The sequence below is a fragment of the Streptomyces sp. NPDC041191 genome (assembly GCF_055591945.1).
In genome coordinates, this window is record NZ_JBVIZC010000008.1 from 283354 (window position 1) to 371427 (window position 88074).

Here is an 88074-nt window from a genome sequence, read left to right on the forward strand (position 1 = left end):
ACACGGCCGTCAGCCGGTCGTGCTCGGCCGCGTCCACCCGGACGATCCGGCTGCCCCAGGACTCCACCAGCTTCAGCAGCGCGGCGGTCATCGGCCCGTCGAACGACACCGACGCGGCGACCACGCGCCCCTCGAAGCCGAGCGCCGGGGCGAACATGGGGTTCAGGCCCACGCCCTCCACCCCGCGCAGGTGCTTCCGGAACTCCTCGTCGATCCGCTGCTTCACGGACAGCGTGTCGACGAGCAGGGCGCCGGGCCGCAGCGCGGCGGCCACCCCCTCGACGGCGGCGAGCGCCACCGGTTCCGGCACGGCCAGGACGACCATGTCGGCCTCGCCCAGCTCCCCGGCCAGCGCGGGGGAGAGGTCGGTGATGTCGCCGGGGAGGGCGCGGACGCCGTCGGGGACGGGCGGGCCCGCCCCGGCCGGGTCCACGACGCGGACCCGGACGCCGCTGCCCAGCAGCTTCTCGGCGAACAGCCGGCCGACCGCGCCGCGGCCCCCGGCGATCACCGCGCTGCCTATCACGCCGGACTCCCGGCGGGGGCCAGGGCGGCGGACCGGGCCCGCCCCGTCGCGGGTTGCTCCAGCGCGGTGCCGACCACCGCCTGGACCATGGCCCGCGACTTGACCACCGTCTCCTCGAACTCCTCGTCCGGGTCGGAGAGCGCGATCACCGCGCCGCCGACGCCGAACGTGACCCGGTCACCGGTGGCGACCAGCGTGCGGATGACGATGTTCAGGTCGGCGGCGCCGCCCAGCGAGAACCAGCCGAGCGAACCCGAGTAGACGCCCCGGGCACCCTCTTCGAGCCGGTCGATGATCTCCATCGTCCGTTCCTTCGGCGCCCCGGTCATCGAGCCGCCGGGGAACGCCGCCCGCACCGCCGACACCGCGGACTCGTCGTCGCGCAGGGTGCCCCGGATGGTGGACACCAGCTGGTGCACGGGCGCGTACGTCTCCACGTCGAACAGCTTGGGCACGTGGACCGAACCGACCTCGGAGACGACGTTGAGGTCGTTGCGGATCAGGTCCACGATCATCAGGTTCTCGGCGCGGTCCTTCTCGTTGCCGAGCAGGTCCCGCCTGAGCAGCTCGTCCTCCGCCGGCGTCGCGCCGCGCGGCCGGGTGCCCTTGATCGGCTTGGACTCGACCGTCCGGTCGGTGCCCACCGTCATGAAGCGCTCGGGGGAGGCGCTGAGGACGGCGACCCCGGGGAAGTCCAGGAGCGCGCCGTACGGGACGGGGCTGATCCGGCGCAGCTCGGAGAAGGTCGTCACGGGGTCGATCCGGGCGTCCATCCCGACCTGGTTGGTCAGGCAGACCTCGTAGCTCTCGCCGTCGTGGATCTCCCGGTGGATCTCGGCGATCCGGCTCAGGTAGCCCTCGCGGTCGTGGCGCATGCGGATCAGCCCGTCGAGCGCCGGGTCGGTCATCCCGGTGGTGGCGAAGGCGCTCCGGCCGCCGGGCCGTCCGGCGGGGGCCGCCGGGCCGAGGGCGCGCAGCCGGGCCGCGGTGCGGTCCAGCCAGGCGCGGGCGTCGTGGTCGTCGTCGCCCGCGGACAGGGCGAGCAGGTACGTGTCGCCCTCGGCGTGGTCGAAGGCCACCATCCGGTCCACGAACAGCAGGGCGGCGTCGGGGGTGTCGGCCTTGTGCGCCTCCTGGCCCCCGCTGTCGGCCTTCAGTTCGTAGCCCAGATATCCCACGTATCCCAGGTTGAATGCGAAGGGGAGGCCCTCGGGAACCGGAACGCGGCGCCGGGCGAGCTGGTCCTCCAGATAGGTGAAGACGCTTTGCGCGACGAGTTCGTCACGGCCGCCGGGACGGTGCACGCGGACGGTGTGTTCGAGCACCTGATACGTGAGGTATTCGGAAAGCGGGCCGGTTCCGTCGCCCATGAAGGAGAAACGCGAAAGGCCGTCCACGACCCGGCTGCTGTCCAGCCAGAAACTGTGTTCCCCGCCGGCGAAGAGTTCCCGGTAGGCGACTTCGGTGTCCGGCAGCAGGGAAAGCTTCCGCACGTGCGTCCGGTACGGCTCGCGGGGCCGTGCCGCGTCGTGCCGGGCCCGTTCGGCCCGCCGCGCGCCGTGGGCCAGGGCCAGGTCGCGGAAGTTGGCCAGGAGCTCCCGGCCGTACTCGCTGCTGATGGACTCCGGGTGGAACTGCACGCCCCACACCGGCAGGCTGCGGTGGCGCACGGCCATGACCACGCCGTCGGAGGTCCGGGCGGTCGGCTCCAGCTCGTCGGGCAGCCGGACGGCGGCCAGCGAGTGGTAGCGCACCACGTCGTAGGGGGAGGGGATGCCCGCGAAGAGGTCGGTGCCGTCGTGGGTGACGGACGAGATCCGGCCGTGCATCGGCAGCGGCGCGTGGCCGACCTCGCCGCCGAAGAGGTGGCAGATGCCCTGGTGGCCGAGGCAGACGCCGAGGACGGGCAGCCCGCTCTCCAGGATGGCGCGGCGGCTGATGCCGAAGTCGCGCTCGCGCTCGGGGCGGCCGGGGCCGGGGGAGACGACGACGGCGTCGTAGTCGGCCATGTCGAGGGTGGACCAGTCGGTCTCGTTGGGGACGACGACCGGCGGGCGGCCGTTCACCTCCCCGAGCAGTTGGTAGAGGTTGTAGGTGAACGAGTCGTGGTTGTCGATCAGCAGGGTCCTCATATCGCGCTCCCGGACGTCGTGGGGGCGGGGGACCCGGGGGCAGGGGAGGCGCCCGCGATGACGAGGTCCTCGACCCGGCAGGTCTCCTCGATGACCAGGTCGTAGAGCCGGCGCAGGAAATCGAGGTCCAGCCCGTGTTCCGTGCCGAAGGCCGCCGCCCTTTCCTGGACCAGCCCGATGCGGTGCGGCTGCATCATCGGAATGCCGCTCTCCTTCTTCACGCGGGCGATCTCCACACAGACCTCGATGCGTTCCCGCAGATTTTCCAGGAACCGTTCGTCGATCCGGTCCAGCCGCGTGCGCAGCTCCTCGATACCAGCAGTGGCTTGCGCCGTGATGGTCATGCCCCCATACCTCCCGGGTCCCTACGCTCACGGAAATCGCTTCACGCAGGAACTCTCGCCCGGCGGGGCACCCCGGGAGAAGAGCCGTCAGGGTTCGTGAATACGCACTGCGTATTCACGAACCCCGGCGGAGGGAAAATCACCGGCCCGGAAGGCCGGAGGCGGGGCCGGGAGCGGGGAGGGGACCGGTGGGAGGGACGGGAGCGGTGGCGGTGGCGGTACGGAGAGTCCGGCGGCCGGGTCGTGTCCCGGGCCGCCGGACCGTCCGCGCGGGCGGTCCGTCCGGGCGCTCCTCCCGGCCGTCCGCCCGTCCCGCGTCAGTCGCCGTGGCCGGTGCCCCCGCTGCCGAAGCCGCCGCTGGAGATCCCGCCCCACTTGCGCTTCTCCTCGGCCGGGGGCTCGGGGGAGGTCTCCGACCCCGAGCTGCCGGGGCCCTTGAGCTGGTAGGGCATGAGCCGGTGCTCGCTGTCGGTGTGCGGCATCTCGGTCGGCCTGCGGTACTCGGTCGCCTCGCCGGGCAGGCCGGCGTCGGCGGGCCGGTGCGGCTGCTCCTCGGCCCTCGGCGGGGCCGGTTCCCGGTTGCGGAGCCGGATACCGAAGGCGAACGCGCCGATGAGGACGGCGACGACGACGAGACCGCCGAGAACCTGTGCCAGGCCGGACTGCCAAACTCCAGCGGCCAGGTTCTCTGCTGCGCTGAGAGTGTTCATGCCTACGGATTACCCGGTTCCGCTTCTTTGGATGCGCTCGACGGACATCTCTTCGGATTTATCTGAAACATATGCGGGCTCCCGGCGCGTCGATGAGGTGGAGGACGGCCGCACCGGCGGCCGGAGGACGGGGGGACCATGAGACAGGCCCGCACGGACGCGTTCCTGGAGTTCGCGGCCGCACGCACGGGGCACCTGTTCCGCTCCGCGTGCCTGCTGACCAGCGGCGACACCCACCTCGCCGAAGACCTCACGCAGGAGACGCTCGGCCGGATGTACGTCCACTGGGGCCGCATGGCACGGGTCGGGAACCCCGCCGCGTACGCCCAGACCGTGCTCGTCCGCACGTTCCTCAGCCACCGGAGGCGCCGTTCCGCCACCGAGCGCCCGCTCGGGGAACTGCCCGACCGCGCCTCCGACACCGGGGAGGACCCGGCGCTCCGGATCGCCCTCCTCGACGCGCTCGCCGGGCTCGCGCCCAAGGACCGGGCGGTCGTGGTCCTGCGCTACTGGGAGGACCGCAGCATCGAGGAGACCGCCGACGCGCTGCACGTCAGCTCCGCCGCCGTCCGCACCCGGTCCGTGCGGGCCCTCGCGAAGCTGCGGGAACGGCTCGGCGGCGGCATCGCCGAGTTCGCCGCCCGCTGACCGGCCCGGAACCCCGCGCTCCTTCCCCGCCCCGCGTATCTCCCTCCCCGCCCTGCGTACTCCCCTCCCTGCCCGGCCCCCCGTACCCCCTCCCTGCCCGCCCCGCGTACCCCCCTTCCCTCCGGCGGTCCGGCCGGTCGCTCCTCTCCCCGCACCTCCCCGCCACGAACCGGAAACGGTGATTCCGACATGAACCAGCCCAGAGACTCCCGGCACGACGACTTCGAGGAGGAGTTCGGCGCGGTGCTGCGCCGCACCGGCGAGGGCTTCGCCGCCGACGACCGGGGCGAACTGGCCGACGGCGGGCTCCGGCGCGGCCGGCGCCTGCTGGTGCGCCGCCGGCTCGCGGTGACCGGCGGCGTCCTCGCGCTCGCCACCGTCTGCGCCGGCGGGGTGTACGGCGGCTCGCTCCTCGGCCCCGCCGGAGGGACGGCGACCGCCACCGTGGCGGCGCCCCCGGTGACATCCGCCCCCGGCGCCCCCCAGGACCGGGACCCGGCGGAGGCGCGCATCCCGGTGAAGGACATCGCGGCCGTCCTCCAGGCCCACACCCCGCCCGGCACGTGGCGGATCGAGGACCCCGACGGCACGGGACAGAGCGCCGGCGGCGTCTACGACGACGGCCGCGGCGAGGCGGCCGTCACCGTCGGCCTCTACCGCGCCGCCGGCTCCGGCGAAGCGGGCGAGGGCCGGGTCACGTGCCCCGACAAGGTCTTCACGCCCTACGACAGGTGCGCCACCGAGAGGCTGCCGGGCGGCGGCCGGCTCATGATCCTCCAGGGGTACGAGTACCCCGACAGGCGCGAGGACACCAAGAACTGGCGGGCGGTCCTGCTCACCGGGGACGGGTTCCTCGTGGACGTGAGCGAGTACAACGCCCCGGCCCAGAAGGGCTCCCCGGTCAGCCGCCCGAATCCGCCCTTCACACCCGCCCAGCTCAAGGCCCTCGTCACGGCCGACGCCTGGCGCCCGCTCCTCGCGAAGCTGCCCGCGCTCCCGCGGCGGAAGCCCGCCCCGGACGCGCACCGGGAGCCCGCCGGGCCCGACGCCGCCGCCACGCGGGCGATCCTGCGCTCCCTCCTGCCCCGGGACGCGCGGGTGAAGGACCAGGGCGGCCAGGACGGCTACGCCTACGTCGTCGTCGACGACGGCAGGGGCCGGAGCTTCGTCCAGATCAACGTCCAGTCCCACATGGAGGACGTGGCCGGCCACCTGTCCGCCGACGGGGACGTCACCACGCTGCCCGACGGCCGGATGGTCGGGGTCACCCGGGGGGCCGGCGAGAAGGGCGGCGCCGGTGTCGTCCAGTGGACCGTGGACACCCTGACGCCCGGGGGCTTCCGGGTCGTGGTCTCCGCCTTCAACACCGGGGCGCAGCACGAGGCCGCCACGCGCGCCGAGCCCGCGCTGAGCGTGGAGGAGCTGAAGGCCGTCGCGCTCAGCCCGAAGTGGCTGAAGTACGCCCAGTAGGCCCAGCAGGCCCAGCAGGCCCAGTACGCCGGCAGGCCGAGCAGGCCGGACGGACGGCGGGGGCGCGGGGACGGCGGTACAGGGGTCCGCCGTCCCCGCGCCCCCGCCCGCTACTTGGCGTCCGCGTACCGCTCCACCGTCGCCGTCGTGAACGGGAACCTCACCGGCGTGTCGCCGAACGCGATCCTCCCCGCCTCGTCCCCCGCCGCGCGGACCGCCTCCGTGACCGCCTCCGCCTCCTCCGCCGGGCAGTGCACGATCACCTCGTCGTGCTGGAAGAAGACCAGCTCCGCCCGTGTCCCGGCGAGCGCGCGCCGCAGGGCCGCCAGCATCAGGAGCGCCCAGTCGGCGGCGCTGCCCTGGACGACGAAGTTGCGGGTGAAGCGGCCGCGCGCCCGGGCGTTGCCGGAGGCGTACCCGGGGGCGGGCCCGCCGTCCTCCGCGTCCGGTCCGGCGCCGTCCTCCTGGGGCAGGCCCGCCTCCTCCGCGTCGGCCGCGCCGGCCGCGCGCGGGCTGGTCCGGCCCAGCCAGGTCCGGACGAGCCGGCCCTCCTCGCCCGCCCGCGCGGCCTCGTCCACGTACGCCACCGCGCGCGGGAAACGGCGGCGCAGGGCCGCCAGGTTCTTCAGGCCGTCCCCGCTGGTCTGCCCGTAGATCGCGCCCAGGAGCGCGAGCTTGGCGTGGTCGCGGTCGCCGGAGAAGGCGCGGGCCGAGAGCCGGGTGTACAGGTCGTCGGGGTGGCCCGCGACCTCCATCAGGCCCGGGTCGCGGGAGATCGCGGCGAGGACGCGCGGCTCCATCTGGTCGGCGTCGGCCACCACGAGCCGCCAGCCCGGGTCGGCGACCACGGCCCGCCGGATCACCTTCGGGATCTGGAGGGCCCCGCCGCCGTTGGTCGTCCACCGTCCGCTGACCGTGCCCCCGGGCAGGTACTCCGGCCGGAAGCGGCCGTCCCGCACCCAGTCGGCCAGCCACGACCAGCCGTGCGCCGTCCAGATCCGGTACAGCTTCTTGTACGCGATCAGCGGCGCCACCGCCGGGTGGTCGATCTCCGCCAGCTCCCAGCGGCGCGTGGACCGCAGCCGGATCCCGGCCCCCGCGAAGGCCCTCACCACGTCGGCCGGGAGGTCGGGCCGGACGCGGCGGCCGAACGCCGCCGACACCTCGTCCGCCAGCTCCGCGAGCCGGCGCGGCTCGCCCCCGCCCGCGTACCGCTCGCCGAGCAGCTCCGTCAGCAGCTCCCGGTGCACGTCGGCCCGCCAGGGCAGCCCCGCCCGGTGCATCTCGGCGGCCACCAGCGTCCCCGCCGACTCGGCGGCCGTGAGCAGCCGCATCCTGCCCGGGTGCTCGGCCCGGTCGTGGCGGCGCGCCTGTTCCGCGTAGACCGCGAGCAGTCCCTCGAAGGGCACGGAGGCCGCCGGGCGCGGCTCGAAGAGCGAGTCCTGCGGGCCGGGTCCGGGCCCGCGCTGCGGGGGGTCGGGCGGTACGGGGGCGTTCCGCAGGCGCGCCCAGGCCGCGGCGGCCGAACGGGGCTCGCCGAGCCGTCCCTCGTGCCCGAGGAGCAGCTGCTCGGCGGCCTCCACGTCGTAGCACCGCCCGACCCGCACCCCCGCGGCGAGCAGTCCCGGGTACACCTCGGCCGTCGACCGCCACACCCAGCGGGTCACCTCCGGGCGGGCCCGCACGGCCGCCACCAGGTCCGGCTCGCGCCGCACCGGTCCGGCGGGCGTCCCGTCCGGGACGAGGGGCGCGAGCAGCGCCCCGTCCCCCTCGGCCTCGGCCGCCAGCGCCCACCTCTCGCCCATGGGAGCGAGTCTGGCAGCCGCCACTGACAGGGCGGGGCGGCGGCGCGGGTCCCGCGCGCCGGGGGCGGGGCGGCGACCCGGCTCCGACCCCGGTCACCGCCCCGTCGTCCCACCATGGCCGGTCGGCGCGCCGGCCGCCACGCGGGAAGGGCCGGGCCGCCCCGTGCCCCCCGCGCCCCGGAGGCCCCGCGCGGACGCGGGGCGGCGGCTGAGACCATCGGAGGGACGGGGACGCGCCGGCCGCCACGGAGCCGGGGCGCCCGGCGAGCGGCGGAGCGTCCGGCAGGACGCGGAACGGGACGCGAGGACGGCGTGGGCACCACCATCGACAAGGCGTTCGAGGCGCTGTACGCGGGCGACGACGACTCGCTCGACACGGCGGCCTCGCTGCTCGCCGCAGACCCGGGCGCGGACGCGGAGCTGGCGCGGCGGGGCGAGGGGTTCGTACGGAGCCTGTGGGAGCGGGGCTGGCAGCCGGCGGACCTCGTCCGCGCGGCCCGCCGCGACCTCGCGGAGGAGCACGTACGGCTCCTCTCCGGCCTGATCGGGACGGAGACGGCGGGGTACGCGCGGCTGCCGCGCCGCTGGCGGGCGCAGCTGGACGGGCTGGAGACGGGACCCGGCCGGGCGGCGGACCGCTTCTCGCGCGCGACGGCCGTCCTGGAGCTGTACCGGCTGCTCGTCCGGCTGCCGCGCCTGGACGCGGTGGGGCCGGTGCCGGGGGAGGAGCTGCCCCCGGCCGCCGCCGGGGAGCCCCGGATGCTCACCCGGATCAGGGCGCTGCTCGCGAAGGCGGAGGCGACCGGCTACCCGGAGGAGGCGGAGGCGCTGACGGCCAAGGCGCAGGAGCTGATGGCCCGACACAGCCTCGACGGGGCGACGCTCGCGGCGGCGGCGCCGTCCCCGGAGACGCCCGGCGCGATCCGGATCGGGGTGGACCCGCCGTACGAGCAGGCGAAGGCGATCCTGCTCGACGCGGTGGCGACCGCCAACCACTGCCGGGCGGTGTGGAACGAGACGTACGGCTTCTCGACGGTGATCGGCTTCGAGACGGATCTCGACCCGGTGGAACTGCTGTACACGTCGCTGCTGGTGCAGGGGACGGCGGCGATGACGCGGGTGGAGGCGGAGCAGCGGGCGGGCGGCCGGAAGCGCACGAAGTCCTTCCGGCAGTCCTTCCTCCTCGCGTACGCGGACCGGCTGGGCGCCCGGCTCTCGGCGACGTCCCGCCGGGTGGCCGCCGAGGCCCCGACGCTCCTCCCGGCCCTCGCCTCCCGGGAGGCGGCGGTCACCACCCGTACGGACGAGCTGTTCCCGGAGACCCGCACGACCCGCGTCCGCGCGGCCTGGGACGAGGCGGGCTGGACCCACGGCGCGTCGGCGGCCGACCGGGCGGCCCTCCACCCGGAGCGGCGGCGGGTGGGGGACGGGAGATAGCGGGGGCCGCCGGAGGGAGCGGGAGGCGGCGGGCGGGGGCCGCCGGAGGGACGGAACGGGACGAACGGACGATTCGGTGCGGATCGTGGTTACGCTTCCCGCATGAGCTGGCTCCGGGCCCTGAAGGAGACCGCCCGCTCCGGGTTCGCCGTCGAGCGGCGGAGACTGGAGCCCGCCGGGGCGGCGCGCGGCGCGCTGGGGCTCGCGCTCGTCGTCGGGTTCTCGCTCGCCCTCTTCGGGCCCGCCGTCGCCGTCTCCTCCGCGTTCGGCGCCTTCCAGGCGGCCATCGCCACCTTCCAGCGTTCCTGGCGGCCCCGTCCCGTCCTCGCCCTCGCCTCCGGCGGCAGCCTCGCCGTGTCCACCTTCCTCGGCTACCTCACCGGCGCCCACGACGGCCTCTTCCTCGCCCTGCTCCTCCTCTGGACCTTCCTCGCGGGGCTCGCCTGGGCGGCGGGGCCCATCGCCGGTCTCATCGCCTCCTCCAACGTGGCGATGATGCTGGTGACGGTCACCCTCCCCACCTCCGTCGCCGCCGCCGCCGGGCACGCCGTCGTGATCTTCGCGGGCGGTGTCGTCCAGGCCGTCCTCCTCGTCCTCTTCCCGCCCCGCCGCTGGGGCGCCCAGCGCGACGCCCTCGCGGACGCGCTCGCCGCCGAGGCGGACTACGCCCGCCGGCTGCGCCACGACCCGGTCGCCCCCTTCGACCCCGCGCCGTTCATGACGGCCCGCAACGCCGCCGCCGTCACGCCCCGGCAGGCGCGCCGCCGCCCGGCCGAGCTGCACGGGGTCCGGGGCCTCGCGGAGCGGGTCCGGCCGGTCCTGGCCTCGCTCGCCGACCCGGCGGTCGGCGTCCCCCCGGAGGGGCCGGAGCGGGCCCGGGTCCGGGAGCTGCTCGCCGCGGCCGCCTCCGTCCTGGACGCCGTCGCGCACGCGATCCGGCACGGCGAACCGGTCGTCGTGCCCGCGCCCGCCCTCGCCGCCCTCCGCACCCCGGACACCGGCGCCGTCCTGGGCGGCCCGCCCCGCCGCGCCGCCCGCCGCCTCGCCGCGCTCCTCGACGACGTCCTGGAGACGGTCGATCCGGACGCGGAGGTGTCGGACGACGCGGCGGCGGCCCGCTCCCGGCCGACCCTGCTCCGCCTCGCGCCGGTCGCCCTCGCGGAGGTCCGTGCCGAACTGCGCCCCGGCTCCCCGGTCCTGCGCCACGCGATCCGCCTCTCGGCGGTCGCGGGCGTCGGCTACCTCCTGGGCACGGCGCTCCCCTTCGGCCACGGCTACTGGGCGCCGATGGCCGCGGTGATGTCGATGCGTCCGGACTTCTCGCAGACGTACGCCCGCTCGGTGGCGCGGTTCGGCGGCACCCTGATCGGCGTCGGCCTCGCGACGGCGGTCGTGCGGGCGGCCCACCCGGACACGTACCTCTCCGCCGGGCTCGCGGTGCTGTGCGCCTTCGGGATGTACCTGCTGATGCGCACGGGGTACGCGGTGAGCCAGGTCTGCGTCTCCGCGTACGTCGTCTTCCTGCTCGGCGTGGTCGGCCAGGGCGGGGACCAGACCGTACGGGAACGGGTGCTGCTGACCCTGATCGGCGGGGTCCTCGCGATGCTGGCGTACGCCCTCTACCCGGCCTGGGAGACGCCCCGGCTGCGCGGCCGGCTGGCGGACTGGCTGGAGGCGATCGGGCGGTACGCGGCCGTCGTCGCCGCCGGGTACGCCGACCCGGCCGGACCCGCCGATCCCGTCGTCCGCGAGGCGCTGCTCGGGACCCGCGACGCCCGGGTCGCCTGGCAGGAGGCGCTGGACCGGGCCACCCACGAACCGGTGCGCCACCGGGGCCTCTCGCACGCGGCGGTGGAGCAGGCCGAGGAGGCGCTCGGCGAGTTCGGCCGGGTGGCGATGCTCATGGAGGCGCACCTGCCCGACCACGGCGCCGAACCCCTCCCGTACGCCGCCGTCCTCGCGGAGTCCCTGCGCCGCTCGACGGAGCGGGGCGCGAAGGAGGTGCGGGAGCGGGAGGACCCGGCCTGGGACGAGCTGCGGGGGACGGTCGGGGCCTGGTCGCGGGAGCCGCCGGACCACTTCCTGCTCCACAAGGGGGCCGTCCTCCTCCTGGAGTCCCTGGACGACCTGACGACGGCCCTGACGGCGTCCGCCCGGAGCCATCGGGGCCCCTCCGGCGGGTCCTGAACGGACGGCGCCGTTCCGGGCCCGCGCGGCGGAAAGCGGCCAGGTGGGAGCCGGTGCGGGCGCGCGGCGACGGCCGGTCGCACGCTCCGTCGCGTAGCCGCTACGCCACCCCTCGTGCACGTGCATCTGCTCACGCGTCGGCATGTGAACACGGCTATGATCCGAGGAAGTTGACACCTGCACCAAACAACCCGGGAGCTACCAGTGCATCCTGCGCATCACGCGTACAACGGCATGGCGGCCACGGAACTGCGGGGTGTCGTCTGGCAGAAGAGCCGGCACAGCAATTCCCAGGGATCGTGCGTGGAATTCGCGAAACTTCCCGGGGGAAACGTTGCCGTCCGCAATTCCCGTCATCCCGATGGCCCCGCGCTCGTCTACACGCCCGCCGAGATCGAGGCGCTCCTGCTGGGCGTGAAGGACGGGGAGTTCGACCACCTCGTGTGAGCGCGGACGGCGCGTCCGGCACGGAAGGGGCCCCGGCGGCGACCGCCGGGGCCCTTCTCCGTCTCCGTCCGGGGGCTACTCGGGTCCGACGCGGAACAGCGCCCACACGACCTTGCCCCGGAGCGTGCCCGCCAGCGGGTGCCAGCCCCAGCCGTCGCTGAACGAGTCCACCAGGAACAGGCCGCGCCCCGACTCGGCGGCGAAGTCCTCCTCGCCGTCGCGCGCCTCGGGGCTCTCCGTGCTGGGGTCGCGCACGGCGCACACCAGGCGCGAGGCCCAGCGCATCAGATGCAGCCGGACCGGCGGGTTCCGGTCGTCGTCCTGACACGCCTCCGCCGGCACCGCGTGGCGCAGGGCGTTGGTGACGAGTTCGGAGACGACGAGGGACACGTCGTCGAAGCGCTCGGACAGCTCCCAGCGGTCGAGCGTCGCGCTGGTGAACTTCCGTGCCCCGCGCACCGCTTCGTACCGCGCGGGCAGCGCGCAGGAGGCGGAGGTGGAGACGGCGCCGGGATCGAGCGGCGGAAGGCCCTGCCGTAACGGCTCGAGCACGGTCGATCCATTCGTCCCCATGCGAGGCACTCCCGGGAATCGCGACTGTGGTGCGACAACACGACAACACGAACGAGTACGCGGCTGCGCGGGCCCCATGGTTCCGAATGCGACCACGGGATGCAAGGGCAGATGCACGTGCATGTGCCGGACCTGTCCGTTCCCATGCTGAATCTATGCATAAGTCATCCGGACCTGGAGGGAAACTTTCCGCTATCTGCACGCACTGTGCTCACGAAGACCCAGAAGTCGCCACTCATCTGTAATCGCCTGTGTACGCCCCGGAGCGTTTGGTGGCAGAATCCGGGGCTCGACGGGGGGCCGGACGGGGGTTCGACACCAAAGGGGAGGCTGGGGCCGTGACCGCAGGCGAAACGGGCGGAGCGAGCGGGAGCGTGGTGCGGCGCATCCTGCTGGGCTCCCAGCTCAGGCGGTTGCGGGAATCGCGCGGGATCACCCGCGAGGCGGCCGGCTACTCGATCCGCGCGTCCGAGTCCAAGATCAGCCGCATGGAGTTGGGACGGGTGAGCTTCAAGGCCAGGGACGTCGAGGACCTGCTCACGCTCTACGGGGTCACCGACGAGGCCGAGCGCGACGCCCTCCTCGGGCTCGCCCGCGAGGCCAACGTCGCCGGGTGGTGGCACAGCTTCGGCGACGTCCTGCCCGGCTGGTTCCAGACGTACATCGGCCTGGAGGGCGCCGCCTCCCGCATCCAGGTCTACGAGGTGCAGTTCGTGCACGGCCTGCTGCAGACCGAGGAGTACGCCCAGGCCGTCGTCGCCCGGGGCATGCCCGGCGCCCCGCGCGCCGAGATCGACCGCCGGGTCGCCCTGCGGCTCGAACGCCAGAAGATCCTCGTCTCCGAGCACGCCCCCCGGTTCCACGCCGTCCTCGACGAGGCCGCCCTGCGCCGCCCGTACGGCGACCGCGACGTCATGCGGGGCCAGTTGAGGCACCTCATCGAGATCTCCGAGCACCCCGGCGTCACGCTCCAGGTCATGCCCTTCAGCTTCGGCGGCCACGCCGGCGAGAGCGGCGCCTTCACCGTGCTGAGCTTCCCCGAGTCCGACCTCTCCGACGTCGTCTACCTGGAGCAGCTCACCAGCGCCCTCTACCTCGACAAGCGCGAGGAGGTCGCCCAGTACCGGCGGGTGATGGAGCGGCTCCAGCAGGACGGACCGGATCCGGCCGAAAGCCGGGACATCCTCCGGGGCATCCTTCAACTCTCCTGAAGCATCAGTACGATGACGCCACATCAGTCGCACACCAGTCGCACCCGGTCGCGCGCCAGTCGCGTCCGTCCGTACGGCGGTCGTGCTCAGTCGCGCACCGGGCGCGCCTCAGGCAGCGGGTAGAGGGGTCTCCACCATGTCGCACTTCACCGACCTGGCCCACCAGTACATCGACGGCGAGTGGAAGCCGGGCAGCGGCTCGTGGGACATCATCGACTTCAATCCGTACACCGGGGAGAAGCTGGCGTCGATCACCGTCGCGACCATCGGTGAGGTGGACCGCGCCTACCGGGCCGCCGAACGCGCCCAGACCGCGTGGGCCGAGACCAACCCGTACGCGCGCCGGCTCGTCCTCGAACGCGCGCTGCGGATCGTCGAGGACCGCGAGGAGGAGATAGCGGAGACGATCGTCGCCGAGCTGGGCGGCACCCGGCTCAAGGCGGCCTTCGAACTCCACCTCGCCAAGGAGTTCCTGCGCGAGGCGGTCCAGCTCGCGCTGCGCCCCGAGGGCCGCATCCTGCCCTCCCCGGTCGACGGCAAGGAGAACCGCGTCTACCGCGTCCCGGTCGGCGTCGTCGGCGTCATCTCCCCCTTCAACTTCCCCTTCCTCCTCTCGCTCAAGTCGGTCGCGCCCGCCCTCGCCCTCGGCAACGCGGTCGTCCTCAAGCCGCACCAGAACACCCCGGTCTGCGGCGGCACCCTCGTCGCCAGGGTCCTGGAGGAGGCGGGCCTGCCGGCCGGTCTGCTGAACGTCGTCGTCACCGACATCGCGGAGATCGGCGACGCCCTCCTGACCCACCCCGTCCCGAAGGTCATCTCCTTCACCGGCTCCGACAAGGTCGGCCGGCACGTCGCCACGGTCTGCGCGCAGAACTTCAAGCACGCCGTCCTCGAACTCGGCGGCAACAGCGCCCTGATCGTCCTGGACGACGCCGACGTGGACTACGCGGTCGACGCGGCCGTCTTCAGCCGCTTCGTGCACCAGGGCCAGGTCTGCATGGCCGCCAACCGCATCCTGGTGGACCGCTCCCTGGAGGAGGAGTTCACCGGGAAGTTCGTGGCGAAGGTGAAGACCCTGCGCGTCGGCGACCCGGCCGACCCCGCCACCCACATCGGCCCGCTCATCAACTCCCAGCAGGCCGAGTCCGTCTCCTCCCTGGTCGACCAGACGGTCGCCGCCGGAGCCACGGCGCTGCTGCACGGCACCGTCGAGGGCAACCTCGTCTCCCCGTCCGTCCTCACCGGCATCGCCCCCGGCTCCCCGGTCCTGAGCCAGGAGATCTTCGGACCCGTCGCCCTGATCGTGCCCTTCGACGGCGAGGAGGAGGCCGTGCGGATCGCCAACGACAGCCCGTACGGGCTCAGCGGCGCCGTCCACACCGGCGACGTCGAGCGGGGCGTACGGGTCGCCAAGCGCATCCGCACCGGCATGATCCACATCAACGACGGCACCGTGCACGACGAGCCCATCGTCCCCTTCGGCGGCGAGAAGAACTCGGGCGTCGGACGGCTGAACGGCGACTCGATGGTGGACGCCTTCACCACCCAGAAGTGGATCTCGGTCCAGTACGGCCGGAGCCGCTTCCCCTTCTGACCGAACCGCCTTGAGGACAGCGGTTGTCCGCAAGTCTCCGTAACGTGGTCGGTGTCGGAAGAACCAGCCACAGAAGGCGGACACCATGGTTGCCCTCGTTCCCGCAGGAACCCCCGGTGACGAGCGCGGCGCGCTCCTCGACTTCGTCGAGGCCCAGCGCGCCGCGCTCCGCCGCTCCCTCCTCGGCCTCACCGAGGAGCAGGCGGCGAGCACCCCCAGCGCCAGCGAGCTGAGCCTCTCCGGCCTGGTCAAGCACGTCGCCGAGGTCGAGCTGAACTGGCTCCGGCTCGCCCAGGAGCGGCCCAACGAGCGGCAGCGGACCCAGGAGACCTGGGGCGACGGCTTCCGCCTCGTGGACGGCGAGACGATCCCGGAGGTCCTGGCGTTCTGGACCGACGTGGCGAAGCAGACGGAGGAGTTCGTCCGCACCGCGCCGAGCCTGGACGACACCTTCCCGCTGCCGCCCGCGCCCTGGTTCCCGAAGGACGGGCGCGTCACCGTCCGCTGGATGCTGCTCCACCTCGTCCAGGAGATGGGGCGGCACGCCGGCCACGCGGACATTGTCCGCGAGACCATCGACGGAAAGGGGTCCTTCGACCTGATCGCGGAGGAGGCGGAGGCACGGACGCCGTGACCGCCGCGCGTACCCTGGTCGGGATCGACCAGGAGGTACGTGCATGTCGGCCATCCGTCTTCTCGTCCTGGGCGCGGTGCGGCAGCACGGCCGCGCCCACGGCTACCAGGTGCGCAACGACCTGGAGTACTGGGGCGCCCACGAGTGGTCCCACGCCAAGCCCGGGTCGATCTACCACGCGCTGAAGCAGATGGCGAAGCAGGGACTCCTGCACGCCCACGAGGTCGCGCCGAGCACGGTCGGCGGCCCGCCGCGCGTCGAGTACGAGCTGACGGAAGCCGGCACGGAGGAGTACTTCGCGCTGCTCCGCGAGGCGCTGACCGCCTCCGACCAGAGGACGGACGTCCTGTCGGCGGGCATCGGCTTCATGGTCGACCTGCCCCGCGAAGAGGTGGTGGAGCTCCTGCGCCGCCGGGTGCGGGCGCTCGACGAGTGGCGGACCTCCGTCACGGAGTACTACACGCCGGCGGACGGCCCGGCCGGACTCGGGCACATCGGCGAGATCATGCACATGTGGCTCGCCTCGGCCGACGCGGGCAAGGCGTGGACGCTCGGCCTGATCGGGCGGATCGAGGGCGGGGCGTACGTGTTCGCGGGCGAGGGCGCCCCCTTCGTGGGGGTGCTCGCCGACGGCGAGGAGAACCCGTACGCGACCTGACGGGGCCCGCCTCCGGCCGGCACGGGCGCGGCGCCCCCCCCGTGCCGTCACCGCAACGGCTTCCCGGACCCGTCCAGTTCGAGCTGCGGGCGGCCGGTGACGATCAGCCAGGCGGGCAGCGAGGCCAGGCAGAGCAGGGCGAGCATCGCGGGGGAGGCGGCGAGGACGGCGCCGACGAAGAGGCTGATCCAGCCCTGCCGGGTGGTGGCGAGCAGGACCCCGAGGACGGCGGAGGAGACGGCGACGGCCGGGTGGACCTCGGGGACGAGCGCCTGAGCGAGGAGGCCGAGGGCGGCGCCGACGAAGACGGCGGGGAAGATCCGGCCGCCCCGGAAGCCGCAGGAGGAGGCGACGAGGAGCGCGAGGACCTTGACGGCGGTCAGCTTCGCCAGCTCGCCCGAGGACCAGCCGCCGATGTTCGCCGTGAGCTGCTTGACCTCCTCCAGGCCCTTGAAGAGGGTCAGGGGCCCGCCGAGGGCGCCCAGGAGCCCGAGGACCAGACCGCCGAGGGGCAGCATCAGCAGGGGGTGCCGCAGACGCCGCGCGGCGGCGTGGACGTACGGGAAGAGGTGACCGGCCAGGAGGCCCAGGAGGGCCCCGGCGGAGGCGATCACCAGGGCCGCCAGGAGGTCCTCCCCGCCGGGGTCGGTCAGCGGCGGCAGCCCCAGGGCGAAGGTGGGCTCGGCGAGCAGCTGGGTGGTCACGGCACCGGTGCCGGAGGCGAGCAGCGGCGCGAACAGGCGGTCCCAGAGGGAGCCGGGGCCCGGGTGCCCGGCCAGGGCCTCGGAGATGACGAGGGCGGCCGCGACCGGCGTCCCGAAGAGGGCGCCGATCGTGGCGGCCGAGGCGAGCGACACCCAGGCGACGGCCGGCACGGCGGGCGCGACCCTGTGGCCCAGCCCGTACGTGAGCGCGACGACGGAGGCGATGACCGGGTTCTCGGGACCGAGGCTGACCCCGCCGGCGAGGGCGAGGGTGGCGGCGACCAGCAGCCCCGGCACCGTCCCCGGGGCGAGCGGTGCCCCGCCGAGCCCCGTGGTCGCCGGATCGGGCCCGGCGTGCCCGGGAACCTTCCACACGACCAGGCCCACGGCGATCCCGGTCGCCGTGAGCACGGAGACCGTCCAGAGCGTGGAGTACGCGCCGACGCCCAGGGCGCCGGGCAGGTCCTCCCAGAGCACGCCCTTGAACTCCTCCGCGAGCGCGCTGATCCCCAGGAACAGCAGGGCCGCCCCCACGCCGACCACGAGCGCGGGCAGGATCTGCGGCAGCAGGACCCGCAGCGGGGCCTCGTCGGCGGCGGGGGACGGCGCGGCCGGAGCGTGATCACTGGACACCGCCCCACCATAAGGACCGAAACCCCCGCGAACCCCCAGGACGGGGCGGGGCGTCCAGGGGGCCGGGGCGGCGTCTTCCACGGGCGCGGTCCGCCCGCCGGTCCGCCGCTTTCCACGGGTGCGGCCCGCTCGCCGGGCCGGCGCCCCCTACGGATGCGGCGCGATCACCACCGCCGTGCCGTACGCGCAGACCTCGGTCCCCACGTCCGCCGCCTCCGTCACGTCGAAGCGGAACATGAGCACGGCGTTCGCGCCGCGCGCCCGCGCCTGCTCCACCAGACGTTCCATCGCCTGGTTGCGGGTCTCCACCAGGGTCTCCGTCAGCCCCTTCAGCTCCCCGCCGATCATCGACTTCAGCCCCGCGCCGATCTGGCTGCCCAGATGGCGGGACCGCACGGTGAGGCCGAAGACCTCGCCGATCACCTCCCGGACCTCGTGGCCCGGCACGTCGTTCGTGGTCACGACCAGCACGTCGGGATGCGGACCCTGGCCGCCCCCGTACTCCTCGATGCCCATCGGCATGCACCTCCTGACCCCACCTTCCGCCCCCCGCGCCGCGTCCGCACGCCGTCCGCGCCCCGTCCGCACCGCGCGGAAGGTCCGGAAGGTCCGGCAGGAGGGGGCTCCGGAAGGCCGGACGGAGCCCGGGGGAGGGGCCCCGGGGAGGCCCGGGGAAGCCGTGGGGACCGGGTGGAACCGGGGGCGGCCGGACCGCGTTGATAGTTTGGGGCAGCCGTCCCCGAGCCCCCACCGACCGCAGGAGTCCGGAACCCGTGAACACGCTTGCCCTCGGACCGAGCTGGCTGGACCCGGATTACCTGATCCAGACCTTTGGTCTGATCGGTGTCCTGGTGATCGTCTTCGCCGAGTCCGGACTCCTCATCGGGTTCTTCCTGCCCGGTGACTCGCTCCTCTTCACCACCGGCCTCCTCGTCACCACCGGAAAGCTGGACTCGCCGCTGTGGCTGGTCTGCACCCTGGTCGTGGCCGCCGCGATCATCGGCGACCAGGTCGGCTACCTCTTCGGCCGCAAGGTCGGACCGGCCCTCTTCACGCGCCCCGACTCCAAGCTGTTCAAGCAGGAGAACGTCGAGAAGGCGCACGAGTTCTTCGAGAAGCACGGCCCGAAGTCGCTGATCCTCGCCCGCTTCGTCCCCATCGTCCGGACGTTCACGCCGATCATCGCGGGCGTCAGCCGGATGAACTACCGCTCGTTCATCACCTTCAACATCATCGGCGGCCTCCTGTGGGGCGCCGGGGTGACCCTGCTCGGCGCCTCCCTCGGCAAGATCGACTTCGTGCACAAGCACATCGAGATGATCCTCGTCGGCATCGTCCTGATCTCCGTGATCCCGATCGTGATCGAGTACCTCCGGGCCCGCTCCCAGTCCAGGAAGGCCCGCGACCGGGACGACCGGGACCGTCCCGGCTCCCCGGACTCCCCCTCCTCGCGGGGCCGCCACGCCAAGCGGTGACGCCACGCGGGCCACGGCCCGGAGCTCAGAAGCCCCTGGTGCGCTTCGCGGCCCGCCGGGCCGCGGCCGCGCCGGGGGCCTGCATGAAGAGACGGGCCAGCTCGCCGCCCAGGTTCACCCCGATCGCGATGGCCAGGGCCAGGGCCGCCGCCTTCGCCAGCGACGCGAACCCCTGGTCCAGGTTGTTCTGCGCGATCGCCAGCACCCCGAAGTACGTCGCCGAACCGGGCAGCAGCGGCCCGATCGCCGCCGTCACGTACGGCAGTGACGAGGTGTGCTCGTACCGGGCGATCAGCTGCCCGAAGAGACCCACCAGGCCCGCCGCCACCGCCGTCGCCATCACCGCGGACCCCTCCGCCGTCACCGCGATCGACGCGTACACCACCCACGCCACCCCGCCGTTCAGCGTCGCGAACAGCACCGTCGCCCGCGACTGCTGCAACAGGACCGCGAAGGTCGCGCACAGCACCATCGACGCCAGGGTCTGCGTCACCGGCCGCTCCGCCGCCCGCAGCGCCCCCTCCGGGTTCAGCTGCGCGTCGAACTGCACCGCCACGTACAGCACCGACAGCACGCCCACCACGATCGCGACGAAGAAGTACGCGACCTCCAGGAGCCGCGCCGAGGCCGTGATGTAGAAACCGGTCAGACCGTCCTGCACGGCCGCCACGAGCGCCCGCCCCGGAATCAGCGCGAACAGGCCACCGGTGATCACCGCCGACGGACGCAGGTCCGCGTGCAGCAGCGTCAGCAGCACCCCCATCGCCGCCGGGGGCATCGCCGCCACCAGGAACTGGTAGAACTCCGGCAGCCCCCGCCCCGCGCACAGCCACGCCAGCCGGTCGCCGAGGACCGCGCCGAGCGCCGCCACGAAGAAGACCGTCGCGCCGCCGCCCAGCAGCACCGACGCCGCCCCCGCGAGCACCCCCGCCGCCGACGTGAGCACCCACCCCGGGTACGGGTGCCGGTTGCGCCGGATCTCCGCGAGCCGCCGGTACGCCTCCTCCGGCGTCACCTCGTGCGCCTGGTCGTCGTGCGCCGGCGCGTTGATGTCCGCGAGCAGCTGGTACACCGCCGCGAGCCGCGTGTAGTCCGTCCCCCGGCGGCGCACCGTCCGGTTCGCCGTCACCGGGTCGTCCACGAGGGACGGCTGGTACGTGACGGACAACAGGGTGAACGTCACCGTCGGCTCGCACCGGTCGAGCCCGTACGAACGGCAGATCGCGAACATCGCCGCCTCGACGTCCTCCGCGCCCTCCCCGCCCGCGAGCAGCAGCTCCCCGATGCGCAGGGTCAGGTCGAGCACGCGCGGCACCGAGGGCCCGGCCTCGTCCGCCTTGCGCGGCGCCTCCGGCACCGGCCGCTCGTTCACCGGCAGCCGCAGCATGGTCCGCATCCGGTCCTGCCACGGCGCGTCCTTCGACAGCCGCACCAGGGGCACCCCGTACGCGGGGGTGAACGCGGGCGGCGAGTTCTTCGCCGAGTACGTGGCCGGCGGCGCGAACGCCGAACCCTCCGGCTCCCGCTCCGTCTCCGTCCTCGTCCCCGGCGGGAGGGCGAACTCCGAGGTCGGGTGCTCCTCCTCCGGCGGCGCGGCCGGCTCCACACCGGCCGGCGGGGCGAACGCGCTCCGCGCCTCGTCCGACAGCGGCTTCCGGTCCTCCGCCCCCTCCTCGGCAGCCTTCTCCCGCACGTCCTTCGAGCCGTCGGGCTCCGCCACCACTCTGCCCGCCTCACTTCCTCGCACATCTGGAACCGTGGCCTCCAGTATGGGCGCGTACAGCACGCACGAAGGGCGGTGCACCCGCCGGGGACTCCCCGGGGGCACACCGCCCGTCACACGGTCACGGCCGAACCGGCTCAGTGGCCGCCCTGCTCCTTGGCCCGCGCGTACGACTTCTCGATCTCGGCCTCGGCCTCGGCCCGGCCGACCCAGTCCGCGCCCTCGACCGACTTGCCCGGCTCCAGGTCCTTGTAGACCTCGAAGAAGTGCTGGATCTCCAGGCGGTCGAACTCCGGCACGTGCTGGATGTCCTGCAGGTGCTCCATGCGCGGGTCCGTGGCCGGGACGCACAGCAGCTTGTCGTCGCCGCCCGCCTCGTCCGTCATGCGGAACATGCCGATCGCACGGCACTTGATCAGGCAGCCCGGGAAGGTGGGCTCGTCGAGGATGACGAGCGCGTCCAGCGGGTCACCGTCCTCACCGAGGGTGTTCTCCACGTAGCCGTAGTCGGTCGGGTAGGCCGTCGAGGTGAAGAGGCGACGGTCCAGGCGGATGCGACCGGTCTCGTGGTCGACCTCGTACTTGTTCCTCGATCCCTTGGGGATCTCGATGAGAACGTCGAACTCCACGGGTGGCTCCTCCTGAATCAGCACAAGTGAACGCTCGCGACGACGCGCGGTGATTAAGTGTCCCTCACGCACCCGGGTGATCGCGAAAGGGGCTGGTCAGCAATGCCCGAGCCGAGGAACTGGCAGCTCGCGGCGGGCTCCGCCGCCCTCGGTCTGGCCGTGGCCGCCACGGCGGTGACCCTGGCCGGCCCCTGGGACTCCGGCCAGCGTACGGCCGAGCGGACCCGCGCCGCCGCCCCCGCGACGGGTGGCGCACGTCACGCCCCGCACCCCGCCCCCGCCGCGCCCCGGCGCCCCGCGCCCGCCCCGAGCGCCCCCGGTGTCCTCACCGCTCCCGCCGCCCCCGCCGGACGCCCCGCCGCCGGACGCCCCGCCGACCTCGCCGCCGTTCTCGCCCCCCTCCTCGCCGACCCCGGCCTCGGCCCCCTCCGCACCGCCTCCGTCGTGGACACCGCCACCGGACGGCAGCTCTACGGCGCGGGCGCCACCACCCCCATGACCCCCGCCTCCACCGTCAAGATCGCCACCACCGCCGCCGCGCTCTCCGCCCTCGGCCCCGACCACCGCATCCCCACCACCGTCACCGCCACCGCCGACGGGAAGACCGTCACCCTCACCGGCGGCGGCGACCCCACCCTCGACCCCGCCCGCCTGCGCGCCCTCGCCACCGACACCGCCCGCGCCCTCGGGGCCCGCGGCCACACCGCCGTACGCCTCGCCTACGACACGAGCCTCTACCCGGGCCCCCGCCTCCACCCCATCGGCCCCAACGAGAACATCGCCCCCGTCACCGCCCTCATGACCCGCGGCGGACGCCTCGACGACAGCGCCACCGGACCCGCGCCCCGGGGTGACGACCCGGCCCGTGACACCGCCACCGCCTTCGCCGCCCTCCTCACCCGCGCCGGCGTCCGGGTCACCGGCGACCCCGCCCCCGGCCGCGCCCCCGGAACCGCCCCCCTCGCCCGCACGTACTCCGCCCCCCTCGCCGACCTCGTCGAACGCACCCTCACCCACAGCGACAACGACCTCGCCGAAGCCCTCGCCCGGCAGACCGCCCTCGCCCACGGTCTCCCCGCGAGCTTCGACGGCGCCGGAAAGGCCGTGCGCGACGAACTCGCGAAGCTCGGCCTCCCCGTCACCGGAACCCGCTTCGCCGACGGCAGCGGCCTCGACCGCCGCGACCGCGTCACCGCCGCCCTCCTCACCGCGCTCCTCACCCGAGCGGCCGACCCGGCCCGCCCCGCCCTGCGCCCCCTCCTCACCGGCCTGCCCGTCGGCGGCTTCACCGGCACCCTCGCCGACCGCTTCGACACCGCCCCCACCGCCTCCGGAGCCGGACTCGTCCGCGCCAAGACCGGCACCCTCACCGGCGTCAACACGCTCGCCGGAACCGTCGTCGCCCCCGACGGCCGCCTCCTCGCCTTCGCCTTCCTCGCGGGCCGCACCCCCTCCCCCCACGAGGCGCAACCCGCCCTCGACCGGCTCTCCGCCGCCCTCGCCGGCCAGGACCTGCCGTAGGGCGCACCCGGCACACCCCGCCCGACGTGCCCCCGCCCCGACCGAACCGAACACGCACCGAACGGGCGCCGGGGCCGTACGGTTGACGCATGACGAGCATCGGTGGAGCAGGCACATCCGGGATGGTCGACTGGAACCTCGCGGTCGCGACCGCGACCCGCCTCGTGCGGCCCGGACCCGACATCGGCCGCGACGAGGCCCGCGAGGTCGTCGCCGAACTCCGCGGGCACGCCAAGGCGTCGGAGGAACACGTCCGCGCCTACACCCGGATGATCCCCGAAGGCCACGAACCCCCCGACACCCCCGTCCTCGTGGTCGACCGCACGGGCTGGATCAAGGCCAACGTCGCCGGCTTCCGCGAACTCCTCACCCCCCTCCTCGGCAAGATGAGGGAACGCCGCTCCACCGTCCCCGGCAGCGCCGTCCTCGGCGCCGTCGGCGGCAAGGTCACCGGCGTCGAACTCGGCGTCCTGCTGTCCTTCCTCGCCTCCCGCATCCTCGGCCAGTACGAGACCTTCGCCCCCGCCACCCGCGACCTCCCCGGAGGCGACTCCGGCGGCGGACGCCTCCTCCTCGTCGCCCCCAACATCGTCCACGTGGAACGCGAACTCGACGTCTCCCCCCACGACTTCCGGCTCTGGGTCAGCCTCCACGAGGAGACCCACCGCACCCAGTTCACCGCCGTCCCCTGGCTCCGCGACCACCTCAGGGGCGAAATCCAGTCGTTCCTCGCCGCCACCGACATCGACCCCGGCACCTTCGTCGAACGCCTCCGCGACGCCGCCCAGACCCTCGTCGGCGGCCGCCCCGAGGGCGAGGAGGACGACCCCTCCCCCTCCCTCGTCGAACTCGTCCAGACCCCGGAACAGCGCGAGATCCTCGCCCGCCTCACCGCCGTCATGTCCCTCCTCGAAGGCCACGCCGACCACGTCATGGACGGCGTCGGCCCCCAGGTGGTCCCCTCCGTCGCCGAGATCCGCGAGAAGTTCCAGGCCAGGCGCGCCCAGGGCGCCTCCCGCCTCGACCTCGCCCTCCGCAAACTCCTCGGCCTCGACGCCAAGCTCCGCCAGTACCGCGACGGCGAACGCTTCGTCACCGCCGTCGTGAACCAGGTCGGCACCGACGGCTTCAACCGCGTCTGGACCTCCCCCAACACGCTCCCCACCAAGGCCGAGATCGCCGCCCCCGCCGACTGGATCGCCCGGGTCCACGGCAGGACGGACTCCTGAGGCGGAAGGGACGGACGGCACGACGACCGCGGGAGGAACGCGCCCGGACGCCCCCCAATCACCCGTCCGAGGGACCCTGCCCCCGGGGCGAGGCGTGCAATGCTCGGTCGACGGGCGGGTTTCTGTCACCATCGACGCACTCTGAGTGACCGAACCCCCCCTTCCGACCGTTAAGACTCCGACCGAGGCACCCCACCCCATCACGAAGGGCACCGGACATGGGTCCCCATCCTGCGGTCGCGGCGATACGCCTGGCGGTCCGCCGCGTACTCCACGACATCCTCGCCGAGCACCAGACCGACCCCGCCCCCGCACCCGGCGCGCACGCCCCCCTCGTGCTCGTCGCCTGCTCCGGAGGCGCCGACTCCATGGCGCTCGCCTCCGCCCTCGCCTTCGAGGCCCGCAAACTCCCCCTGCGCGCCGGCGGCATCACCGTCGACCACGGCCTCCAGGACGGCTCCGCCGCCCGGGCCGCCGAAGTCGCCGAACGCATGACCGCGCTCGGCCTCACCCCCTCCGAGGCCGTCGCCGTCACCGTGGGCCGCGAAGGAGGACCCGAAGCCGCCGCCCGCGACGCCCGCTACGCCGCCCTCGACGCCGCCGCCGAACGCCACGGCGCCGCCGCCGTCCTCCTCGGCCACACCCGCGACGACCAGGCCGAGACCGTCCTCCTCGGCCTCGCCCGCGGGTCCGGAATCCGCTCCCTCGCCGGCATGGCCGCCGTCTCCGGCGCCACCGGCCGCTACCGCCGCCCCTTCCTCCGGCTCGACCGCCAGACCGTCCGCAAGGCGTGCGTCGCACAGGAACTCGCCGTCTGGGACGACCCCCACAACAGCGACCCCGCCTACACCCGCTCCCGCCTCCGCCACGAGGGCCTCCCCGCCCTGGAGAAGGCCCTCGGCAAAGGCGTCGTCGAGGCCCTCGCCCGCACGGCCCGGCTCTCCCGCGACGACGCCGACGCCCTCGACACCTGGGCCGCCGACGCCGAGACCGCCGTACGCGACGAAGCGGGCGCCCTGGAGTGCGCCAAACTCTCCGGACTGCCCCCCGCCGTACGCCGCCGCGTCCTGCGCCGGGCCGTCATCGCCGAGGGCGCCCCCGCCGGCTCCCTCTTCGCGCGCCACATCGAAGAAGTCGACCGGCTCGTCACCGGCTGGCGCGGCCAGGGCGCCATCAACCTGCCCGGCCGCGTCGAAGCCCGCCGCCAGGGTGGCAGACTGGTCATCCGGCAAGGCTGACGCACGCTGCAACGAAAGTGACCCGGGTGAACGAGAAGGACATGGGCACCGACCTCCAGTCGGTGCTCATCACCAAGGAAGAGATCGACGCCAAGCTGGCAGAGCTGGCCGCGAAGATCGACACGGAATACGCGGGCAAGGACCTGCTCATCGTCGGCGTCCTCAAGGGCGCCGTGATGGTGATGGCGGACCTGGCCCGCGCCCTGTCCACCCCCGTCACCATGGACTGGATGGCCGTCTCCTCCTACGGCGCGGGCACCCAGTCCTCCGGCGTCGTCCGGATCCTCAAGGACCTCGACACCGACATCAAGGGCAAGCACGTCCTGATCGTCGAGGACATCATCGACTCCGGCCTCACCCTGTCCTGGCTCCTGTCGAACCTCGGCTCGCGCGAACCCGCCTCCCTGGAGGTGTGCACCCTCCTGCGCAAGCCCGAAGCCGCCAAGGTCGCCATCGACGTCCGGTGGATCGGCTTCGACATCCCCAACGAGTTCGTCGTCGGCTACGGACTCGACTACGCGGAGAAGTACCGGAACCTCCCCTTCGTCGGCACCCTCGCCCCCCACGTCTACGGCGGCTGATCCCACGGCCGCACGGGGAACCCGCACCGCCTTCCCACCGTTGAACCACGGGAAGGCGGTCGCGGGCGACGATGCTGAGGTACCGTCCGAAGAACAGCTTTTTCACACAGCAGCTCACACAGCAGCATTTTCCTACGGGCAGGAGGGACGGAGCGTCATCGCTCCGTATGGATGGACGTGAAGCGATACTTCCGTGGGCCGGTCATGTGGATCGTGCTGGCCGTCCTCGCCGTGGTCGTGCTGATGCAGGTCGTCGGCTCGTCCGAGGGCTACAAGACGGTGGACACCGGCCAGGTCGTCCAGGCGATCGACAAGAACCAGGTCAAGCAGGCAAAGATCACCACCGGTGACGAGCAGCTCATCAAGATCGAGCTCGTCGACGGCCAGAAGATCGACAAGAGCGACAAGATCCAGGCCAGCTACATCGGCAGCCAGGGCGTCGCCCTCGCCGACAAGCTCCAGGACAAGTTCGAGGCCGGACAGATCGAGAAGGGCTACACCGTCTCCCCGACGAAGCAGTCGCCCTTCGTCTCGATCCTGCTCTCCCTCCTCCCCTTCGTCCTCATCGTGGTCGTCTTCCTCTTCCTGATGAACCAGATGCAGGGCGGCGGCTCCCGCGTCATGCAGTTCGGCAAGTCCAAGGCGAAGCTCATCACCAAGGACACGCCGAAGACCACCTTCGCCGACGTCGCGGGCTCGGACGAGGCCGTCGAGGAACTCCACGAGATCAAGGAATTCCTCCAGGAACCCGCCAAGTTCCAGGCCGTCGGCGCCAAGATCCCCAAGGGCGTCCTGCTCTACGGCCCCCCCGGAACCGGCAAGACGCTCCTCGCGCGCGCCGTCGCCGGCGAGGCCGGGGTGCCGTTCTACTCGATCTCCGGCTCCGACTTCGTCGAGATGTTCGTCGGCGTCGGCGCCTCCCGGGTCCGCGACCTCTTCGAGCAGGCCAAGGCCAACGCACCCGCCATCGTCTTCGTCGATGAGATCGACGCCGTCGGACGCCACCGCGGCGCCGGCCTCGGCGGCGGCCACGACGAGCGCGAGCAGACCCTCAACCAGCTCCTGGTCGAGATGGACGGCTTCGACGTCAAGGGCGGCGTCATCCTGATCGCCGCCACCAACCGGCCCGACATCCTCGACCCGGCGCTCCTGCGCCCCGGCCGCTTCGACCGGCAGATCGCCGTCGACCGCCCGGACATGCTGGGCCGCCTGGAGATCCTCAAGGTCCACCAGAAGGGCAAGCCGGTCGCCCCGGACGTCGACCTCGGCGCCGTCGCCCGCCGCACCCCCGGCTTCACCGGAGCGGACCTCTCCAACGTCCTCAACGAGGCGGCGCTCCTCACCGCCCGCGGCGGTCACAAGCTGATCGACAACAAGGCGCTGGACGAGGCGATCGACCGCGTGGTCGCGGGCCCGCAGAAGCGGACCCGCATCATGTCGGACAAGGAGAAGAAGATCACCGCGTACCACGAGGGCGGCCACGCCCTGGTCGCGGCGGCCTCGCCCAACTCCGACCCCGTCCACAAGATCACCATCCTGTCCCGCGGCCGCGCCCTGGGCTACACGATGGTCCTGCCGGACGAGGACAAGTACTCGACCACCCGCAACGAGATGCTCGACCAGCTCGCGTACATGCTGGGCGGTCGCGCGGCCGAGGAACTGGTCTTCCACGACCCGACCACGGGCGCCGCGAACGACATCGAGAAGGCCACCGCCACGGCCCGCGCGATGGTCACCCAGTACGGCATGACCGAGCGGCTCGGCGCCATCAAGTTCGGCGGCGACAACACCGAGCCCTTCCTCGGCCGTGAGATGGCGCACCAGCGCGACTACTCGGAAGAGGTCGCCGCGCTGGTGGACGAAGAGGTCAAGAAGCTCATCGAGACCGCGCACAACGAGGCGTGGGAGATCCTGGTCGAGAACCGCGACGTCCTCGACAACCTGGTCCTCGCCCTCCTGGAGAAGGAGACGCTGGGCAAGGAGGAGATCGCCGAGATCTTCCGCCCCATCGTGAAGCGCCCGGCCCGCCCGGCGTGGACCGGCTCGTCCCGCCGCACCCCCTCCACGCGCCCGCCGGTCCTCTCCCCCAAGGAGCTGGCCCTGACGAACAGCGCGAACGGCTCGTCCACCCAGGTGGAGACCACCAAGGGCATCGACATCGCCCCGGTGGACCCCCCGTCCCCGGAGGACTGACCGCCCGGCGGACCCGGAATGAACGCCGCGCCCTCCCGGGTTCTAGCCTGGGAGGGCGCGGCATTTCGCGCATCGGTTCATACGGAACGAGGCACAGATGACCGACCCGGTGACGCTGGACGGCGAGAGCACGATCGGCGTGTACGACGAGAAGCGCGCCGAGAACGCCGTGCGGGAGCTCCTCCTCGCGGTCGGCGAGAACCCGGACCGCGAGGGTCTGCGGGAGACGCCGGCGCGGGTGGCGCGGGCGTACAAGGAGCTGTTCGCGGGGCTGTGGCAGAAGCCCGAGGACGTGCTGACGACGACGTTCGACCTGGGGCACGACGAGATGGTCCTGGTGAAGGACATCGAACTGACGTCGCAGTGCGAACATCATTTGCTCCCGTTCCACGGCGTAGCTCACATCGGCTACATCCCGGCGGAATCGGGCAAGATCACGGGCCTGTCCAAGCTGGCGCGCCTCGTCGACGTCTTCGCCCGCCGTCCGCAGGTGCAGGAGCGCCTGACGACGCAGATCGCGGACTCCCTCATGGAGATCCTGGAGGCGCGCGGCGCGATCGTCGTCATCGAGGCCGAGCACATGTGCATGTCCCTGCGCGGGGTCCGCAAGCCGGGCGCGAAGACGACGACCTCGGCGGTGCGCGGACAGCTGCGCAACGCCACCACGCGCGCCGAGGCCATGTCCCTGATACTGGCCCGCCGGTAGCGGGAGCCCCGGTGGGGGTCAGGCCGCCGAGGGCCGGTCGTCGTCCTCGTCGTCCGGGAGGCGGCAGACGCGCTCCAGGAAGAGGGCGGCGGCGATGACGCCGAGGCCCGCCAGGACCGCGAGGGCCGCGTAGAGGGCCTGGTCGCGGCGGGCCGGGACGTCGAGGAAGCCGAGGAGGAAGACGCCCGTGCCGCCGTACATGCCGGCGACGAGGGCGACGACCAGGGCGCTGGCCTGGCCGAAGACCACCGCGCGGGCCGCCATCAGGGGCTCGATGCCCTTGGCGCCGGGCCGGCGCTCGCGCTGGGCCCTGAGGCGGGCGCGGATCGAGAGGGCGGTCGCGGTGAGGACGACGGCGATCACGGCGAGGACGACCGGCGCGGCGACCGGCACGCTCGGCAGGGTGCCGACCGAGTCCCAGAGGCGGGCGCCGCCCCAGGAGAGGACGCCTGCCGCCAGGAACAGCCCGGCGAGCACCTTGAGCCGCAGTTGTTTCACCGGGTGTCCTTCGTGTGGTCGCGGTCGGTCTGCCTCCGAGCCTAACGACTATTCGGGCAGTCGGAGTTCCAGGTCGGCACGGAGGGTGACGCCCTCGCGGCCCACGGTGCCGAGGAGGCCGGCGACCGGGCCGCGGCCGGGGAGGTGGGCCTCCGGGTCCACGTCGTGCCAGGGGGCGAGGACGAAGGCGCGCTGGTGGGCGCGGGGGTGCGGGAGGGTGAGGGCGGGGTCGTCGGAGACCACGTCCGCGTACGCGACGATGTCCACGTCGAGGGTGCGCGCGCCCCAGCGTTCCTCGCGGGCGCGGTGGAACGCCTCCTCGACGGCGTGGGCGCGCTCCAGGAGGGAGGAGGGCGGCAGGGTCGTCTTCACGAGGGCGACGGCGTTGAGGTACGGGGGCTGGGAGCCGGGCTCGACGCCCCAGGGCTCCGTCTCGTACACGGGGGAGACGGCCTTGACCCGGAGGCCGGGGGTGTCGGCGAGGGCGTCGAGGGCCCCCTGGAGGTTCTCCAGGCGGTTGCCGAGGTTGCCGCCGAGGGCGATGACGGCGCGGCGGGGGTTGGAGAGGGTGGTGTCGGCGGCGTCGACCGTCTCCACGACGGAGGCCGGCACGGGCTGGACGGTGGGGTCGCTCTGCGTCGCTTTCATCGTCGGCTCCGGGTGATCGTGACGGTGACGTCGTCGAAGGGAACGGTGATGGGCGCGTCCGGCTTGTGGACGACGACCTCCACCTCCTGTACCCCGGTGTGGTCCAGGCATCGCTGGGCGATGCGTTCGGCGAGGGTTTCGATGAGGTCGACGGGCTCGCCCCGGACGATCTCCACGACCTCTTCGGCGACGATCCCGTAGTGCACGGTCTTCGTGAGGTCGTCCTCGGCGGCGGCGGGACGGGTGTCCAGGCCGAGGACCAGGTCCACGATGAAGGTCTGTCCCTCCTCGCGCTCCTTGGGGAAGACGCCGTGGTGGCCCCGGGCCTTGAGGCCGCGCAGCGCGACACGATCCACGCGAATCACTCCTGCTGTCGTAGTTCGGGTGGCCACGCAGCCGGGTGCGGACGGCCGGGTGTCCAGCGTCGAATCTACCCGCGGGGACCGACAGGGGGTGCCCGTGGGGGGCGGGGGGAGGGTGGGGCCGCCGGTCAGAGGGGTGGTCCGGCGTCGTCGGGGGCGGGTTCGCCGGTGTCCGGGCCGGTGGTCTCGGCGAGGACGGGGGAGGCGTGGTGGGACCAGAGGCGCCAGCCGTCGGGGGTGCGGCGGAAGACGTTGGTGGCGACGACGAGCTGGCCGACGAGGGGACCCAGGTCGTCGCCGTCCTCGGCGGGGCCGCCGCTGAGGATGTTCTCGGTACAGGTGACGAGGGCGGTGTCGCCGGCCGGGGAGATCCGGAGGTCGGTGAGGAAGAACTGGATGTACTCGGTGTTCGCCATGATCAGGGCGTAGGAGCGGAGCACTTCGCCGCGGCCGGTGAGGACGGGCCAGCCGGGGTGGACGCAGGTGACGGGGGTGCCGTCGGCGAGCCAGAGGTCGGAGAGGGTCTCGAAGTCGCCGTTCTCGAGTGCTTCGTAGAAGGCGGTGTTGGCGGCTTCGACGGCTGTTTCGTCCGTGCTGGGGGTCATCCGGCTCCTTCGACGGCGCGGGCGACCCGTACGGCGTCGGCGGTGGCGCGGACCTCGTGGACGCGGACGGCCCAGGCGCCCGCGTGGGCGGCGAGGGCGGAGACGGCGGCGGTGGCGGCGTCGCGTTCGCGGGCGGGGGGCGGGGTGGCGCCCCCGTCGGCGAGGACGTGGCCGAGGAACCGTTTCCGCGAGGCGGCGACGAGGAGGGGGCGGCCGAGGGCGCGCAGGGCGGGGAGGCGGGCGACGAGGGCCAGGTCGTGCGGGGCGTGTTTGGCGAAGCCGAGTCCGGGGTCGATCACGACGCGCTCGGGGTCGATGCCGCCGGCGACGACGGCCTCCAGGCGGACGCGGAGTTCGTCGACGACCTCGGCGACGACGTCCCGGTAGACGGCGAGGCGGTTCATGTCCTGGCTGAAGCCGCGCCAGTGCATGACGACGAAGGGGACCTCGGCGGCGGCGACGGCGGGGACCATGGCGGGGTCGGCGAGGCCGCCGCTGACGTCGTTGACGAGGGTGGCGCCCGCTTCGACGGCGCGGGCGGCGACGCGGGCGCGCATGGTGTCGACGGAGACGGTGACGCCTTCGGCGGCGAGGCCGCGGACGACGGGGACGACCCGGCGGAGCTCTTCCTCCTCGTCCACGCGGGTGGCGCCGGGGCGGGTGGACTCGCCGCCGACGTCGACCAGGTCGGCGCCCTGCGCGACGAGGTCGAGGCCGCGTTTGACGGCGGTCGTGGTGTCGAACCAGCGGCCGCCGTCGGAGAAGGAGTCGGGGGTCACGTTGACCACGCCCATGACCGCGCAGCGGTCCCACTCCGGCAGGCCCCGGGCCGTGCCCCGGTCGGTCGTCGTACGCATGGTTCCAGCGTAGGGCCTGCCGGGGCGGGGCTCAGGCGGCGTGGACGCCCCGCTCGGCCGGGGCGGGGGCGAGGTGGGCGCAGGGGCGGGGGGACCGGGCGGGGCGCCGGCGGGCGAAGGGGCGGGGCAGGGAGAGGTTCACGAAGCCTTCGGCCTGCATGGCGGCGAAGCCGATGCGGGGGAGGTCGCGGCTGGTGCGGTAGACGACGAAGCGGGGTTCCCAGCGGGGCTGGAACTTGGCGTTGAACTTGTAGAGCGACTCGATCTGGAACCAGCGGGAGAGGAAGACGAGGAGTCCGCGCCAGAGGCGCAGGACGGGGCCGGCGCCGATCTTCTCGCCGCGGGCGAGGGCGGCGCGGAACATGGCGAAGTTGAGGGAGACGCGTGCGATGCCGAGACCGGGGGACGCCTGGAGGGCGGCGACGATCAGGAGTTCGTTCATGCCGGGGTCGGCGGTGCGGTCGCGGCGCATGAGCTCCAGGGACATGCCGTCGGGGCCCCAGGGGACGAAGTGGATGATCGCCTTGAGGTCGCCGTAGGGGGAGTCCGCGCCGTCGTCGTCCTGCTTGTGGGCGGTCGCTATCACCGCCTCGCCGTCGCCGGGGGCGCCGATGCGGCCGAGGGCCATGGAGAAGCCGCGTTCGGTGTCGGTGCCGCGCCAGGCGGCGGCGGCCTGGCGGACGCGTTCGAGTTCCTCGGGGTCGAGGTCGCGGACCCGGCGGACCCGGGTGGTGTAGCCGTTGCGTTCGATGCGCTTGACCATCTGGCGGACGTTGCGCATGGCCCTGCCGGAGAGGGAGAAGTCCTCGACGTCGACCACCGCCTCGTCGCCGAGTTCGAGGGCGTCGAGGCCGGTCTCGCGGGTCCAGACCTGGCCGCCGGTCTCGGAGCAGCCCATGACGGCGGGGGTCCAGGAGTGGATCTTGGCCTCGTCCATGAACCGTTCGATGGCGCCGGGCCACGCCTCGACGTCGCCGATGGGGTCGCCGCTGGCGAGCATGACGCCGGAGACGACGCGATAGCAGACGGCGGCCTTGCCGCTGGGGGAGAAGATGACGCCCTTGTCGCGGCGGAGGGCGAAGTGGCCGAGGGAGTCGCGGCCGCCGTGCTGGGCGAGGAGGGCGCGCAGCCGCGCCTCGTCGTCGTCGGTGAGGCGGGCGGCGGGGTGCTCGGGGCGGAAGGCCAGGTAGATGGTGGTGAGGGCGGTGAGCATGCCGAGGGCGCCGAGGGAGTAGCCGACGGTCCAGTCGACGCCGTGGGTGTATTCGACGGGGCCCTCGAAGCCGAAGAGTCCGTACAGGACGTGTTCGAGGCGGTCGGTGAGGCTGGGGCTGCCGAGGACGCGGCGCGGATGGGCGCTGACGATGACGAGGCCGAGGGCGAGGGACCCGGCTCCCATGACGACGAAGTTGGCGAGGGCGCGCCAGCGGCTGCGGGGGTCGGGGAGGGCGGCGAACTCGCCGCGGTGGCGCAGCAGGAGGGTGAGGAGCGCGACGGAGAGGAGGGCGCCGAGGACGGAGTGGCGCCAGACGAACTGGGCGGCGGCGCCGAGGGGGAGGAGGACGACGGCGGCGCGCCAGGCGCGGCGCTTGTGCCGCTTGAGGCCGTGGGCGAGGAGCAGGAGGAGGACGCCGACGCTCAGGGAGAGGGCGGCGGAGAGGGGGCCGAGGGTGCCGGGGAGGACTTCGGCGAGGGCGTGGACGCGGCTGACGCGGAAGCGGGGGAAGACGCCGGCGGCGATGTCGATGAGGCCGATGAGGGTGCAGGCCGTGCCGACGAGGGAGGGGACCTTCGCGGGCCGGGGGCCGCGGAGAATCCGGCGTACGCGGGTCGGAACCGATCCTGCTTTGTCCCCATCTACCGTGACAGACATGGCTTCCCGTGCTTCTCGTGGTCCTGCGCGGCGTTTTTCGGTCCCGGTCGGTTCCCGCGGTGGTCTCGGCGGGCCGTCCCGGCCGGTGCGCCTTCTAGGACGGCGCCGCGGGGGGCCGGGTTCATCGGTGTACGGGAAAATATCGGAAAGAAGGCTCGGTCGGCTCATGGGACTCACCAGTACCAAGGTCCTCGTGTTGGCCGTCGTGGTGGCGGTGGCGCTGTTCGTGGCCACGGTGTGGCTGTGGCCGCGGCTGGCGCGCGGTGGGTGGCGCGCGGTCGCGGGGCGGGTGGGACTGCTGTTCGTGACCCAGGTGGCCCTGTTCGCGGCGGTGGGTCTGGCGGCGAACCGGTCGTTCCTCTTCTACGGCTCGTGGGCGGACCTGTTCGGGCAGGAGCAGGAGCCGGGTGTGGTGGTGGACCACGCGGGCGGCTCGAAGGACGTGCGGGTGGTGGGGACGCAGGCGCTGGACGTGCCGGGCGCGGGGCGCCCGGAGGTGGGCGGGCAGATCCAGAAGGTCGTGGTGGCGGGGGAGCGGTCGGGGATCGTCTCGTCGGCGTACGTGTACCTGCCGCCGGAGTACTTCCAGGCGCGGTACGCGAAGCGGACCTTTCCGGCGTCGGTGGTGCTCACGGGGTATCCGGGGACGGCGGAGAACCTGATCAAGGGGCTGAAGTACCCGCGGACGGCGTACCTCCAGGCGAAGGAGGGGCGGATGCAGCCGATGGTCCTGGTCATGCTGCGTCCGACGGTGGCGCCGCCGAGGGACACCGAGTGCCTGGACGTGCCCGGGGGGCCGAGGACGGAGACGTTCTTCGTGGACGATCTGCCGAAGGCGGTCTCGGAGGCGTACCGGGTGGGGACGGAGCCCCGGAACTGGGGGTTCATGGGGAACTCGACGGGCGGGTACTGCGCGCTGAAGTTCGCGTTGCACCGTCCGGACCGGTTCGCGGCGGGGGCGGGCTTCTCGGCGTACTACCGGGCGGCGGAGGACGTGACGACCGGTGACCTCTTCCGGGGGGACGACGGGCTGCGCAAGCGGTCGGACCTGCTGTGGAGCCTGGACCACCTGCCGCAGGGGAGGTCGTCGTTCCTGGTGACGACGTCGCAGCGGGGCGAGGACAACCTGAGGGCGACGAAGGAGTTCATCCGGAAGGTGAAGAGGCCGGCGCGGGTCTCGTCGATCGTTCTGGAGAGCGGCGGCCACAACTTCAACACGTGGAACCGGGAAATTCCGGCGGGGCTGGTGTGGATGGGCCGCCGGCTCAGCGCGACCTGAGGCGCGGGGCGGGGCCCGCCGCCCGCGACCGGCCCGCCGCCCGCGACCGGCCCGGCGCCGGGCCGTGGTGCCGGGGGCCGTCCGCTCCCGCGGGCCGCCGGGCGCCGTTCCGGCCGGCCGGGGGTCCGGCGGCCGGGGGCAGGGGTTCCGCTCACGCGGGTGGGGCCGGGGCCGGTTCCCGCCCCGGGGAGGGGGTGGCCCGGCGCAGGGCGCGGTGGACGCCGGCGGGGGTGAGGACGCCGAGGGGGCGGCCGTCGGCGCCGGTGACCGTGAGGCGGCCGGCGTCGTGCTGGAGGAGCGCGGCCAGCGCCTCCTTGAGGGGGGTGCCGAGGGGGACGGGGGCGGGGGCGCCGTTCTCGCCGCCGGAAGGCCCCTGGGCGGGGTCCCCGGCGGGTACGGGGTCGAGGTCGGCCTCGGTGACCGGGGTGACGGCCAGCCGCTTGAGCCCCCGGTCGCTGCCGACGAAGTCCGCCACGTACGGGGTGGCGGGGGCGCCGAGGACGGTGGCGGGGGCGTCGAACTGTTCGATGCGGCCCTGTCCGTAGACGGCCATGCGGTCGCCCATGCGGACGGCCTCCTCGATGTCGTGGGTGACGAGGAGGACGGTCTTGCGGACGGTGGCCTGGAGGGCGAGGAACTCGTTCTGGAGGCGTTCGCGGACCACGGGGTCGACGGCGCCGAAGGGCTCGTCCATGAGGAGGACGGGCGGGTCGGCGGCGAGGGCGCGGGCGACGCCGACGCGCTGGCGCTGGCCGCCGGAGAGCTGGGCGGGGTAGCGGGGACCGTGGACGGCGGGGTCGAGGCCGACGAGTTCGAGGAGTTCGGCGGCGCGCGCGCGTGCGGCGGACTTCTTCCAGCCGAGGAGGGCGGGGACGGTCGCGGTGTTGTCGAGGACGGTCCGGTGGGGGAAGAGCCCGACCTGCTGGATGACGTAGCCGATCTTGCGGCGCAGGGCGACGGGGTCGACGCCGGCGACGTCCTCGCCGTCGACGAGGACGCGGCCCGAGGTCGGCTCGACGAGCCGGTTCACCATCATCATCGTGGTCGTCTTGCCGCAGCCGGACGGGCCCACCAGGGTGACGAGTTCGCCCTCGGCGACCTCGAAGGAGAGGCCGTCCACGGCGGTGGTGCCGTCGGCGTACCGCTTGGTCACGTGCTCGAACCGGATCATGGTTCCCCATTCTGTCCCCCCGGCACCGGGGGTGTGTGAAGGGCGTGTTGCCGCCTTGTGGCGGTCCCGGGGGATTGTCGGTGCCGGAGGCTAGTGTCGTCCCACGTGTCGCCAGGGGCGCGTGGGGGTAGACGGGATTCCGGGGGGAGGGCCGATGAGCGGGTCGAACTGTCTGGTCACGAACGACTGGATCTGCGGGGAGTACCTCCGCACGCGGAGCGGGGAGCTGACGGAGGCGCTGCTCCAGCACGTGGGGATCACGGTGGCGTCCGTGCTGATCGCGCTCGTCGTCGCGGTGCCGCTCGCGCTGCTCGTCCGGGCCAGACCCCGGTTCGCGGGGCCGGTGCTCGGACTGACCACCCTGCTCTACACGGTGCCGTCGCTCGCGATGTTCTCGCTGCTGCTGCCGTTCTTCGGGCTCTCGGCGGCGCTCGTGGTGACCGGTCTCGTGCTGTACGCCCTGACGATCCTCGTGCGGAACGCGCTGGCGGGGCTCGCCGCGGTGCCGGCCGAGACGCGGGAGGCGGCCCGGGGCATGGGGTACGGCTCGCTGCGGCTGCTCTGGTCGGTCGAACTGCCGCTGGCGCTGCCGGTCCTGATGGCCGGGGTGCGGATGGCGACGGTCTCCACGGTCGCGCTGACGACGATCGGTTCGGTCGTCGGGCGCGGGGGGCTGGGCAATCTGATCGAGGACGCGCTGCCGTCCTTCTTCAAGGCGCAGGTACTCGCCGCGTCGGTGCTGTGCGTGCTGCTCGCCGTCGTCGCCGACCTGCTGCTCCTGGGACTCCAGCGGCTGCTGACGCCGTGGACCCGGGTGCGGGCCGTGCCGGGAGGAGGGTGAGATGGGGGCCGTGACGGACGCCTGGGGCTGGCTCACCACCGGCGCGCACTGGACGGGCGAGGGCGGCATCGGGCAGCGGCTCGCGGAGCACGTGTACGTGAGCGGGGTGTCGCTCCTGATCGCCGGGGCGGTCGCGCTGCCGCTGGGCCTGTGGCTGGGCCACCTGGGGCGGGGCGGGGCGCTCGCGGTGAACGTGTCCAACGCGGGGCGGGCGGTGCCCGTCTTCGCGGTGCTCGCCCTGTTCATGGTGTCGCCCCTGCGGAACGCCGGGTACGTGCCGACCGTGGTGGCCCTGGTGCTGTTCGCGGTGCCCCCGCTGCTCACCAACGCGTACGTGGGGGTGCGGGAGGTGGACCCGGCGGCGGTGCGGGCCGCGCGGGGCATGGGGATGACGGGGGGCCAGCTCTTCCTGCGGGTCGAACTCCCGCTGGCCCGGCCGGTGATCATGACGGGCGTCCGCTCGGCCGCGGTCCAGGTGGTCGCCACGGCGACGGTCGCGGCCATGGTCGGCCAGGGCGGCCTGGGCCGGATCATCACGACGGGGTTCGCCACGTACGACACGGGGCAGGTGGTGGCGGGCGCCGTGCTCGTGGCCCTGCTCGCCCTCCTGGTGGAGGGGGCGCTCGTGGGCGCGAACCGGCTCCTGGCGGGACCGGTGCCGGGTGCGGAGCGCGGAACGGCCCGGCGGCGCGCCCGCCCGCCCCTCGCGGCCCCGGAGAAGCCGGGGGCATGAAGCCCCGGACGGCCGGAGTCCCGGGCGACCGGGGAACCGGGCAGCCGAAGACCTGAAGAACCGAAGACCTGAAGACCTGAAGAACCGAAGCAACCGAAGCAACCGAAGAAGCCGACTGGATGGGTGATCTCGTGAACAGGGTCTCGCGTGTCGCGGGCGCGCTGCTGGGTACGGCGGCGCTGACCGCCGCCCTCGCGGCGTGCGGCGGTGACAGCCTGGAGGACGGCAGGAAGAAGGGCCCGGGGGGTTCCGGCGACGACTCCAAGGGGTCGCTGGTGGTGGGCGCGGCCGCCTTCACGGAGTCCAAGGTCCTCGCCGAGCTGTACGCCCAGGTGCTGCGGGGCGCCGGGTACTCCGTGTCCGTCACCACCGTGAAGAACCGCGAACTGTACGAACCCTCCCTGGAGAGCGGCGAGATCGACGTCGTACCGGAATACGCGGCGACGATCGCGGAATTCCTCAACGCGAAGGCGAACGGGCCGAAGGCGCCCGAGGAGAAGCCGGTCGCCTCGGGCGACGCGAAGGCCACGGTGGAGGCGTTGCGGAAGCTCGCGGAGCCGCGCGGTCTGAAGGTGCTCGCGGTCGGGGAGGCGGTCGACCAGAACGCCTTCGCGGTGTCGAGGGAATTCGCCGACAAGAACGGCCTGAAGACCCTTTCGGATCTCGGTGCCGCCAAGCTGAAGGTGAAGATCGCGGCCGGTGACGAATGCGCGGTGCGCCCCTTCTGCGCGCCCGGTCTGAAGAAGGCGTACGGGATCGACGTGGCCGGGATCGACCCCAAGGGCGTCGGTACCCCGCAGGCCAAGCAGGCCGTCAAGGACGGGGTGGACCAGCTGGTCCTGACGACCACCACGGACGCCACGGTGGAGAGTTACGGCCTGGTCTTCCTCACCGACGACAAGAAGCTCCAGAACGCCGACAACGTGCTGCCCGTGGTCAACGCCCGGGACGCCGGTTCTCCCGCGATAGCCGCCGCCCTCGACGGGGTCACCAAGGTGCTGACCACAGCGGATCTCGCCGAACTCAACCGCAGGGTGGATGCCGAGCGCGCGAAGCCGCAGGATGTCGCCGAGGAGTATCTGACGAAGAAGGGGCTGCTCAAGAAGTAGGCGCCGGAGCGGGGGAGTCGGCCCGAAACGGAACCGGAACGACTGATATCCACTTCCGGTGACGAGAAGTGGCCAAGAGATTGCCGGGCCGACCCCCCACAAGGCGCCTACGCACGGTAAATTTCAGGCCATGCCACGTGGACGCCACCGCCATTCCCCGCCTCTGCACAAGCTGCTGCCGCCCTCCGCGGTCGCCGGCACCGCGGTCGTGTGCGCCGCGGTCGCCTGGCTGCCCGGCGACCTGACGGTCGTACGGCTGCTCGCGGCCGCGTCGGCGGTCGCCGCCGTCACCGGTGCCGTCCTCATGCGCGGCTGGGACCGGAGCGCCGGACTGCGGGTCGCCGAACTCTCCCGGGCGCGCGCAGCCGACCAGTGGAAGGCCGAGGAACGGGTCGCCGAACTGGAGTCCGACCTGGAGGAGGCCCGCGCGCTGCGCGCCCGCCTCGACGCCAAGCTGCGCGCCAAGCGCGTGGAACTCGCCGGACTGCGCGGCGAGCACGCCGACCTGCTCCGCCGGTACGCCACCGCCGAGACCGAGCGGGCCAGCGCCCTGGAGGGCCGCCGCGTCCTCGCCCTGGAGGCCCACGGCTCGTCCGGCACGTCCGGCGGGGGGCCCGGGGCGCTGCCGCCCGGCGGCTCCACGCCCACTCCGGAGACGTTCCGCCGCGCCGCCGGGGCGCTCCGCGACCTCTCCCGCAACGCGGCCGCCCAGCAGGCCCGCCGCACCACCGAGGCGGCCCGCGCCCGTGACCTCGCCGAGCGCGCCGGGGAGACGGAGGAGCAGCGGGGGAAGCACGCGGCGGACGCCGGAACCGGGCAGGGCGTCCGTCCGGCCGCCCTCGCGCTCCCGCCCGTCGGCACCGTCGGCGTGCCCGTCGCGGCCGCGATCGTCCCGTACACGGCCCGCAGGTCCGTCCCGCGCCCCGAGGGGGGCTTCGACTTCTTCGGCACGCAGAAGACGGCGGACGCCATCGAGGCGGTGCGGAACACGGACCTCGCCGACGTCGTGGGCGAGGAGGTGCTGGCCGCGGGTCCCGTGCCCGGCGCCCCGTCCCTCACCCCGGTCGCCGCCCCCGCCGTTCCCCGCAGCCCGGCGCCGCCCCGGACGATCGGCCAGGTCATCGACCTGACCGCGCACGACGAGACGGAACAGCTCGACGTGGCGGAGCTGCGCGGGGCCGTGAACTCGTGACGCACCGCCTCACCGCCTTCCCCGCCGGTGAGGCCGTCCGCCGCCGGGACGAACTCCTCGACCTGTGCGGCCGGGCCTTCGGCGGCGCCCCCTGGCACGAACCGCCGTCCGGCACCGTGCGGACCGTGGAGCGGCTGCTCGGTTCGGCGGTCGGGCGGCCCGACTTCCGGGCCGTCGCCGCGTTCGGGCCCGACGGCGCGCTGCGGGGGTTCGCGGCGGGCTGGACCGACACCCTCCTGACCGGCCGGGAGCCCGCCTTCGAACTCGCCGAACTCGTCGTCGCCCCGGCCCACCAGGGTGCCGGCCTCGGCCGGGCCCTCCACGACGCGCTCCTCACGGGCCTGGCCCCCGGGTCCCGGCTCCTGATGACCCTGGACGTGCCGGAACTGACGAAGCGGTACGAACGCTGGGGCTGGGCCGTCACCGACCGGCGGACGTCCGGCACGCCGGGCCGCGCGTACGCCGTGATGCGCCGCGAGGACTGAGCGGCCGGCCCCGCCCGTCTACTTGTCGATGTCGCCGACGACGAAGAAGAGCGAACCCAGGATCGCCACCATGTCCGCGACCAGTGTCCCCGGCAGCAGCTCGGACAGCACCTGGACGTTGTTGAACGAGGCCGACCGCAGCTTGAGCCGGTAGGGCGTCTTCTCGCCCTTCGACACCAGGTAGTAGCCGTTCACGCCGAGCGGGTTCTCGGTCCACGCGTACGTGTGGCCCTCCGGCGCCTTGAGCACCTTCGGCAGCCGCTGGTTGACCGGACCCGGCGGCAGCTCCTCCATCCGGTCCAGGCAGGCGTCCGCCAGGTCCAGGGAGTTGTGCGTCTGTTCGAGCAGGCACTCGAACCGGGCCAGGCAGTCGCCCTCCCGCCGCACCGCGACCCGCAGGACGTCCCCCAACTCCCCGTACGCGAGGTACGGCTCGTCCCGCCGCAGGTCGAAGTCGACGCCCGAGGCGCGGGCGACGGGCCCCGACACCCCGTAGGAGTGGACCGCCGCCTCCGACAGGACCCCGATCCCGCGCGTACGCCCCCGGAAGATCTCGTTGCCGAGGACGAGCCGGTCGTACACGTCCATCCGCGACCGCACGTCCGCGACGGCCCGCCGCGTCCGCTCCGTCCACCCGGCGGGCAGGTCCTCCTTGAGGCCGCCGACCCGGTTGAACATGTAGTGCATCCGCCCGCCGGACGCCTCCTCCATCACGGCCTGGAGCTCCTCGCGCTCCCGGAAGGCGTGGAAGACGGGGGTGATGCCGCCCAGTTCGAGGGGGTACGAGCCGAGGAACATGAGATGGTTGAGGACCCGGTTCAGCTCGGCGAGGAGCGTACGGGTCCACACCGCGCGCTCCGGGACCTCCATGCCCAGCATCCGCTCGACGGCCATCACCACCCCCAGCTCGCTGGAGAAGGCGGACAGCCAGTCGTGGCGGTTGGCCAGCATGACGATCTGCCGGTAGTCCCGCGCCTCGAAGAGCTTCTCCGCGCCCCGGTGCATGTAGCCGACCACCGGCTCCGCCGACCGGACCACCTCGCCGTCGAGGACCAGCCGGAGCCGGAGCACACCGTGGGTCGAGGGGTGCTGCGGCCCGATGTTCAGCACCATGTCGGTGCTCTCCGCCGCGCCGCCGATTCCGACCGTCGTCTCCGTCATGCGGCCAGTATCCCCCGCACGGGAAACCCCCTACGGCCCGTCCGCCCCCCGCACCCGCCGGGTCAGCCAGAGGAAGTCCCCGAGGCCGCCGCGGGCGGTCAGCTCGGCCGCCGCGCCGGCGGAGGCGAGGGCCCTGAGGTACCCGGCGGGGTCGGACGAGGCGAGCGCGAGGGGCGGCCGTTCCCCGGACACCCCGAGCCGCCGCAGCGCCTCGCGCTGGGTGACCAGCTCCACGTCCTCCCCGGCGGCCCCGCCGCAGGCGGCCGCGCACGCGTCGAGGGCCACGTGGGACGTCAGGTCGCAGGAGCCGTCCGGGACCGGGGGCACCTCGCGGCCCGCGCGGAAGCCGGTCAGGGAGCCGAAGGGCGGCCGGGCGCCCCGGAGGTGCGCGTAGTCCACGGCCACCGCGCGGCCCTCCGCGAGCGAGGCCACCGCCGCCGCCCAGGCGTCGTCCCGGGGCCGCCCGATCTCGGCCCTGGCCCCGGGCTCCCGCAGGGGCCACCAGCGCTCCAGCCACTCCGCGTCCGGGCCGGAGACGGGCGCGCCGGGCCGTTCCGTGCCGTCCGGGCGGACCTCCACGTACCGGACCGTGCCCGCCGCGTCCGCCTCGGCGACGTCCACCGGCACGTTGTCGAGCCACTCGTTCGCGAGGAGCAGCCCGCGCGTCCCGCGCGGCAGCCGGTCCGTCCACTCCACCCGGGGGTCGAGCCCGGGCGGGCGGGCGGCGCGCTCGACCGCGTGCGCCCGCACCGAGAGGCCGCTCCCGGCGACCGCCGCGAGCACCGCCGTGAGCAGCTCCCCGCGCCCCGCGCCCACGTCCACCAGGTCCACCCGGTCCGTCCCCAGCTCCCCGGCGACCTCGCCCAGGAGCCGGGCCACCGCCGCCGCGAAGAGCGGGGAGGCGTGCACCGAGGTCCGGAAGTGCCCCGCGGGCCCCTCGGGACGCCGATAGAACCCCCCGGGGCCGTACAGCGCCCGCTCCGTGGCCTCCCGCCACCCCCGCCACCGACACGTCTCATCCGTCACACGCCCCAGTCTCCACCTCCGGGACTAGGGGCCCGGAGCGGAGGATCGACCCCACGGTTGATCCCCCGCCCGCCTCCTTTGCCTACTCTGGGTGACGTGCAGCGCCTCTACGACTTCCTCCGCAGACACCCGACGGGCGTCGACGGCTTCTGGGCCCTCGTCCTCCTCGGGTTCTCCCTGCTGTGGGTGGGGTCGACCTACCCGGCGACCGACCGCCCCGTGCTGTACGGGACCGTCGCCGCGCTCCTCTCCCTGGTCGTGGCCCTGCGCCGGCGGGCCCCCGAGAAGATGCTGCTGCTCACCGTCGCGATCGGCCTCGTCCAGCTCGCCCTCGGCCTGATCCCGTTCGTGGCGGACTTCGCCATGCTCGTGATCATCCACACGGTCGCGGCGCACGCCGGGCCGCGCTGGGCGTCCCGCCTCGCCCTCGCGGGCGGGCTGGGCGCCTCTCCCCTCTCCCAGCTGCGCTGGCCGTCCACGGAGTTCAGCTCGTGGATCGTCCGGATCTTCTTCACGGTCATCATGGCCGTCCCGTTCGTCCTCGCCTGGGTCCTCGGCGACTCGCTGCGCACCCGCCGCGCGTACTTCGCGCAGCTGGAGGAGCGGGCCTTCCGCCTGGAGCAGGAGCGCGAGGCCCAGGCGAAGGTCGCGGTCGCCGCCGAGCGGGCCAGGATCGCCCGCGAGCTGCACGACGTCGTCGCGCACAACGTGTCGGTGATGGTGGTCCAGGCCGACGGCGCCGCCTACGTCATGGACACCTCCCCGGAGACCGCGAAGCAGGCCCTGGAGACCATCTCCGGCACGGGCCGGCAGGCGCTCGCCGAGATGCGCAGGCTCCTCGGCATCCTGCGCACCGGGGAGCACGAGGAGGCCGGGGAGTACGTGCCGCAGCCCGACGTGCGGCAGATCGAGGACCTGGTCGAGCAGGTCCGCGGCGCCGGCCTCACCGTCGACTTCGCGATCGAGGGGAGCCCGCGCCCGCTGCCCAGCGGCGTCGAGCTCACCGCGTACCGGATCGTGCAGGAAGCCCTCACCAACACCCGCAAGCACGGAGGCCCCGACGCGGGCGCCAGTGTCCGGCTGGTCTACTTCGACGACGGCCTCGGCCTGCTCGTCGAGGACGACGGCCGGGGGGCGCCCCAGGGGATGTACGAGGACGGGGGCGCCGACGGACGGGGCCACGGCCTGATCGGCATGCGGGAACGGATCGGCATGGTCGGCGGCACCCTGGACGCGGGACCGCGCCCCGGCGGAGGCTTCCGGATCAGCGCCCTGCTCCCCCTCAAGCCCGCCCACTGACGACCCCCGAACCCCGAGGAACCGCCCTTATGCCCTCCATCCGCGTGATGCTCGTCGACGACCAGGCGCTGCTGCGCACCGGCTTCCGCATGGTGCTCGCCGCCCAGCCGGACATGGAGGTGGTGGCCGAGGCGGGCGACGGGGTCGAGGCCCTCGAAGTGCTGCGGTCCACGGCGGTCGACGTCGTCCTGATGGACGTGCGCATGCCGAAGCTGGACGGGGTGGAGGCGACGCGGCGGATCTGCGCCGCCCCCGGCGCCCCGAAGGTGCTGATCCTGACCACCTTCGACCTCGACGAGTACGCCTTCTCCGGCCTGAAGGCGGGGGCGAGCGGCTTCCTGCTGAAGGACGTGCCGCCGGGGGAGCTGCTCGGCGCGATCCGCTCGGTGCACAGCGGGGACGCCGTGGTGGCGCCCTCGACCACCCGCCGGCTCCTGGACCGCTTCTCGCCCCTGCTGCCGTCGTCGGGCAGGGAGCCCGAGCACACCGGACTGGCGCGCCTGACGGACCGGGAGCGCGAGGTGATGATGCTGGTCGCGCAGGGCCTGTCGAACGGCGAGATCGCCGCCCGGCTCGTCCTCTCCGAGGCGACGGTGAAGACGCACGTGGGCCGCATCCTGACCAAGCTGGGCCTGCGCGACCGCGTCCAGGTCGTGGTCCTCGCGTACGAGTCGGGCCTGGTCAGGGCGGGCGGCGGGGGCGCGGTCTGACGCCCCCTCAGCGCCCGACGCGCCCGACGCGCGAGAGGAAGTCCCGTACCGCCTCCCGCACCTCGGCCGCCGTCCACTCCAGGCCGGGGCCCGCCACCGTCAGCTCCGTCACGGCCACCCCCGGCGGACCGCCCGCGCCCGGGGCGGACCAGCGGCGGAAGAGGGCGGTGCCGGTGGCCTCGGTCTGGGCGAGGGCCGCCGCCGTCAGGTCGTCGGGGGCGTACGGGAGCCAGACCTGGAACTGGTGGGTGTGCGGGACCTCCGGGTGGACGCGGAACCAGCCCGTGCCCGCCTCCGCGAGCGCCTCCCGGACCGCGCCGGCCACCACGCGCGCGTGGGCCGCGTACGCGGGCAGCCGGGGCAGTTCGACGTCCAGGCCCCGCAGCGCGGAGAGCGCCGCCGGGTACTGCTGGAAGACCTGGCCGCCGTACCGGTGCCGCCACACCCGGGCCTCCTCCATGACGTCCCCGGGCCCGGCGAGCGCGGCCCCCGACAGACCGCCGAGGGACTTGTAGAACGACACGTACACGCTGTCGGCGAGCCCCGCGATCTCCGCGAGCCCCCGGCCGAAGCGGGCCGTGCACTCCCACAGCCGGGCGCCGTCGAAGTGGACCACCGCGTCCCGTTCCCGGGCCGCCTCCACCACCTCGGTCAGCTCCTCCCAGGTGGGCAGCACGAAGCCGGCGTCCCGCAGCGGCAGCTCCAGCATCAGCGTCCCGAACGGCTCCGGGTGGTCCCGGACCTCCCCGGCCGTGGGCAGCCGGGGCGCGTCGGTGGGGTGGACGGTGCGCAGCCCGGAGACGGCCGCGAGCGCCCCGCCCTCGTGGACCTCCGGGTGGGCGAGCGGGTGGAGGGCGACGACCGGGCTGCCGGTGCGCCCGGCCCAGCAGCGCAGCGCCACCTGCTGGGCCATGGTGCCGGTCGGGAAGAAGACGGCGTCGGGGAGGCCCAGCTCCTCGGCGACCCGCCGCTCCACCGTCTCCACCAGGGCGTCCCCGTACGTGTCGGGGAGGGCCCCGCCGTGGCCGGACTCCTCCGCCCAGTCGGCCAGCTCGCGCAGCCGCTCCCCGACCGTGCCGTCCGCGGGGGAGCGCCACAGCGTGCGCCGGGCTCCGCCCCAGACCCTCGCCCGGTGCAGCCGGGCCGCCTGCTCGTCCACAGGTTCCACAGGTTCCGGTTCCGCGGGAGCCGGGGCGTCCCCGGTCCGGCCGATGTCCACAGTTCCCCCGGTCCCCTCGGCGTCCCCGGCGTCCCCGGCCCCCGGGGCGTCCACGGTCACGGTCTTCGCGGCCCCGGGGGTGTTCACGGGGTCACCGGCTTCCACAGGATTCATGAGCCGATCATCACACCGCCGTCCCCACCCTGTGGACGGCCACGGAGGGGCGCGTACCGCTGGCGTAGCATGACCAGAAATCGTCCGGTACCCGCCGAGGACTGGAACGGAAGGCCGTCCCCACCGTGAACGCACCAGCAGCGCCAGAGCCCCGGGCCGAGGACCGACCCGCCCGGCTCACCGTCGGAGTCGTCGGCGCCGGCCGGGTGGGCCCCGCCCTCGCCGCCGCCCTCCGGCTCGCGGGACACCGTCCCGTCGCCGTCTCCGCCGTCTCCGACGCCTCCCGGCGCCGTGCCGCCGCACTCCTGCCGGACGTCCCGGTCGTGGAGCCCGCCCGCGTCCTCGCCCTCGCCGACCTGGTCCTGCTGACCGTGCCGGACGACGCCCTGCCCGGCCTCGTCGAAGGGCTCGCGGACACCGGGGCCGTACGACCGGGGCAGCTGATCGCGCACACCTCGGGGCGGTACGGGACGCGGGTCCTCGACCCCGCCCTCCGGGCCGGCGCCCTGCCGCTCGCCCTGCACCCCGCCATGACCTTCACCGGCACCCCCGTGGACATCCAGCGGCTCGCCGGCTGCTCCTTCGGCGTGACCGCGCCCGAGGAGCTGCGGCTCGCCGCCGAGGCCCTGGTGATCGAGATGGGCGGCGAGCCCGAGTGGATCGCCGAGGAGGCCCGCCCGCTCTACCACGCGGCCCTCGCCCTGGGCGCGAACCACCTGGTCACCCTGGTGGCCCAGTCGATGGAGCTGCTCCACAAGGCCGGGGTCACCGCTCCCGACCGGATGCTCGGCCCCCTCCTGGGCGCCGCCCTGGACAACGCCCTGCGGTCCGGCGACGCGGCCCTCACCGGGCCCGTCGCGCGCGGTGACGCCGGTACGGTCGCCGCCCACGTCGCCGAACTGCGCGCGCACGCCCCCGGCACCGTCGCCGGCTACCTGGCGATGGCCCGGGCGACCGCCGACCGGGCGCTGGCGCACGGCCTGCTCAAGCCCGAGCCCGCCGAAGCCCTGCTGGAGGTGCTCGCCGACGGCTCGGCGGGCGCGGCCGGCACCACCGGGTCCGCCGACGGGCCGCGAGGAGACGACCGATGAACCCGCCCGTCCGCGACCGCGCCGCCGACCGGCCCGACGACGACCGCGCCGCCGCCGGCCGGTCCGTCCGCCACGCGCCGGCCGCGCTGGTCCCCACGGCCGGGGAGCTGCGCGCCGCCGCCGCCCGCCACGGCGTCCCCGGCCGCAACGCCGTGGTCATGACCATGGGCGCGCTCCACGAGGGCCACGCCACCCTGATCCGCGCCGCACGCGCGCGCGTGGGCAGCGAGGGCTTCGTCGTCGTCACCGTCTTCGTCAACCCGCTCCAGTTCGGCGCGGGCGAGGACCTCGACCGCTACCCGCGCACCCTCGACGCCGACCTGGAGCTGGCCTTCGGCGCGGGCGCGAGCGTCGTCTTCGCGCCCTCCGCCGAGGAGGTCTACCCGGGCGGCGAGCCCCAGGTCCGGATCACCGCCGGCCCCATGGGCGAACGCCTCGAAGGCGCCTCCCGGCCCGGCCACTTCGACGGCATGCTGACCGTCGTCGCCAAGCTCCTCCACCTCACCGGCCCCGACCTGGCCCTCTTCGGCCAGAAGGACGCCCAGCAGCTGGCCTTGATCCGGCGCATGGTCCGCGACCTGAACTTCCCGGTCGAGATCGTCGGCGTCGAGACCGTCCGCGAGGACGACGGCCTGGCCCTCTCCAGCCGCAACCGCTACCTGTCGGCCGGGGAGCGCCGTACGGCCCTCGCGCTGTCCCGCGCGCTGTTCGCCGGCCGGCAGCGGCTCGCCGCCCAGGAGGCGCTGCGCGCGCGGGCCACCGCCCTGCCCGGCGTACGGGACCGGGCCGAAGCGCTCTCCCGGCTCGGCGAGGCGCGGGCCGCCGCCGACGCCCACGCGGTCGCGCAGGCCGCCGAGGGCGGCGGCGCCGAAGCCGTGCGCGCCGCGGCCCGCGCCGTCCTGGACGAGGCGGCGGCGGCCGAACCGCCGCTCGTCCTCGACTACCTGGCCCTGGTCGACCCGGCCGACTTCACCGAGGTCGAGGACGGCCACACCGGGGAGGCGGTCCTCGCCGTCGCCGCGCGCGTGGGAAGCACGCGGCTCATCGACAACGTCCCCCTCGTCCTCGGAGCCGCCACGTGACCGGAACCCGGCTGCACGCCCCCGAACCGGGCTGGTCCCTCGACGCCGACGTCGTCGTGGTCGGCTCCGGCGTCGCCGGCCTCACCGCCGCCCTGCGCTGCACCGCCGCCGGACTCCGCACGGTCGTGGTCACCAAGGCGTCCCTCGACGACGGCTCCACCCGCTGGGCCCAGGGCGGCATCGCCGCCGCGCTCGGCGAGGGCGACACCCCCGAGCAGCACCTGGACGACACCCTCGTGGCCGGTGCCGGGCTCTGCGACGAGCGGGCCGTGCGGACCCTGGTCACGGAGGGCCCCGGCGCCGTCCGCCGGCTGATCGAGACCGGCGCCCACTTCGACACCACCTCCGGCGGCGAGCTCTCGCTGACCCGCGAGGGCGGCCACCACCGGCGCCGGATCGCCCACGCGGGCGGCGACGCGACCGGCGCCGAGATCTCCCGCGCGCTGGTCGGGGCGATACGCGACCGGGGCGTGCGCACCGTCGAGCACGCCCTCGTCCTGGACCTCCTCACGGACGACGGGGGCCGGACGGCCGGGGTGACCCTGCACGTCATGGGCGAGGGGCAGCACGACGGCGTCGGCGCCGTCCACGCCCCCGCGGTGGTCCTCGCCACCGGCGGCATGGGCCAGATCTTCTCCGCGACCACCAACCCGCCGGTCTCGACCGGCGACGGCGTCGCGCTCGCGCTGCGCGCCGGGGCCGAGGTCTCCGACCTGGAGTTCGTCCAGTTCCACCCGACCGTGCTCTTCCTGGGGACGGACGCCGAGGGGCAGCAGCCGCTGGTCTCCGAGGCGGTGCGGGGCGAGGGCGCCCACCTGGTCGACGCCGACGGGGTCCGCTTCATGCGGGGACAGCACGAGCTGGCCGAGCTGGCGCCCCGGGACGTCGTCGCCAAGGCGATCACCCGCCGGATGCGGGAGCGGGGCGCCGACCACATGTACCTCGACGCCCGCCACTTCGGGGCCGCGATGTGGGAGCGGCGCTTCCCGACGATCCTGGCGGCCTGCCGCGCCCACGGCATCGACCCGGTGACCGAGCCGGTCCCGGTGGCCCCCGCCGCCCACTACGCCTCCGGCGGCGTCCGCACGGACCTGTACGGCCGGACCACCGTCCCCGGCCTGTACGCGTGCGGGGAGGTCGCCTGCACGGGCGTCCACGGCGCCAACCGGCTCGCCTCGAACTCCCTCCTGGAGGGCCTGGTCTTCGCCGAGCGGATCGCGGAGGACATCGCCGCGAACGGCCCGCACCGCGAGGGGACGCCGGTTCCGGCCGCCCCGGCGCGGACGGTGCCGGTGCCCGACCCCGCGCTGCGCCCCGTACTCCAGCGGATCATGAGCGCGGACGCGGGCGTGCTGCGTTCCGGGGAGAGCCTGCGCAGGGCGGCCGGGGCCCTGGAGTCCCTGGGCGCGGACACCGCCGCGGGCCACCCGGGCAAGAGCGCCGAGCCCTGCACCGAGGCGTGGGAGGCGGCCAACCTCCTGGAGGTCTCCGGCGCCCTGGTGGCGGCGGCCCTCGTCCGCGAGGAGACCCGCGGCTGCCACTGGCGCGAGGACCGGCCCGCACGCGACGACGACGCGTGGCGGCGCCACCTGGTCGTGCGCCGCGCCCCCGGCGGCACGCTCGCCGTCCGTCCCACCGCCACCGCGGACCTTCCCCCCGTCACCGCCCGAACAGCCGAGGAGTCGCAGTCGTGAGCACGCCCGAGGAAGCCCGTCCCGAGCCCGTGGACGTCCCTCTCATCCAGATCAGCGCCTCCCCGGCCGCCGGGGAGACCGGCGGCTGCGGCGACGGCTGCGGCTGCGGCGGCGGCGAGGAGTTCGAGTGCGGGCTCGACCCGGCGCTCGCCGCGCTGCTCGCGGAGGCCGGCCTCGACCCGGTCCAGGTCGAGGACGTCGCCCACCTGGCGATCGCCGAGGACCTGGACGGCGGGGTGGACGTGACGACCGTGGCGACCGTTCCCGAGGAGGCCGTCGCCACCGCCGACTTCACCGCCCGCGAGGCGGGTGTGGTGGCCGGTCTGCGGGTCGCGGAGGCGGTCCTGTCGATCGTCTGCACCGACGAGTTCGAGGTCGAGCGGCACGTCGAGGACGGCGAGCGCGTCGAGGCCGGGACCGTGCTCCTGAGCGTCACCGCCCGCACCCGCGACCTGCTCACCGGCGAGCGCAGCGCCCTCAACGTCCTGTGCCGCCTCTCCGGCATCGCCACCGCCACGCGCGCGTGGGCCGACGCCCTGGAGGGCACGCGGGCGAAGGTCCGCGACACCCGCAAGACGACGCCGGGCCTGCGCGCCCTGGAGAAGTACGCGGTCCGCTGCGGCGGCGGCGTCAACCACCGCATGTCGCTCTCCGACGCGGCCCTGGTGAAGGACAACCACGTGGTGGCGGCCGGCGGCGTGGCCGAGGCGTTCAAGGCCGTGCGCGAGCTGTTCCCCGAGGTGCCGATCGAGGTCGAGGTGGACACGATGCACCAGGTCCGCGAGGTCCTGGACGCCGGCGCCGACCTGATCCTGCTCGACAACTTCACCCCGGACGAGACCGCGGAGGCCGTCGCGCTCGTCGCGGGCCGCGCCGTCCTGGAGTCCTCGGGCCGCCTGACCCTGGAGAACGCGGCGGCGTACGCGGCGACGGGCGTCGACTACCTGGCGGTCGGCGGCCTCACCCACTCCTCCCCGATCCTCGACATCGGCCTCGACCTGCGCGAGGTGCGGGCCTGATGCTGCTCACCATCGACGTCGGCAACACGCACACGGTCCTCGGCCTCTTCGACGGGGACGAGATCGTCGAGCACTGGCGGATCTCCACGGACCCGCGCAGGACCGCCGACGAGATGGCGGTCCTGCTCCAGGGCCTCATGGGCATGCACCCGCTGCTCGGCGTCGAGCTGGGCGACGGCATCGAGGGCATCGCCATCTGCGCGACGGTCCCCTCGGTCCTGCACGAGCTGCGCGAGGTCACCCGCCGGTACTACGGCGACGTGCCGGCGGTCCTGGTGGAGCCGGGCGTCAGGACGGGCGTCCCGATCATCACCGACAACCCGAAGGAGGTCGGCGCGGACCGCGTCGTCAACGCGGCCGCGGCGGTCGAGCTGTACGGCGGCCCGGCGATCGTCGTGGACTTCGGCACGGCGACGACGTACGACGCGGTCACCGCGCGCGGGGAGTACGCGGGCGGGGCGATCGCGCCGGGCATCGAGATCTCCGTGGAGGCGCTGGGCGTGCGCGGGGCGATGCTCCGCAAGATCGAGCTGGCCCGTCCGCGCAACGTGATCGGCAAGAACACGGTCGAGGCGATGCAGTCCGGCATCATCTACGGCTACGCGGGCCAGGTCGACGGCGTGGTGTCCCGGATGAAGCGGGAGCTCGTCGGCCCGGACGGCGACCCCTCCGACGTGACGGTGATCGCGACGGGCGGTCTGGCCCCGATGGTCCTCGGCGAGTCGCGGGAGATCGACGAGCACGAGCCCTGGCTGACCCTGATCGGCCTGCGCCTGGTGTACGAGCGGAACGCCTCGCGGATGTGAGGCGCGGCCCCGCCGCGCCGGCCGCCCCCGGTGGCCCGCGCGCCGGGGCCGGGTGCGTGACGGGCCCGGGTGCGCGAAGGCCCGGGTGCGTGACGGGCCCGGATGCGTGACGGGCGGGCCGCGGGGGACGCCGCCGTCCGCGCCTCCGGGCGTCCGGCCGACGGCGCGCCGAAACGAGCGCTAAGCGGAAATTGTCCGATTAGCGCGTATCGTCGGCCCATGCCCACGCCATACGGATCTCGCGGCGGCATGGCCTTCGGCGCGGACGAGCTGCGCGTGCTCCGCCGCGCCCTCGCCGCCGCCCTCGGCCCCGCCCCCCTCCAGGACCAGGACGTCCAGGACTGTCTGCGCCTGACCGCATCCCTGGACGAGGCGGTACGCGAGGCCGATCGGCTGCGCGCCTTCCTCCTCGCCGACCTGACCCGCTACCGCGAGGCGCTGCCCGGCTCCCTCGGCGGCTACCTGGGGCTCCTTCGGGAGGCCCTGGCCGCCGGGTACGACCCCGGCGCCGACGACCTCGCCGCCCTGCGCGCGCTGCGCGGCAACCCGGCCGCCGCCGCACTCCTGTCCCGCTGCCAGGGCCTCGCCGAGCGTTCCGTGCGCGCGCGCCTGGCCCGGGTCACCCAGGCCACCGCCTCCGCCGCCCGCGCCCCCCGGACCCGGCTGCTCGCCCTCCCCGGCGGGCGCGCGGCGGGCGACGGGCCCCGCCCCGCGCCGCCCGCCCCGGAGGAGCGGCCGGTGCCCAAGCCCTCCGAGGTGTTCCCGCCGCGCCGACGGCCCGTTCCGCCGCCCCCGCCCGAGGAGCGGGCCGCCGGATAGCTACCCTGGTCGTCATGGACTACGTATCCGCGCTCCTGCCCCCCGTCGTGATGGCCGCGTTCTTCATCGGCCTCGTCGTCACGATCGTCAAGAGCCAGGGCGGCCCGAACAAGGCCAAGGAGGACGCCGTCGTGGACGCCGCCCTCGCCCGCGCCGAGGCCGCCCGCCGGCCGGAGGGCTCCACCGCCTCCTGATCCCGGGGGTTCCGGAACACCGGGGACGCACGGCCTTTCGAGGCCGTGCGTCCTTTTTGTTCGCCCTGGTGTCGTCAATCGACCCTTTTTGGCGTTTTGCGCATTAGGGTGGCGCTGTGCCCCGTCCCTTGGGAGAGCTCGAAGACGCCGTCATGACGCGCGTATGGCAATGGAACCGTCCGGTGACCGTCCGGGAAGTTCTGGAGGACCTCCAGCGGGAACGTTCCATCGCCTACACCACCGTCATGACCGTCATGGACAATCTCCACCAGAAGGGCTGGGTCCGCAGAGAGGTCGAAGGCCGCGCCTATCGGTATACGGCGGTCTCCACCCGGGCCGCCTACGCGGCCGCACTGATGAACGAGGCGTGGTCCCGGAGCGACAATCCGGCTGCCGCCCTCGTCGCCTTCTTCGGGATGATGTCGCAGGAGCAGCGCGAGGCGCTCGACGACGCCATTCGGATCGTCCGGCGCGACACTCCGCAGACCGCCCCGCCCGCGGAGGGCGACGACGGAACCGGGACCCGGGAGCGATAACGTCCCCCCATGTCGCCGTCCGCCTCTCCGGCCCCCTCCGAAGCCGTCACCGTGCGCAGGGCCCGCACCACCGATGTCACCGCCGTCCGCCGGCTCGTCGATCCTTTCGTCCGGCGCGGCATCCTGCTCGACAAGGCGACCGTGACGCTTTACGAGTCCATCCAGGAGTTCTGGGTCGCGGAACGCGACGAGGACGGCGTCGTCGTCGGCTGCGGGGCGCTCCACGTGATGTGGGAAGACCTCGCCGAAGTGCGCACTCTCGCCGTCGATCCCACGTTCAGGGGAGCCGGCGTGGGGCATCAGGTGCTCGACAAGTTGTTGCACACCGCCCGGTGGCTCGGGGTGCGGCGGGTATTCTGCCTGACCTTCGAAGTCGACTTCTTCGCGAAGCACGGCTTCGTCGAGATCGGTGAGACGCCGGTCGACGGGGATGTGTACAGCGAGCTTCTGCGTTCCTATGACGAGGGAGTCGCGGAGTTCCTCGGTCTCGAACGAGTGAAGCCGAACACCTTGGGCAACAGTCGGATGCTTCTGCACCTGTGACGGGGAACCGGCCCGAACGCCGCCCGAACCCTATGTCCGAAACGCGCACGTTTCCCGCGTCCCCGGGCTTCTGAACCCCTCCCGGGGGTTTGTGTTTTGCAGGGAAAAGCGGTTTCCTTTCCGCGTACTGCATTTTCGATGAAAGGAAAGCCGGTGGCACAGAAGGTTCAGGTCCTTCTTGTCGACGACCTCGACGGCGTCGAGGCGGACGAGACCGTGACGTTCGCGCTGGACGGCAAGAGCTACGAGATCGACCTCACCACCGCCAACGCGGAAAAGCTCCGTGGTCTTCTCGAGCCCTACACCAAGAGCGGCCGGCGCACCGGTGGCCGCGCCGCCGCCCCCCGGGGCAAGGGCCGGGTCGCCGCCGGCGGCAACGCCGACACCGCGAAGATCCGCGCGTGGGCCAAGGAGAACGGCTACGAGGTGAACGACCGCGGCCGCGTTCCGGCGAAGGTCAAGGCCGCCTACGAGGACGCGAACCGCTGAGGCGGCAGCTGCTGAGCCGCCGGCCCCCGGGCCCGGGCACTCAGCAGCCGCACCCGGTGGCACTCGGCCGCGGCCGCGGCCACGAGCCGTGCCAGGCAGGGGGCGTCCGCACCGTCCCGCGGCGCGGCCCGCAGGGCGGGGAGCGAGGCGGCGGCCCCGCGCCCCGGCACGGGCGGCCGCAGCCACACGGCGGCGCCCGGCGCGCCGGAGTCGCCCCGCCCCGGCGGGAGGGGCGCGGTCATCCGGCCACCGGCGCCGAGGGCGGTGAGGTCCAGCGCGATCCCGCCCCACTCCAGCCAGTCGAGCAGCCCCGGCAGCTCCTCCGCGCCCCCCTCGGCCACGAGCAGCGCCATCCGGTGCCCCGCCAGGGCCACCGGCCCGGTCGCCCCGCCCAGCCGCCGCAGGACGCCGCGGCCGGCGTCGGCGGGCAGCTCCAGGACGTCGAAGCACACCCCCGTGACCAGTTCCAGCGGCGGGCCCGCCACCGTCGTCCAGCCGAGTGCGTCCTCGTACCACCGCGCCGGACCGGCGTCGGGCGGCACACGGGGGGACGGGACGGCGGGGACCATGCCCGGGGAACTCCTCCGGGCGCGTCTTGGTTACGCACCCGGAGACGATGACGACGACGACAACGACGCCGCCGCTCCGTGACGCACCGTCCGCCTCCGGGCGCGTGCCGTGTCCGGGATGAGGCGTACGTGTGCATTCGAGCACGCAAGGGTGTTCGCTGGTAGCGGAGGGAACCGGGGTTCCCCGCATGGAGTGTCCGTACTTACGGGTAAGACATTCCTAGTGGAGAGGGGTGGCCCCGCGGACCCGGGCGTCTCGCGTTCGCCATCGGCGTACTGAAGGCGCGGCTTACTACTTGGCCTGCGGGAACATCGTCTCGCACCATCGGGTTGGAGCATTTGTCGGCTGTTCGGCAGCAGGTCTCCCCGCGAAGAGGGGGGTGATCCGGACGGATGTCGGCAGTTGGAATGAGCGGTCCCCGCTCGCGGGACTAAGCTGCGGAAGGACAGGGAGGGGATCGACCCCTAACTGACTGACCGCTCTGAGGAGCGATTAACGATGTTCGAGAGGTTCACCGACCGCGCGCGGCGGGTTGTCGTCCTGGCTCAGGAAGAAGCCCGGATGCTCAACCACAACTACATCGGCACCGAGCACATCCTTCTGGGCCTTATCCACGAGGGTGAGGGTGTCGCCGCTAAGGCCCTGGAGAGCCTCGGGATTTCGCTCGAGGCGGTCCGCCAGCAGGTGGAGGAGATCATCGGGCAGGGCCAGCAGGCCCCGTCCGGGCACATCCCCTTCACCCCTCGTGCCAAGAAGGTCCTGGAGCTGTCGCTCCGCGAGGCCCTCCAGCTCGGCCACAACTACATCGGCACCGAGCACATCCTGCTCGGCCTGATCCGCGAGGGCGAGGGCGTCGCCGCCCAGGTCCTCGTGAAGCTGGGCGCCGACCTCAACCGGGTCCGGCAGCAGGTCATCCAGCTGCTCTCCGGCTACCAGAGCGGCAAGGAAGCCGCCACGGCCGGCGGCCCCGCCGAGGGCACGCCCTCGACGTCCCTGGTCCTCGACCAGTTCGGCCGCAACCTCACCCAGGCGGCCCGCGAATCCAAGCTCGACCCGGTCATCGGGCGCGAGAAGGAGATCGAGCGGGTCATGCAGGTGCTGTCCCGCCGTACCAAGAACAACCCGGTCCTCATCGGCGAGCCCGGCGTCGGCAAGACCGCCGTCGTCGAGGGCCTGGCCCAGGCCATCGTCAAGGGCGAGGTGCCCGAGACCCTCAAGGACAAGCACCTCTACACCCTGGACCTCGGCGCCCTGGTCGCCGGCTCCCGCTACCGCGGTGACTTCGAGGAGCGCCTGAAGAAGGTCCTCAAGGAGATCCGCACCCGCGGCGACATCATCCTGTTCATCGACGAGCTCCACACTCTCGTGGGTGCGGGTGCCGCCGAGGGCGCGATCGACGCCGCCAGCATCCTCAAGCCGATGCTGGCCCGCGGTGAGCTCCAGACCATCGGTGCCACCACGCTCGACGAGTACCGGAAGTACCTGGAGAAGGACGCGGCCCTCGAGCGCCGCTTCCAGCCCATCCAGGTCGCCGAGCCGTCGCTGCCGCACACCATCGAGATCCTCAAGGGCCTGCGCGACCGGTACGAGGCCCACCACCGGGTCTCCATCACCGACGAGGCCCTCGTCCAGGCCGCGACCCTGGCCGACCGGTACATCTCGGACCGCTTCCTGCCGGACAAGGCGATCGACCTGATCGACGAGGCCGGTTCCCGGATGCGCATCCGCCGGATGACCGCGCCGCCGGACCTCCGCGAGTTCGACGAGAAGATCGCCGACGTCCGCCGGGACAAGGAGTCCGCGATCGACTCGCAGGACTTCGAGAAGGCCGCCTCCCTGCGCGACAAGGAGAAGCAGCTCCTCGCCGCGAAGACCAAGCGGGAGAAGGAGTGGAAGGCCGGCGACATGGACGTCGTCGCCGAGGTCGACGGCGAGCTGATCGCCGAGGTCCTCGCGACCGCCACCGGCATCCCGGTCTTCAAGCTGACCGAGGAGGAGTCCTCGCGCCTGCTCCGCATGGAGGACGAGCTCCACAAGCGCGTCATCGGCCAGAAGGACGCCGTCATCGGCCTCTCGCGGGCCATCCGCCGTACGCGGGCCGGCCTGAAGGACCCGAAGCGCCCCGGTGGCTCGTTCATCTTCGCCGGTCCGTCCGGTGTCGGTAAGACCGAGCTGTCGAAGGCCCTCGCCGAATTCCTCTTCGGCGACGAGGACGCGATGATCTCCCTCGACATGTCGGAGTTCAGCGAGAAGCACACGGTTTCCCGTCTCTTCGGTTCGCCGCCCGGATACGTCGGCTACGAAGAGGGCGGCCAGCTCACCGAGAAGGTGCGCCGCAAGCCGTTCTCCGTCGTCCTCTTCGACGAGGTCGAGAAGGCCCACCCCGATATCTTCAATTCCCTTCTCCAGATCCTGGAGGACGGTCGTCTGACCGACTCCCAGGGCCGGGTCGTGGACTTCAAGAACACGGTCATCATCATGACGACCAACCTCGGGACCAGGGACATCTCGAAGGGCTTCAACCTGGGCTTCGCGGCCCAGGGCGACACGAAGTCCAACTACGAGCGGATGAAGGCGAAGGTCAGCGACGAGCTGAAGCAGCACTTCCGTCCGGAGTTCCTCAACCGTGTGGACGACATCATCGTCTTCCCGCAGCTGACGCAGGACGACATCCTCCAGATCGTCGACCTGATGATCGGCCGTGTGGACGAGCGCCTCAAGGACCGGGACATGGGCATCGAGCTCTCCCAGTCCGCGAAGGAGCTGCTCGCCAAGAAGGGCTACGACCCGGTCATGGGTGCCCGGCCGCTGCGCCGGACGATCCAGCGCGAGATCGAGGACACGCTCTCGGAGAAGATCCTCTTCGGCGAGCTGCGCCCCGGTCACATCGTGGTCGTGGACACGGAGGGCGAGGGCGAGGAGCGCAAGTTCACCTTCCGCGGCGAGGAGAAGTCGGCGCTGCCGGACGCTCCTCCGGTGGAGGCGGCGGGCGGCTCGGGCCCGAACCTCTCGAAGGACGCGTGACGCCGCGCCGAACGCGTAGCGTGACGAGGGGCGGCCCCGGAACCATTTGGTTCCGGGGCCGCCCCTCGTTCATCGTCCGGGGAGGGCCCAGCTGCTCCGGATGCGGTGGACGGTGACGGTGCGCAGCTCCCCGAAGGGCTCCAGCACGGAGCGGTCGTACGAGGGGGGCAGATCGTCGCCGAAGAGGTGGAGGTCCCGGAGCCCGGGGAAGGCGCGGGCGAGCGTCTCGAAGGGGGGCCGGTCGGACGCGACGCGTACGTTCACGGCCGTCACGCCCGGCAGACCGAGGTCGGCGACGTGGGCGAGCAGCGCCGCCTCGCTCTGGCAGAGGTCGAGGTGCCGGACGTGGGGGAGCAGCGGGCGCAGCAGCCCCAGGCCGCGTTCCGTGACGTTGTAGCGGAGGTCCAGGCGTTCGGGGCGGAGCCCGAGGGAGGCCAGGGCGCCGGCCTGCTCGTCGTTGGTCACGGTGTAGAACAGCCGGTCCGGGTCCAGCCGCGAGACGACCTCCTCGGCATACCGCTCCGTGTCGAACCGGGACCACGCCCAGACGAGCTGCGAGCGGACGCCCAGGGACCGGTGCCGTGCGAAGCGGGCGAGATAGGGGAGCGACGCGTCGGTCGTGACGCGGGTCGCGGTGATCACCGAGGTGCGCGCCTCGTCGTCGGTCAGCTCCTCCGGCGGGCCCAGCAGCTCCAGTACCAGGGGACCGACCTCCGCCAGCTGCCGCGCCTCCTCGGGCGTGCGGGGCGGGACCACCTCGGCCGTCCGCCGCAGCACCTCCCGGCGGACCTCCGGGGGCACCTCCGTCGCGTGGTCCAGGGCCGTCGCCGCCAGCAGGGTGAGGCGCAGCCGGATCTGGCGGTCCTCGGCCGCGTCCGCCGCTCCCAGCAGTTCCCGCAGGATCTCCGCGCACTCGCGCGGCCGGGCGTGGCCCACCGCCATGCGGATGACGTCCTCCCACTGGTCGTCGGCCGCGTGGCGGACCAGGACGCCGATGTCCCAGTGGTCCACGAGGGCCTTCGCGGCCAGGTGGTCCTGGAAGGTGCGGTGCACGAACTCGACCGTGTCCGCCGTCGGTTCGCGCAGGAGGCCGCTGCGGTGCAGGAGGTGGGTGAAGACCTCGTCCGGGGAGTACGCGGAGGCGTCCGGTACGGCCGGTACGGCCTCGGCGACGACCGCCCCGGCGCGGGCGCGGTCCATCTGCGTGCGCCCGTTCAGCGTCAGCCAGTACGCCAGGCGCTGGACCAGCTGGATCTGCGGGGCCTCGTCCAGGGTGACCCCGGTCGGGGCGCCCATGTCCCGCTCGCGGTCGCGCCGGGACAGGAGCATGGAGAGGGCCGCCTCGTAGAGCGCCTTGCGGCCCCGGGGCAGGAAACCGCGCCGGTCGCGGTGGAGGGCGCAGATCAGGCCGCACATCAGGGGGTTGGTGGCGAGCCGGGCCACGGGCCCGTCGGTGCGCAGGGAGTCCAGGAGCGGCTGCTCGTACCCGGCCGCGTCCGGTCCGGCGGCCTCGTGCCAGCGGCGTACGAAGGTGCTGACCTCCGCGCGGCCCATGGGCGCGAGGGTCAGTTCGGCGAAGCCGTCCGGGGCCAGCCAGTCGTCCCGCACGGCGGTGGGGCGGGAGGTGACGAGCCAGCGGTTGCCCTCGTACGCGCCGAGGAGGTCGCGCAGCCAGTCCCGGGCGCGGGCCCGCTCGGCCTCGGGGATCTCGTCGATGCCGTCGACCAGGACCAGGCCCCGGCCGGCGGCCAGGACCCGGTCGGCCCAGCCGTCGGGCGGGGTGAGCGGGCAGCCGGTGGCGGAGAGGAAGCGGTCGGGGGAGGGGAGCCGTTCGCCGTGGCGGGTGAGGGCGCGCAGGGGCAGGACGAAGGGGACGCGGCCCCGCAGGTAGGCCATGCCCTCCGGGGCCGCGTCCCCGGCCGACGCCGCCGAGACCGTCAGCCACTGGACGAGCGTGGTCTTGCCGGAGCCCGCGAGGCCCCGCAGCAGGACCTTCTCGTGGCGGGCGAGGGCGAGGTCGGCGCGGCCGGAGGCGTGCTCCCGCTGCCGGCCGGACGTCTCGTGCGCGTCCTCCCCGCCCGTCGCCTCCAGGGACAGGTAGGCCGCGTCCAGCGGCCACTCGTGCGGTGAGTGGCGCAGGTCGACGCCGTGGATGGTCAGGCGGCCGTGCTTCTTGGCGAGGTGGGAGAGGTAGCGCCGCTCGAACTCCGCGTCCCGTGCCTCCGCCGGTGGCGTCCGGCGGATCACCTCGTCCACCTTCGCGAGGACGTCCGCCTGGGCGCGGGTCTGCTCGACGAGGCTGCGGGCGACGAAGGCGGAGCGCCGGGTGAAGAACTCCAGGATGTGGAGGCAGGACCACTCGGTCACCGTCTCCAGGTAGAGGACGGAGTCGGTGGAGAGGCCGTCGGGGGCCGGGGCGGCGGCCCGCAGCCGGCGGGCGAGGTCGCGGTGGCCGAGACGGACGGCCTGGACGTCGTCCATGTCGAGGTCGCCGAGGGCCAGCAGGTTCGCGGCGAGGGCGTCGGTGACGGCCTCGCTCTCGTCGGCCGGGAACGGCGGCTCCCCGGGGCCCTGCCGGGAGCGTTCGACCAGGGTGGCGGCGAGCCTGCGGACGTCCTTCTCGGTGAGCGTGCGCTTCTCGCCGCGGAAGGAGACGAGTCCGGAGAGCCGGACCTCCGCGTCCTTGCGGACGAGCCCCGCCCCCGGGCCCTCGCTGACCAGAAGCTTCTTCAGGAGCGGCCCGATCGCGGCGGAGGCGAGGCGGGTGCCGATGAGTGCCGGTTCCATGTGTGACCCCCTGTGGTTCCCCGGAGCGGTCAGCGTAACGGGCGGGGGTTCCCCGGGGGCCCGGACGTGTGACCCGGGTCCCTTCCGGACGCCTTTCCCCACCCTTCGAATTCCTTTTCGTGGCCCCGGTCACGTGACCCGGATCGCATGCGGAATGCCTTTTCGCGTGACCCGGATCTCATCCGGAACGGCCCTCTGGTGACAAGGCGCACAGGGGTTTTGGCCGGTACTAACCAGAATAGTGGGGGTGATCGGGGTGAAATCGCATGATTCGGGCACGGCGTCCGGGCCCGGAGGGGCCGGGGTGGGCCGGACCGGGCGGACGGCGGGGGCTTCGGTGGTTCGGGCCCCCGCGACGTGCGGTTAAACCGCCTCTGCGAGGGGTTCGCGCCCGCCTCCGAGTCCTCTCCTCCCGGTAGTCAAGAGGTCAACTTTCTCGGGGTCCACTACGAGGACATGTCGTAGATGGGGTGTTTTGGCCGGAGCGGGAGGCCGGGTTACCAAAGATGAGCAAGCCCGACATCACGCCGAAAGCGCGTCGGGCCCCACACCCCCGGCGAACACGTCGGGTCCCGTACACCCCGGAGGATCACCCCCGTATGTCGAAGCGCGTCATGAACCCCGCCGCCCGTGCCACCGCCGTCGCTCTCGCCGCCGCCGGCCTCGGAGCGTCGCTGGTGGCCGGAGCAGGGTCCGCCTTCGCCGCCGAGGGCAAGGCGGTCGCCCCGGTCGCGGCGACCGCGTCCGCCGCCGTCGCCGCCCAGGCGGAGACGCAGGCCCACCTCGCCGCCCAGGTGAAGGCCGCCGCCGCGAAGGCGAAGGTCACGGTCGTCAAGGCGACCGCCACCAAGAAGGCCGTCACGGCCAAGAAGGCTCCGGCCTGGGTCAAGCCGGTCAGCTCCTACACCCTCAGCGCCAGCTTCAACCAGGGCGGCGCCATGTGGGCCCACAAGCACTCCGGCCAGGACTTCGCCGTCCCGGTCGGCACCCCGGTCAAGGCCGCCGCGGCCGGCACCGTCGTGAAGGCCGGCCCGTACGGCGGCGGCGACGGCCCCGCGTACGGCAACGCCATCGTCGTCAAGCACGCCAACGGCCGTTACTCGCAGTACGCCCACCTGTCGAAGATCCAGGTCAAGATCGGCCAGAAGGTCGGCGTCGGTCAGCGCATCGCCCTCTCGGGCAACACCGGCAACTCCTCCGGCCCCCACCTGCACTTCGAGATCCGCACCACCCCGAACTACGGCTCCGCCCTGAACCCGGCCGCCTTCCTGCGGGCCCACGGCGTGGGCATCTGACCCACCCGGGGACTCACGGGGCCCGGTGGGCCTCGTCGACGAGATCGAGGGCGACCTCGAGGACGGCTTCGCGCTTCTCCTCGGGGTCGCCCTCGATGTTCTGCGCGAAGAACGTTCCCGCGTGCAGCGTGAAGACCGCGCTGACGCAGCGGACCTTCTCCTTGACGGAGAAGTCGTCGTCGTACAGCAGCCCGGTCAGCGCCAGCATGCGCTCCTTGAAGGTGAGCCCGATGCTCAGCTCGCGCACGGCCGCCTGGTTCTCCTGCATGAAGCGGTAGAGGGGCGCCGCCGCGAGCAGCGCCACCTGGTAGCGGCGCACGATCTCCCGTCTGGTCTCCAGGGTGCGCGGCCGGTCCCCCGCCCACGCGATCAGCTCGTCCATCGGCCTGGTCAGGTCCTGGAAGATCCCGACGAGGATGTCCTCCTTGGTCTTGAAGTGGTAGTAGAGCGCCGCCTTGGTGACGTCGAGGCGTTCCGCGATCTCGCGCAGGGAGGTCTTCTCGTAGCCCTGCTCCGCGAAGAGTTCGAGGGCCACGTCCTGGATGCGCTGACGGGTGTTGCCGCGGGCCATGGGGGTGCCCTCCACTTTCCAAAGAACTTACTTGACGGCCGACAAGTTAGGGGCCTACCGTCCCCAGTCTAGTAACCAGCCGGGCGGCAAGTAAGGGAACGACATGGCGACGCGACGGACCGTGGGAACGAACGAGGGAGAGGCACCGCCGGCGCGCAGCGTCCGGGTCGTCCTGCTCGCCCTCATGATCGCGATGCTCCTCGCGATGCTGGACAACATGATCATCGGCACCGCGATGCCGACGATCGTCGGCGAACTCGGCGGCCTGGAGCACCTCTCCTGGGTCGTCACGGCCTACACCCTGGCCACCGCCGCCTCCACCCCCCTCTGGGGCAAGGTCGGCGACATGTTCGGCCGCAAGGGCGTCTTCCTCACCTCGATCGTGATCTTCCTGATCGGTTCGGCGCTCAGCGGCATGGCCCAGGACATGGGCCAGCTCATCGGCTTCCGCGCGATCCAGGGCCTCGGCGCCGGCGGCCTCATGGTCGGCGTGATGGCGATCATCGGCGACCTCATCCCGCCCCGCGAGCGCGGCAAGTACCAGGGCATGATGGCCGGCGTGATGGCCCTCGCCATGATCGGCGGCCCCCTCGTCGGCGGCACCATCACCGACCACTGGGGCTGGCGCTGGTCCTTCTACATCAACCTGCCGCTCGGCGCGGTCGCCCTCGCGATGGTCACCACCGTCCTGCACCTGCCGAAGAAGCCGAGGAACACGGACACCCGGATCGACTTCCCCGGCGCCGCGCTGCTGACCGCCGGCATCACGGCGATCGTCCTGGTCACCACCTGGGGCGGTACGGAGTACGCCTGGGGCTCGGCCACCATCGTCGGCCTCGCGGTCGGGGGCGTCGCCGCGCTCCTCGCCTTCCTGTGGGTGGAGACCCGGGCGAGCGACCCGATCGTGCCGCTGCACATCTTCCGCAGCCGCAACTTCACCCTGATGTCCCTGATCGGCTTCATCACCGGCTTCGTGATGTTCGGCGCGGTCCTCTACCTGCCGCTCTTCCAGCAGTCCGTCCAGGGCGCCTCCGCGACCAACTCCGGACTGCTGCTCCTGCCGATGCTGCTCTCGATGATGGTCGTCTCGCTGGTCGCCGGCCGGATCACCACCAGCACCGGCAAGTACAAGGTCTTCCCCATCGCGGGCGGGGTCCTCATGACGGCCGGCCTCTTCCTGCTCTCCACGATGGACACCGGCACCTCGCGGCTGGTCTCCGGCGTCTGGATGGCCGTCCTCGGCGCCGGCATGGGCTTCCTCATGCAGATCACCATGCTGGTCGCCCAGAACAGCGTGGAGATGAAGGACATGGGCGTCGCCTCGTCCTCCACCACCCTCTTCCGGACGCTCGGCTCCTCCTTCGGCGTCGCGATCATGGGCGCGCTCTTCACCGCCCGCGTCCAGGACGAGATGACGGCCCGCGGCGGGGCGGGGCTCACGGAGCGGACCGCCCAGCTCGACGCGGCGAGCCTCGCCAAGCTGCCGGCGCAGCTCCGCGAGGCGTACCAGCACGCGGTGGCCTCCGGCACCCACGGGGCCTTCCTGCTCGCCTCGGCGGTCGCCGTCCTCGCCTTCCTCTTCGCCCTCTTCGTCAAGGAGGTGGCGCTCCGGGGCGCCGGACCGGGCGCGGGCCCGGAAGAGGAGCCCTCCGGCGACGGCCCGGCGAAGACCGCCGAGAAGGTCTGAGCGACCCGGCCGGGCCGGGCGGGGCGGTCCCGGGCGGCCCGCGGACCGCCCGGACGGTCCGCGGGGCCGGTCCCTCCCGGGGCGGGCCCCGCTTCTTCCCCCGTTCCCGCCGCTCCTACTGCTCCGGCTGCCGCAGCACCGGGAAGCTCCCCGTGTTCGTCGGGGCGTGGTCCGGGAGCCACAGGACCGCGACGGCGCCGCCCACCCCGCCCGGGGCCCTCTCGGAGGCCACGTTCCGGAAGGTCAGCCGGGCGCCGAGGACCCGGGCCTGGCCCGCCGCGATCGTCAGGCCCAGGCCGTGGCCCTGGCCCGCGCGGTCGCTCGTCCCCGTACGGAACCGGCTCGGCCCCTCCCTCAGCAGCGCCTCGGGGAAGCCCGGTCCGTGGTCGCGGACGCGCACCACCCGGCCCTCGACGGTGACCTCGACCGGCGGCCTGCCGTGCTTGGCCGCGTTGGCGAGGAGGTTGCCCAGGACCCGCTCCAGACGGCGCGGGTCGGTGTTCACCCAGGAGTCGTGGACGACCCGGACGACGATCTCCGGATCGAGGTTCCGCACCCGCCGCTCCACGAACTCGCCGAGCGCGATCTCCTGGAGCTCGGCCCGCTCCGACGCGCTGTCGAGCCGGGCCACCTCCAGAACGTCCTCGACCAGCGTCCGCATGGCCTGCACCCGGTCCCGCACCAGCTCCGTGGGGCGCCCCGGGGGCAGCAGCTCGGCCGCCGTGAGCAGCCCGGTGACGGGGGTGCGCAGCTCGTGCGCGATGTCCGCGGTGACCCGCCGCTCGGCCTCGATCCGCTCGTTCAGGGCGTCGGTCAGCGCGTCGACCGCCCACGCCAGGTCGTCGGTCTCGTCCCGTACGACCCCGCCCACGGCCTCCCGCACCCGTACGTCGGTGTTGCCCTGCGCCACCCGGCCGGCCGCGACGGCGGCCTTCCGCAGCCGCCGCGACAGCTGACCGCCGATGAGCACGCCGAGCGCGCAGCCGCCGAAGACCACCGAGACCGAACCGACGACGAGCGCCCGGTCCAGGTCCCGCATGATCTTCGCGCTGCGGTCCGCGAAGGGGATGTGCAGCGAGAGCACGTCGCCGTTGGCGAGGGGGACGGCCGCCCACACGTCCGGCGGCCCGCCGTGCCGGTGCTCCTGCACGAACGTGCCGCGCCGCTTGGACCGCATCAGCCGGTCGAGCTGGGGCGGCAGCGCCGAGTCGTTGATCTTGGTGCCGAAGCGGGGCTCCTTGGGCTTCGACGTCTCGTACATCCGCTGCGCGAAGAGCAGCCGCTCCATCTGCACCTCGCGCGCGTTGTCGAGCATCGAGATGCGGGCGGCGTTGTGCACGACCACGCTCAGGGTGACGGCGATGAGCGCGCCGACCGCCGCGATGGCGACGGCGATCTTCCAGCGGACCCCGGTGCGCAGGGGGAACGGCCTCACCCGCCCTGGCCCCTGAGCTTGTAGCCGAAGCCGCGGACGGTCTCGATCCGGTCCTGGCCGATCTTGGCGCGCAGCCGCTGCACGTGGACGTCCACCACCCTGGTGTCGCCGCCCCAGCCGTAGTCCCACACCCGCTCCAGGAGCTTGTCCCGGGACAGCACGGTGCCCGGCGCGGACGAGAACTCCAGGAGCAGCCGCATCTCGGTCGGGGTCAGCGCCACCGGCGCCCCGCCCCTGCGGACCTCCATGCCCTCGGTGTCCACCTCCAGGTCGCCGAAGACGAGCGGACCGGCACCCTCCGCCGGCTCGCCCCCGCCCTCGCCGCCCGCCTGTCCGAACCGGCGCAGCACGGCCCGGATGCGGGCCATGAGGACGGAGCCGTCGAAGGGCTTGGTGACGTAGTCGTCCGCCCCGGCCTCCAGGCCGAGGACGACGTCGATGGAGTCGGCGCGCGCCGACAGCATGATCACCGGCACCGACGACTCGTCGCGGATGCGGCGGCAGAGGCTGACGCCGTCCATGCCCGGCAGCATCACGTCGAGCAGCGCGATGTCCGGCCGCCGCGCCCGGAAGGCGTCCAGGCCGGAGAGCCCGTCGGGCATGGCCGTGACCAGGAAGCCGTCCCGCTCCAGGGCGAGCTGGGTGGCCTCACGGATGACGTCGTCGTCCTCGACGAACAGGACATGGGTTTCGGCCATCGTGGATGTCCTCCGGAGTCGTGCGTTCTCCTGGGGCGGGCTCCCGGAGTCGGTGTGTTCGGTGTGTGCGGCGTGCTCGGTGTGCTCGGCGTACGGCTCAGCTGGGGTGGGGCTCGGCCGGGGCGGGCGCCTCGGCGCCCCCGGCCGACCGGCTGTAGTCGTTGTGCACCCAGTCGTGCTGGGTGAACCGGTTCCCCGTCCAGCGGTAGGTGACCACGTCCTCGCCCGAGGGGTACGCGACCGGGTCGCCCTTCGCGTACACCTGCTTGGTGACGACGAGGTCGCCCCGGTCGATCGTGGCGTAGACCGCCGCGTCCTCGACCATGAAGACGTTCTCGTACCGGTCGCTCTGCCTGCGGTAGACGTACGTGCCGATGCCGATGGCGTCGCCGCAGGTCATCACGTTGACGACGACGTCGGGGGCGGGGGCGCCGGTGAGGTTCCCGTAGGAGGTGTCCACCGGGTACGAGCGCGCGGAGCACGGCTTCAGGTCCGCCTTGAACCGCTCGCCGATCTTCGGGTCGGACTTGAGGAGCTCGACCGGGTCCACCCGGTCGGCCGCCCGCGGGCCGGTGGCGGACGGGGACGAGGAGGGGGCCGCCGCGGTGATCCCGTCGGTGCGCGCCGCTCCCTCGTCGCGGGAGCCGGTGCCGCCGCTGGAGCAGGCCGCCAGGGACAGGCCGACGGCGACGATCCCGGCCGTCGCCGTGGCCCCCGCCGCCTTCACGGTACGACGCCGGTGGCCGCGCCCGGCCGGGAGCCGGTCCCCGCCGTCCCCGGGGGCGCGGCCGGGGCCGTCGCCGGAGCGGGCCCCGGGGCCGAAACCGCCGCCGGAGCCCTCGTCGTCCCGCCCGGCACCGTCCCCTCCGGCACCGCGGCTTCCGCCGTCGTCTCTTCCGTCGTCTAGGCCGCGCACCGCTCCCGACCCCTTTCGTCCCCTCGTACGCCCGTCCGCTCCCCGGTCCGCCCCAGGGCCCGGGCGTCGATGTCACGGCTCTCCAGCTCCTGGCGGAGCCGGGCGAGCGCCCGGTGGAGCGTCGACTTCACCGTACCGGTCGACATGCCGAGCGCCGTCGCCGTCTCCTCCGTGCTCATCTGCTCCCAGTGGCGCAGGACGACGACGCTGCGCTGCTTGGGGGCGAGCACCTTCAGGATGTCCATGAGGAGGGCCCGGTCGGCGTGCTGCTCGGTGGCGTCGGCCACGCTCGCGTCGGGCAGCTGCTCGGTCGGCACCTCTTCGAGCTTGCGGGAGCGCCACCACTCGGTACGGGTGTTGATCATGACGCGGCGCAGGTAGGCGTCCGCGAGGGACTTGTCGGCGATGCCGTCCCAGCGGCCGTACGTACGGGCCAGGGCGGTCTGGAGGAGGTCCTGGGCGTCGACCGGGTCGGCCACGAGGCGGCGGGCGCTGCGCAGCAGTGCGTCCTGCCGGGTCCGTACGTACTCCTCGAAGTCGAGCACCTCACCGTGCCTCATCCGAACCGCCTCCCGTTCCCCGTGTCCTGCTGGTCCCTCGTGTCGTGGACGACGCTACGGAGCGGTTGTCACGGGGCTGTGCGGGGCAGCCGTCGGTGGACGCACGGCTGTCCATCGATTGTGTAACAGCCGGGACGGAAGAGGTTTGGACGCGGGGCCCCCGGGACAGTGGATGAGGTTGTTCCGGAACACCGGCGGACGCCGGCTCCGGAGCGGCGGGACCCCGCCGCTCCGGGAGGCGAGGCGCGGTCTCAGGAGAGCGGCAGGCGGTAGAAGCCGCCCTCCAGCGGCTCGACCAGACCGTCCGCGACCAGGCCGTCCAGGGCCCGGGTCCGCTGCACCGGCTCGTCCCAGACCGCGTCCAGGACCCCCTGCGCCACCGGGTCCGCCGAGTCCCGCAGGACGGCGAGGAGCCGGCCCCGCACCTGCCGGTCGGTCCCGGCGTAGGTCTGACCGCGCCGGGGCGGGCCCTCGTGCGCCGGCTTCCCCGCGAGCCGCCAGGCGCACTGCCCGGAGATCGGGCAGCGTCCGCAGTCCTCGTTCTTCGCCGTGCACACCAGCGCGCCCAGCTCCATGGAGGCGGCGGCCCAGCGGGAGGCCGTCGTCTCGTCCTCCGGCAGCAGGGCGCGGGCGAGCCGCCGCTCGGCGGCCGTGGTGGCGTTCGGCGGGTACTGGACGCCGGTCGCGGCCCGTGCGAAGACCCGGCGCACGTTGGTGTCCAGGACGGCGTGCCGCTGCCCGTAGGCGAAGGAGGCCACCGCGGCGGCGGTGTACTCGCCGATGCCGGGCAGCGCGAGGAGCTGCCCGTGGTCGGTGGGGACGTCCCCGCCGTGGCGTTCCGTTATGGCCACGGCCGCCGCGTGCAGCCGCAGTGCCCGGCGCGGGTAGCCGAGCCTGCCCCAGGCGCGGACCGCCTCCCCGGGGGCCTCGGCGGCCAGGTCGGCGGGGCGGGGCCAGCGCGCGAGCCACCGCTCGTACACCGGGAGGACCCGGACGACCGGGGTCTGCTGGAGCATGAACTCGCTGACCATGACGCCCCAGGCACCGGCCTCGGGGCGGCGCCAGGGCAGGTCGCGGGCGTGCTGGTCGAACCAGGCGAGGACGGGCCGGTGCAGCGCGGCGGGGTCGGTGGGGACCCCCGGGACGGCGGGGGACCCGGAGACGGAGGGAGCGTCGATGGAAGTCATGGCCCTCCGATCCTGACACGACCGAGGGGAGATCAGTACGAGCCGCCCGGGGCGCGCCGGTCCCACCCGGGCCCGGAGGGCCCCTGCGGACCGGGACCGGCCTGGTCGCCGGGGGCGTACGGATCGGCCGGAGCGTACGGATCGACGGGGGCGCCCGGGGCGTACGGGTCGGAGGAGGCGTACGGGGCGGGGGAGGCGTACGGGTCGCCGGGAGCGTACGGGCCGGGGGAGGCGTACGGGTTCTCCGGAGCGGGGGAGGGGGCGGGGGCGTACGGGTCGGCGGAGGCGGCCGGGGCGTACGGAGAGGGCGAGGTGTACGGGGAGGCCGCCGCGCGCGGATCGGCCGGGGCGTACGGGGACGGGGCGTACGGGGACGGGGCGTCGTACCGCGCCGGACCGTCCTCGTACCGCGCCGGTCCGCCTTCGTACCGCGCCGGGCCGTTGTCGTACGACGTCGATCCGCCCTCGTACGACGCCGGGCCGTTGTCGTACGACGGGCCGGCGGCGTGACCGGCCGCGCGGGGCGCGGCGGGCGCGGGGGCCGCCGCCCCGGGGCCCCGTCCCGCGCACCACACCACCGCCGCGCTCCGGCTCGACCGGGCCGTCCTCACCAGCGACTCCACCGGCCGCGCCGCCCCCCGCATCACCAGGAAGGCGACGAGGGCGCCCAGGAGCAGGCCCACGGTCACGTCGTGCGGGTAGTGCACGCCGACGAAGACCCGGGAGAAGGCCATGAGCAGCGCCATCGGCACGGTGAACCGGGCCATCCCGCGCCAGGACAGGGCGAGCGCGATCGCGGCGGCGCCCGCGATGGCCGAGTGGTTGCTGGGGAAGGACCAGTCGCCGTACGGCGGGCAGGTGACGAGTGGGACGGGTGCTCCGGAGACCGCCCGGCAGGGACGTTCCTCGTCGATCAGGGACTTGAGCGCCTCGCTCACCACGTAGCCGAAGGCGGTGGCGAGCGGGGCGAGCAGCGCGAGCGCCATCGCCCGTTCCGTTCCCTCGCGCGAGCGCCACCAGCCGGCCAGGAACAGCGCGCCGAAGAGCAGGAGTCCGGCCTCGGTCCAGACCTCGGCGAGCCACTGGAACCAGTGGGGGGTGGAGTGGGCGAAGCCGGAGACGTCGAGGTACAGGCGCTCGGAGAAGCCGAGGAGGGTGTTCATGGGGGACGACGCTAACCGGAATCCGGGACGCTCCGCCCCCGGGCCCGGGGGCGGAGCGGTCCCCGGCGGAAACCGGGTGCGGCAATTTGTTGCGGTTCTTCCGTTTCCGGATGGGGCACCGGAAAAAGTTCCCGGGAGACGGGTGTGATCATCGGCAAAACTTGGGGTCTCGGGCGGCGGGTGGGGCGGGAGTTGGGCCGGTTCTCTCGTAAGGTTCGGGGCGTGGGATCTTTGCGCAATCCGGTCGGGCCGCTTCCCTCCACCATCTACTGGCGACGGAGGGCGGTGGCGCTGTGCCTGGTGGCGCTCCTCGCACTGCTCACCGCATGGGTCGTCACCTCCGCGGGCGGGGGCGGGAAGAAGCCGAACGACTCGGCCAACGGCTCGTCGCCCACGCCGCCCTCGATCACCCCCGGCCCCTCGGGCTCGGGCCCGGTGATCACCCAACAGCCGGGCGGGCGCGACGAGTCGGGCGCGACCGGCGGCTCCTCCGGTGACGGCACCGGCGGCGTGGGCGGGGGCACCGGCGGTTCGGGCGGCACGGGCGCGGGCGCGAACGCCGGTACGGGCTCCGGCGGTACGGGCGCGGGCTCCGCGAACGGCGATACGGGCTCCGCGGACGCCGGTACGGCCGGTGCGGCCGGCAAGAACGGCGACACCGACGGCGCGGGCGGCGACGGCGGCGCGGGCACCGGCGCGGGACAGCGGGTCCCGGCGGACTCCCCGCTCCCCAACTGCCCCGCCGACGCGCTCCGGTTGACGCTCGGCTCCGTCGACGTCGCCTACGAGGCGGACGAGAAGCCCCGCTTCCGTCTCGTCGCCAGGAACACCTCGGACACCACCTGCAAGGCGGACTTCGGGCCGCGCAACGCGGTCCTGACGATCAGCGCGGTCGACAAGCAGGGCGAGATCTGGTCCTCCGCCCACTGCCCGCGCCCCGGCGACCCGGTCCTGCTGCGGGTCCCCGCCGGCGCCACCGTCACCCACACCGTGGAGTGGGACCGCGTGCGCAGCGCCCCGCAGTGCGCCACCGCCCCGGCGGGCCGGGTCGGCCCCGGCACCTACCTGGTGGAGGCCACGATGCCGGGCGTGAAGATCCTCCCGGTCTCGTTCACGCTCGCCGAGGACTGACGGCGTCCGGCCGCGCTCCCGCAAGGGCGCGCGCCGGCCCCCGGCCGGTGGTCCCCGCCGCGCGCGGACCCGTCAGACGTACCGCTCCAGGATCGAGGACTCCGCGAGCCGGGACAGGCCCTCGCGGACGCTGCGGGCGCGGGCCTCGCCGACGCCGTCGACGGCCTGGAGGTCGTCCACGCTGGCCGCGAGGAGCTTCTGCAGTCCGCCGAAGTGCTCCACGAGACGCTCGATGATCGCGCCGGGCAGCCGCGGCACCTTCGCGAGGAGGCGGTAACCGCGCGGTGAGACCGCCGAGTCGAGGGTCTCGGGCGAGCCGCTGTAACCGAGGGCCCGTGCCACGACCGGGAGTTCGAGCAGTTCGGTGTGGGTGAGCGCGTCCAGCTCGGTGAGCGCCTCCGCGACCGTCCGCGAGCGCTTGGCGGTGGGTTCCGGCACGTAGTCCCGGATCACCAGCTCGCGCTCCGGTTCCACGCCCGCGATCAGCTCGTCCAGCTGGAGCGAGAGGAGCCGTCCGTCGGTGCCGAGTTCGACCACGTACTCCGCGATCTCGGTGGCGATCCGGCGGACCATCTCCAGGCGCTGGGCGACGGCGGTGACGTCCCGGACCGTGACCAGGTCCTCGATCTCCAGGGCGGAGAGCGTGCCCGCCACCTCGTCCAGCCGGAGCTTGTACCGCTCCAGGGTCGCGAGCGCCTGGTTGGCGCGGGACAGGATCGCGGCCGACTCCTCCAGGACGCGGCGCTCGCCGTGCACGTACAGCGCGATCAGCCGCATCGACTGGGAGACGGAGACGACGGGGAAGTTGCACTGCTTGGAGACCCGGTCCGCGGTGCGGTGGCGGGTTCCGGTCTCCTCGGTGGGGATGGAGGCGTCCGGGACCAGCTGCACGCCCGCCCGGTGGATCTTGGTGATGTCCTTGTCCAGGACGAGCGCGCCGTCGAGCTTGCACAGCTCCCGCAGGCGCGTGGAGGTGAACTCGACGTCCAGCACGAAACCGCCGGTACACATCGAGTCGACCGCTTTGTCCAGGCCGAGCACGATGAGCCCGCCCGTGTTCCCCCGGAGGATCCGCTCCAGGCCGTCGCGCAGGGCGGTGCCCGGCGCGACCGCGCTCAGGGCGGCGCGCATCAGCGCTTCGTTGCCGGAGCCCGCGCCGGACTTTCCGGGAGCTGCTGCCCCGTCCTTGGCTGCCACTGCACTCCTCCGGCTCGTACGGATGGGCGAGACCAGGGCAAAGTCTAGCGACACCACCCAGCCGTCCTCCGCCCCCGACCGATCGCGGGCGGTCGGAAAGGGGTTTCCGCTCCGGGGCGGACCCCACCCCTCTCCTTCCCGGAGGATCCTTCGCCGGACCCTGCGGGGTTGCTCTGAAGGACCCCCCAGGACCCCCTGAGGTTGCCCCGGAGGACCCCGCCGCGTGCCCGGGAATCGCCCCGAAGGACCTTGCCGATCCCTCCGGGGCGGTCCTCGGGGAGGTCTTCCCGGTCCCTCCGGACCGGGCCCGGCGGGCCCTTCCCCCGCTTCTCCCGAGTCCCCCGGGTCCGTCCGGCGGCGGCCCTTCTCCCGCTTCCCCGGGTCCGCCCCGACGACGGCCCTTCCCGGGACCGGACCGGTGCGCCCTACCCCTCCGCGGTCTCCGGCGCCTTCGCGCGCCGGCCGCGCGGCAGGACCCGCAGCGCGTCGCCCATGTCCGCCACTTCGGTCACCTTCATGCCCGGCGGGACCTTCCCCGGGTCGGAGGGGACCAGGGCGTGGGTGAAGCCCAGGCGGTGCGCCTCCGAGAGGCGGCGCTGGACACCCGTCACCCGCCGGACCTCGCCCGCGAGACCGACCTCACCGATCGCCACCAGGTTCTTCGGCAGCGGGGTGTCGCTCGCGGCGGAGGCGAGCGCGAGCGCGATCGCCAGGTCGGCGGCGGGCTCGGTGAGCTTCACCCCGCCCACGGTCGCGCTGTAGATGTCCCGCTTGCCCAGCGCGCTGATCCGGCCGCGCTGCTCCAGGACCGCCAGCATCATCGAGACGCGGGAGGTCTCCAGGCCGGAGGTGGTCCGGCGCGGGGAGGGGATCTGGGAGTCCACCGTCAGGGCCTGCACCTCGGCGACGAGCGGCCTGCGCCCCTCCAGGGTGACGGTCAGACAGGTGCCCGGCACCGCCACGTCGCGCCGGGTCAGGAAGAGTCCGGACGGGTCCGCGAGCCCGGTGATCCCCTCGTCGTGCAGTTCGAAGCAGCCGACCTCGTCGGTCGCCCCGTACCGGTTCTTCACGCCCCGGACGAGACGCAGGCGCGCGTGCCGGTCGCCCTCGAAGCTCAGGACGACGTCCACCAGGTGCTCCAGGAGCCGGGGTCCGGCGATGGCCCCGTCCTTGGTGACGTGACCGACCAGGAGCGTGGACATGCCGCGCTCCTTGGAGGCCCGGATGAGGGCGCCCGCGACCTCGCGGACCTGCGCCATGCCGCCGGGCGCGCCGTCGATCTCGGGGGAGGCGACGGTCTGCACCGAGTCCATGATCAGGAGCGACGGCTTCACGGCGTCGAGATGGCCGAGGACGGCCGACAGATCGGTCTCGGCCGCCAGGTACAGGTGGTCGCTGAGCGCGTGGATGCGGTCGGCGCGCAGCCGGACCTGGCTCGCGGACTCCTCGCCGGTGACGTAGAGGGTGCGGTGCTCGTCGCTCGCCGCCTTGGCGGCCACGTCGAGCAGCAGCGTGGACTTGCCGACGCCCGGCTCGCCCGCGAGGAGCACGACGGCGCCGGGCACGAGGCCCCCGCCGAGGACCCGGTCCAGCTCGTCCACGCCGGTCGAGCGGGCGGTCGCCTGCCGGCCGTCGACCTGCCCGATGGGGACGGCGGCGGCGGACACCCGGCCCGCGGCGGTCGTGCGGACGGCGGGCGCGCCGTACTCCTCCACCGTCCCCCACGCCTGGCACTCGGGGCAGCGGCCGAGCCACTTGGCCGTCTGCCAGCCGCATTCGGTGCAGCGGTAGGACGGACGGTCCTTGGTGGATTTCGTACGGGCAGCCATGCGCCCCACCGTAACCGCCGCCACCGACAACGGGCCGTCCGTCCCCGGCGCAGCCCCCGCCCGGCGCCGGGGGAGGCCGGCGGCGGCGCCGCCTCCGCCCTCTCGGCGCTCGCCCGTCCCGGACCCCACCCGTCCACGGAATACCGGATTCCTGTCCCCTTTCGAGCGATACCTTCACCCGTAAGGATGAGAAGTGCGCGACCGGTACGAAAAGTGCCCTCCGTCCTGCCTAGGGTCGACCGGTGACGAGCAGCAGGCTGGAATCCCCCGCACGCACCACCGGCGCACACCGGGCGCACCGCACCACGGACCAGGGACCGCGCACGCTCGGCCGGCGGTCCCCCGCCCGTTACGAAGACGTCCTCGACGGCCTCTTCACGTACTGCCTCTCCGTGCTCTGCGACCACGACACGGCCACCGCCGTCCTCGGCGACGCCCTCGCCGCGGCCGAACGCCACCGGGCCCGCTGTCCCTCCGACGAGGACGGCCGCACGGCCTGGCTGTACGCCCTCACCCGCTGGGCCTGTCTCCGCAGCCTCGGCGAGCAGCGCCGCAAGCGCCAGGGCGCCCACACCGGCCGCCCCGCCGTCACCCCGCCCGAACCGCCCCGGGTCTCCGAGGAGACCGCCGCCCGCCACCGCGCCGAACTCGCCCTCCTGGCCTGGCCCGAGGCCGCCGGCACCACGCCCGAGCAGCGCGAGGCGCTCGAACTCGCCGTACGGCACGGCCTCAGCCACCGCCAGATCGCCGCCGTCCTCTCCCTCGACCCGCTCGCCGCCCGCGAACTCCTCGCCGCCGCCTCCTGCGAGGTCGAACGCACCCGCGCCGCCCTCGCCGTCGTGGAGACCGGCAGCTGCCCCACCGTCGCCCGGCTCACCGGCGACCACCGCGTCCTGCTCTCGTCCGCCCTGCGCGCCGAACTCGTCCGGCACGTGGACGACTGCCCCCGCTGCCGCCGCGCGGCCGAGCGCGTGGGCGCCGGGGCCCCCTGGCCCGGCGCCTCGTCCCTCACCCCGGGCCGGCTGCCGCTCGTGGAGGCGCCCCGGGCCGCCGCGTACCCGGCGGCGCCGCACGTGCCCCGCGCGCGCGGCGGCGCCCCGCGCTTCGCGCCGACCGGCTTCCCCCTCGACCCCAAGGACCACGCGGCCCGCCGCGACCGGATGCGGGCCCGCGCCGTGACCACCACCGTCGTCGCGGCCGTGGTCGCCGCCCCCGTCCTCGCCCTGTGGACCTCCTACCGGGACACCGCCGGGACGAGCGCCCACGACGGGGGCGGGATCAGCGCGGCCGAGAAGGGCGAGGAGACGGGACCGGGCGGGCGCCCGTACGACCGGTACGAGAACGCGGGCAACGCCCGGGACACCCCCGAGCCCCGCTTCACCCGGGGCAGCCGCGCCCCCGACGTCTCCGTCGAGGTGGTCAGCCCCGGCGGGCCCACCGGCACCGGGAAGCCGTCGCGGCCCGGCGCACCCGCCCCCGGCTGGATCACGGTCGGCGCGCGCGGCCACGGCGACCTGACCCTCCTGACGCTCACCGCCGCCGGGGGCTCGCCCGTCGGATGGGCCCTGTGGACCGACGCGCCCTGGCTCTACGTGAGCCGCGCCTCCGGCACCCTGCGCCCCGGCGAGACGGTCACGGTCGCGGTCCGCGTCGACCACGCCCGCGAGCCCGCGGGCGCGTGGAGCGCGCGGATCGGGGTGAACCCCTCGGGCGCCGTGGTGCGCATCGACGGCTCCGGCCGGGCCGAGCCGCCCCGCGCCGCCGGGCCCGCGCCCGGCTTCCCCCGGCCCCCGGTGCCGGCGGACCCCCCGCCGGCGACGACGGAGCCGACCAGGCCGCCCACGACACCGCCGCCCCCGACGGAGGAGCCGACCACCCCGCCCCCGACGACCGAACCGCCCGCCACGACCCCGCCGCCGGCGACGACGGAGCCGACCGGCCCGCCGCCGACCACGCAGGAGCCCCCGCCGGCGACCACGGACCCGGGCACGACCCCGCCCCCGGCCGGGGAACCGGCCCCGGCGCCCTCGCCGTGAGGGGCGGCGGGACCGTCCCCGCCGCGGAGATCAGGCCGGGCGCACCGGGTCCGCCGGGTGCGGGGCCACCAGCGGCAGTCGCGAGGCGAGCCGGGCCTCGCACAGCCCGGCCAGGACCGCGTACGCCTCCTCGCCCATCATCTCGGTCAGTTCGGGCCGGTACGTGACGTAGACCGGCTCCCCCGCCCCGTGCGCCGACGTGGCCGAGGTGCACCACCAGTGCAGGTCGTGGCCGCCCGGTCCCCAGCCCCGGCGGTCGTACTCGCCGATCGACACCTGGAGGACCCGGGTGTCGTCCGGCCGCTCGATCCAGTCGTATGTCCGGCGCACCGGCAGCTGCCAGCACACGTCCGGCTTGGTCTCCAGCGGCTCCCGGCCCTCCTTCAGGGCCAGGATGTGCAGCGAGCAGCCCATGCCGCCCGCGAAGCCGGGGCGGTTCTGGAAGATGCAGGACCCCTCCCAGCGGCGGGTCTGCCGGTCGCCGTCCTCGTCCAGCTGCACCCAGCCCGACTCCGTGCCGACGTCGTGGAACTGCCACAGCTCCGGAGTGAGCCGGGCCACGTGCTCCGCGACCCGCTTCTCGTCGTCCTCGTCGGAGAAGTGCGCGCCCAGCGTGCAGCAGCCGTCGTCGGCCCGGCCCGCCTGGATGCCCTGGCAGCCGCTGCCGAAGACGCACGTCCAGCGCGAGGTCAGCCAGGTCAGGTCGCAGCGGAAGACCTGCTCCTCGTCGGCCGGGTCGGGGAACTCGACCCACGCCCGCGCGAAGTCCAGGCCCTTCTCGTCCGGCACCGCCCTCCCGCCCCGTTTCCCGGCGCCCTTCGCGGCCCCGGCCGCCCCGCCGGCCTTCGCGTCCCGGACGCCGCCGCTGTCTTTGTCCTGCTTCGCCTTTTTCGTCTTTGGCACGCCGTCAAGCGTATGCGGCGCGCGCAGTAGCGTTCCGCCCATGAGACTCGGAGTCCTCGACGTCGGTTCGAACACGGTGCACCTCCTGGTGGTGGACGCGCACCCCGGCGCCCGCCCGCTGCCCGCCCACTCCCACAAGGCGGAACTGCGCCTCGCCGAACTCCTCGACGCGGAAGGAGCGATAACGCCCGGTGGCGTCGAGCGGCTCGTCGCGACCGTCCGGGAGGCGCTCCAGGCCGCCGAGGACAAGGGGTGCGAGGAGTTGCTGCCGTTCGCGACCTCCGCGGTGCGCGAGGCCGGCAACGCCGACGCCGTCCTGTCCCGGGTCAGGGACGAGACCGGCGTCGACCTCCAGGTCCTCACCGGCGAGGAGGAGGCCCGGCTCACCTTCCTCGCCGCCCGCCGCTGGTTCGGCTGGTCCGCGGGGAGGCTGCTCCTCCTCGACATCGGCGGCGGCTCCCTCGAAATCGCGTACGGCATCGACGAGGACCCCGACACGGCGGTCTCCCTGCCGCTCGGCGCGGGCCGGCTGACCGCCGGCTGGCTGCCGGGCGACCCGGCCGACAGCGCCGACGTGAAGGAGCTGCGCCGCCACGTGCGCGCGCGGATCGCCCGTACGGTCGGCGGGTTCAGCCGCTCCGGCCGCCCCGACCACGTCGTCGCCACCTCCAAGACCTTCAAGCAGCTGGCCAGGATCGCCGGGGCCCCCGGCTCGGGCGAGGGCCTCCACGTCCAGCGGCTCCTGTCCCGCCGGTCCCTGGAGGAATGGGTCCCGCGCCTCGCCGGGATGACCACCGCCGAACGCGCGGCCCTGCCGGGCGTCTCGGAGGGGCGTGCCTCCCAGCTCCTCGCGGGCGCGCTCGTGGCGGAGGCCGCGATGGACCTCCTCGGCGTGGAGGAACTGGAGATCTGTCCCTGGGCCCTCCGCGAGGGCGTCATCCTGCGCCGCCTGGACCACCTGCCGGAGGCGTAGCGGGACGGGCGCCGGGCCCCGCGCGCGTGCGGCGGGGGCTTCCCGGCCGCCGTGCGCCCCGCGCCCCGCGCGCGTCCCCCGGCGTGACCGGAACCACCCCCCGGCCCCCCGCGGCCCCCCGGCCCCGCCCCGTACCCTGTCCAGGTGGCAGAACCAGTGGTGCGCGTCCCGGATGCGAAGGTCGCCCTGTCCACGGCCTCGGTCTACCCGGAGTCGACGGCGACGGCCTTCGAGATCGCCGCGCGCCTCGGCTACGACGGCGTCGAGGTCATGGTGTGGACCGACCCGGTCAGCCAGGACGTCGAGGCGCTGCGCCGGCTCTCCGACTACCACGGGGTCCCGGTCCTGGCCGTGCACGCCCCCTGTCTCCTCATCACCCAGCGCGTCTGGTCCACCGATCCGTGGGTCAAGCTCCAGCGCGCGCGGGCGGCGGCCGAGAAGCTCGGCGCCTCCACGGTCGTCGTGCACCCGCCGTTCCGCTGGCAGCGCCAGTACGCCCGGGACTTCGTGACCGGCATCTGGCGGATGGCGGACGAGACCCCCGTCCGGTTCGCCGTCGAGAACATGTACCCGTGGCGGTACAAGGACCGCGAGATGCTCGCGTACGCCCCCGAGTGGGACGTCACCAAGGACGACTACCGGCACTTCACCATCGACCTCTCGCACACCGCGACCGCCCGCACCGACGCCCTCGCCATGATCGACCGCATGGGCGACCGGCTCGGCCACGTCCACCTCGCCGACGGCAAGGGGTCCGCCAAGGACGAGCACCTGGTCCCCGGGCGCGGCACCCAGCCCTGCGCCGAACTGCTCGAACGCCTCGCGGTCACCGGCTTCGACGGGCACGTCGTCATCGAGGTCAACACCCGCCGCGCGATGTCCGCCGCCGAACGCGAGGCCGACCTCGCGGAAGCGCTCGCCTTCACCCGCCTCCACCTCGCCTCCCCCGTGGACCGCCCCTCCCGGACCCCGCGCCCGTGACCGGTCCGGCCGCGCCGGCCGGACGATCCACCACGCCACGTCCCGACCCCGCGCCCGTGACCGGTCCGGGCCCGTCCCGGCGCGGGGTCGGGAGCGGACGGTCGGTCCGCCGCCCCCGAGCGACCGTGACCCGGGGCCCGGGCGCCCCTGCGGCACCCGGCCGGAAGGCGGACGGCCCGTCCGGCATGCGGACGGTCTGTCCAGATCTTGGTCCACCGGCGTACGCTCGGAAGCAAGCACACCCGTCACGAGGAGCGAGCGACGATGCCCGAGCTGAGGTCCCGCACTGTCACCCACGGCCGCAACATGGCGGGCGCACGCGCCCTGATGCGTGCCTCCGGTGTACCCGGCGCGGACATCGGCCGGAAGCCGATCATCGCCGTCGCCAACTCCTTCACGGAGTTCGTCCCCGGCCACACCCACCTCCAGCCGGTCGGCCGGATCGTCTCCGAGGCCGTCACCGCCGCCGGCGGCATCGCCCGCGAGTTCAACACGATCGCCGTCGACGACGGCATCGCGATGGGCCACGGCGGCATGCTCTACAGCCTGCCCTCCCGCGACCTGATCGCGGACAGCGTGGAGTACATGGTCGAGGCGCACTGCGCCGACGCCCTCATCTGCATCTCCAACTGCGACAAGATCACCCCGGGCATGCTGATGGCCGCCCTGCGCCTGAACATCCCCACGGTCTTCGTGTCCGGCGGCCCGATGGAGTCCGGCCGCGCCACGCTCGTCGACGGCTCGGTCCGCACGCTCGACCTGGTCGACGCGATCTCCGACGCGGTGAACCCGAACGTCTCGGACGAGGACATCGCCCGCATCGAGGAGAACGCCTGCCCGACCTGCGGCTCCTGTTCCGGCATGTTCACCGCCAACTCGATGAACTGCCTGACCGAGGCGATCGGCCTCTCCCTCCCCGGCAACGGCACGGTGCTCGCCACCCACACCGCCCGCAGGGCGCTGTACGAGAACGCGGCCCGCACGGTCGTCGACATCACCCGCCGGTACTACGACGAGGACGACGCCTCCGTCCTGCCGCGCTCGATCGCGACCCGCGGGGCCTTCGAGAACGCCATGGCCCTCGACATCGCCATGGGCGGCTCCACCAACACGATCCTGCACCTGCTCGCCGCCGCCCAGGAGGCCGGGCTCGACTACGGCCTGACCGACATGGACGAGGTCTCCCGCCGCGTGCCCTGCCTGGCCAAGGTCGCCCCGAACGTCGCCAAGGACCGCACGTACTACATGGAGGACGTGCACCGGGCGGGCGGCATCCCGGCCATCCTCGGCGAGCTCTACCGCGCGGGCCTCCTGGACGAGGACGTCCACTCCGTCCACTCCCGCTCCGTCAAGGAGTGGCTGGAGACCTGGGACGTGCGCGGCGGCTCCCCCTCCGAGGAGGCCGTCGAGCTGTGGCACGCGGCCCCCGGCTGCGTCCGCTCGGCGACCGCCTTCTCCCAGTCCGAGCGCTGGGACACCCTCGACACGGACGCGGCGAACGGCTGCGTCCGCGACGTGGCCCACGCCTACTCGAAGGACGGCGGCCTCGCCGTCCTGCGCGGCAACCTCGCCGTCGACGGCTGCGTCGTGAAGACCGCCGGCGTCGACGAGTCCATCTGGACCTTCGAGGGCCCGGCCGTCGTCTGCGAGTCGCAGGAGGAGGCCGTCGAGAAGATCCTGAACAAGCGGGTCCAGGACGGCGACGTGGTCGTCATCCGCTACGAGGGCCCCAAGGGCGGCCCCGGCATGCAGGAGATGCTCTACCCCACCTCCTTCCTCAAGGGCCGCGGCCTGGGCAAGACCTGCGCCCTCGTCACCGACGGCCGCTTCTCGGGCGGCACCTCGGGCCTCTCCATCGGCCACGCCTCCCCGGAGGCCGCCTCGGGCGGCACGATCGCGCTCGTCGAGGACGGCGACCGCGTCCGCATCGACATCCCGAACCGCTCGATCGAACTCCTCGTCGACGACGCCACCCTCGCGGCCCGCCGTGAGGCCCTCGGCGGCGTGTACGCGCCCAGGAACCGCGAGCGCAAGGTGTCGGCGGCGCTGCGGGCCTACGCGGCGATGGCGACCAGCGCCGACAAGGGCGCGGTCCGGGACGTGACGAAGCTGGGCTGAGCCCCGCGCGCGTACGGAGGGGGAGCGGGTCCCGGACCCGCTCCCCCTCCGCGCGTTTCCGGCCCGCCGGTCCCGGGCCGGACGCTCACCAGGACGCCGGGTCGCGCGCGTCCACCGCGAAGACGGAACCGTCCGGCGCCGTCCCGAACACCCGGTCCCCGGCGGCCAGCGGCGCGGGCACCAGGGACGCGTACCCGAGCCGCCCGTCCAGCAGGCGCGGCCGGGTCTGGCCGGCGAGCGTCCCGCGCGCGGTGTCGACGGCGAGCAGCCGCCCGTCCTGGACGGAGAAGTACAGGCGGTCGCCGGGGCCGAGGACCGGCTCGGAGACGTTCCCCGCCGCCGTCTCCAGGTCCCACAGCGCCCGCCCCTTCCGCGCGGCGGTGTCGAAGGCGGTCAGGTGCCCGCCCGCGTCGAGCAGGTACACGACGGCACCGCGCACGGCGGCGCCCCGGAGGTCGAACCGGTGCGGCAGGGCGAGCCTGCGCACGGGACCGGCCGCCCCGCCGCCGGCGTCCAGCAGGACGAGGGAGTCCACCGACCCGTCCCTGCGGCGGGAGGCGAGGACCGGCGAACCGTCCCCGGTGTGCCCCAGCGGGTCGAGGTCGCCCGCCAGGTCCCGCCGCCACACCACCTCGCCGGTCGGGGGCCTGAGCGCGCCCACGCGCGTGCGCGTCCCGTCGGCCGAGGTCTCGGAGACCGCGAGCAGACCGGAGCGGGCGTCGTACGGACCCGGGCGCGGCACCCGGAAGCCGCTCGGGACGCGCCGCCACAGCACCGCGCCGCTCCGGGCGTCGACGGCCCGGACGCCGCCGGTGCCGTCGGCCAGGACGACGGCGGACCCGGCCGGCCGGTACGTCTCGGGGCGGTCCGCGCGGGCGGTCCACCCCGGAGCGCCGTCCCCGACCGCGTACGCCCGCAGCGGACCCGTCGGGGCGGCGGCGCCGACCAGCCCTTCCGCGAGGAGCACGGGCGCGCGGGGCGCCTCCTCCTCCACGGGCGCGGCCCGCGACCAGAGGACCTTCCCCGTCACGGGGTCGAGCCGGGCGATGCCGACGCCCCGGGCCGCGCAGTACAGCGCGCCCCCGCCGTCCGCGCAGGCGGGAGCGGACGCGGGGCCGTGCGTCCGGAGCGTGGTGTGCCAGCCCGCGAAGGAGGTGGCCACCTCGTCCGGGCGCGGCGGAGCCACGCGCCCGCCGTCCGTCGAGGAGTGCAGCGTCGCGTACAGGCCGGCCCCGGCGAGCGCGAGCGCGGCGGCGACGGCGATCGTCGGGCGCGGCCGGAACCGCCCGCGCCGGCGGGGCACGGCCGGCGCGGAGGCCCGTACCGGCGTGTCCGCGTCCCACGCGCCCGCCGGGGACGGCCCGCCGTCGTCCCGGCCGCCCCCGGACCCGGCCTCCGGCAGGACGGGCCGCCGCCGCTGCGCCGGTATGAACGCCTCCGCCGCGTACGAGGGCGGCAGCAGCGCCCGCATGATCTGGGCCGGGTCCGGCCGCTCGGCGGGCTCCTTGGCGAGGCAGCGCGCGACGAGCGGCGCCAGCTCCTCCGGCACGCCCGTCAGGTCGGGCTCGTCGTGGACGACCTGGTACGCCACGACGTACGGGCTGTCGGAGTCGAACGGGCCCCGCCCGGTCGCCGCGTGCACCAGGACCGAGCCGAGCGCGAAGACGTCCGCCGCCGGCCCGACCTCGCGCGGCCGCTGGAACTGCTCGGGCGCCATGAACGGCGGCGAGCCGATGAGCTTGCCCGTCTCGGTGCGCAGGTCGCTGTCGACGGGCCGGGAGATGCCGAAGTCGATGACCTTGGGCCCGGTGTCGGTGAGCAGGACGTTGCTGGGCTTGAGGTCCCGGTGGACGACCCCGGCGCGGTGGATGTCGCGCAGCGCCTCCGCGAGCCCCGCCGTGAGCCGGCGCAGCTCGGCGGGGGACAGGGGGCCGTTCCGCCTCACCTGGTCGGCGAGGGTGGGACCGGGGACGTAGAGGGTCGCCATCCAGGGCCGCACGGCATCGGGATCGGCGTCCACGACCGGTGCGGTGAAGGCGCCGCTGACCCGCCGGGCGGCCGCCACCTCCTGGCGGAAACGCGCCCTGAACTCCGGGTCCTCCGCGTACCGCGCGTGCACGACCTTGACCGCGAGCCGCAGTCCCGAGGCCGAGGAGGCGAGGTGCACGACGCCCATGCCGCCGGAGCCCAGACACGCCTGGAGGCGGTAGTCCCCCGCGTACTCGGGTTCCTCCGCCTCCCGGTCCTCCCGGCCGGCACCGGTACCGCGCAACGGTGGCATCGCCCACCCCCGTGTGATTCCCCGTCGCGTCGCGCCCGCGTGCGCGACGCGACGGAGCCTAGTCGATGGTGCCTCCGATGTCGGTGGGGCTTGCTAGCCTGCGCGTCGCGGAGAGTGAGACTCGGCGGAGCGCTTGTGCGCCAAGGGGGAGGACCAGGATGGACACCATGGACGGCACGGACGCCGTGGGCACGAAGGACGCGTCGGACGGTACGGCGGCGGCCGTGACGACCGCGACCGTCACGGCGGCGAGCACCACCCGCTACCCGGTCGCGCCGGGCTACCGGGTCAACGTGCGGTCGGGCCCGGGGACCCAGTACCCGATCGTCCGCTCGCTGCCCCTGGGCGCCACGGTGGCGATCTCCTGCCAGAAGTACGGCGAGTGGATCACCGGCCCGTACGGCACCACACGGATCTGGGACTGCGTCGCGCCGGGGGAGTACGTCTCCGACGCGTACGTGCGCACGGGCAGCGACGGGCTCGTGGCACCGCGCTGCGCCTGACCCGCCCCGGCGCTCCGGGGCGACGGGGACGACGAGCACGACCGGGACGACCGGGACGACCGGGACGACCGGGATAATCGGTCCCGTGAGCGACGACGAGCAGAACCCCCGCACGGCCCGCACGGCGGACGGCACGACCGGCGGCCCCCGGCCCGAGGAGATCCGTTTCTTCGGCACGACCTGGGTCGACCACGACGGCCACTACGCGCTGCGCCGCGCCGGCCTGGCCGCCGGCTCGTTCGCCACCGCCGTCGCGGCCTGCCTCGTGCTGCGCTTCGCCTTCCAGGGGCTGCGGATCGCGGACACCGGCGGCTTCGTCGAGGGCCTGGTGATCGTCATGTTCGCGGTCTGCAGCGCCCTCGCCTGCCGCGCGACCTGGGAGGGCTTCCGGCGCCGCCCGGACGACCCGGCCCGCGAAGACTCCCTGCGCAGCCTCAGGACGATCGGCTTCGTCGGTTCGCTCCTCGCCTACGGCGTCCGCTGCCTGACCGAGGCCCCCGGCGAGGGACTGCGCCGCGCCGAGTACGAGGCGGCCCTCGCCCGGTACGAGAAGCGCCGCTCCTCCCGCGCGGGCAACCCGTCCGCCCGCAGGAAGCCCCGGCGCGGCTGACCCCGCCCCCCTCCCGCCGCCCCGGCCGGCCGCTGACCGCCCCTCGGACACCCGCCGCACCGGCACGGCCCCGGTGCGAGGATGACGCCCCGTACCCCCTCCGGCGAGGTGAACAGAGCCATGACCCAGACCGTCGCAGTCCTCGGCACCGGCAAGATCGGTGAAGCGCTCCTCAGCGGCATGATCCGCGCCGGCCGGCGCCCCGGAAACCTCCTGGTCACCGCGCGCCGCGCCGAACGCGCCGACGAACTGCGCACCCGCTACGGCGTCGAGACCGTCACCAACGCCGAGGCCGCCGAGCGCGCCGACACCCTCATCCTGGCCGTCAAGCCCCAGGACATGGGCCGCCTCCTGGAGGAACTCGCCCCGCACGTCACCACCGGCCACCTGGTCGTCAGCGCGGCGGCGGGCATCCCCACCTCCTTCATCGAGGACCGCCTCACCCCCGGCACCCCCGTCGTCCGGGTCATGCCCAACACCCCGGTCCTGGTGGACGAGGGCATGTCCGTCCTCTCGGCCGGCAGCCACGCCACCCCCGACCACCTCGCCCACACCGAGAAGATCTTCGGCGGCGTCGGCAAGACTCTCCGCGTCCCCGAGTCCCAGCAGGACGCCGCCACCGCCCTCTCCGGCTCCGGCCCCGCGTACTTCTACTTCCTGGTCGAGGCCATGACCGACGCCGGCATCCTCCTCGGCCTGCCCCGCGCCCAGGCCCACGACCTCATCGTCCAGGCCGCCATCGGCGCCGCCGTGATGCTCCGCGACAGCGGCGAGCACCCGGTCAAGCTCCGCGAGGCCGTCACCTCCCCGGCCGGCACCACCATCAGCGCCATCCGCGAGCTGGAGAACCACGGCGTACGGGCCGCCCTCATCGCCGCACTCGAAGCGGCCCGCGACCGCAGCCGCGAGCTGGCCTCCGGCAACGGCTGACCCGTTCCCGCCGGGGTCACCGGGCCCCGGCGGACGCCCCCCGCAGCACGTCCTCCGCCGTCACGACCTTCGCGAACCCTCCCCCGTGCAGGGAGATCGCCGTCGCCCGCGTCAGCTCGTCCGCGCTCGCCGCCCAGCCGTGCGGCCCCTCCAGGTCGAAGGTGTGCATCGCGTCCAGCGGGAACACCACGTCGTACCCGAGGTTCCCGCCCATCCGGGCCGTCGTCTCGTTGCACATGTTCGTCTGGATGCCGACGATCACGATCTGCCCGATCTCCCGCCCCCGCAGCCACGCGTCCAGGGACGGCTCCCCGTAGAAGGCGGAGTTCACGGACTTCGTGACCAGCAGCTCCGGACCGCTCCCCTTCCCCCGCCGCTCCGCCACGAAGTCCTTGAAGTCATTTCCTTCGTATCCGGACCGCAGCGGCGACCGTGCCCCCTCCGCGGAGTCGTGCCGCACGAAGACGACCGGACGGCCCGTCTCCTGCCACAGGTCGATCAGCGCCGCGATGTTCTCCTCCGCGGCCGGGTTGTTCCGCTTTCCCCAGTACTCCTCCTCGAAGCCCTTCTGCACGTCGACGACAACCAGCGCGGCGTTCTCGGTGATCTCCATGCTCCCGATCCTGCCGCCGTCCCCGGCCCCTTCCCAGAAGGCCGCATGCCACTGATCGATGGTTTACTGCCAGGCATGCCGCCGTCCATGCCGTCATCACCGGGGACCCGCCCCCAGCGCGTCGCCCTCCTCGCCTTCCCGGGCGTCCGGGCCTTCGACGTCGCCGTCATCACCGAGGTCTGGGGCAGCGACCGCACCCTCCGCGGTGTCCCCCCGTTCGCGCTCCACCGCGCCGCCGCCGACCCGGGCGCCCCCGTTCCCCTGCGCGGCGGCCTCTCCCTCGCCCCGGACCGCCCGCTCGACTGGCTGGACGGGTTCACCTCCGCGGACCTGGTGGTCGTCCCCGGCGTCGAGGACCCGGACGCCGACTTCCCGGCCCCCGTCCTCGACGCCCTCCGCCGCGCCCACTCCGCCGGCGTCCCGGTCGCCTCGCTCTGCGCCGGCGCCTTCGTCCTCGCCCGCGCCGGACTCCTCGACGGCCGCCGCGCCGTCACCCACTGGCACCTGACCGGGACCCTCGCCGCCCGCCACCCGGCCGTACGGGTCGAACCCGATGCCCTCTACGTGGAGGACTCCGGCATCTGGACCTCGGCCGGCACCGCGGCGGGCATCGACCTCTGCCTCCACCTGGTCCGTACGGCCCACGGCGCGGAAGCGGCGGCGACCGTGGCCCGCTCCATGGTCACGGCTCCCTTCCGTACGGGGACCCAGGCCCAGTTCATCGAGCGCCCCACCCCCCGCGCCGACCGCGACGCGGACGCCCTCGCCGCCGTACGCGCCCACGCGCTCGCCCACCTCGACGAGCCCCACACCGTCGCGAGCCTGGCCGCCCTCGCCGGCATGTCCCCCCGCTCCTTCGCGCGCCACTTCCGGGCCACCACCGGCACCACGCCTCTGCACTGGCTCGTCGCCCAGCGCGTGGCCGCCGCCCAGAAGCTCCTCGAACGCACCGACCACGCCCTCCCCGAGGTGGCCCGCCGCGCGGGCTTCGGCAGCGAGGTCACCATGCGCCAGCACTTCGCCTCCCACCTCTCCACCAGCCCCCGCGACTACCGCAACGCCTTCCGTCACCGGGCCTCCCGGACCGAGGTTGACACGGCATACCGGTCTCCGTAGTGTTCTCCGAGTTGTCCGACGTGAGCACCGACCCCGGTCGGCCCCGGACAGCCATTCCGCAAGACCTCCAGAAGCCGACAGCGCTTTGCCGCGCCGTCGCGTTTTCCGTGAGCTTTTGCGAAATGAGGAATCCGCGTTCGAAGGTTTGGGCGCAGGCCCCCGATTAGCGTCGGAGGCGGGGAATCCGCTAAAGTCTCACTCGTCGGAACGGCCCAACGGCCGGAAAGACAACTCCCGCTGACCGGGAATCAGACGCCGAAAGGATCTGATAGAGTCGGAACCGCCGGAAGGGCCCGGAGCGAAAGCGAACGGGACCGGAAAGCACCGGGGAAATCGGATCGGAAAGATCTGATAGAGTCGGAAACGCAAGACCGAAGGGAAAAGCCCGGAGGAAAGCCCGACGAGGGTGAGTACGAAGGAAGCGTCCGTTCCTTGAGAACTCAACAGCGTGCCAAAAATCAACGCCAGATTAGTTGATACCCCGTCCGGCCGGACCT

General features: G+C 73.9%; 78 protein-coding genes and 2 pseudogenes (1 of these 80 only partly in view). 46 read left to right on the forward strand and 34 right to left on the reverse strand.

Going from position 1 to position 88074, the window contains the following annotated elements; all coding sequences use genetic code 11:
- The 4 genes from ACZ6AQ_RS18155 to ACZ6AQ_RS18170 all read right to left on the reverse strand — a co-directional run.
- Positions 1 to 526, reverse strand: the 5' portion of a protein-coding gene (locus tag ACZ6AQ_RS18155) for a prephenate dehydrogenase/arogenate dehydrogenase family protein (RefSeq protein WP_468760668.1). Its footprint begins 353 nt before the window's first position; only the first 526 of its 879 coding nucleotides appear in the window; its start codon is at positions 524 to 526; its stop codon lies beyond the left edge, outside the window.
- Entirely contained in the window at positions 523 to 2658 is a 2136-nt protein-coding gene (pabB, locus tag ACZ6AQ_RS18160) for an aminodeoxychorismate synthase component I (protein ID WP_468760669.1), read from the reverse strand. Before pabB ends, ACZ6AQ_RS18155 begins: the two co-directional genes overlap by 4 nt.
- Positions 2655 to 3002 carry a chorismate mutase family protein gene (locus ACZ6AQ_RS18165; RefSeq protein WP_468760670.1) on the reverse strand — a complete coding sequence of 116 codons (348 nt, stop codon included), beginning with the start codon at positions 3000 to 3002 and terminating at the stop codon, positions 2655 to 2657. Before ACZ6AQ_RS18165 ends, pabB begins: the two co-directional genes overlap by 4 nt.
- A gap of 317 nt (positions 3003 to 3319) precedes the next feature.
- A complete protein-coding gene (locus ACZ6AQ_RS18170; protein WP_468760671.1) occupies positions 3320 to 3712 on the reverse strand; it encodes a DUF6479 family protein in 393 nt (130 codons plus the stop codon).
- Between the two features lie 138 nt (positions 3713 to 3850).
- Here ACZ6AQ_RS18170 and ACZ6AQ_RS18175 point away from each other — a divergent pair, with 138 nt between their 5' ends.
- Both ACZ6AQ_RS18175 and ACZ6AQ_RS18180 read left to right on the forward strand, forming a co-directional pair.
- Entirely contained in the window at positions 3851 to 4360 is a 510-nt protein-coding gene (locus ACZ6AQ_RS18175) for a SigE family RNA polymerase sigma factor (protein WP_468760672.1), read from the forward strand.
- 189 nt (positions 4361 to 4549) lie between these two features.
- Positions 4550 to 5830 (forward strand): hypothetical protein, encoded by a 1281-nt coding sequence (locus ACZ6AQ_RS18180; protein ID WP_468760673.1) that lies wholly within the window; start codon positions 4550 to 4552, stop codon positions 5828 to 5830.
- Between the two features lie 110 nt (positions 5831 to 5940).
- Here ACZ6AQ_RS18180 and ACZ6AQ_RS18185 read toward each other — a convergent pair whose 3' ends face one another.
- A complete protein-coding gene (locus ACZ6AQ_RS18185; RefSeq protein WP_468760674.1) occupies positions 5941 to 7635 on the reverse strand; it encodes a bifunctional 3'-5' exonuclease/DNA polymerase in 1695 nt (564 codons plus the stop codon).
- A 312-nt stretch (positions 7636 to 7947) separates the two neighbouring features.
- Between ACZ6AQ_RS18185 and ACZ6AQ_RS18190 the strand changes: the two genes are divergently transcribed.
- From ACZ6AQ_RS18190 to ACZ6AQ_RS18200, 3 genes are all read left to right on the forward strand, one after another.
- Positions 7948 to 9072: a DUF2786 domain-containing protein gene (locus ACZ6AQ_RS18190; RefSeq protein ID WP_468760675.1), complete on the forward strand. Its 1125-nt coding sequence runs from the start codon at positions 7948 to 7950 to the stop codon at positions 9070 to 9072.
- 102 nt (positions 9073 to 9174) lie between these two features.
- A complete protein-coding gene (locus ACZ6AQ_RS18195; RefSeq protein WP_468760676.1) occupies positions 9175 to 11259 on the forward strand; it encodes an FUSC family protein in 2085 nt (694 codons plus the stop codon).
- A gap of 234 nt (positions 11260 to 11493) precedes the next feature.
- Positions 11494 to 11706, forward strand: a complete 213-nt coding sequence (locus tag ACZ6AQ_RS18200; RefSeq protein WP_030219358.1) for a DUF397 domain-containing protein — start codon at positions 11494 to 11496, stop codon at positions 11704 to 11706.
- 75 nt (positions 11707 to 11781) lie between these two features.
- On the opposite strand, the gene ACZ6AQ_RS18205 is transcribed toward ACZ6AQ_RS18200, so the two are convergent.
- Complete coding sequence (locus ACZ6AQ_RS18205; protein WP_388690801.1) at positions 11782 to 12279, reverse strand: ATP-binding protein; 498 nt, start codon at positions 12277 to 12279, stop codon at positions 11782 to 11784.
- 338 nt (positions 12280 to 12617) lie between these two features.
- On the opposite strand from ACZ6AQ_RS18205, the gene ACZ6AQ_RS18210 reads away from it, so the two are divergent.
- The 4 genes from ACZ6AQ_RS18210 to ACZ6AQ_RS18225 all read left to right on the forward strand — a co-directional run bounded on the left by ACZ6AQ_RS18210 (position 12618) and on the right by ACZ6AQ_RS18225 (position 16376).
- A complete protein-coding gene (locus ACZ6AQ_RS18210) occupies positions 12618 to 13490 on the forward strand; it encodes a helix-turn-helix domain-containing protein (RefSeq protein WP_468760677.1) in 873 nt (290 codons plus the stop codon).
- Positions 13491 to 13626: 136 nt separating this feature from the next.
- Positions 13627 to 15084, forward strand: a complete 1458-nt coding sequence (locus tag ACZ6AQ_RS18215) for an aldehyde dehydrogenase family protein (RefSeq protein ID WP_468760678.1) — start codon at positions 13627 to 13629, stop codon at positions 15082 to 15084.
- A gap of 85 nt (positions 15085 to 15169) precedes the next feature.
- A complete protein-coding gene (locus ACZ6AQ_RS18220; RefSeq protein WP_468760679.1) occupies positions 15170 to 15718 on the forward strand; it encodes a DinB family protein in 549 nt (182 codons plus the stop codon).
- 43 nt (positions 15719 to 15761) lie between these two features.
- Complete coding sequence (locus tag ACZ6AQ_RS18225) at positions 15762 to 16376, forward strand: PadR family transcriptional regulator (protein ID WP_468760680.1); 615 nt, start codon at positions 15762 to 15764, stop codon at positions 16374 to 16376.
- A gap of 47 nt (positions 16377 to 16423) precedes the next feature.
- Here ACZ6AQ_RS18225 and ACZ6AQ_RS18230 read toward each other — a convergent pair whose 3' ends face one another.
- Both ACZ6AQ_RS18230 and ACZ6AQ_RS18235 read right to left on the reverse strand, forming a co-directional pair.
- On the reverse strand, positions 16424 to 17713 hold the full coding sequence (locus tag ACZ6AQ_RS18230; RefSeq protein ID WP_468760681.1) for an ion channel protein: 1290 nt from the start codon (positions 17711 to 17713) through the stop codon (positions 16424 to 16426).
- 147 nt (positions 17714 to 17860) lie between these two features.
- Positions 17861 to 18229, reverse strand: coding sequence for a YbjQ family protein (locus ACZ6AQ_RS18235; RefSeq protein WP_468760738.1), 369 nt, complete (start codon positions 18227 to 18229; stop codon positions 17861 to 17863).
- A 257-nt stretch (positions 18230 to 18486) separates the two neighbouring features.
- On the opposite strand from ACZ6AQ_RS18235, the gene ACZ6AQ_RS18240 reads away from it, so the two are divergent.
- Entirely contained in the window at positions 18487 to 19188 is a 702-nt protein-coding gene (locus ACZ6AQ_RS18240; RefSeq protein WP_468760682.1) for a DedA family protein, read from the forward strand.
- Between the two features lie 25 nt (positions 19189 to 19213).
- Here the strand turns inward: ACZ6AQ_RS18240 and ACZ6AQ_RS18245 are convergent, their stop codons facing one another.
- Together ACZ6AQ_RS18245 and ACZ6AQ_RS18250 are read right to left on the reverse strand one after the other, a co-directional pair.
- A complete protein-coding gene (locus ACZ6AQ_RS18245) occupies positions 19214 to 20911 on the reverse strand; it encodes a threonine/serine exporter family protein (protein WP_468760683.1) in 1698 nt (565 codons plus the stop codon).
- Between the two features lie 137 nt (positions 20912 to 21048).
- On the reverse strand, positions 21049 to 21540 hold the full coding sequence (locus tag ACZ6AQ_RS18250; protein WP_388690783.1) for an inorganic diphosphatase: 492 nt from the start codon (positions 21538 to 21540) through the stop codon (positions 21049 to 21051).
- Positions 21541 to 21642: 102 nt separating this feature from the next.
- Here ACZ6AQ_RS18250 and dacB point away from each other — a divergent pair, with 102 nt between their 5' ends.
- From dacB to folE, 6 genes are all read left to right on the forward strand, one after another.
- Complete coding sequence (dacB, locus tag ACZ6AQ_RS18255) at positions 21643 to 23061, forward strand: D-alanyl-D-alanine carboxypeptidase/D-alanyl-D-alanine endopeptidase (protein ID WP_468760684.1); 1419 nt, start codon at positions 21643 to 21645, stop codon at positions 23059 to 23061.
- Positions 23062 to 23150: 89 nt separating this feature from the next.
- Positions 23151 to 24290, forward strand: a complete 1140-nt coding sequence (locus tag ACZ6AQ_RS18260) for a zinc-dependent metalloprotease (protein WP_468760685.1) — start codon at positions 23151 to 23153, stop codon at positions 24288 to 24290.
- 218 nt (positions 24291 to 24508) lie between these two features.
- Complete coding sequence (gene tilS / locus ACZ6AQ_RS18265) at positions 24509 to 25528, forward strand: tRNA lysidine(34) synthetase TilS (protein ID WP_468760686.1); 1020 nt, start codon at positions 24509 to 24511, stop codon at positions 25526 to 25528.
- A gap of 41 nt (positions 25529 to 25569) precedes the next feature.
- On the forward strand, positions 25570 to 26109 hold the full coding sequence (hpt, locus tag ACZ6AQ_RS18270) for a hypoxanthine phosphoribosyltransferase (protein ID WP_388691329.1): 540 nt from the start codon (positions 25570 to 25572) through the stop codon (positions 26107 to 26109).
- A 171-nt stretch (positions 26110 to 26280) separates the two neighbouring features.
- Positions 26281 to 28302 carry an ATP-dependent zinc metalloprotease FtsH gene (gene ftsH / locus ACZ6AQ_RS18275; RefSeq protein WP_388690775.1) on the forward strand — a complete coding sequence of 674 codons (2022 nt, stop codon included), beginning with the start codon at positions 26281 to 26283 and terminating at the stop codon, positions 28300 to 28302.
- 97 nt (positions 28303 to 28399) lie between these two features.
- The gene (gene folE / locus ACZ6AQ_RS18280; protein ID WP_468760687.1) at positions 28400 to 29008 is read left to right on the forward strand and encodes a GTP cyclohydrolase I FolE; all 609 of its coding nucleotides are present in this window, start codon (positions 28400 to 28402) and stop codon (positions 29006 to 29008) included.
- An 18-nt stretch (positions 29009 to 29026) separates the two neighbouring features.
- Here the strand turns inward: folE and ACZ6AQ_RS18285 are convergent, their stop codons facing one another.
- The 6 genes from ACZ6AQ_RS18285 to ACZ6AQ_RS18310 form a co-directional block, all read right to left on the reverse strand.
- A complete protein-coding gene (locus ACZ6AQ_RS18285; RefSeq protein WP_388690770.1) occupies positions 29027 to 29506 on the reverse strand; it encodes a DUF3180 domain-containing protein in 480 nt (159 codons plus the stop codon).
- Positions 29507 to 29554: 48 nt separating this feature from the next.
- The gene (gene folK, locus ACZ6AQ_RS18290; RefSeq protein ID WP_468760688.1) at positions 29555 to 30154 is read right to left on the reverse strand and encodes a 2-amino-4-hydroxy-6-hydroxymethyldihydropteridine diphosphokinase; all 600 of its coding nucleotides are present in this window, start codon (positions 30152 to 30154) and stop codon (positions 29555 to 29557) included.
- Positions 30151 to 30510, reverse strand: coding sequence for a dihydroneopterin aldolase (gene folB / locus ACZ6AQ_RS18295; RefSeq protein WP_388690767.1), 360 nt, complete (start codon positions 30508 to 30510; stop codon positions 30151 to 30153). Before folB ends, folK begins: the two co-directional genes overlap by 4 nt.
- A 134-nt stretch (positions 30511 to 30644) precedes the next feature.
- The gene (locus ACZ6AQ_RS18300) at positions 30645 to 31121 is read right to left on the reverse strand and encodes a nuclear transport factor 2 family protein (protein ID WP_468760689.1); all 477 of its coding nucleotides are present in this window, start codon (positions 31119 to 31121) and stop codon (positions 30645 to 30647) included.
- Positions 31118 to 31978 (reverse strand): dihydropteroate synthase, encoded by an 861-nt coding sequence (gene folP / locus ACZ6AQ_RS18305; protein ID WP_468760690.1) that lies wholly within the window; start codon positions 31976 to 31978, stop codon positions 31118 to 31120. The genes ACZ6AQ_RS18300 and folP overlap by 4 nt, the downstream gene beginning before the upstream one ends.
- Positions 31979 to 32009: 31 nt before the next feature.
- Positions 32010 to 33851, reverse strand: a complete 1842-nt coding sequence (locus ACZ6AQ_RS18310; protein WP_468760691.1) for a phosphatidylglycerol lysyltransferase domain-containing protein — start codon at positions 33849 to 33851, stop codon at positions 32010 to 32012.
- A gap of 166 nt (positions 33852 to 34017) precedes the next feature.
- Here ACZ6AQ_RS18310 and ACZ6AQ_RS18315 point away from each other — a divergent pair, with 166 nt between their 5' ends.
- Positions 34018 to 35130, forward strand: coding sequence for an alpha/beta hydrolase (locus ACZ6AQ_RS18315; protein WP_468760692.1), 1113 nt, complete (start codon positions 34018 to 34020; stop codon positions 35128 to 35130).
- Between the two features lie 151 nt (positions 35131 to 35281).
- Here the strand turns inward: ACZ6AQ_RS18315 and ACZ6AQ_RS18320 are convergent, their stop codons facing one another.
- Entirely contained in the window at positions 35282 to 36301 is a 1020-nt protein-coding gene (locus tag ACZ6AQ_RS18320) for an ABC transporter ATP-binding protein (RefSeq protein ID WP_468760693.1), read from the reverse strand.
- A 154-nt stretch (positions 36302 to 36455) separates the two neighbouring features.
- On the opposite strand from ACZ6AQ_RS18320, the gene ACZ6AQ_RS18325 reads away from it, so the two are divergent.
- The 5 genes from ACZ6AQ_RS18325 to ACZ6AQ_RS18345 all read left to right on the forward strand — a co-directional run bounded on the left by ACZ6AQ_RS18325 (position 36456) and on the right by ACZ6AQ_RS18345 (position 40661).
- Positions 36456 to 37142, forward strand: a complete 687-nt coding sequence (locus ACZ6AQ_RS18325; RefSeq protein WP_468760694.1) for an ABC transporter permease — start codon at positions 36456 to 36458, stop codon at positions 37140 to 37142.
- Between the two features lies 1 nt (position 37143).
- Positions 37144 to 37875, forward strand: a complete 732-nt coding sequence (locus ACZ6AQ_RS18330) for an ABC transporter permease (RefSeq protein WP_468760695.1) — start codon at positions 37144 to 37146, stop codon at positions 37873 to 37875.
- Between the two features lie 119 nt (positions 37876 to 37994).
- Complete coding sequence (locus tag ACZ6AQ_RS18335) at positions 37995 to 38984, forward strand: ABC transporter substrate-binding protein (RefSeq protein WP_468760696.1); 990 nt, start codon at positions 37995 to 37997, stop codon at positions 38982 to 38984.
- Positions 38985 to 39114: 130 nt separating this feature from the next.
- The gene (locus tag ACZ6AQ_RS18340; RefSeq protein WP_468760697.1) at positions 39115 to 40176 is read left to right on the forward strand and encodes a hypothetical protein; all 1062 of its coding nucleotides are present in this window, start codon (positions 39115 to 39117) and stop codon (positions 40174 to 40176) included.
- Positions 40173 to 40661 carry a GNAT family N-acetyltransferase gene (locus ACZ6AQ_RS18345; protein ID WP_468760698.1) on the forward strand — a complete coding sequence of 163 codons (489 nt, stop codon included), beginning with the start codon at positions 40173 to 40175 and terminating at the stop codon, positions 40659 to 40661. Before ACZ6AQ_RS18340 ends, ACZ6AQ_RS18345 begins: the two co-directional genes overlap by 4 nt.
- Positions 40662 to 40679: 18 nt before the next feature.
- Here ACZ6AQ_RS18345 and ACZ6AQ_RS18350 read toward each other — a convergent pair whose 3' ends face one another.
- Positions 40680 to 41822 (reverse strand): NADH-quinone oxidoreductase subunit D, encoded by a 1143-nt coding sequence (locus tag ACZ6AQ_RS18350; RefSeq protein ID WP_388690740.1) that lies wholly within the window; start codon positions 41820 to 41822, stop codon positions 40680 to 40682.
- A 30-nt stretch (positions 41823 to 41852) separates the two neighbouring features.
- Positions 41853 to 42848 carry an SAM-dependent methyltransferase gene (locus ACZ6AQ_RS18355; protein WP_468760699.1) on the reverse strand — a complete coding sequence of 332 codons (996 nt, stop codon included), beginning with the start codon at positions 42846 to 42848 and terminating at the stop codon, positions 41853 to 41855.
- A gap of 96 nt (positions 42849 to 42944) precedes the next feature.
- On the opposite strand from ACZ6AQ_RS18355, the gene ACZ6AQ_RS18360 reads away from it, so the two are divergent.
- Entirely contained in the window at positions 42945 to 44147 is a 1203-nt protein-coding gene (locus ACZ6AQ_RS18360; RefSeq protein WP_468760700.1) for a sensor histidine kinase, read from the forward strand.
- Between the two features lie 29 nt (positions 44148 to 44176).
- A complete protein-coding gene (locus tag ACZ6AQ_RS18365; RefSeq protein ID WP_468760701.1) occupies positions 44177 to 44857 on the forward strand; it encodes a response regulator in 681 nt (226 codons plus the stop codon).
- Positions 44858 to 44864: 7 nt separating this feature from the next.
- On the opposite strand, the gene ACZ6AQ_RS18370 is transcribed toward ACZ6AQ_RS18365, so the two are convergent.
- Positions 44865 to 46190 carry a threonine aldolase family protein gene (locus ACZ6AQ_RS18370; protein ID WP_468760702.1) on the reverse strand — a complete coding sequence of 442 codons (1326 nt, stop codon included), beginning with the start codon at positions 46188 to 46190 and terminating at the stop codon, positions 44865 to 44867.
- Between the two features lie 125 nt (positions 46191 to 46315).
- On the opposite strand from ACZ6AQ_RS18370, the gene ACZ6AQ_RS18375 reads away from it, so the two are divergent.
- The 10 genes from ACZ6AQ_RS18375 to ACZ6AQ_RS18420 all read left to right on the forward strand — a co-directional run bounded on the left by ACZ6AQ_RS18375 (position 46316) and on the right by ACZ6AQ_RS18420 (position 54463).
- A complete protein-coding gene (locus tag ACZ6AQ_RS18375) occupies positions 46316 to 47281 on the forward strand; it encodes a Rossmann-like and DUF2520 domain-containing protein (protein ID WP_468760703.1) in 966 nt (321 codons plus the stop codon).
- Positions 47278 to 48363 (forward strand): pantoate--beta-alanine ligase, encoded by a 1086-nt coding sequence (panC, locus tag ACZ6AQ_RS18380; protein ID WP_468760704.1) that lies wholly within the window; start codon positions 47278 to 47280, stop codon positions 48361 to 48363. Before ACZ6AQ_RS18375 ends, panC begins: the two co-directional genes overlap by 4 nt.
- Positions 48360 to 50057, forward strand: a complete 1698-nt coding sequence (locus ACZ6AQ_RS18385) for an L-aspartate oxidase (RefSeq protein WP_468760705.1) — start codon at positions 48360 to 48362, stop codon at positions 50055 to 50057. Before panC ends, ACZ6AQ_RS18385 begins: the two co-directional genes overlap by 4 nt.
- Entirely contained in the window at positions 50054 to 51076 is a 1023-nt protein-coding gene (nadC, locus tag ACZ6AQ_RS18390; RefSeq protein ID WP_468760706.1) for a carboxylating nicotinate-nucleotide diphosphorylase, read from the forward strand. The genes ACZ6AQ_RS18385 and nadC overlap by 4 nt, the downstream gene beginning before the upstream one ends.
- Positions 51076 to 51882: a type III pantothenate kinase gene (locus ACZ6AQ_RS18395; RefSeq protein ID WP_468760707.1), complete on the forward strand. Its 807-nt coding sequence runs from the start codon at positions 51076 to 51078 to the stop codon at positions 51880 to 51882. Before nadC ends, ACZ6AQ_RS18395 begins: the two co-directional genes overlap by 1 nt.
- Before the next feature lie 249 nt (positions 51883 to 52131).
- Entirely contained in the window at positions 52132 to 52701 is a 570-nt protein-coding gene (locus ACZ6AQ_RS18400) for a hypothetical protein (RefSeq protein ID WP_468760739.1), read from the forward strand.
- Between the two features lie 14 nt (positions 52702 to 52715).
- Entirely contained in the window at positions 52716 to 52895 is a 180-nt protein-coding gene (locus ACZ6AQ_RS18405) for a hypothetical protein (RefSeq protein WP_388690715.1), read from the forward strand.
- A 116-nt stretch (positions 52896 to 53011) separates the two neighbouring features.
- On the forward strand, positions 53012 to 53431 hold the full coding sequence (locus ACZ6AQ_RS18410) for a BlaI/MecI/CopY family transcriptional regulator (RefSeq protein ID WP_468760708.1): 420 nt from the start codon (positions 53012 to 53014) through the stop codon (positions 53429 to 53431).
- A 9-nt stretch (positions 53432 to 53440) separates the two neighbouring features.
- Positions 53441 to 53974, forward strand: a complete 534-nt coding sequence (locus ACZ6AQ_RS18415) for an amino-acid N-acetyltransferase (RefSeq protein ID WP_468760709.1) — start codon at positions 53441 to 53443, stop codon at positions 53972 to 53974.
- Between the two features lie 153 nt (positions 53975 to 54127).
- On the forward strand, positions 54128 to 54463 hold the full coding sequence (locus ACZ6AQ_RS18420) for a histone-like nucleoid-structuring protein Lsr2 (RefSeq protein WP_388690706.1): 336 nt from the start codon (positions 54128 to 54130) through the stop codon (positions 54461 to 54463).
- Here ACZ6AQ_RS18420 and ACZ6AQ_RS18425 read toward each other — a convergent pair.
- Entirely contained in the window at positions 54442 to 55032 is a 591-nt protein-coding gene (locus ACZ6AQ_RS18425) for an SCO3374 family protein (RefSeq protein ID WP_468760710.1), read from the reverse strand. The genes ACZ6AQ_RS18420 and ACZ6AQ_RS18425 overlap by 22 nt on opposite strands.
- 499 nt (positions 55033 to 55531) lie before the next feature.
- On the opposite strand from ACZ6AQ_RS18425, the gene ACZ6AQ_RS18430 reads away from it, so the two are divergent.
- Positions 55532 to 58057 (forward strand): ATP-dependent Clp protease ATP-binding subunit, encoded by a 2526-nt coding sequence (locus ACZ6AQ_RS18430; protein ID WP_388690702.1) that lies wholly within the window; start codon positions 55532 to 55534, stop codon positions 58055 to 58057.
- A gap of 69 nt (positions 58058 to 58126) precedes the next feature.
- On the opposite strand, the gene ACZ6AQ_RS18435 is transcribed toward ACZ6AQ_RS18430, so the two are convergent.
- Positions 58127 to 60844, reverse strand: coding sequence for an NACHT domain-containing protein (locus ACZ6AQ_RS18435; protein ID WP_468760711.1), 2718 nt, complete (start codon positions 60842 to 60844; stop codon positions 58127 to 58129).
- 599 nt (positions 60845 to 61443) lie between these two features.
- On the opposite strand from ACZ6AQ_RS18435, the gene ACZ6AQ_RS18440 reads away from it, so the two are divergent.
- Entirely contained in the window at positions 61444 to 62139 is a 696-nt protein-coding gene (locus tag ACZ6AQ_RS18440; protein WP_388690697.1) for a M23 family metallopeptidase, read from the forward strand.
- Positions 62140 to 62152: 13 nt separating this feature from the next.
- Here ACZ6AQ_RS18440 and ACZ6AQ_RS18445 read toward each other — a convergent pair whose 3' ends face one another.
- Positions 62153 to 62710, reverse strand: a complete 558-nt coding sequence (locus tag ACZ6AQ_RS18445) for a TetR/AcrR family transcriptional regulator (protein WP_388690694.1) — start codon at positions 62708 to 62710, stop codon at positions 62153 to 62155.
- A gap of 103 nt (positions 62711 to 62813) precedes the next feature.
- Between ACZ6AQ_RS18445 and ACZ6AQ_RS18450 the strand changes: the two genes are divergently transcribed.
- A complete protein-coding gene (locus ACZ6AQ_RS18450) occupies positions 62814 to 64397 on the forward strand; it encodes an MDR family MFS transporter (protein WP_468760712.1) in 1584 nt (527 codons plus the stop codon).
- Positions 64398 to 64512: 115 nt separating this feature from the next.
- Here ACZ6AQ_RS18450 and cseC read toward each other — a convergent pair whose 3' ends face one another.
- The 6 genes and pseudogenes from cseC to ACZ6AQ_RS18480 form a co-directional block, all read right to left on the reverse strand.
- A complete protein-coding gene (gene cseC / locus ACZ6AQ_RS18455; RefSeq protein ID WP_468760713.1) occupies positions 64513 to 65961 on the reverse strand; it encodes a two-component system sensor histidine kinase CseC in 1449 nt (482 codons plus the stop codon).
- Positions 65844 to 66530, reverse strand: a pseudogene (gene cseB, locus ACZ6AQ_RS18460) (two-component system response regulator CseB); the annotation flags it as partial. The pseudogene cseB and the gene cseC, both read right to left, overlap by 118 nt.
- A gap of 97 nt (positions 66531 to 66627) precedes the next feature.
- Positions 66628 to 67257, reverse strand: coding sequence for a hypothetical protein (locus tag ACZ6AQ_RS18465; protein ID WP_468760714.1), 630 nt, complete (start codon positions 67255 to 67257; stop codon positions 66628 to 66630).
- Between the two features lie 176 nt (positions 67258 to 67433).
- Positions 67434 to 68006, reverse strand: coding sequence for a SigE family RNA polymerase sigma factor (locus ACZ6AQ_RS18470; RefSeq protein WP_388690684.1), 573 nt, complete (start codon positions 68004 to 68006; stop codon positions 67434 to 67436).
- 251 nt (positions 68007 to 68257) lie between these two features.
- Positions 68258 to 69193, reverse strand: coding sequence for an HhH-GPD family protein (locus tag ACZ6AQ_RS18475; RefSeq protein WP_468760715.1), 936 nt, complete (start codon positions 69191 to 69193; stop codon positions 68258 to 68260).
- Between the two features lie 500 nt (positions 69194 to 69693).
- Positions 69694 to 70356, reverse strand: a pseudogene (locus tag ACZ6AQ_RS18480) (phosphatase PAP2 family protein); the annotation flags it as partial.
- A gap of 222 nt (positions 70357 to 70578) precedes the next feature.
- On the opposite strand from ACZ6AQ_RS18480, the gene ACZ6AQ_RS18485 reads away from it, so the two are divergent.
- Complete coding sequence (locus ACZ6AQ_RS18485) at positions 70579 to 71487, forward strand: DUF4232 domain-containing protein (RefSeq protein ID WP_468760716.1); 909 nt, start codon at positions 70579 to 70581, stop codon at positions 71485 to 71487.
- Positions 71488 to 71559: 72 nt separating this feature from the next.
- Here ACZ6AQ_RS18485 and disA read toward each other — a convergent pair whose 3' ends face one another.
- Positions 71560 to 72684 carry a DNA integrity scanning diadenylate cyclase DisA gene (gene disA / locus ACZ6AQ_RS18490; protein WP_388690677.1) on the reverse strand — a complete coding sequence of 375 codons (1125 nt, stop codon included), beginning with the start codon at positions 72682 to 72684 and terminating at the stop codon, positions 71560 to 71562.
- Positions 72685 to 73109: 425 nt separating this feature from the next.
- Entirely contained in the window at positions 73110 to 74513 is a 1404-nt protein-coding gene (gene radA, locus ACZ6AQ_RS18495; protein WP_468760717.1) for a DNA repair protein RadA, read from the reverse strand.
- Between the two features lie 242 nt (positions 74514 to 74755).
- Between radA and ACZ6AQ_RS18500 the strand changes: the two genes are divergently transcribed.
- Complete coding sequence (locus ACZ6AQ_RS18500; RefSeq protein WP_468760718.1) at positions 74756 to 76549, forward strand: hypothetical protein; 1794 nt, start codon at positions 74756 to 74758, stop codon at positions 76547 to 76549.
- 30 nt (positions 76550 to 76579) lie between these two features.
- Here the strand turns inward: ACZ6AQ_RS18500 and ACZ6AQ_RS18505 are convergent, their stop codons facing one another.
- Complete coding sequence (locus ACZ6AQ_RS18505) at positions 76580 to 77338, reverse strand: DUF3109 family protein (RefSeq protein ID WP_468760740.1); 759 nt, start codon at positions 77336 to 77338, stop codon at positions 76580 to 76582.
- Positions 77339 to 77492: 154 nt separating this feature from the next.
- On the opposite strand from ACZ6AQ_RS18505, the gene ACZ6AQ_RS18510 reads away from it, so the two are divergent.
- From ACZ6AQ_RS18510 to ilvD, 3 genes are all read left to right on the forward strand, one after another.
- Positions 77493 to 78425, forward strand: a complete 933-nt coding sequence (locus tag ACZ6AQ_RS18510) for a Ppx/GppA family phosphatase (RefSeq protein ID WP_468760719.1) — start codon at positions 77493 to 77495, stop codon at positions 78423 to 78425.
- A gap of 144 nt (positions 78426 to 78569) precedes the next feature.
- Entirely contained in the window at positions 78570 to 79406 is an 837-nt protein-coding gene (locus ACZ6AQ_RS18515) for a sugar phosphate isomerase/epimerase family protein (protein ID WP_388690666.1), read from the forward strand.
- A 264-nt stretch (positions 79407 to 79670) separates the two neighbouring features.
- On the forward strand, positions 79671 to 81524 hold the full coding sequence (gene ilvD, locus ACZ6AQ_RS18520) for a dihydroxy-acid dehydratase (RefSeq protein WP_468760720.1): 1854 nt from the start codon (positions 79671 to 79673) through the stop codon (positions 81522 to 81524).
- A gap of 85 nt (positions 81525 to 81609) precedes the next feature.
- Here the strand turns inward: ilvD and ACZ6AQ_RS18525 are convergent, their stop codons facing one another.
- Entirely contained in the window at positions 81610 to 83805 is a 2196-nt protein-coding gene (locus tag ACZ6AQ_RS18525) for a protein kinase domain-containing protein (protein WP_468760721.1), read from the reverse strand.
- Between the two features lie 158 nt (positions 83806 to 83963).
- Between ACZ6AQ_RS18525 and ACZ6AQ_RS18530 the strand changes: the two genes are divergently transcribed.
- The 3 genes from ACZ6AQ_RS18530 (at position 83964) to proC (ending at position 85848) form a co-directional block, all read left to right on the forward strand.
- A complete protein-coding gene (locus ACZ6AQ_RS18530) occupies positions 83964 to 84308 on the forward strand; it encodes an SH3 domain-containing protein (protein ID WP_468760722.1) in 345 nt (114 codons plus the stop codon).
- An 85-nt stretch (positions 84309 to 84393) separates the two neighbouring features.
- The gene (locus ACZ6AQ_RS18535; RefSeq protein WP_388690658.1) at positions 84394 to 84918 is read left to right on the forward strand and encodes a hypothetical protein; all 525 of its coding nucleotides are present in this window, start codon (positions 84394 to 84396) and stop codon (positions 84916 to 84918) included.
- Positions 84919 to 85038: 120 nt separating this feature from the next.
- The gene (gene proC, locus ACZ6AQ_RS18540) at positions 85039 to 85848 is read left to right on the forward strand and encodes a pyrroline-5-carboxylate reductase (protein ID WP_388690655.1); all 810 of its coding nucleotides are present in this window, start codon (positions 85039 to 85041) and stop codon (positions 85846 to 85848) included.
- Between the two features lie 16 nt (positions 85849 to 85864).
- On the opposite strand, the gene ACZ6AQ_RS18545 is transcribed toward proC, so the two are convergent.
- Positions 85865 to 86461 carry a cysteine hydrolase family protein gene (locus ACZ6AQ_RS18545; RefSeq protein WP_468760723.1) on the reverse strand — a complete coding sequence of 199 codons (597 nt, stop codon included), beginning with the start codon at positions 86459 to 86461 and terminating at the stop codon, positions 85865 to 85867.
- 87 nt (positions 86462 to 86548) lie between these two features.
- Between ACZ6AQ_RS18545 and ACZ6AQ_RS18550 the strand changes: the two genes are divergently transcribed.
- Positions 86549 to 87577: a GlxA family transcriptional regulator gene (locus ACZ6AQ_RS18550; protein WP_468760724.1), complete on the forward strand. Its 1029-nt coding sequence runs from the start codon at positions 86549 to 86551 to the stop codon at positions 87575 to 87577.
- Positions 87578 to 88074 lie beyond the last annotated feature (497 nt).

Coding starts and splice junctions, on each gene's coding strand:
- ACZ6AQ_RS18430 (WP_388690702.1), top strand. CDS start 55,532: ATGTTCGAGAGGTTCACCGACCGCGCGCGGCGGGTTGTCGTCCTGGCT.
- ACZ6AQ_RS18405 (WP_388690715.1), top strand. CDS start 52,716: ATGGACTACGTATCCGCGCTCCTGCCCCCCGTCGTGATGGCCGCGTTC.
- ACZ6AQ_RS18470 (WP_388690684.1), bottom strand. CDS start 68,006: ATGAGGCACGGTGAGGTGCTCGACTTCGAGGAGTACGTACGGACCCGG.
- ACZ6AQ_RS18300 (WP_468760689.1), bottom strand. CDS start 31,121: ATGACCCCCAGCACGGACGAAACAGCCGTCGAAGCCGCCAACACCGCC.
- ACZ6AQ_RS18530 (WP_468760722.1), top strand. CDS start 83,964: ATGGACACCATGGACGGCACGGACGCCGTGGGCACGAAGGACGCGTCG.
- ACZ6AQ_RS18200 (WP_030219358.1), top strand. CDS start 11,494: ATGGCGGCCACGGAACTGCGGGGTGTCGTCTGGCAGAAGAGCCGGCAC.
- ACZ6AQ_RS18165 (WP_468760670.1), bottom strand. CDS start 3,002: ATGACCATCACGGCGCAAGCCACTGCTGGTATCGAGGAGCTGCGCACG.
- ACZ6AQ_RS18365 (WP_468760701.1), top strand. CDS start 44,177: ATGCCCTCCATCCGCGTGATGCTCGTCGACGACCAGGCGCTGCTGCGC.
- ACZ6AQ_RS18510 (WP_468760719.1), top strand. CDS start 77,493: ATGAGACTCGGAGTCCTCGACGTCGGTTCGAACACGGTGCACCTCCTG.
- hpt (WP_388691329.1), top strand. CDS start 25,570: ATGGGCACCGACCTCCAGTCGGTGCTCATCACCAAGGAAGAGATCGAC.
- ACZ6AQ_RS18415 (WP_468760709.1), top strand. CDS start 53,441: ATGTCGCCGTCCGCCTCTCCGGCCCCCTCCGAAGCCGTCACCGTGCGC.
- ACZ6AQ_RS18180 (WP_468760673.1), top strand. CDS start 4,550: ATGAACCAGCCCAGAGACTCCCGGCACGACGACTTCGAGGAGGAGTTC.
- ACZ6AQ_RS18330 (WP_468760695.1), top strand. CDS start 37,144: ATGGGGGCCGTGACGGACGCCTGGGGCTGGCTCACCACCGGCGCGCAC.
- ftsH (WP_388690775.1), top strand. CDS start 26,281: ATGGACGTGAAGCGATACTTCCGTGGGCCGGTCATGTGGATCGTGCTG.
- ilvD (WP_468760720.1), top strand. CDS start 79,671: ATGCCCGAGCTGAGGTCCCGCACTGTCACCCACGGCCGCAACATGGCG.
- ACZ6AQ_RS18205 (WP_388690801.1), bottom strand. CDS start 12,279: ATGGGGACGAATGGATCGACCGTGCTCGAGCCGTTACGGCAGGGCCTT.
- ACZ6AQ_RS18320 (WP_468760693.1), bottom strand. CDS start 36,301: ATGATCCGGTTCGAGCACGTGACCAAGCGGTACGCCGACGGCACCACC.
- folP (WP_468760690.1), bottom strand. CDS start 31,978: ATGCGTACGACGACCGACCGGGGCACGGCCCGGGGCCTGCCGGAGTGG.
- ACZ6AQ_RS18325 (WP_468760694.1), top strand. CDS start 36,456: ATGAGCGGGTCGAACTGTCTGGTCACGAACGACTGGATCTGCGGGGAG.
- ACZ6AQ_RS18185 (WP_468760674.1), bottom strand. CDS start 7,635: ATGGGCGAGAGGTGGGCGCTGGCGGCCGAGGCCGAGGGGGACGGGGCG.
- ACZ6AQ_RS18450 (WP_468760712.1), top strand. CDS start 62,814: ATGGCGACGCGACGGACCGTGGGAACGAACGAGGGAGAGGCACCGCCG.
- radA (WP_468760717.1), bottom strand. CDS start 74,513: ATGGCTGCCCGTACGAAATCCACCAAGGACCGTCCGTCCTACCGCTGC.
- ACZ6AQ_RS18475 (WP_468760715.1), bottom strand. CDS start 69,193: ATGACTTCCATCGACGCTCCCTCCGTCTCCGGGTCCCCCGCCGTCCCG.
- ACZ6AQ_RS18545 (WP_468760723.1), bottom strand. CDS start 86,461: ATGGAGATCACCGAGAACGCCGCGCTGGTTGTCGTCGACGTGCAGAAG.
- ACZ6AQ_RS18215 (WP_468760678.1), top strand. CDS start 13,627: ATGTCGCACTTCACCGACCTGGCCCACCAGTACATCGACGGCGAGTGG.
- ACZ6AQ_RS18400 (WP_468760739.1), top strand. CDS start 52,132: ATGGCCTTCGGCGCGGACGAGCTGCGCGTGCTCCGCCGCGCCCTCGCC.
- proC (WP_388690655.1), top strand. CDS start 85,039: ATGACCCAGACCGTCGCAGTCCTCGGCACCGGCAAGATCGGTGAAGCG.
- ACZ6AQ_RS18370 (WP_468760702.1), bottom strand. CDS start 46,190: ATGAATCCTGTGGAAGCCGGTGACCCCGTGAACACCCCCGGGGCCGCG.
- ACZ6AQ_RS18220 (WP_468760679.1), top strand. CDS start 15,170: ATGGTTGCCCTCGTTCCCGCAGGAACCCCCGGTGACGAGCGCGGCGCG.
- folE (WP_468760687.1), top strand. CDS start 28,400: ATGACCGACCCGGTGACGCTGGACGGCGAGAGCACGATCGGCGTGTAC.
- ACZ6AQ_RS18310 (WP_468760691.1), bottom strand. CDS start 33,851: ATGTCTGTCACGGTAGATGGGGACAAAGCAGGATCGGTTCCGACCCGC.
- folK (WP_468760688.1), bottom strand. CDS start 30,154: ATGAAAGCGACGCAGAGCGACCCCACCGTCCAGCCCGTGCCGGCCTCC.
- ACZ6AQ_RS18550 (WP_468760724.1), top strand. CDS start 86,549: ATGCCGTCATCACCGGGGACCCGCCCCCAGCGCGTCGCCCTCCTCGCC.
- ACZ6AQ_RS18195 (WP_468760676.1), top strand. CDS start 9,175: ATGAGCTGGCTCCGGGCCCTGAAGGAGACCGCCCGCTCCGGGTTCGCC.
- dacB (WP_468760684.1), top strand. CDS start 21,643: ATGCCCGAGCCGAGGAACTGGCAGCTCGCGGCGGGCTCCGCCGCCCTC.
- ACZ6AQ_RS18335 (WP_468760696.1), top strand. CDS start 37,995: ATGGGTGATCTCGTGAACAGGGTCTCGCGTGTCGCGGGCGCGCTGCTG.
- ACZ6AQ_RS18170 (WP_468760671.1), bottom strand. CDS start 3,712: ATGAACACTCTCAGCGCAGCAGAGAACCTGGCCGCTGGAGTTTGGCAG.
- ACZ6AQ_RS18425 (WP_468760710.1), bottom strand. CDS start 55,032: ATGGTCCCCGCCGTCCCGTCCCCCCGTGTGCCGCCCGACGCCGGTCCG.
- ACZ6AQ_RS18525 (WP_468760721.1), bottom strand. CDS start 83,805: ATGCCACCGTTGCGCGGTACCGGTGCCGGCCGGGAGGACCGGGAGGCG.
- ACZ6AQ_RS18395 (WP_468760707.1), top strand. CDS start 51,076: ATGCTGCTCACCATCGACGTCGGCAACACGCACACGGTCCTCGGCCTC.
- tilS (WP_468760686.1), top strand. CDS start 24,509: ATGGGTCCCCATCCTGCGGTCGCGGCGATACGCCTGGCGGTCCGCCGC.
- pabB (WP_468760669.1), bottom strand. CDS start 2,658: ATGAGGACCCTGCTGATCGACAACCACGACTCGTTCACCTACAACCTC.
- panC (WP_468760704.1), top strand. CDS start 47,278: ATGAACCCGCCCGTCCGCGACCGCGCCGCCGACCGGCCCGACGACGAC.
- ACZ6AQ_RS18350 (WP_388690740.1), bottom strand. CDS start 41,822: ATGACGGAGACGACGGTCGGAATCGGCGGCGCGGCGGAGAGCACCGAC.
- ACZ6AQ_RS18235 (WP_468760738.1), bottom strand. CDS start 18,229: ATGGGCATCGAGGAGTACGGGGGCGGCCAGGGTCCGCATCCCGACGTG.
- ACZ6AQ_RS18445 (WP_388690694.1), bottom strand. CDS start 62,710: ATGGCCCGCGGCAACACCCGTCAGCGCATCCAGGACGTGGCCCTCGAA.
- ACZ6AQ_RS18340 (WP_468760697.1), top strand. CDS start 39,115: ATGCCACGTGGACGCCACCGCCATTCCCCGCCTCTGCACAAGCTGCTG.
- ACZ6AQ_RS18435 (WP_468760711.1), bottom strand. CDS start 60,844: ATGGAACCGGCACTCATCGGCACCCGCCTCGCCTCCGCCGCGATCGGG.
- ACZ6AQ_RS18260 (WP_468760685.1), top strand. CDS start 23,151: ATGACGAGCATCGGTGGAGCAGGCACATCCGGGATGGTCGACTGGAAC.
- ACZ6AQ_RS18440 (WP_388690697.1), top strand. CDS start 61,444: ATGTCGAAGCGCGTCATGAACCCCGCCGCCCGTGCCACCGCCGTCGCT.
- ACZ6AQ_RS18315 (WP_468760692.1), top strand. CDS start 34,018: ATGGGACTCACCAGTACCAAGGTCCTCGTGTTGGCCGTCGTGGTGGCG.
- ACZ6AQ_RS18175 (WP_468760672.1), top strand. CDS start 3,851: ATGAGACAGGCCCGCACGGACGCGTTCCTGGAGTTCGCGGCCGCACGC.
- ACZ6AQ_RS18225 (WP_468760680.1), top strand. CDS start 15,762: ATGTCGGCCATCCGTCTTCTCGTCCTGGGCGCGGTGCGGCAGCACGGC.